The 113,398-nt window shown below is 61.9% G+C and carries 104 protein-coding genes, 1 tRNA gene, 1 other RNA gene and 1 pseudogene (1 of these 107 cut by a window edge); 64 read left to right on the plus strand and 43 right to left on the minus strand.

Annotated features, from left to right (window positions below; translation table 11 throughout):
- Nucleotides 1–875, minus strand: an 875-nt coding sequence (locus L1069_RS09970) for a LysR family transcriptional regulator (protein WP_237455578.1), incomplete at its 3' end; no start/stop codon positions are given.
- A 120-nt stretch (nucleotides 876–995) separates the two neighbouring features.
- Here L1069_RS09970 and L1069_RS09975 point away from each other — a divergent pair.
- The 4 genes from L1069_RS09975 (at nucleotide 996) to rnd (ending at nucleotide 4,973) form a co-directional block, all read left to right on the plus strand.
- Entirely contained in the window at nucleotides 996–1,976 is a 981-nt protein-coding gene (locus L1069_RS09975) for an MBL fold metallo-hydrolase (RefSeq protein WP_237455579.1), read from the plus strand.
- A gap of 124 nt (nucleotides 1,977–2,100) precedes the next feature.
- The gene (purM, locus tag L1069_RS09980) at nucleotides 2,101–3,147 is read left to right on the plus strand and encodes a phosphoribosylformylglycinamidine cyclo-ligase (protein WP_237455580.1); all 1,047 of its coding nucleotides are present in this window, start codon (nucleotides 2,101–2,103) and stop codon (nucleotides 3,145–3,147) included.
- Nucleotides 3,144–3,740, plus strand: a complete 597-nt coding sequence (gene purN, locus L1069_RS09985) for a phosphoribosylglycinamide formyltransferase (RefSeq protein ID WP_237455581.1) — start codon at nucleotides 3,144–3,146, stop codon at nucleotides 3,738–3,740. The genes purM and purN overlap by 4 nt, the downstream gene beginning before the upstream one ends.
- Nucleotides 3,741–3,815: 75 nt before the next feature.
- Nucleotides 3,816–4,973, plus strand: a complete 1,158-nt coding sequence (rnd, locus tag L1069_RS09990; RefSeq protein WP_134830039.1) for a ribonuclease D — start codon at nucleotides 3,816–3,818, stop codon at nucleotides 4,971–4,973.
- An 85-nt stretch (nucleotides 4,974–5,058) separates the two neighbouring features.
- Here the strand turns inward: rnd and L1069_RS09995 are convergent, their stop codons facing one another.
- The gene (locus L1069_RS09995) at nucleotides 5,059–5,571 is read right to left on the minus strand and encodes a hypothetical protein (RefSeq protein ID WP_237455582.1); all 513 of its coding nucleotides are present in this window, start codon (nucleotides 5,569–5,571) and stop codon (nucleotides 5,059–5,061) included.
- A gap of 133 nt (nucleotides 5,572–5,704) precedes the next feature.
- Between L1069_RS09995 and L1069_RS10000 the strand changes: the two genes are divergently transcribed.
- Nucleotides 5,705–6,115, plus strand: a complete 411-nt coding sequence (locus L1069_RS10000) for a SufE family protein (protein WP_129371147.1) — start codon at nucleotides 5,705–5,707, stop codon at nucleotides 6,113–6,115.
- Between the two features lie 61 nt (nucleotides 6,116–6,176).
- Here L1069_RS10000 and L1069_RS10005 read toward each other — a convergent pair whose 3' ends face one another.
- Both L1069_RS10005 and L1069_RS10010 read right to left on the minus strand, forming a co-directional pair.
- A complete protein-coding gene (locus tag L1069_RS10005; protein ID WP_237455583.1) occupies nucleotides 6,177–6,887 on the minus strand; it encodes a DUF1638 domain-containing protein in 711 nt (236 codons plus the stop codon).
- Between the two features lies 1 nt (nucleotide 6,888).
- A complete protein-coding gene (locus tag L1069_RS10010) occupies nucleotides 6,889–7,587 on the minus strand; it encodes a B12-binding domain-containing protein (protein ID WP_129371145.1) in 699 nt (232 codons plus the stop codon).
- A 222-nt stretch (nucleotides 7,588–7,809) separates the two neighbouring features.
- On the opposite strand from L1069_RS10010, the gene L1069_RS10015 reads away from it, so the two are divergent.
- Nucleotides 7,810–8,889 carry a PA0069 family radical SAM protein gene (locus tag L1069_RS10015; protein ID WP_237455584.1) on the plus strand — a complete coding sequence of 360 codons (1,080 nt, stop codon included), beginning with the start codon at nucleotides 7,810–7,812 and terminating at the stop codon, nucleotides 8,887–8,889.
- 72 nt (nucleotides 8,890–8,961) lie between these two features.
- Nucleotides 8,962–9,240: an acylphosphatase gene (locus tag L1069_RS10020; RefSeq protein ID WP_129371143.1), complete on the plus strand. Its 279-nt coding sequence runs from the start codon at nucleotides 8,962–8,964 to the stop codon at nucleotides 9,238–9,240.
- A 242-nt stretch (nucleotides 9,241–9,482) separates the two neighbouring features.
- Here the strand turns inward: L1069_RS10020 and bmt are convergent, their stop codons facing one another.
- From bmt to L1069_RS10035, 3 genes are all read right to left on the minus strand, one after another.
- The gene (bmt, locus tag L1069_RS10025; protein WP_134830036.1) at nucleotides 9,483–10,502 is read right to left on the minus strand and encodes a betaine--homocysteine S-methyltransferase; all 1,020 of its coding nucleotides are present in this window, start codon (nucleotides 10,500–10,502) and stop codon (nucleotides 9,483–9,485) included.
- Between the two features lie 67 nt (nucleotides 10,503–10,569).
- Nucleotides 10,570–12,459 (minus strand): phosphatidylglycerol lysyltransferase domain-containing protein, encoded by a 1,890-nt coding sequence (locus L1069_RS10030; protein WP_237455585.1) that lies wholly within the window; start codon nucleotides 12,457–12,459, stop codon nucleotides 10,570–10,572.
- Between the two features lie 228 nt (nucleotides 12,460–12,687).
- Entirely contained in the window at nucleotides 12,688–13,005 is a 318-nt protein-coding gene (locus L1069_RS10035) for a DUF1476 domain-containing protein (RefSeq protein ID WP_134830034.1), read from the minus strand.
- 260 nt (nucleotides 13,006–13,265) lie between these two features.
- On the opposite strand from L1069_RS10035, the gene purC reads away from it, so the two are divergent.
- From purC to L1069_RS10065, 6 genes are all read left to right on the plus strand, one after another.
- On the plus strand, nucleotides 13,266–14,027 hold the full coding sequence (gene purC, locus L1069_RS10040; RefSeq protein ID WP_129371139.1) for a phosphoribosylaminoimidazolesuccinocarboxamide synthase: 762 nt from the start codon (nucleotides 13,266–13,268) through the stop codon (nucleotides 14,025–14,027).
- 96 nt (nucleotides 14,028–14,123) lie between these two features.
- Nucleotides 14,124–14,354 (plus strand): phosphoribosylformylglycinamidine synthase subunit PurS, encoded by a 231-nt coding sequence (gene purS / locus L1069_RS10045; protein ID WP_129371138.1) that lies wholly within the window; start codon nucleotides 14,124–14,126, stop codon nucleotides 14,352–14,354.
- Nucleotides 14,354–15,022: a phosphoribosylformylglycinamidine synthase subunit PurQ gene (gene purQ / locus L1069_RS10050; RefSeq protein WP_237455586.1), complete on the plus strand. Its 669-nt coding sequence runs from the start codon at nucleotides 14,354–14,356 to the stop codon at nucleotides 15,020–15,022. Before purS ends, purQ begins: the two co-directional genes overlap by 1 nt.
- 36 nt (nucleotides 15,023–15,058) lie before the next feature.
- A complete protein-coding gene (locus L1069_RS10055; protein WP_134830032.1) occupies nucleotides 15,059–16,831 on the plus strand; it encodes an ATP-binding protein in 1,773 nt (590 codons plus the stop codon).
- A gap of 31 nt (nucleotides 16,832–16,862) precedes the next feature.
- Entirely contained in the window at nucleotides 16,863–18,200 is a 1,338-nt protein-coding gene (locus L1069_RS10060) for a sigma-54 dependent transcriptional regulator (protein ID WP_129371135.1), read from the plus strand.
- Nucleotides 18,201–18,785: 585 nt separating this feature from the next.
- A complete protein-coding gene (locus tag L1069_RS10065; RefSeq protein WP_237455587.1) occupies nucleotides 18,786–21,881 on the plus strand; it encodes a ribonuclease E/G in 3,096 nt (1,031 codons plus the stop codon).
- A gap of 207 nt (nucleotides 21,882–22,088) precedes the next feature.
- Here the strand turns inward: L1069_RS10065 and L1069_RS10070 are convergent, their stop codons facing one another.
- Nucleotides 22,089–22,322 carry a sulfurtransferase TusA family protein gene (locus L1069_RS10070; protein ID WP_237455641.1) on the minus strand — a complete coding sequence of 78 codons (234 nt, stop codon included), beginning with the start codon at nucleotides 22,320–22,322 and terminating at the stop codon, nucleotides 22,089–22,091.
- Nucleotides 22,323–22,415: 93 nt separating this feature from the next.
- On the opposite strand from L1069_RS10070, the gene L1069_RS10075 reads away from it, so the two are divergent.
- The 3 genes from L1069_RS10075 (at nucleotide 22,416) to L1069_RS10085 (ending at nucleotide 25,883) form a co-directional block, all read left to right on the plus strand.
- The gene (locus L1069_RS10075) at nucleotides 22,416–23,168 is read left to right on the plus strand and encodes a cytochrome c biogenesis protein CcdA (RefSeq protein ID WP_134830030.1); all 753 of its coding nucleotides are present in this window, start codon (nucleotides 22,416–22,418) and stop codon (nucleotides 23,166–23,168) included.
- A 112-nt stretch (nucleotides 23,169–23,280) separates the two neighbouring features.
- On the plus strand, nucleotides 23,281–24,531 hold the full coding sequence (locus L1069_RS10080) for a hypothetical protein (RefSeq protein ID WP_237455588.1): 1,251 nt from the start codon (nucleotides 23,281–23,283) through the stop codon (nucleotides 24,529–24,531).
- Complete coding sequence (locus L1069_RS10085) at nucleotides 24,528–25,883, plus strand: cytochrome P450 (protein WP_237455589.1); 1,356 nt, start codon at nucleotides 24,528–24,530, stop codon at nucleotides 25,881–25,883. The genes L1069_RS10080 and L1069_RS10085 overlap by 4 nt, the downstream gene beginning before the upstream one ends.
- A 48-nt stretch (nucleotides 25,884–25,931) precedes the next feature.
- Here the strand turns inward: L1069_RS10085 and L1069_RS10090 are convergent, their stop codons facing one another.
- From L1069_RS10090 to fumC, 4 genes are read right to left on the minus strand one after another with little or no spacing between them, the layout of a single operon-like run.
- Entirely contained in the window at nucleotides 25,932–26,147 is a 216-nt protein-coding gene (locus L1069_RS10090) for an N-(5'-phosphoribosyl)anthranilate isomerase (RefSeq protein WP_343328055.1), read from the minus strand.
- A 35-nt stretch (nucleotides 26,148–26,182) separates the two neighbouring features.
- Nucleotides 26,183–26,401, minus strand: coding sequence for a ribbon-helix-helix domain-containing protein (locus L1069_RS10095; protein WP_129371131.1), 219 nt, complete (start codon nucleotides 26,399–26,401; stop codon nucleotides 26,183–26,185).
- Entirely contained in the window at nucleotides 26,398–26,586 is a 189-nt protein-coding gene (locus L1069_RS10100; RefSeq protein ID WP_129371130.1) for a DUF4169 family protein, read from the minus strand. The genes L1069_RS10095 and L1069_RS10100 overlap by 4 nt, the downstream gene beginning before the upstream one ends.
- Nucleotides 26,586–27,980, minus strand: coding sequence for a class II fumarate hydratase (gene fumC / locus L1069_RS10105; protein WP_129371129.1), 1,395 nt, complete (start codon nucleotides 27,978–27,980; stop codon nucleotides 26,586–26,588). The genes L1069_RS10100 and fumC overlap by 1 nt, the downstream gene beginning before the upstream one ends.
- Nucleotides 27,981–28,197: 217 nt before the next feature.
- Here fumC and L1069_RS10110 point away from each other — a divergent pair, with 217 nt between their 5' ends.
- Complete coding sequence (locus L1069_RS10110) at nucleotides 28,198–28,764, plus strand: hypothetical protein (protein WP_237455590.1); 567 nt, start codon at nucleotides 28,198–28,200, stop codon at nucleotides 28,762–28,764.
- Nucleotides 28,765–28,836: 72 nt separating this feature from the next.
- On the opposite strand, the gene L1069_RS10115 is transcribed toward L1069_RS10110, so the two are convergent.
- The 7 genes from L1069_RS10115 to L1069_RS10145 all read right to left on the minus strand — a co-directional run bounded on the left by L1069_RS10115 (nucleotide 28,837) and on the right by L1069_RS10145 (nucleotide 34,592).
- Complete coding sequence (locus L1069_RS10115; protein ID WP_129371128.1) at nucleotides 28,837–29,313, minus strand: ClpXP protease specificity-enhancing factor SspB; 477 nt, start codon at nucleotides 29,311–29,313, stop codon at nucleotides 28,837–28,839.
- 117 nt (nucleotides 29,314–29,430) lie between these two features.
- Nucleotides 29,431–30,702, minus strand: coding sequence for a chromate efflux transporter (chrA, locus tag L1069_RS10120; protein WP_237455591.1), 1,272 nt, complete (start codon nucleotides 30,700–30,702; stop codon nucleotides 29,431–29,433).
- Nucleotides 30,699–31,514 (minus strand): sulfurtransferase/chromate resistance protein, encoded by an 816-nt coding sequence (locus L1069_RS10125; RefSeq protein ID WP_237455592.1) that lies wholly within the window; start codon nucleotides 31,512–31,514, stop codon nucleotides 30,699–30,701. The genes chrA and L1069_RS10125 overlap by 4 nt, the downstream gene beginning before the upstream one ends.
- Nucleotides 31,515–31,654: 140 nt before the next feature.
- Entirely contained in the window at nucleotides 31,655–32,218 is a 564-nt protein-coding gene (locus L1069_RS10130) for a nuclear transport factor 2 family protein (RefSeq protein WP_237455593.1), read from the minus strand.
- 167 nt (nucleotides 32,219–32,385) lie between these two features.
- Nucleotides 32,386–32,738, minus strand: a transfer-messenger RNA (tmRNA) gene (gene ssrA / locus L1069_RS10135).
- A 158-nt stretch (nucleotides 32,739–32,896) separates the two neighbouring features.
- Nucleotides 32,897–33,682 carry an OmpA family protein gene (locus tag L1069_RS10140; RefSeq protein ID WP_237455594.1) on the minus strand — a complete coding sequence of 262 codons (786 nt, stop codon included), beginning with the start codon at nucleotides 33,680–33,682 and terminating at the stop codon, nucleotides 32,897–32,899.
- A 181-nt stretch (nucleotides 33,683–33,863) separates the two neighbouring features.
- Nucleotides 33,864–34,592 carry a FadR/GntR family transcriptional regulator gene (locus tag L1069_RS10145; protein ID WP_129371124.1) on the minus strand — a complete coding sequence of 243 codons (729 nt, stop codon included), beginning with the start codon at nucleotides 34,590–34,592 and terminating at the stop codon, nucleotides 33,864–33,866.
- A gap of 405 nt (nucleotides 34,593–34,997) precedes the next feature.
- On the opposite strand from L1069_RS10145, the gene L1069_RS10150 reads away from it, so the two are divergent.
- Both L1069_RS10150 and acuI read left to right on the plus strand, forming a co-directional pair.
- Complete coding sequence (locus L1069_RS10150) at nucleotides 34,998–36,092, plus strand: dimethylsulfoniopropionate demethylase (protein ID WP_237455595.1); 1,095 nt, start codon at nucleotides 34,998–35,000, stop codon at nucleotides 36,090–36,092.
- A 105-nt stretch (nucleotides 36,093–36,197) separates the two neighbouring features.
- Nucleotides 36,198–37,190, plus strand: coding sequence for an acryloyl-CoA reductase (acuI, locus tag L1069_RS10155; RefSeq protein WP_237455596.1), 993 nt, complete (start codon nucleotides 36,198–36,200; stop codon nucleotides 37,188–37,190).
- A gap of 55 nt (nucleotides 37,191–37,245) precedes the next feature.
- On the opposite strand, the gene L1069_RS10160 is transcribed toward acuI, so the two are convergent.
- Nucleotides 37,246–37,626, minus strand: coding sequence for a VOC family protein (locus L1069_RS10160; protein WP_129372902.1), 381 nt, complete (start codon nucleotides 37,624–37,626; stop codon nucleotides 37,246–37,248).
- A 242-nt stretch (nucleotides 37,627–37,868) separates the two neighbouring features.
- Here L1069_RS10160 and L1069_RS10165 point away from each other — a divergent pair, with 242 nt between their 5' ends.
- From L1069_RS10165 to L1069_RS10205, 9 genes are all read left to right on the plus strand, one after another.
- Nucleotides 37,869–39,092, plus strand: coding sequence for an aminotransferase class V-fold PLP-dependent enzyme (locus L1069_RS10165; RefSeq protein WP_237455597.1), 1,224 nt, complete (start codon nucleotides 37,869–37,871; stop codon nucleotides 39,090–39,092).
- Nucleotides 39,093–39,116: 24 nt separating this feature from the next.
- Nucleotides 39,117–40,541 carry a deoxyribodipyrimidine photo-lyase gene (locus tag L1069_RS10170; RefSeq protein WP_237455598.1) on the plus strand — a complete coding sequence of 475 codons (1,425 nt, stop codon included), beginning with the start codon at nucleotides 39,117–39,119 and terminating at the stop codon, nucleotides 40,539–40,541.
- An 80-nt stretch (nucleotides 40,542–40,621) separates the two neighbouring features.
- Nucleotides 40,622–41,827 (plus strand): cyclopropane-fatty-acyl-phospholipid synthase family protein, encoded by a 1,206-nt coding sequence (locus L1069_RS10175; protein WP_237455599.1) that lies wholly within the window; start codon nucleotides 40,622–40,624, stop codon nucleotides 41,825–41,827.
- A 30-nt stretch (nucleotides 41,828–41,857) separates the two neighbouring features.
- Nucleotides 41,858–42,298, plus strand: a complete 441-nt coding sequence (locus tag L1069_RS10180; protein WP_129371117.1) for a TrgA family protein — start codon at nucleotides 41,858–41,860, stop codon at nucleotides 42,296–42,298.
- A gap of 29 nt (nucleotides 42,299–42,327) precedes the next feature.
- Nucleotides 42,328–43,452, plus strand: a complete 1,125-nt coding sequence (locus tag L1069_RS10185) for an NUDIX domain-containing protein (protein ID WP_237455600.1) — start codon at nucleotides 42,328–42,330, stop codon at nucleotides 43,450–43,452.
- A gap of 67 nt (nucleotides 43,453–43,519) precedes the next feature.
- Complete coding sequence (locus tag L1069_RS10190) at nucleotides 43,520–44,554, plus strand: cysteine synthase A (protein WP_129371115.1); 1,035 nt, start codon at nucleotides 43,520–43,522, stop codon at nucleotides 44,552–44,554.
- A complete protein-coding gene (locus L1069_RS10195) occupies nucleotides 44,551–47,007 on the plus strand; it encodes a DUF3772 domain-containing protein (RefSeq protein ID WP_237455601.1) in 2,457 nt (818 codons plus the stop codon). Before L1069_RS10190 ends, L1069_RS10195 begins: the two co-directional genes overlap by 4 nt.
- Complete coding sequence (locus L1069_RS10200; protein ID WP_237455602.1) at nucleotides 46,994–47,719, plus strand: alanyl-tRNA editing protein; 726 nt, start codon at nucleotides 46,994–46,996, stop codon at nucleotides 47,717–47,719. Before L1069_RS10195 ends, L1069_RS10200 begins: the two co-directional genes overlap by 14 nt.
- Nucleotides 47,720–47,799: 80 nt before the next feature.
- Nucleotides 47,800–47,889, plus strand: a tRNA-Ser gene (locus L1069_RS10205).
- 31 nt (nucleotides 47,890–47,920) lie between these two features.
- Here L1069_RS10205 and L1069_RS10210 read toward each other — a convergent pair.
- The gene (locus tag L1069_RS10210) at nucleotides 47,921–48,238 is read right to left on the minus strand and encodes a hypothetical protein (RefSeq protein WP_237455603.1); all 318 of its coding nucleotides are present in this window, start codon (nucleotides 48,236–48,238) and stop codon (nucleotides 47,921–47,923) included.
- Between the two features lie 479 nt (nucleotides 48,239–48,717).
- Between L1069_RS10210 and L1069_RS10215 the strand changes: the two genes are divergently transcribed.
- A complete protein-coding gene (locus tag L1069_RS10215; protein WP_237455604.1) occupies nucleotides 48,718–50,952 on the plus strand; it encodes a Hint domain-containing protein in 2,235 nt (744 codons plus the stop codon).
- 105 nt (nucleotides 50,953–51,057) lie between these two features.
- Here the strand turns inward: L1069_RS10215 and L1069_RS10220 are convergent, their stop codons facing one another.
- The 7 genes from L1069_RS10220 to L1069_RS10250 form a co-directional block, all read right to left on the minus strand.
- Nucleotides 51,058–51,639, minus strand: coding sequence for a nucleotidyltransferase family protein (locus L1069_RS10220; RefSeq protein ID WP_237455605.1), 582 nt, complete (start codon nucleotides 51,637–51,639; stop codon nucleotides 51,058–51,060).
- A 201-nt stretch (nucleotides 51,640–51,840) separates the two neighbouring features.
- Nucleotides 51,841–54,258, minus strand: a complete 2,418-nt coding sequence (locus L1069_RS10225) for an FAD-dependent oxidoreductase (RefSeq protein ID WP_237455606.1) — start codon at nucleotides 54,256–54,258, stop codon at nucleotides 51,841–51,843.
- Nucleotides 54,259–54,367: 109 nt separating this feature from the next.
- Nucleotides 54,368–56,002 carry a hypothetical protein gene (locus tag L1069_RS10230; RefSeq protein ID WP_237455607.1) on the minus strand — a complete coding sequence of 545 codons (1,635 nt, stop codon included), beginning with the start codon at nucleotides 56,000–56,002 and terminating at the stop codon, nucleotides 54,368–54,370.
- A 13-nt stretch (nucleotides 56,003–56,015) separates the two neighbouring features.
- Nucleotides 56,016–57,326, minus strand: a complete 1,311-nt coding sequence (locus L1069_RS10235) for an HlyC/CorC family transporter (RefSeq protein WP_129371108.1) — start codon at nucleotides 57,324–57,326, stop codon at nucleotides 56,016–56,018.
- Nucleotides 57,327–57,408: 82 nt separating this feature from the next.
- Entirely contained in the window at nucleotides 57,409–58,353 is a 945-nt protein-coding gene (locus L1069_RS10240; protein WP_237455608.1) for a site-specific tyrosine recombinase XerD, read from the minus strand.
- 1 nt (nucleotide 58,354) lies between these two features.
- Nucleotides 58,355–59,872 (minus strand): hypothetical protein, encoded by a 1,518-nt coding sequence (locus L1069_RS10245; protein WP_237455609.1) that lies wholly within the window; start codon nucleotides 59,870–59,872, stop codon nucleotides 58,355–58,357.
- The gene (locus L1069_RS10250; protein ID WP_164982734.1) at nucleotides 59,862–60,011 is read right to left on the minus strand and encodes a hypothetical protein; all 150 of its coding nucleotides are present in this window, start codon (nucleotides 60,009–60,011) and stop codon (nucleotides 59,862–59,864) included. Before L1069_RS10250 ends, L1069_RS10245 begins: the two co-directional genes overlap by 11 nt.
- A gap of 81 nt (nucleotides 60,012–60,092) precedes the next feature.
- Here L1069_RS10250 and L1069_RS10255 point away from each other — a divergent pair, with 81 nt between their 5' ends.
- Both L1069_RS10255 and aroB read left to right on the plus strand, forming a co-directional pair.
- Nucleotides 60,093–60,683, plus strand: a complete 591-nt coding sequence (locus L1069_RS10255) for a shikimate kinase (protein ID WP_129371105.1) — start codon at nucleotides 60,093–60,095, stop codon at nucleotides 60,681–60,683.
- On the plus strand, nucleotides 60,683–61,789 hold the full coding sequence (aroB, locus tag L1069_RS10260) for a 3-dehydroquinate synthase (protein ID WP_237455610.1): 1,107 nt from the start codon (nucleotides 60,683–60,685) through the stop codon (nucleotides 61,787–61,789). Before L1069_RS10255 ends, aroB begins: the two co-directional genes overlap by 1 nt.
- Nucleotides 61,790–61,874: 85 nt before the next feature.
- On the opposite strand, the gene L1069_RS10265 is transcribed toward aroB, so the two are convergent.
- Nucleotides 61,875–64,088, minus strand: a complete 2,214-nt coding sequence (locus L1069_RS10265; protein WP_237455611.1) for a methyl-accepting chemotaxis protein — start codon at nucleotides 64,086–64,088, stop codon at nucleotides 61,875–61,877.
- 301 nt (nucleotides 64,089–64,389) lie between these two features.
- Between L1069_RS10265 and L1069_RS10270 the strand changes: the two are divergent.
- The 5 genes and pseudogenes from L1069_RS10270 to L1069_RS10290 all read left to right on the plus strand — a co-directional run.
- Nucleotides 64,390–64,560 (plus strand): annotated as a pseudogene (locus L1069_RS10270) (transposase); the annotation flags it as partial.
- 148 nt (nucleotides 64,561–64,708) lie between these two features.
- Entirely contained in the window at nucleotides 64,709–65,734 is a 1,026-nt protein-coding gene (gene dusA / locus L1069_RS10275; protein ID WP_275423067.1) for a tRNA dihydrouridine(20/20a) synthase DusA, read from the plus strand.
- Between the two features lie 86 nt (nucleotides 65,735–65,820).
- A complete protein-coding gene (locus L1069_RS10280) occupies nucleotides 65,821–66,675 on the plus strand; it encodes a sulfite exporter TauE/SafE family protein (RefSeq protein WP_237455612.1) in 855 nt (284 codons plus the stop codon).
- 5 nt (nucleotides 66,676–66,680) lie between these two features.
- Nucleotides 66,681–67,478 carry a hypothetical protein gene (locus tag L1069_RS10285; protein WP_237455613.1) on the plus strand — a complete coding sequence of 266 codons (798 nt, stop codon included), beginning with the start codon at nucleotides 66,681–66,683 and terminating at the stop codon, nucleotides 67,476–67,478.
- 51 nt (nucleotides 67,479–67,529) lie between these two features.
- Nucleotides 67,530–67,826, plus strand: a complete 297-nt coding sequence (locus L1069_RS10290) for a hypothetical protein (RefSeq protein ID WP_129371098.1) — start codon at nucleotides 67,530–67,532, stop codon at nucleotides 67,824–67,826.
- 424 nt (nucleotides 67,827–68,250) lie between these two features.
- Here the strand turns inward: L1069_RS10290 and L1069_RS10295 are convergent, their stop codons facing one another.
- Genes L1069_RS10295 through ccmI form a run of 3 tightly spaced genes read right to left on the minus strand, consistent with a single transcriptional unit; the run spans nucleotide 68,251 to nucleotide 70,196 of the window.
- Complete coding sequence (locus L1069_RS10295; RefSeq protein ID WP_129371097.1) at nucleotides 68,251–68,484, minus strand: DUF1289 domain-containing protein; 234 nt, start codon at nucleotides 68,482–68,484, stop codon at nucleotides 68,251–68,253.
- 3 nt (nucleotides 68,485–68,487) lie between these two features.
- Nucleotides 68,488–68,961 carry a Holliday junction resolvase RuvX gene (ruvX, locus tag L1069_RS10300; RefSeq protein WP_134829995.1) on the minus strand — a complete coding sequence of 158 codons (474 nt, stop codon included), beginning with the start codon at nucleotides 68,959–68,961 and terminating at the stop codon, nucleotides 68,488–68,490.
- A complete protein-coding gene (ccmI, locus tag L1069_RS10305) occupies nucleotides 68,958–70,196 on the minus strand; it encodes a c-type cytochrome biogenesis protein CcmI (RefSeq protein WP_237455614.1) in 1,239 nt (412 codons plus the stop codon). The genes ruvX and ccmI overlap by 4 nt, the downstream gene beginning before the upstream one ends.
- A 198-nt stretch (nucleotides 70,197–70,394) precedes the next feature.
- On the opposite strand from ccmI, the gene L1069_RS10310 reads away from it, so the two are divergent.
- The 8 genes from L1069_RS10310 (at nucleotide 70,395) to rarD (ending at nucleotide 78,800) form a co-directional block, all read left to right on the plus strand.
- On the plus strand, nucleotides 70,395–71,639 hold the full coding sequence (locus L1069_RS10310; protein WP_129371094.1) for a sarcosine oxidase subunit beta family protein: 1,245 nt from the start codon (nucleotides 70,395–70,397) through the stop codon (nucleotides 71,637–71,639).
- 85 nt (nucleotides 71,640–71,724) lie between these two features.
- Nucleotides 71,725–72,066 (plus strand): sarcosine oxidase subunit delta, encoded by a 342-nt coding sequence (locus L1069_RS10315; RefSeq protein ID WP_024089839.1) that lies wholly within the window; start codon nucleotides 71,725–71,727, stop codon nucleotides 72,064–72,066.
- A 49-nt stretch (nucleotides 72,067–72,115) separates the two neighbouring features.
- Entirely contained in the window at nucleotides 72,116–75,148 is a 3,033-nt protein-coding gene (locus L1069_RS10320) for a sarcosine oxidase subunit alpha family protein (RefSeq protein WP_237455615.1), read from the plus strand.
- Nucleotides 75,141–75,707, plus strand: a complete 567-nt coding sequence (locus L1069_RS10325; protein WP_134829993.1) for a sarcosine oxidase subunit gamma family protein — start codon at nucleotides 75,141–75,143, stop codon at nucleotides 75,705–75,707. Before L1069_RS10320 ends, L1069_RS10325 begins: the two co-directional genes overlap by 8 nt.
- Before the next feature lie 189 nt (nucleotides 75,708–75,896).
- Nucleotides 75,897–76,340, plus strand: coding sequence for a hypothetical protein (locus tag L1069_RS10330; protein ID WP_237455616.1), 444 nt, complete (start codon nucleotides 75,897–75,899; stop codon nucleotides 76,338–76,340).
- A gap of 115 nt (nucleotides 76,341–76,455) precedes the next feature.
- Entirely contained in the window at nucleotides 76,456–76,878 is a 423-nt protein-coding gene (locus L1069_RS10335) for a hypothetical protein (protein WP_129371090.1), read from the plus strand.
- Between the two features lie 299 nt (nucleotides 76,879–77,177).
- Nucleotides 77,178–77,777 (plus strand): superoxide dismutase, encoded by a 600-nt coding sequence (locus L1069_RS10340; RefSeq protein WP_129371089.1) that lies wholly within the window; start codon nucleotides 77,178–77,180, stop codon nucleotides 77,775–77,777.
- A 111-nt stretch (nucleotides 77,778–77,888) separates the two neighbouring features.
- Nucleotides 77,889–78,800, plus strand: a complete 912-nt coding sequence (gene rarD / locus L1069_RS10345) for an EamA family transporter RarD (protein WP_237455617.1) — start codon at nucleotides 77,889–77,891, stop codon at nucleotides 78,798–78,800.
- Here rarD and L1069_RS10350 read toward each other — a convergent pair.
- On the minus strand, nucleotides 78,737–79,288 hold the full coding sequence (locus L1069_RS10350; protein WP_129371087.1) for a TIGR00730 family Rossman fold protein: 552 nt from the start codon (nucleotides 79,286–79,288) through the stop codon (nucleotides 78,737–78,739). The genes rarD and L1069_RS10350 overlap by 64 nt on opposite strands.
- Before the next feature lie 124 nt (nucleotides 79,289–79,412).
- On the opposite strand from L1069_RS10350, the gene L1069_RS10355 reads away from it, so the two are divergent.
- Nucleotides 79,413–81,125 carry a LysM peptidoglycan-binding domain-containing protein gene (locus tag L1069_RS10355; RefSeq protein ID WP_237455618.1) on the plus strand — a complete coding sequence of 571 codons (1,713 nt, stop codon included), beginning with the start codon at nucleotides 79,413–79,415 and terminating at the stop codon, nucleotides 81,123–81,125.
- 97 nt (nucleotides 81,126–81,222) lie between these two features.
- The gene (locus L1069_RS10360; RefSeq protein WP_237455619.1) at nucleotides 81,223–83,052 is read left to right on the plus strand and encodes an ABC transporter ATP-binding protein/permease; all 1,830 of its coding nucleotides are present in this window, start codon (nucleotides 81,223–81,225) and stop codon (nucleotides 83,050–83,052) included.
- Between the two features lie 97 nt (nucleotides 83,053–83,149).
- Here the strand turns inward: L1069_RS10360 and L1069_RS10365 are convergent, their stop codons facing one another.
- Nucleotides 83,150–85,321, minus strand: coding sequence for a methyl-accepting chemotaxis protein (locus L1069_RS10365; RefSeq protein WP_237455620.1), 2,172 nt, complete (start codon nucleotides 85,319–85,321; stop codon nucleotides 83,150–83,152).
- A 193-nt stretch (nucleotides 85,322–85,514) separates the two neighbouring features.
- Nucleotides 85,515–86,837, minus strand: coding sequence for an AcvB/VirJ family lysyl-phosphatidylglycerol hydrolase (locus L1069_RS10370; protein ID WP_237455621.1), 1,323 nt, complete (start codon nucleotides 86,835–86,837; stop codon nucleotides 85,515–85,517).
- 216 nt (nucleotides 86,838–87,053) lie between these two features.
- On the opposite strand from L1069_RS10370, the gene L1069_RS10375 reads away from it, so the two are divergent.
- On the plus strand, nucleotides 87,054–87,380 hold the full coding sequence (locus L1069_RS10375) for a hypothetical protein (RefSeq protein ID WP_129371082.1): 327 nt from the start codon (nucleotides 87,054–87,056) through the stop codon (nucleotides 87,378–87,380).
- Between the two features lie 75 nt (nucleotides 87,381–87,455).
- On the opposite strand, the gene L1069_RS10380 is transcribed toward L1069_RS10375, so the two are convergent.
- Nucleotides 87,456–91,286: an efflux RND transporter permease subunit gene (locus tag L1069_RS10380; RefSeq protein WP_237455622.1), complete on the minus strand. Its 3,831-nt coding sequence runs from the start codon at nucleotides 91,284–91,286 to the stop codon at nucleotides 87,456–87,458.
- Nucleotides 91,283–92,398: an efflux RND transporter periplasmic adaptor subunit gene (locus L1069_RS10385; RefSeq protein ID WP_129371080.1), complete on the minus strand. Its 1,116-nt coding sequence runs from the start codon at nucleotides 92,396–92,398 to the stop codon at nucleotides 91,283–91,285. The genes L1069_RS10380 and L1069_RS10385 overlap by 4 nt, the downstream gene beginning before the upstream one ends.
- A gap of 290 nt (nucleotides 92,399–92,688) precedes the next feature.
- On the opposite strand from L1069_RS10385, the gene L1069_RS10390 reads away from it, so the two are divergent.
- The 5 genes from L1069_RS10390 (at nucleotide 92,689) to L1069_RS10410 (ending at nucleotide 98,064) form a co-directional block, all read left to right on the plus strand.
- On the plus strand, nucleotides 92,689–93,360 hold the full coding sequence (locus L1069_RS10390; RefSeq protein WP_237455623.1) for a hypothetical protein: 672 nt from the start codon (nucleotides 92,689–92,691) through the stop codon (nucleotides 93,358–93,360).
- A gap of 53 nt (nucleotides 93,361–93,413) precedes the next feature.
- Nucleotides 93,414–94,736, plus strand: a complete 1,323-nt coding sequence (locus L1069_RS10395) for a PQQ-like beta-propeller repeat protein (protein ID WP_237455624.1) — start codon at nucleotides 93,414–93,416, stop codon at nucleotides 94,734–94,736.
- 72 nt (nucleotides 94,737–94,808) lie between these two features.
- On the plus strand, nucleotides 94,809–96,281 hold the full coding sequence (gene der, locus L1069_RS10400) for a ribosome biogenesis GTPase Der (protein WP_129371077.1): 1,473 nt from the start codon (nucleotides 94,809–94,811) through the stop codon (nucleotides 96,279–96,281).
- 299 nt (nucleotides 96,282–96,580) lie between these two features.
- The gene (locus L1069_RS10405; protein ID WP_129371076.1) at nucleotides 96,581–97,534 is read left to right on the plus strand and encodes a fatty acid desaturase; all 954 of its coding nucleotides are present in this window, start codon (nucleotides 96,581–96,583) and stop codon (nucleotides 97,532–97,534) included.
- Nucleotides 97,535–97,650: 116 nt separating this feature from the next.
- Nucleotides 97,651–98,064, plus strand: coding sequence for a hypothetical protein (locus L1069_RS10410; RefSeq protein ID WP_237455625.1), 414 nt, complete (start codon nucleotides 97,651–97,653; stop codon nucleotides 98,062–98,064).
- Between the two features lie 73 nt (nucleotides 98,065–98,137).
- Here L1069_RS10410 and serS read toward each other — a convergent pair whose 3' ends face one another.
- Nucleotides 98,138–99,430: a serine--tRNA ligase gene (gene serS, locus L1069_RS10415; RefSeq protein ID WP_129371075.1), complete on the minus strand. Its 1,293-nt coding sequence runs from the start codon at nucleotides 99,428–99,430 to the stop codon at nucleotides 98,138–98,140.
- Nucleotides 99,431–99,722: 292 nt separating this feature from the next.
- Here serS and yajC point away from each other — a divergent pair, with 292 nt between their 5' ends.
- The 10 genes from yajC (at nucleotide 99,723) to L1069_RS10465 (ending at nucleotide 106,616) form a co-directional block, all read left to right on the plus strand.
- Nucleotides 99,723–100,007, plus strand: a complete 285-nt coding sequence (gene yajC / locus L1069_RS10420; RefSeq protein WP_024089858.1) for a preprotein translocase subunit YajC — start codon at nucleotides 99,723–99,725, stop codon at nucleotides 100,005–100,007.
- A 34-nt stretch (nucleotides 100,008–100,041) separates the two neighbouring features.
- Nucleotides 100,042–101,703, plus strand: a complete 1,662-nt coding sequence (gene secD / locus L1069_RS10425) for a protein translocase subunit SecD (protein WP_237455626.1) — start codon at nucleotides 100,042–100,044, stop codon at nucleotides 101,701–101,703.
- A gap of 1 nt (nucleotide 101,704) precedes the next feature.
- Nucleotides 101,705–102,673 carry a protein translocase subunit SecF gene (gene secF, locus L1069_RS10430; RefSeq protein ID WP_129371073.1) on the plus strand — a complete coding sequence of 323 codons (969 nt, stop codon included), beginning with the start codon at nucleotides 101,705–101,707 and terminating at the stop codon, nucleotides 102,671–102,673.
- Nucleotides 102,666–103,418: a TSUP family transporter gene (locus L1069_RS10435; RefSeq protein ID WP_129371072.1), complete on the plus strand. Its 753-nt coding sequence runs from the start codon at nucleotides 102,666–102,668 to the stop codon at nucleotides 103,416–103,418. The genes secF and L1069_RS10435 overlap by 8 nt, the downstream gene beginning before the upstream one ends.
- 13 nt (nucleotides 103,419–103,431) lie before the next feature.
- Nucleotides 103,432–103,785: an Mth938-like domain-containing protein gene (locus L1069_RS10440; RefSeq protein ID WP_237455627.1), complete on the plus strand. Its 354-nt coding sequence runs from the start codon at nucleotides 103,432–103,434 to the stop codon at nucleotides 103,783–103,785.
- A gap of 88 nt (nucleotides 103,786–103,873) precedes the next feature.
- A complete protein-coding gene (ccmA, locus tag L1069_RS10445) occupies nucleotides 103,874–104,488 on the plus strand; it encodes a heme ABC exporter ATP-binding protein CcmA (RefSeq protein ID WP_237455628.1) in 615 nt (204 codons plus the stop codon).
- Entirely contained in the window at nucleotides 104,485–105,141 is a 657-nt protein-coding gene (ccmB, locus tag L1069_RS10450; RefSeq protein ID WP_129371069.1) for a heme exporter protein CcmB, read from the plus strand. The genes ccmA and ccmB overlap by 4 nt, the downstream gene beginning before the upstream one ends.
- A 56-nt stretch (nucleotides 105,142–105,197) precedes the next feature.
- Nucleotides 105,198–105,929, plus strand: coding sequence for a heme ABC transporter permease (locus L1069_RS10455; protein ID WP_237455629.1), 732 nt, complete (start codon nucleotides 105,198–105,200; stop codon nucleotides 105,927–105,929).
- Nucleotides 105,929–106,084 (plus strand): heme exporter protein CcmD, encoded by a 156-nt coding sequence (gene ccmD, locus L1069_RS10460; protein WP_035920135.1) that lies wholly within the window; start codon nucleotides 105,929–105,931, stop codon nucleotides 106,082–106,084. Before L1069_RS10455 ends, ccmD begins: the two co-directional genes overlap by 1 nt.
- A complete protein-coding gene (locus tag L1069_RS10465) occupies nucleotides 106,077–106,616 on the plus strand; it encodes a DsbE family thiol:disulfide interchange protein (protein ID WP_237455630.1) in 540 nt (179 codons plus the stop codon). The genes ccmD and L1069_RS10465 overlap by 8 nt, the downstream gene beginning before the upstream one ends.
- A gap of 15 nt (nucleotides 106,617–106,631) precedes the next feature.
- Here L1069_RS10465 and L1069_RS10470 read toward each other — a convergent pair whose 3' ends face one another.
- The 3 genes from L1069_RS10470 to L1069_RS10480 all read right to left on the minus strand — a co-directional run bounded on the left by L1069_RS10470 (nucleotide 106,632) and on the right by L1069_RS10480 (nucleotide 107,747).
- Nucleotides 106,632–106,937, minus strand: a complete 306-nt coding sequence (locus L1069_RS10470) for an antibiotic biosynthesis monooxygenase (protein ID WP_237455631.1) — start codon at nucleotides 106,935–106,937, stop codon at nucleotides 106,632–106,634.
- Nucleotides 106,938–106,998: 61 nt separating this feature from the next.
- Entirely contained in the window at nucleotides 106,999–107,337 is a 339-nt protein-coding gene (locus L1069_RS10475; protein ID WP_237455632.1) for a DOPA 4,5-dioxygenase family protein, read from the minus strand.
- 125 nt (nucleotides 107,338–107,462) lie between these two features.
- Nucleotides 107,463–107,747 carry an antibiotic biosynthesis monooxygenase gene (locus L1069_RS10480; protein WP_129371064.1) on the minus strand — a complete coding sequence of 95 codons (285 nt, stop codon included), beginning with the start codon at nucleotides 107,745–107,747 and terminating at the stop codon, nucleotides 107,463–107,465.
- 272 nt (nucleotides 107,748–108,019) lie between these two features.
- Between L1069_RS10480 and L1069_RS10485 the strand changes: the two genes are divergently transcribed.
- Nucleotides 108,020–108,796 (plus strand): transporter substrate-binding domain-containing protein, encoded by a 777-nt coding sequence (locus tag L1069_RS10485; protein ID WP_237455633.1) that lies wholly within the window; start codon nucleotides 108,020–108,022, stop codon nucleotides 108,794–108,796.
- Nucleotides 108,797–108,876: 80 nt separating this feature from the next.
- Here L1069_RS10485 and acnA read toward each other — a convergent pair whose 3' ends face one another.
- Nucleotides 108,877–111,579 (minus strand): aconitate hydratase AcnA, encoded by a 2,703-nt coding sequence (acnA, locus tag L1069_RS10490; RefSeq protein WP_237455634.1) that lies wholly within the window; start codon nucleotides 111,577–111,579, stop codon nucleotides 108,877–108,879.
- A gap of 233 nt (nucleotides 111,580–111,812) precedes the next feature.
- Between acnA and L1069_RS10495 the strand changes: the two genes are divergently transcribed.
- Nucleotides 111,813–112,514, plus strand: coding sequence for a DUF1223 domain-containing protein (locus L1069_RS10495; protein WP_134829970.1), 702 nt, complete (start codon nucleotides 111,813–111,815; stop codon nucleotides 112,512–112,514).
- Nucleotides 112,515–112,523: 9 nt separating this feature from the next.
- Here L1069_RS10495 and L1069_RS10500 read toward each other — a convergent pair whose 3' ends face one another.
- On the minus strand, nucleotides 112,524–113,398 hold the 3' portion of the coding sequence (locus L1069_RS10500) for a lysophospholipid acyltransferase family protein (RefSeq protein ID WP_237455635.1). It continues 58 nt past the right edge of the window; the window shows 875 of its 933 coding nt (coding positions 59–933); the start codon falls outside the window, past its right edge; its stop codon occupies nucleotides 112,524–112,526.

The raw sequence follows: 113,398 nt of genomic DNA on the forward strand, positions 1-113,398 counted from the left end.
CCCCCCGCCACCGTGTTCTCGATGGTCAGATCCCGGCGCCGGTCCGGGGTGCGGCGGGAGGGGTAGACGGCAAAGACTTCTTTGAGCGGCGCCTCATAGCCGGGCAGCACCAGTTCGTATTCGCCAGAGGCAAGCTGCGCCTCGATCATGAAGCGGGGCGCGCGGGTATATCCGGTACCGCTGCTGACGGCCCGCATGATCAGATCCGGGTCATCGGCGGTAAAGCCGACCTGCACCGGCGCCGGAAACTCCTGCCCGCCGCGGCGCAGCGGAAAGAAACCGCGGGTCTGATCCTCGTGGTGCTGGATGAACTTGAGCCGCTGCAGGTCTTCCGGTTTCTGCGGGCGGGTTTCGCGGTCCAGATATTCCGGTGTGGCAAATAGCACCGTTTCCAAGGTCGAGATTTTGCGTCCGAACCCGTCGGTATCCCCCAGCCGCCCGGTGCGGATCGCCAGATCGTAGCCTTCGCGTACCACATCGACCAGCCGGTCCTCGAGCCGCATCACGATATTCAGGTCGGGGTGCTGCTGATTCAGCTCCAGTAGCATAGGGCCGATCACGCTGCGGCCCAGAAAAGAATTCACGCTGATGCGGAAGGTGCCCGATACACTGCCCTCCAGCGCGTCCAGCTCTGCCGTCATCCGGTTGTAGCCGGACAGCAGCGCCTGCGCGTGGCTGTAGACCAGATCGCCTGCCCGGGTGGCGTGAATGCCCTTGGCGGTGCGGTGCAGCAATTGCTGGCCTGTCAGGGTTTCAAGCTGCTTGATCTGCTGGCTGACTGCGGATTGGCTGATACCGCGGCGCTGGGCGGCCCGGTTCAGGCTGCCTTCGTCCAGGGCGATGGTAAATGTCTCAAGAAGAGTGAACCGGTCCATCGGATGCCTATCAGTGTTGCTTATAACTGCTATCGGAACTGCTGGGCTGTAAGTACCGGACCATCAGGGTTATTTCCAGCTCACAGGAAAATTCTCCTCAATTGGATATCGGAGTTTCTTATGACAATCAATCGCAGGGCATTTTTGAACGGGCTGGCGGCGGCTCCGGCGGCGGCACTGGCAGGCGGGTTTTGGGGCGGCGGCGCTGCCATGGCTGCAGAAAGTGCAGCAGAAGCGGCGCCGGTCATTCATTCCTTTACCCTGGGGGACGCCCGGATCACGGTTCTTCTGGACGGGCATCTTCCCCTGGGGACGCAGCTGTTCAACGATTACGATGCTGCAGCAGCCGAACCCGTTCTGGCGCAGGGGCTGCACCGGTTGCAGGACGGCGCGCTGCAGATCCCGGTCAACGGCTATCTGGTGGAGCGCGGCGGGCAAAAGCTGCTGATCGACACGGGTACAGCCGAGTTGATGGGGCCGGGGCTTGGCGCGCTGGGCGCCGGGCTGGCGGCAGCGGGCGTGGCGCCCGAGAGCATCAACACGGTGCTGCTGACCCATATCCACCCGGACCATTCCGGCGGGCTGATCACCGCGGACGGAGCCGGGGTTTTTGCCAATGCCGAACTGGTGGTCGCGCAGCGGGAATGGGATTTCTGGCATGATGACGGGATCCTGGCCGGGGTACCCGAGGCCAACCGCGGCTTCTTTGACATGGCCCGTAAATCTGTGGCGCCTTATGCCGGCCGGCTGAAATTGCTGCAGGGCGAGGAAGAGGCCGCCCCCGGTTTCACCGCGCTGGAGCTGCCGGGCCATACGCCGGGCCACACCGGCTTCATGCTGGATGCGGGCGGCGAGGGGCTGCTGTTCTGGGGTGACCTGATTCACAGCGCCGCGCTGCAATTTGCCCTGCCGGACTGGACCGTCGCATTTGACACCGATCCCGCGCAGACGGCGGCGACCCGGCGGCGGATGCTGGACCGGGCGGCAGCGGATAATCTGCTGGTCACCGGCGCGCATCTGGACTTCCCGGCGCTGGGCCGGGTGCTGCGGCAAGGCGATGCCTATGCCTATCAGGCGGCACCCTGGCAGTTTGGTATCTGAGATTGGCGGTACTGTCGTGAAAACCACCTTGCTGCGCCGTCCGGGATGGCGCAGCAGATTCCCTAGTTCCCTTCTGATGCGCCTTGCGCTAAAGGCTGCGCAACCGATTTGAAGGAGCCAAGTGATGACCAGCGGCAAGAACGGCTTGACCTATGCAGACGCAGGTGTGGACATTGATGCGGGCAACGCCCTGGTTGACCGGATCAAGCCGGCCGCCAAGCGCACCAACCGCTCTGGGGTTGCCAGCGGGCTGGGCGGGTTCGGCGCGCTGTTCGACCTGAAGGCTGCTGGATATAATGACCCGATCCTGGTCGGCGCCACTGATGGTGTCGGCACCAAGCTGCGGATCGCCATTGACACCGGCGTGGTGGACGGCGTTGGCATCGACCTGGTGGCAATGTGCGTCAATGATCTGGTCTGCCAGGGCGCTGAGCCGCTGTTCTTCCTCGACTATTTTGCCACTGGCAAGCTGGAAACGGAAACCGCCGCCCGCATCATCGAAGGCATTGCCGAGGGCTGCGTGCGCTCTGGCTGCGCGCTGATCGGCGGTGAAACGGCTGAAATGCCCGGCATGTACCCCGAAGGTGATTTCGACCTCGCAGGCTTTGCTGTCGGCGCGATGGAGCGCGGAACTGCACTGCCCGAAGGCGTGCAGGAAGGCGACGTGCTGCTGGGCCTGGCCTCTGACGGGGTGCATTCCAACGGCTACTCATTGGTGCGCAAGCTGGTTGAGGTCTCGGGCCTTGGCTGGGACGCGGACTGCCCGTTTGGCGAAGGCACCCTGGGCGCCGCACTGCTGACACCGACGCGGCTCTATGTCAAACAATGCCTGGCCGCAGTGCGGGCAGGGGGCGTGCATGCGCTGGCCCATATCACCGGCGGCGGCCTGACCGAAAACCTGCCGCGGGTTCTGCCCGAAGATCTGGGCGCCGACATCGACCTGAACGCATGGGAGCTGCCGCCGGTGTTCAAGTGGATGGCTGAGACCGGCAATATCGCCGAAGCGGAAATGCTGAAGACCTTCAACTGCGGCATTGGCATGATCCTGTCGGTCTCCGCCGACCGTGCTGATGCGCTGGCCGGGCTGCTGGCCGCTGAGGGCGAGACCGTGGCCCGCCTGGGCACTGTCACCGCTGGTGCCGGGATGCGTTATACCGGCAAGCTGCTGTGAGCCAAAAAAAGGTCGCCATACTGGTTTCGGGCGGGGGCTCCAACATGGTGTCCCTGGTTGAAAGCATGACGGGCGATCATCCGGCCCGGCCCTGCCTGGTGCTGTCCAATGATGCCGAAGCGGGCGGTCTGCGTAAGGCCGCCGCCGCCGGAATTGCCACCGCAGCTGTGGATCATAGGCCTTTTTCTGGCGACCGCGCTGCCTTTGAGGCGGAGCTGGTGAAGCCGATTCTGGAGGCTGGCGCCGATATTGTTTGCCTTGCTGGTTTCATGCGGGTGCTGACGGCCGGGTTTGTGTCGCAATTCGAAGGCAGGATGCTGAACATCCACCCCTCGTTGCTGCCGAAGTACAAGGGCCTTCATACCCATGCCCGCGCGCTGGAGGCCGGTGATGTTGAGCACGGCTGCACCGTGCATGAGGTGACGCCGCGCCTGGATGATGGCCCCATTCTGGGCCAGGCACGGGTGCCGGTGCTGGAACACGACACGCCGGATACGCTGGCGGCCCGGGTTCTGGTGCAGGAACACCTGCTTTATCCGGCCGTGCTGCGCCGCTTCGCCGCGGGAGATAAAACGCCGGTTCAGCTGGGCTGAAGCCCGGCTGATTGCATTGCCCGGGACAAGCGCGTATCACGTCCCGGCCCACATGAGATTGAAAAGCCGGAATTTATGAAAACTTTGACCACCACCGAAGACCTGCAGGCCTTTTGCGAAACCGCCGCACAGTATCCTTATGTCACGGTGGATACCGAGTTTTTGCGGGAACGGACCTATTATTCCAAGCTCTGCCTGATCCAGCTGGCCTTTGCCGGCGACGGCGAAAACGATGCGGTTCTGGTTGACCCGCTGGCCGACGGTATTTCGCTGGAGCCGCTTTATACGCTGTTCCGCGACGAGAGCGTGGTCAAGGTGTTCCACGCTGCCCGTCAGGATCTGGAAATCTTCTGGGTCGACGCCGAAGTGTTCCCGAAACCGCTGTTCGACACCCAAGTGGCGGCGATGGTCTGCGGCTTTGGCGATCAGGCCGGCTATGAAACTCTGGTGCGCAAGATCGTCAAGCTGGGCGTCGACAAGACATCGCGCTTTACCGACTGGTCGCGCCGCCCCCTGAGCGAGGCGCAAAAGACCTATGCGCTGGCCGATGTGACCCATCTGCGCAAGATTTATGAGTTCCTGGCCGCGGAATTGCAAAAGAGCGGACGCGCCCACTGGGTGACCGAGGAACTGCAGGTGCTGACCGACCCGGCGACCTATGACATTCAGCCCCAGGACGCTTGGAAACGGGTCAAAACCCGGACCTCCTCGGGCAAGTTTCTGGCGGTTGTGCGTGAATTGGCGGCGTTCCGCGAAACCTATGCGCAAACCAACAATGTGCCGCGCAACCGGGTGTTCAAGGATGACGCGCTGGTGGAGCTGGCCTCGACCAAGCCGCGCAATCCCGGTGATCTGGGCGGATCCCGACTGCTGCTGCGCGAGGCGCGCAAAGGGGCTATTGCCGAAGGGATCCTGGCGGCCGTGGCCAAAGGGGCCGACTGCCCGCCGGAAGACCACCCCAAGATGGACCGCAGCAAGGAAAAGCTGCAGGTGAACCCGGCGCTGGCGGATCTGCTGCGGGTGCTGCTGAAGGCCAAGACCGAAGCGGAGGGCGTGGCGGCCAAGCTGATCGCACCCAGTGCGGACCTGGACGCTATTGCTGCGGGACTGCGCGATGTTCCGGCCCTTAACGGCTGGCGGCATGAGGTGTTCGGCGCCGATGCGCTGCGGCTGTGTGACGGCAAGATCGGCCTTGCTGCCAAGGGTCAGGACGTAAAGGTTGTGGAGCTGTAAGACGCCCCAGCCGCTGTAAACAATCCTCACAAAGAAAAACGCCCGCAAATCCTGCGGGCGTTTTTCTTATCGGTCGGTCTTGAAGTCAGCGGCGGCGGCTTTCGCGGGCATTCTGCGCGCCATTCACACGCACGGTGCGGATACCGGCCAAGTCCTGATTTGTGACCGTGCGGGCGGCATGGATGGTGCGGCTGAAATCACTGCCGGTGGCGGTGCTGGTTTCCGGGTAGACCACCCGGAAATCCAAGCTCAGGACGCCCTCTTCACTGCCGTCGGCCGGCCGCAGAACAACGTCATAGGCGCCCTGGCGGCTGGCAATGGCCGTTGCATAGATGATGGCGCCGGATGCGGTGCGTTCGATCCGCATTTCGGTGATCCGGCCGGCCAGGACAGTGGTGTCCTTGGGCTCAGGCCGGGCAAAGATACCGCGGGCATTACTGTCTTGCGGCAGCAGCGGGTTGGTGTTGTCCGCCACCGGCGCTTCCGCAGGCGCGGAGCTGCCGAACCAGTTGGAGGGGTTGATCCGCGACTGTTTCCAGCCGCCGCAGCCTGCCAGCATCAGCGCGCAGGCCAATGTAAGAGCCAATGGTTTATGCATCTGTCCCCGCCCATTCAAAATGTCTTTGCAACGGATTACCCGATTGGCTGCGGCTTGAAAAGCGGTTGAAATGGGGCGGGCAGGGGCTTAGGTGCTGATCTGCACCGGATGCGGGTTTTGAGGATGGACGATAATGGCCACTGCCGCCTTTGAAGAGATCGTGGAAGACTTTGAGTTCATGGAGGACTGGGAGGACCGCTACCGCCATGTCATTGATCTGGGCAAGGCAATGCAGCCGCTGGATGACGCGCTGAAAGTGCCCGCAACCAAGGTCGACGGCTGCGCCAGCCAGGTCTGGCTGCATGCCACGATCGACGGCGGAGAATTCCGGTTCGACGGCGACAGCGACGCGATGATTGTGCGCGGTCTGATTGCGGTGCTGCGCTGCCTGTACAATGGTCTGGGGCATAAGGACGTGGTGGCCGTGGATGCCAAGGCTGAGCTGGGACGGCTGGGGCTGAACGAACATTTGTCTTCGCAACGCTCAAACGGGCTGCGGTCGATGATCGAGCGGATCCGCGAAACCGCGATGGCCCAGGCCTGAGGCAGCAGGGCGAGGGGCCGGCCCCTCGCGCTCCCCGGAGTATTTTGGAAAAGATGAAAGTCTAGCCTGCCCAGCCTGAAAGGGTGGTTTCCAGATCGCCATAGCCGGTGTGTCGGTGTTCGAATTCCAGACCCATGCGGTCCGCGCATTCGCGCGCCTTTTCCACCAGCTTGGGGTCGCTGATCTGCGACTGATAGACCAGTTTGGTGTAATTGCCGAACACCATGTCCCTGAGTTCGGGGTTCTTGTCTATGCCCATTGGGCGCCAGATAAAGGCATCGAACTGCTTGACCAGGAAATCGGTCAAGTAAAAGGCAGTGATCTCGCCTGCATCCGCATGGGCGGCGAAGGCCTCATTGCCCTCAAAAAAGGAATAGCAATGCGGGCCTGCCACCATTTCAACGCCCAGCTCTGCGCATTTGCGTTCCAGCGCACCGCCGGTTCCGCAATCAGCATAGACCACGAAGATCTTGTCATAAACGGCTGAGTGTTTGGCTACGGCGCCGTCCACGGCATCGACAATCTGCTCCGGGTAAAGGTGCAGTTTTGCGGGCAGGCAAGTGAGGTCGATGTGATCCAGCCCGTTTTTCTCCTTGATATCAAGGATCTCGCGCGCAAGGGCGCCGCAGGCAATCAGCAGGATACGGCCGGTCTTCTTTTCAGGGGCAGCCAGGCCCTGTTCGGTGAGGGAGCTTTCCTCAAGTGTCCGCCCTGTCGGCGGGCGGAAGGCAGCCCGCTCGGTCAAGCGGGCTGCGCGTCCTTTGCGTGCCAAATCAGGCGCTCATCGAGTTGTGCTTGCGCGCCACCATATCCTTGGCCATTTCCACGGCCACGGCGGCGTCACGGCAATAGCCATCGGCGCCGATGGCCTTGCCGAACTCTTCGTTCAGCGGTGCGCCGCCAACCAGCACGATGTAGTCATCACGCAGGCCTTGCTCGACCATGGTGTCGATAACGACTTTCATGTAGGGCATGGTAGTGGTCAGCAGAGCCGACATGCCAAGGATGTCCGGCTTGTGCTCGCCCAGGGCTTCCAGATAGTTTTCAACCGGGTTGTTGATACCCAGATCGACAACTTCAAAGCCTGCGCCTTCCATCATCATCGAAACCAGGTTTTTGCCGATGTCGTGGATGTCGCCTTTGACGGTGCCGATTACCATTGAGCCGACCTGCGGTGCGCCGGTTGCAGCCAGCAGCGGTTTCAGGATGGCCATGCCGCCCTTCATCGCGTTGGCGGCCAGCAGAACCTCGGGCACGAACAGGATGCCGTCGCGGAAGTCGGCTCCAACGATAGTCATGCCGCCCACCAGGGCCTTGGTCAGAACATCATACGGCGCCCAGTCGCGCGAGAGAAGAATGCCAACGCCTTCTTCGATTTCCTCTTTGAGACCGTCATAGAGGTCGTCAAACATCTGCTGAACAAGTTCCTCGTCATCGAGTTCCGAGAGGATGATGTCTTCTTCGTCCGACATGCGCCTAATCCTTGCTGACGGGGGAGTCCCCGGTGTTGGCCTGTTTCTGAGGCTTTTGTGACAGAATACAGCCGGTGAACTGCATTATTTGCGACATTGCCGCGTTTCTAACCGACGTATAGAGACAATTTCGGCGCAAGAATAATGAAGATTTCACATGGAAATCTTCGAAATTGCCCATTTGTTCTTTATTTGTTCTAACTGGGTGGCTACGGTGCGTCTATGCCGCAGGAAAACACCCAGCATGCCACACGCCGCAAAGGGCGCGCCAGTCTCAGCAATGCGGCAGGACGGTTCGATTTGGACCGCAGCCATGCGGATGACGGCTGGTTTCAGGAGCCGGAAGCGGAAGTGATTCCCACCGAAGTGCGGCAAGAAACGGCACGGTCGCTGATCAGTTACAACCGGTCGCCGGATCTGCCGTTTGACCGGTCCATCAACCCTTACCGGGGATGCGAGCATGGCTGCATCTACTGCTTTGCACGGCCCAGCCATGCTTATCTTGGCCTGTCACCGGGTTTGGACTTTGAGACACGGCTGGTCGCACGCCCCAATGCGGCCGCGGTGCTGCGCAACGAACTGTCGGCGCCGCGTTACAAGGCGGCCGTGCTGGCGCTAGGCACCAACACCGACCCGTACCAGCCGTGCGAGCGGGACCATCGTATCACACGCAGCTGCTTGGAGGTTTTGCGGGATTTCAATCATCCTGTGGCGATCGTCACCAAGGGTGCGATGGTGGAACGGGACCTGGATATCCTGGCGCCGATGGCAGCCAAAGGTCTGGTGCGGGTGGGGGTTTCCGTTACCACGCTGGACCCGGATCTGTCCCGCCGGATGGAGCCGCGGGCCCCTTTGCCGGCCCGGCGGCTGGCCGCGATCCGGCGGCTGACGCAGGCGGGTGTGCCGGTGCGGGTGATGACCTCTCCTGTTGTGCCTGGGCTGACCGATCATGAGCTGGAGGCGCTGCTGGCAGCCGGGGCGGAGGCGGGTGCGGATGCCGCCAGCTGGATCATGCTGCGGCTGCCGCGGGAGGTGTCGGGTTTGTGGCAGGAATGGCTGGACAAGCACGAGCCTGGCCGTGCGGCCAAGGTGATGGCGCGGTTGCGGGAAATGCATGGCGGGCGCGACTACGACCCGCGCTGGGGCCACAGGATGCGCGGCGAGGGGCGTTATGCCGAAATGATTGCGCAGCGGTTTAAGGCAGCCTGCCGGCGGCTCGGGCTGAAGGAGCGAACACCGGATCTGCGATGCGATCTGTTTGCCAGGCCGCCGCAGCCGGGCGACCAGCTGGCGTTGTTTTGATCCGCCCTTGATCCTGCGGAGCGGCTTTTTGTGCTAGGCTGTGATCATTCATGATTGAAAGGAAGGTGTGCTATGACTGCTGTCGCAGTGAAGGCACGTGTCACCGGCCGCGTGCAGGGTGTGGCGTTCCGCACCTGGGCCAGGGCAGAGGCGTTGCGCCACGGCCTGTCCGGCTGGATCCGGAATGAGCCGGACGGCTCGGTGCGGGCGTTGCTGATGGGGCCGGCCGCCGGCGTCGCCGATATGGTGCGCCGGATGGGCCACGGGCCTGGCGCCGCCGCGGTGAAGGATGTGCTGACTGAACGGACAGTTCCCGACCCTGAAGTGAGCGGCTTTACAATCGTCCGCTAGGCCGGCGTGAACAATCGGCTGGCGTCATTTGCCGGGGCTAGCGGCGAAAGTGATACGGGCGTTCGCGCAAATAATACGCGCGCATCGTCAGGCCGGCCTGACGGTGTGCAATGCGCATTGGAGCCAAAAAACAGGCTGAGCCATAAGTTAAGGGCGCCGCAAGGTAATTGCGGCGCCCCTAATTTGCCTTCCGGTGCTTCCACTGGCCGCGCGAAAGTCCGCGGTTGCGGCGGCCCGGCAGATCAGGCGCGGCGGCGGCGGCGCGAGCGGCGCTCACCGCCTGCGTTTGCGTCTTCACCGGTGCCGTCGCTGTCAGAGGTGAAAGGGCCAAGCACTTCGACGATTTTCTCAAGAGCCGGGCGGTCGCCGCGCGGGCGGCTGTCCAGGGCGTCGCGCATTGCGCGCAGATGATCCGGCATGGTGCCGCAGCAGCCGCCAATGATCCTGGCGCCCGAGTCGCGGGCCATCACTGCGTATTCCCCCATCAGCTCGGGCGTGCCGTCGTAATGGATGTGGCCGTCGACATATTTCGGAATTCCGGCATTGCCCTTGGAGATGATCGGGCGTTCAGTGCCCTGCGCCGCAAAGCCAAGCACAGTGCGCAGGATGTCCGACGCACCGGTGCCGCAATTGGCGCCAAAAGCCAGCGGTGCATTGTCGAACTCTTCCACCAGCTGGGCGAGATCCGCTGAGGTCACACCCATCATGGTCCGCCCTGCGGTATCAAAGCTCATGGTGCCGCACCAGGGCATGTCCGCCAGCTTGAAGGCCTCAGCCGCGGCGCGGAATTCTTCCGGTGCAGAAATGGTTTCCAGCCACAAAACATCGGCGCCGCCCTCCTTCAGGGCATCGGCCTGTTCATGGAACATCTCGACCGCCAGAGCATGGGACATGTCACCGATAGGCTCAAAAATTTCCCCAGTCGGGCCGACGGAACCGGCCACGGCGATCTTGCGTTCCGCCTTGTCTGCCACCTCGCGGCCCAGTTCGGCCGCAATGCGGTTCAACTCGCGCACGCGGTTTTGAGCGTCATGCAGTTTCAGCCGCGCGGCGGTGCCGCCGAAGCTGTTGGTCAGGAACAGATCGCTGCCCGCATCAACCGAGCCCTTGTACAGCGCCAGAATTTTCTGTGGTTCGTCCACATTCCACAATTCCGGCGCATCGCCGGACTGCAGACCCATGGCGAACAGATTGGTGCCGGTTGCACCATCCGCCAGCAGGGCGTCTTTGGTTTCCAGCAGCTGTTTGAAAGTGTTTGTCATCGGTTTCATCCCGTGTCAGCAGGCCGTCCGGGCGGGCAGGGCGGCAAATCGGTCTGTGTCCCCTGTCTCATGCCGGGCGGGCAAGGGCAATTTCATTTTCTTCATCTTCATTATGAGCGGGCGCTGCGGCGGCTGCGGGCTGCACGGCGGGCGGGCGGTGCACCAGGCGCAGCAGCTCCCCAATGCAAAGCGCCATTTGCAGCCAGCTGGGGGCTGCCATATAGCGCGGCTCCCACCTTGGTGCAAAGCAGGCCTTGAACCGGCGCAGGCCCCGGTCCACGCCCTTGGCCAGGCGGTGACCGGGCACGGCTGCCAGCGACAAGCGCGGGATACTTTCGGCTGCGGCGGCAGCTATGCCGGCCCGCACCAGCGCATGGCCGGTCCCGTCCGGAACATCAGGGCGCATCCGGATCAGATCCAGGCACCATTCGCGGGCGGATGTGTGAAAGCTGGCAAAGCCGATCAGCTGTCCGTCCCGGAACGCCAGGATCACCTCCTGGGCGGCCAGATAGCCGGGTTCAAACCGTCCCATCGTGGTGCCATAGGCGGTGCCATGGGCCGATTGCCAGGCTGCGTCGGCGTCCCGCATCTGATCAAAGGGCAGCCGGGCCGCGGCGCGGCAGACCTCAATGCCTGTTTTCTCGGCATGACGCAGTTTGCGGCGCAACTGGCGGCGGGAGGAACCGCTCTCGGAGAACTTAAGCGGGTTCAGTACCGCATCTTCGGCGATCCGCAGGACGCGCCAGCCGGACTTGCGGGCATGCAGCGCACTGCGTCCGCTGCATTTGTAATAGCAGGCGGCGGCGTTGCGGGTTTGGGCGTGGCGGGCCAGCGGAGCAAAGGTCTCGGCTGCAAGGCCCGACAGGGGGTCAAACAGCGCAATCGATGCCTGCGGGCTGTCCAGCAGCGCAATCTGGTTAAGGCCGAACGCTTGCACATGGCCGCCGTTCTGCCGGATAATTCCGGTTTCAGAGCATGCCCGGTTGCCGGACAGGGCGGCTGGCGGCAGGCTGCGGCTGCCCAGCAGGTCTGTATCGCCGGCGGCTGGAACCCTTGCCGGCAGCAGTCCGGGAAAGACCATCAGCAAGGCGGCCAGAACCGCCGGCACTGCATAATAGACCAAACGGAAGGCCAGCAGCCCGGCGATCAGACTGTGGTCGGGGACCGCAGGCAGCAGCGCGCAGAGAGTCAGCTCAAACGGGCCGGCCCCGCCGGGGGCCGAAGACACAACTGCAAACCCCAGCGCAATCGCATAGGCCGTAAGGAGCTGCGCCCAGGATGTTTCCATTCCGCCCGGCAGCAGCAGCCACAACGCTGTGCCGGCGGCGGCGACATCGGCGGCTGCCCAGAACCCCAAAGCGGTCATTGCGGTCAAGGAGGGCCAGCGCAGCCTCAGCCGGAACAGCGGTGTTTGCGGATGCAGAAAGCTGAAGACCGAAACGCCGGCGGCGGCAGCCAGGATCACACCGCCAGCCCAGGCCAGGCCCGGCGACGGCGGCGCCAGGATCAGCGCGGCACCGCAGATTACCGAAAGTGCTGCCAAAAATGTGACGGCCACCAATGCTGTCAGTTGGCCCGCCTGCAGCGGGGACAGGCCGGGCAGCAGGCGCCAGCGGGCATAGCTGCCGGTGATCAGGCCGAACCCGGCGGTCTGCGAAAAAGCGATGGCAGCCATGCCTGCGCGCCGCGCTGCGGGACCATCCATACCGGTGCCAAGATGGCGGTGGGCCACGGAATCATAACGCCCCAGCGCCCAAAAGCTGAGGCCGGTGGCCAATACAGCAGCAGCCCATTTCCAGGCGGGCAGACTGCCCAGGATGGCGCCAAGTTCCCGCATCGGCGGCAATTCGGTCTGTGTTTGCAGCAGCCAAAGACAGCCCCCCATGACCAGAAAAGGAACGGTCAGCCGGATAAGCCGCACAACCGGCCTGGGGGCGGTGGATTTTGATAACAGCATGGCAATCCTTGAAAGGCAGCGTAAAAGGCCCTTGGCTGCCAGTGTACCGGGTGCTGTTTGCAGATCAGTTAACCGCTGAAACTGTGCTGATTGCCGTAGCGGCCTTTCCATCATTGGATAGGTAAGGCAGGCAGGTTGTTGCGGCAGCCGCATGGCAACGCTGCCGGCGGGCACCGTGCCGGGAAGCGGCGGAAGACGCAGGGCTGGTTTGGCGGTCCGGCTGGATGATCAGCCGGCTTCGCTCAGAATTTCTGCCTGCGCCTGCGGCATCAGTTCCTGCAGTTTGCTGCGGATCTGTGTTTCGCTTGCCTGAGAGCCGAGGTCGCCTGACAGCTTGCGCACGACATCCTCATGGCCGGCTTCCTCAAGATCGGCAGCAACGACGGACTGGGCGTAATCGGCGGCAGATGAGCCGCTTTTCCCCAGCAGCTCTGCCGCCCAAAGGCCGACCAGCTTGTTGCGCCGCGCGCGGGCTTTGAACTGCATTTCCTCATCATGCGCGAATTTGGCCTCAAACGCCTGTTCGCGTTCGTCAAATGTAGTCATGACTGATCCTCATTAACCGATTGCACCTGTCTAATGATAGGAGCATGATCCCTGCAGAGGGCAAGAAAAAACTGTTCTTGATAAAGCCTTTGTGCCTGCTGCAAGGCGGGCGGGCTGCACCGGGCGGCGGCTGCCGCTTACGGGGTCTGCATCTGCAGGGCCGCGATCCCATGCAGCAAGCTTGCGGCTGAGGCCCCCTTGCACTATGAGGGCGGCACATCGCAGGGCCGGATTCCCGGCATTGACCCGAAAGGCTCCCAATGGCGCGTCGCAAGAAAATCTACGAAGGCAAGGCCAAAACACTGTATGAAGGCCCCGAGCCGGGAACCATCGTGCAGTATTTCAAAGACGACGCCACCGCCTTCAATGCTGAAAAGCACGACGTGATCGAGGGCAAGGGCGTTCTGAACAACATCCTGAGCGAGTTTTTCATGCTGGGCTTGGGTCAGATCGGTGTACCGACACATTTTCTGAAGCGTTTGAACATGCGCGAGCAGCTGGTGCGCAGCTGCGAGATCATTCCGCTGGAAGTGATCGTGCGGAACTATGCGGCCGGCAGTATCTCCAAGCGTCTGGGCATTGACGAGGGAACTCAGCTGCCGCGCCCGATTGTGGAATACTGCTATAAGGACGACGGTCTGGGCGATCCGCTGGTCACCGAAGAGCATATCGCCGCCTTTGGCTGGGCCAGCCAGCAGGACATGGACGATATCCTGAGCCTGGCGCTGCGGGTCAATGACTTCCTGTCCGGTGTGTTCCTGGCCGTTGGGATCCGTCTGGTCGACTTCAAGATCGAGATCGGCCGCGTTTATGAGGGCGATTTCCAGCGTCTGGTGATTGCGGACGAGATCAGCCCGGACAGCTGCCGCCTGTGGGACGTGAAGACCGGCCAGAAGCTGGACAAAGACGTGTTCCGCCGCGACCTGGGCAGTCTGACCGATGCATATTCGGAAGTGGCGCGCCGACTGGGCGTGATGCCGAACAACCCGCCGGCGCCGGGCAAACCGACGCTGGTGAACTAAGCCGGTCCCGCCCTGCGGATAGGGCGGGGTTTTGAGTATTTTTAAAAAGATGAAGCCTGGATGGGGCTTTGCCACCGAAACCTGAGGGATGATGCGATGAAGGCACGGGTGCATGTGATGCTGAAGAACGGGGTTCTGGATCCGCAGGGCGAGGCGGTGCGCCACGCGCTGGGAGCCTTGGGCTTTGACAAGGTTGAAGGTGTGCGGCAGGGCAAGGTGATCGATCTGGATCTGACAGACGGCGCCACCGAAGCTGACGTGACCGCAATGTGCGAAAAGCTGCTGGCCAACACCGTGATCGAATCCTACAGCATCGAGCTGCAGTGATGAAGGCGGCGGTAGTAGTCTTCCCGGGTTCAAACTGTGATCGCGATTTGGCGGTAGCGTTTGAGCAGGCTGGTTTCGACGTGTCGATGGTCTGGCATAAGGACAGCGCGCTGCCGGAAGGTGTCGATATCGTTGGCGTTCCTGGCGGTTTCTCCTACGGCGACTATCTGCGCTGCGGTGCTATCGCGGCGCAATCGCCGATCTGCAAGGCCGTGGTCGCGCACGCAGATCGCGGCGGCTATGCCGTTGGCGTCTGCAACGGTTTCCAGATCCTGACCGAAACCGGCGTGCTGCCGGGCGCATTGCTGCGCAACGCAGGTCTGAAATACATCTGCCGCACCGTAGACCTGAAGGTGGCGACGTCTGAGAGCGTCTTTACCCAAGGGTACAATGCGGGCGACGTGATCGGGGTGCCGATTGCCCACCATGATGGCAATTATTTTGCCGATGCCGAGACCGTCAAGGCGTTGCAGGACCAGGACCGGGTGGCCTTCACCTATGCAGACAACCCCAATGGTTCGGTTGCTGATATTGCCGGTATCCTGTCGGACAACCGCCGCGTGCTCGGCATGATGCCGCACCCGGAACGGGCCGCGGATGAAGGGCACGGCGGCACCGACGGCACGGCAGTGTTCCGCGCATTGGCGGGCATGGTCACTGCGGCGTGACTTGAGGATGCGGGGCGGCCGCAATAGGTATAGTTTATGACCGCCCCGCGCTTTGATGTGACCAAACCCAAGCGGAAGACCGGCTCGCGCACGATTTCGTGGCGCGCGCGGCTGTCGCTTGTGCTGTTTATGCTGGTGGCGGCTGTCACCGTGTGGACCACAAACCGGGCGCTGACCCACCGTTTTACCGAAAGCACCCGCAACCGGGCCGAGCTGCGGCTGGCGCTGTATTCGGGCAACCTGCTGAGCGAGCTGCGCCAGCATGCAATTGTGCCGCAGCTGCTGGCGCGCGACCAGACGCTGATTTCGGCACTGCAATCCAATGACTTTTCCCTGTCCACCCAGCGGCTGATCTCATTTGTGGATGAGATTGGCGCGGCGTCGATCATGCTGCTGGCGCAGGATGGCCGCACTGTGGCCGCAACCGACCGCAACCGGTTGGGCGAGACCCATCGCAATGCTGCCTATTTTGTCGATGCGATCCGGGCCAAATCGACAGTTTTTTCGGTGATCCCGCGGGAAGTGGGCGGCTACCGTTTCACCTATTCCCGGCGGATGATCGATGCGACCGGCGTGCTGGGCGCGATTGTGGTCGAGGTGGACTTGCAGAAGTTCGAACGGGCCTGGGCCGGGATTTCCGATGCGGTGCTGGTCACCGACAGCACCGGCAATATCATCCTGGCCACCGAGGCGCGCTGGCGCGGGCTGCAGGAAGGCGACGCGCTGACCCTGCAGACCCCCGAGGGCGCCATCCAGCGGGCGATCCGAGCAACCACCGACTGGACCGCGCTGCCGCCGGACGCCTATCTTCAGGGCGAGGCGGTGATGCGGCTGGAAACCCGGGTGCCGTTCCAGGGCTGGAGGATGGCGTCCTTCACCACTTATTCCTCGGTGCGCGAGCGGGTTAACGCAGTGCTGGCGCTGGAAATTATGGGATTCGCCATCCTGCTGGCGCTGGCGTTCTACGCGCTCAGCCGGAAAACGGCGCTGCGTATGGCGCTGTTCCAGCGCGAGTCGGCAGAGCTTCGCGTATTGAACGCCCGCTTGCAGCGGGAAATTGCCGAGCGGGAACGGATGCAAAAGACCCTTGCAGTGGCGGAACAGAGCCTGGCGCAAAGCTCGAAACTGGCCGCCTTGGGTGAGATGTCGGCTGCCGTCAGCCACGAGCTGAACCAGCCGCTGGCAGCGATGAAAACCTATCTGGCCGGCGCCCGTCTGCTGCTTAACCGCAACCGCCCGGATGAGGCGCTGGCCTCCTTTGGCCGGATTGATGATCTGATCGAACGGATGGGGGCGATCACCCGGCAGCTGAAATCCTACGCGCGAAAGGGCGGCGATACGTTCAGCCCTGTAAACGTGGGCGATGCGCTGGCCTCCAGCCTGTCGATGATGGAACCGCAGCTGCGTCAGCGGCATGTGAAAATCACCCGGATTTTGCCCGAAGAACCTGTTATGGTGATGGGCGACCGGATGCGGCTGGAACAGGTCATGGTCAACCTCTTGCGTAACGCGCTGGACGCCACCAAATCGGTGGCCGACCCGGAGGTGGAAATCCTGCTGGCCGCGGGTGAGACGGCGACGCTGTCTGTGCGCGACAACGGGGTGGGGATCAACGACTTCGATGAATTGTTCGAGCCGTTCTACACCACCAAGCAGCCCGGCGACGGGGTTGGTTTGGGTCTTGCCATCTCCTCGGGGATCGTCAACGACCTAGGGGGACGGCTGACTGCCCGCAACGGCCAGAACGGCGGCGCGGTCTTTGAGATGCAATTGCCGGTCCTGGTGGACGGTATCGAGGCTGCGGAATGAAGCAGCCCCTGAAGATTAGGAGAGAACGCGCATGGCCCAGGCTATGAAAATCGCGATCGTGGACGACGAACAGGATATGCGGCAGTCGATCAGCCAGTGGCTGGCATTGTCGGGTTACGACACCGAGACCTTCTCCAGCGCCGAAGAAGCGCTCAAGGTGCTGGGGCCGGATTACCCGGGGATCGTGATCTCCGACATTAAGATGCCCGGCATGGACGGGATGCAGTTTCTGAAAAAACTGATGGGCAGCGATTCCGCGCTGCCGGTGATCATGATCACCGGCCATGGCGATGTGCCGATGGCGGTGGAGGCGATGCGCGTGGGTGCCTTCGACTTCTTGGAAAAACCGTTCAACCCGGACCGTATGTCGGAGCTGGCCAAGCGCGCCACCGGTGCCCGCCGTCTGACGCTGGACAACCGGGCGCTGCGGCGCGAGCTGTCGGATGGCGGCCAGATCATGAAGAAGCTGATCGGCCAAAGCCCGGTGATGGAGCGCCTGCGCGAAGATATCCTGGATCTGGGGCAGGCTGACGGCCATGTGCTGATCGACGGCGAGACCGGCACCGGCAAAACCCTGGTAGCGCATGCGCTGCACGCGGTTGGCAGCCGGGCGGGCAAGAAATTCGTGCTGATCTCCTGCGCCGCCTTGGAAGAGGAAGCATTGGCCAAGCGTCTGTTCGGGCCGATGCTACCCGAAGACAGCATGCTGCCAGCAGTCGAGGAAGCCCGCGGCGGCACCCTGGTGCTGGAAGATATCGATGCGCTGTCTGAGACATTGCAGGCCAAGCTGCTGAGTGTGATCAACGAGCAGGGCACCCCGGCAGAAACCCGGATCATCGCCATTTCCAACCTGCAGGAAGCGGGCAAGACCTGCGAAGACGCGCTGCGCCCGGATCTGTTCTACCGCCTGGCAGCGCTGCGCATCACCGTGCCGCCGCTGCGCCAGCGCGGCGAAGATATCCTGACGCTGTTCACCCGCCTGTCCGAGCAATTCTCGGAAGAATACGGCTGCGAAGCGCCGCAGGTCAGCGCGCAGGAGGCGGCACAGCTGCTGCAGGCACCTTGGCCGGGCAACGTGCGTCAGCTGATCAACATCGCCGAACGCGCGGTCCTGCAGTCGCGCCGGGGGTCAGGCACCATTGCCTCGCTCTTGATGTCCGATCACGAGGAAATGCAGCCGGTGATGACCACTGAAGGCAAGCCGCTGAAGGAATATGTGGAAGCCTTTGAGCGGATGCTGATCGACAACACCATGCGCCGCCACAAAGGGTCTATTGCCAGCGTGATGGACGAGCTGTGCCTGCCGCGCCGGACGCTGAACGAGAAGATGGCCAAATACGGCCTGCAGCGGTCCGACTATCTGGCGTAACCGCCGCCGCTGCTGTTTTCGGCATGGGAACCGGCCGGGAAAACAAATGCTTGCGCGCCGGAGTTCTATTGGAACTCCGGCAGCCGGCTGAAAACTTACCATAATTTAATGCGTTGTCTGCTATGGGCCGGCAGGTTTCATTTTCAATGCCCGTGGTGACGAATGTCCATTGTCATTACCTATCCACAGGCCTTATGCTGACCAAACGGGCCGGAAACCGGTGTATGGTTCCCCCGTTCTTATGAGTTTCGCTGACTGCGGTTTTTGTCCGGCATGATCCGAGAAAGCTGCAGTCAGACCGATTGGCCCTCCGAACTTTGGAGGGCAGTTTAGCGCCCAAGCCGGAATTTAAGCCGGTGCCGGGATAATGTGGCAGGGACGGGCAGCACCCGCCTGCCGGAGAAGAACCGCGATGACGCGCGCGAGAGCGAAAAGCACTGAGGCAGGAAGGCCGGGCATCGATCCCGGGACCACCTGCTGCACCGCGCCGTCCCAGATCGCCCTGACAAGACACCACCCGAAACGTGCGCGGCCGCCTGGAGACAAGTGGCTTGCGGACGCACAGGGCAGGTGCACCAAGGACACATGGCAAAGAAGATGCTTATCGACGCCACCCACGCGGAAGAGACCCGTGTTGTGGTTGTGGATGGAAACAAGGTTGAGGAATTCGACTTTGAATCCGAAAATAAACGCCAGCTTGCTGGCAACATTTACCTCGCAAAAGTAACCCGGGTCGAACCATCGCTGCAGGCGGCGTTTGTGGACTATGGCGGCAACCGTCATGGTTTCCTGGCGTTCTCCGAAATCCACCCGGATTATTACCAGATCCCCGTCGCCGACCGTGAGGCGCTGATGGAGGAAGAACGCGCCTATGCCGAAGCGATGCGCGCCCGCGACGAGGAAGACGACGAAAAACCGGCCAAGCCCAAACGGTCGCGCCGCTCCAAATCCGCCGCCAAGGCTGCCAAGACCTCTTCCGATGATGCGGTGGAAACCAAGGAGGTTGAGGCCTCTGAGGAGAAGACCGCTGAAATCGCCGGAATGGAGACCATCGACCTGAGCGACAGTGCTGAGGCCGGGGATGATCTGGCGGACGTGCCGGAAGGGTCCTCGCCGGTGGAGCATGTCGCGGAAACGCCGGTGGAAGAGCCGGAAGACGATGATGCGTCTGCACCTGAGGCAGCCGAAGCTGAAGTGGCTGCCGGACCCGCTGAGACTGCTGGCGAAGAAGCACCTGAAGGGGCGGCAGTTGAGGCCGCCGCTGCTGAAGAGGCACCCGCAGAAGCTGCGGATGAGCCTGCAGCCGAAGCAAATGCCGGCACCGAACCAGCCGCCGAAGCAGCCAAGGACGATGCAGAAACGGCTGCTCCGGAGGCCGCATCTGCCAATGCCGGTGCTGACACCGCAGACAGCGGCGACAGCGATGAAGACGCGGGCGAAACCGGCCGTGCCGATGCAACCTCCAAAGATGACAGCATCGAATCCGTTGCCGATGAGGACGACAGCGAGGACATCCGTCCGCCGCGCAAGCCGCGTCCGCGCCGCTACAAGATCCAGGAAGTCATCAAGGTCCGCCAGGTCCTGCTGGTGCAGGTCGTCAAGGAAGAGCGCGGCAACAAGGGTGCGGCCCTGACCACCTATTTGTCGCTGGCCGGCCGCTATTGCGTGCTGATGCCCAACACTGCCCGCGGCGGCGGCATCTCCCGCAAAATCACCAACGCGGATGACCGCAAGAAGTTGAAGGATATCGCAACCGAACTGGACGTGCCGACCGGCGCGGGCCTGATCGTGCGCACCGCCGGTGCCAAACGCACCAAATCCGAGATCAAGCGCGACTATGAATACCTGCAGCGGATGTGGGAACAGATCCGTGAGCTGACACTGAAATCTATCGCGCCGGCCAAGATCTATGAAGAAGGCGACCTGATCAAACGCTCGATCCGCGATCTTTACAGCCGCGAGATCGACGAAGTTCTGGTTGAGGGCGAGCGCGGCTACCGCATCGCCAAGGACTTCATGAAAATGATCATGCCGTCCCATGCCAAGAACGTGAAGAACTACCAGGAAGGGCTGCCGCTGTTTGCCCGCTTCCAGGTGGAAAGCTACCTGGCAGGCATGTTCAACCCGACCGTGCAGCTGAAATCCGGCGGCTACATCGTGATCGGCGTGACCGAAGCGCTGGTGGCAATCGACGTGAACTCGGGCCGGGCCACCAAACAGGGCTCGATCGAGGAAACCGCGCTTAACACCAATCTGGAGGCGGCTGAAGAAGTCGCCCGCCAGCTGCGTCTGCGCGACCTTGCCGGTTTGATCGTGATCGACTTCATCGACATGGACGAGCGCAAAAACAACGCCGCCGTCGAAAAGCGCATGAAGGACAAGCTGAAGACCGACCGTGCCCGCATCCAGGTGGGCCGGATCTCGGGCTTTGGCCTGATGGAAATGTCGCGCCAGCGCCTGCGCCCCGGCATGATCGAGGCGACCACCGCGCCGTGCCCGCATTGCCACGGCACCGGCCTGATCCGCTCCGACGACTCGATGGCGCTGTCGATCCTGCGCCAGATTGAAGAAGAGGGCACCCGCCGCCGCTCCCGCGAAGTGTTGGTGCGCTGCCCGGTCTCCATCGCCAATTTCCTGATGAACCAGAAGCGCGAACACATCGCCCAGATCGAGGCGCGCTACGGCCTGTCCGTGCGCATCGAAGGCGATCCGCATCTGGTCAGCCCGGATTTTGTGCTGGAGAAGTTCAAAACCGCCTCCCGCGTGGTGCCTGCTGCGACTGCTCCGGTGGTGTCCGTTGATACCTCGATCATGGATCAGGTGGACGCTGAGGAAGCCACTCAGGACGAAGAAGAAGCGCCTGCAGCCGTTGAGGAGGCCGCAAGCACCGATGACGATGCTGCGCAGGACGACAAGCCCAAGCGCAAGCGCCGCCGCCGCCGCCGCCGGAAATCCGGCAATGGCGAGCAGGGCCAGGATGGCGAAAACGGCGATGAGGCGTCTGACGAGCCGAAGCAGCAGGATGACGCAGCTGAGCCTGCGGAGGCTGCCGCCGAAGACAAAGGCGCTGCCGCAGAAGAGGTGAAGGAAAAGAAACCTTCCCGCAGCCGCACCCGGACCCGGTCGCGCAAGCCGAAGGCCAAACCGGCTGAGGCAGAGACTGCAGAAGAGGCTCCCGCCGCTGTTGAGCCTGCCGAAGCCTCTGTGCAGGACGCCCCGGCCGCGGCTGACGCTGAGGAGGCCCCTGCAGCGGAATCCGTTGCACAGGCGCCGTCTGAAGACGCTGCGAAAGGCGCAGCAGCCGCTGCTGCCCCGGATGCTGAGCCTGCCGCCGACAGTGCTGCAGAAGCCCAAGATGGCGCTCCGGCAGAAGCCACTGTTCCGGCAGATTCCACTGCTCCGGCGGAAGTCACCGCTGCTGAAGTGGAAGCTGCGCCGGCAGAACCGGTTGCCGCTGAAGCCGAGGCTGTACCGGAGAAAGAACCTGTGGAGGCAGCACCTGATGCGGCTGCCGAGGCGGTGGCGGAACAGCCTGCTGCAGAAGAGGCCGCCCAGCCGGAGCAGACGTCTTCGGAACAGGAGAAGCAGCCGGAACCTGCGATGGCCGTTGCTGCGGCTGACCCGGAACCGGCAGCACCGCCCAAGCCGAAACGCCGCGGCTGGTGGTCGGTGGGCAGTTGATTGCTAAGTGATAACTAATGGGAGAGGCAGGCCAAAGCGCCTGCCTTTCTTTTTTGGCGGTATTGCCGGCGATGGCAACGCTGCCGTCGGCGTGTCAGGAAAGGGCATCCTGGCGCGTGACTCCGTTCGGAATCCACGCGGTATCAACGCCGGACTTCGTGTCGATTTCCGCAGCTGTGCGGACTGGGCGCCAAGGCGGCTTTGGTCTTAGTTGCCCTTGCGGATCAGATAGACCTGGTGGCCTGCACCGTCGCTGTGGCCGAGGAATTCATGGCCCGCCTCATTGCAGAAATGCGGCACGTCGATCACCGCTGCCGGATCATCTGCCAGCAGTTGCAGCACATGGCCGGGCTGCAGCGATTTCAACCGCTTGCGGGCTTTAAGGACGGGCAGGGGGCACAGCAGCCCGATGGCGTCTAATGTCTCATTGATCTCGGTCATGGTGTGCAGATAAGCGGGATGTTTCATGCTGTCCACAAGGATGTGACCAACCCGCCCCGTGACGTTGGTCAATTGCTGGCATAAGTGTGGGACATGTTTGGAATCGAGATCATAGACGCAGGGCTGCTCCCTGCCATGCTGGTGGCGCTGCTAGGCGGCGTGATCAGTTTTCTGTCGCCCTGCGTCCTGCCGATCGTGCCGCCGTATCTGGCCTATATGAGCGGAGTGACCATCGGCGAGATGCAAGGCACCGGCGCAGCCCGGCGCAAGGCGGTCATTGCGGCGCTGTTCTTTGTGTTGGGGCTGTCCACCGTGTTCCTGCTGCTGGGCTTCACCGCCTCGGTTTTTGGTGCATTTGTGCTGAAAAATCAGGAGCTTTTTGCGCAAGTTTCAGGTGTGGTGGTGATCATATTCGGCCTGCATTTCCTGTCTGTGTTCCGCATTCCGCTGCTGGACCGCGAGGCGCGGATGGAGGCAGGCGAGTCCGGCGGCTCCGCCTTGGGGGCTTATGTTCTGGGGCTGGCTTTTGCCTTTGGCTGGACGCCTTGCATCGGGCCGCAGCTGGGCGCGATCCTGTCGCTTGCCGCCTCGGAAGCATCAGTCAGCCGCGGCACAATCCTGCTCGGCGTTTACGCCGCAGGCCTGGGCATTCCCTTTCTGCTGGCGGCGATGTTTCTCACCCGTTCCATGGTGCTGATGAACAAGATGAAGCGCCATATGGGACTGATTGAAAAGGTGATGGGCGGGCTGTTGCTGGGTGTCGGCATTATGCTGGTTACCGGGCTGTTCACCACCTTCTCCTGGTGGCTGCTGGAAACCTTCCCGGCACTGGCAACGCTGGGCTGAGCCTGAGATGTTCAAAGGGGTCTTCGGACCCCTTTTTCTTTTCCATTCCTGGCCTTACTCTTGCCGGAATGCACGGCTAGTCTGGCCGCAGAACAAGGATGCAGGCCAAGGCGTGACACAGCAGGAGCATGGTCAACAGCAGGTGCGCAAGCGGCGGGTATTCTACATACCCGGCTATGATCCGATTCACCCGCGCCGTTACCGCGAGCTGTACCGCAAGGAAGGCACAGCGCAGGCCGGGATTTCCGGCTACAGCCTGTCACTGTCACCTAAGCAGACCAAAGGTCCCTATGGCTGGCACGTTGTGTCAGAGATGCAGGGGCGCCGGACCGAGGCTGACATCGAGGTGCTGGTCTGGTCCGACATCGTCCGCGGCAGTATGGAAGCAACCATTCCCGGCACCTATTGGCAGCTGTTGCGCACTGCCTGGATCTATATCTCTACTGGAGCGCTGCGGCGGCTGATGCGTCTGCGCAAAGGGCCGGTGATCGCCGCGCTTTACCCGGTGGGGATGCTGCTTTTGCAGGCGTTTCTGGCGCTGTTGCTGGCGTGGGGTGTTGCCTATGCCTTTGGGGCGATAGCAGGTCCCGCCGGCCTTTCAGGTCCGGTAGCGCTGGCTATTGGCTGGGCCTTGGGTCTTGGTTGCGGCTACGCGCTGCTGCGCTGGTTCAAAAAGCGGGACGGCAAGTTCTTCGCCTATTACCTGATGCACGATTATGCGCATTCCGCGGCCTCCCGCGGTGCCATCCCGCCGGAAATGGAAGCGCGGATGCGCGAGTTCCGCGCGCTGATCTCGGAGGCGCTGCAAGATCCGGATCTGGACGAGGTGCTGGTGGCGGGGCATTCCTCCGGCGCTCATGTCGGTGTGTCCGTCCTGGCGGATCTGATCCGCGCGGGGCTGCCAACTAATCGGCCGGCATTGGGGTTTCTGACCTTGGGGCAGGTTGTGCCCATGGTGTCCTTTTTGCCGCGGGCCGTGCGTTTAAGGGCTGATCTGCAGTATCTGTCCCAGCGGCACGAGCTGGCCTGGGTCGATGTCACTGCGCCAGGCGATGGCTGCGCTTTTGCACTGTGCGATCCGGTGTCGGTCAGCGGCGTCGCGGTTGAGGGCAAGCGCTGGCCGCTGGTGTTCTCTGCCGCCTTCACCCAGACCCTCAGCCCGGAACGCTGGCAACAGCTGCGCTGGCGGTTTTTCCGGCTGCACTTTCAGTATCTCTGCGCCTTCGACCGGCCGGGCGACTATGACTACTTCCGCATCACCGCCGGACCGCTGACGCTGGCGGAACGCTACAAGGACCGAAAGCCGTCGCAGTCCCGTATTGATGCGGCTGTTTCGAAGTTCACCTCGGTGGCCGCTGAATGACACAAGCCATGCCGCCGAAACCGCCCGCACGCCCGGACCGCGTCTCGCTGTGGCGCTATGTGAAACTGTTCCGTCAGGATATTCTGTCGGCCCAGCCCGCGCGCCTGTACCGCGCCTGGATGGCCGAGTTCCGCACGCCTTTTTTCCGGTCCTTCCTGGTCAACCAGCCGGAGCTGGTGAAAGTGCTGCTGAAAGAGCGACCCGAAGATTTCCCCAAGTCGGACCGGATTGCCGAGGGGTTGAAGCCTTTGCTGGGGAACTCCGTTTTCCTGACCAATGGCGAGGCCTGGAAACGGCAGCGGCGGATCATCGACCCGGCCTTTGAAGGCGGACGGCTTAAGGACACATACCCGGCGATGCGCGCCGCAGCAGAGGCTGCAGTGGAACGGCTGAAGGCGCGGCAAGGACTTGTCGAGATCGAGGAGGAAACGTCGCATGCAGCGGCGGATGTAATCTTTCGCACGCTGTTCTCGATCCCGATCGAGCATCAGGTTGCGGGACAGGTTTTCAGCCGGTTCCGCGACTACCAGCGCAGCCAGCCGCTGTTGAATCTGGCGGCCTTTGTCTCATTGCCGCGCTGGATGCCACGGTTTTTCCGCCGCGGCACCCGCCGGAACGCTGAGGTGATCCGGACACTGATTGCACAGCTGACCCGCGAACGAATGGATGCCATCAAGGCGGGCACGGCGCCGGATGACCTGGCCACTAAAATCATGACCACCCGGGACCCGGAAACAGGCAGCACCTTTGATACCGCCGAAATGGTGGATCAGGTCGCGATCTTCTTTCTTGCGGGCCATGAAACCAGCGCCTCGGCATTGGCCTGGGCGCTGTATCTGATGGCGCTTTACCCTGATTGGCAAGAGAAGGTGGCAGCTGAGGCTGAGGCGCTGGCGGATGAAAGCTTTGCCGCGGTTTCAAAGCTGAGGGTCAGCCGGGACGTGTTCCGCGAAACCCTGCGGCTGTATCCGCCGGTGCCGATGATGGTGCGCGAGGCAGCCTGTCCAGAGCAATTCCGTGACCGAGGCGTGCCAAAGGGCGCGCAGATGGTGCTCAGTCCCTGGCATCTGCACCGGCATGAGCGGCTGTGGGAAAACCCGGATGGGTTTGACCCTTCCCGCTGGCAAACGGAGAACGGCAAGCAGTGCCAGCGGGACGCGTACATCCCTTTCTCGGCCGGAGCACGTGTCTGTACCGGCGCAGGGTTTGCCATGGTGGAAGGACCGTTGATCCTGTCGATGATCCTGCGCGCGTTCCGTGTGGTTCCGGTTACGGCGCAGACGCCGGTGCCCGTGGCGCATCTTACGGTGCGGTCGAAGAATGGGATCTGGCTGCAGCTGTCGCGGCGTTAGCCAAGAAAATTCGAATTTTCTTGGCAAATTTCTTCGAAGAAATTTGCATCACTGGATGATGCGCACGGTATCCTGATTGCAGAAGATCACTACCTGACCTGCGTTTTCGACGGCTCGAAATCCACGGCGCTTAAGTTCGTAGTGAAAGCGGTCCCAGCCAAGCAGCCGTTCAATATCGCGCTTCTGGCGGCGGACAACACCGCCTTTTGCAGCAGCTTGGGACTGGAAAAGCTGCTGTATCCAGGCATCAGCGGTGAGAGGCACAGGCACTTGCATAACAGCACGATGCCAAACCGTGGTTAACGTGCCCTTAACCGGTGCAGCACAAACAGCCTGATCGCTGAGGCCAATCCGCAATCCTCGCCGCGGGCTTCATCAATTCCGGCCGCTAAATCATTGATTGCACGGCCGTCCTGCGCGGCAATCTCGCGGAAGGCATCCCAGAAGTCATCCTCCAGCGACACCGACGTCCGGTGCCCGCGCAAGGTCAGAGAGTGCTTCTTGGGGCGGCTGTTCATTCGTCGCGCTTATGGTCATCCAGGCGCCGGACGTCTTGCACATTGCGTGCCTTGTCCAATTCCTTTTCCGCCTTGGTCCGCCCGTAGGTCACAGCGTTCTGGTCGGCGCGGGCCTTTTTCTCAGCCCGCGCCTTTTCCTTGCGATACCGGTTCAGATTGACCGGGCCTGAACCGGAACCAGCCATCAGTCCTTGGGGCCGATCATTTGCTCGGGACGGACAACGGCATCAAAGGTCGCCTCGTCCACGAAGCCAAGCGCGACCGCCTCTTCCTTCAGCGTGGTGCCGTTCTTATGCGCGGTTTTGGCAACCTTGGTGGCATTGTCGTAACCGATGGTCGGCGCCAGTGCAGTGACCAGCATCAGCGACTCTTTCATCAGCTTGTCGATGCGCGGCTCATTGGCCTGGATGCCGTTCAGCATCCGCTCGGTAAAGCTGTCCGCCGCATCGCCCAAGAGCTGGATGGATTGCAGCAGGTTGTAGGACATCATCGGGTTGTAGACATTCAGTTCGAAATGACCCTGCGAGCCTGCAAATTTGATCGCGGCATCATTGCCCATCACATGGGCGGCCACCTGGGTCAGTGCCTCTGCCTGTGTCGGATTTACTTTGCCCGGCATGATTGAGGAGCCCGGCTCGTTCTCTGGCAGGATCAGCTCACCCAGGCCCGAGCGCGGGCCGGAGCCGAGGAAGCGGATGTCGTTGGCGATCTTGTAGCAGCTGCCCGCGATGGTCGCGAGCGCGCCGGACAGGAACACCATGGCGTCATGGGCGGCCAGTGCCTCAAACTTGTTTGGAGCAGTGACAAAGGGCAGGCCGGTGATTTCGGCCATATTGGCAGCGACCGTCTCGCCCCAGCCTTTTTGCGTGTTCAGCCCGGTGCCAACCGCAGTGCCGCCCTGCGCCAGCTCATAGATGCCAGGCATCGCCGCCTCGACCCGGGCCAGACCCTGACGGATCTGATGCGCATAACCGCCGAACTCCTGGCCCAGCGTCAGCGGGGTGGCGTCCTGGGTATGGGTGCGGCCGATCTTGATGATGTCCTTGAACGCCTCGGCTTTTGCCTCCAGCCCTTCGGCGAGTTTGGTCAGGCCCGGCACCAGCACGTCGCGAACGGACATTGCGGTGGCAATATGCATGGCGGTGGGGAAAGTGTCGTTGGAAGACTGGCCCATGTTGCAGTGATCGTTCGGATGCACCGGGTCCTTGGAGCCGATCACGCCGCCCAGGATTTCAATCGCACGGTTGGCGATCACCTCGTTGGAGTTCATGTTGGACTGGGTGCCGGAGCCGGTCTGCCACACCACCAGCGGGAAGTTGTCGTCGAATTTGCCCGCGACCACCTCGCCGGCGGCCTGAATAACCGCGTCGCCGATCCGGGCGTCCAGCTTGCCCGAGGCCTTGTTGGCCATGGCGCAGGCCTGTTTGATCACCCCCAGCGCGCGCACAATGGCGACAGGCTGCTTTTCCCAGCCGATCGGGAAGTTCATGATCGACCGCTGGGTCTGAGCGCCCCAATACTTGTTTGCGGGGACCTCAAGCGGGCCAAAGCTGTCGGTTTCGGTGCGGGTTTCGGACATCCGTCTTCTCTCCGTTGGGTATGCGATTGTATGCCGTGTAGCCTGTGCCGCAATGCGGCGCAATTGGCCAGTTGCGCGCAGCATAGCCAAATGGCAGGTAAGGTATAGTGTCGAATTGGCGCAATCCAATCCATGCCATTGTCTCAATCCATGCTATGGTTACAGTGCGTGGGGCGGGGCGTGAGACGGGTAATTTGCATCCGGAAAGGAAAAGAACGTGCCAATCCGTCAGTATAAAATTCTGTCACTGAAATCCCTGGCCGTGCCTGCATTGGCCGCCTGCGTGCTGCTGTGCGGGGCCGTGCAGGGGATCGCCGCCGGTATTGCGCAGTTTGCCGGCGAATATTCCGGCAGCGTCGACGTCGTCAAGACAGATGGCGACACCGACCCCCGGGACATGAGCGTTATCATCCATGAGATGAAGAAGGGGTTCACCATCAAATGGACCTCGACCACTGAAAAGGATGACGGTCGCAAAAAGACCAAGACCTATGAGATCGAGTTCCAGCATAGCGGGCGCAATGGTGTCTATTCAGCTGCAATGACACGCAATGTGTTTGGCCATGCGGTGCCGTTGAACCCGATGGAAGGCGAACCCTTCGTCTGGGGCCGGCTGACTGGCGAAACGCTGACGGTCTTTTCGCTGTTTATTCACCCGAACGGCGACTACGAGATGCAGCAGTATGACAGGACCCTGGCCGATGGCGGGCTGGATCTGGTTTACATTTCACGGCTGAACGGCGAACCGCGCCGGCGGCTGGAGACCTTCCTGGCCAGGCAATAGGCCAAAGAGCAGGCCGGACATGAAAAAGGCAGCCGGTCAGGCTGCCCGATACTGCGCGATGGGTCAGCCCGCCTATTTGCGGAAGCTGTCCAGCGACACGACATCCGCGTCTTTCTTGTCTTCTTCCTCAGGCTCCTCGGCGCCGTCCTGTTCCTCAGCCGCATCTGTGACCGCGGAAAAGCCCTCCGGCTCTTCATCGGCAGACTCAAACCGCAGTCCGAATTCCACCGACGGGTCCACGAATGTGCGGATCGCGTCATAGGGGATATAGAGCGGTTCCGGGGAATCACCGAAATTCAGCGTGACCGCAAAGCCGTCCTCATCGACGGTCAGATTGTCGAACCAATGCTGCATGACAACGGTCATTTCACCGGGATAACGGTCGGACAGCCAATCGGCCAGCTCCACATCCGGGTGGGCTGTGTCGAAGGTGATGAAAAAGTGGTGGTTACCGGGCAAGCCATTGTCGGAGATATCCTGCAGCACGGTCCGGATCAGGCCGCGCATGGCAGAGTGCATCAGGTTGCCATAGTCGATTTCACGGGACATGCAGTCACCCTTTGTTCATTTGTTCCCAGCATAGGAGATTCTGGCGGAAACAAAAGGGCAGCCTTTTCGCAGGATCAAATTTTATTGCGGCTGACGGTACTTTGCAGGTATCGGCAGTCAGCTGATTGCAAACGGGAATTCCGCAACGGCCAGGCCGGCCGCTGCCATCACCGCCAGCAGCAACAGCATATTGCCGCGAACCATCCAAGCGGCAAACGGTGCCAGCAGAACCAGCAGAACCGCAGTGCTGTTCATACTGCTCCAGATCGGAACAGGCATGTGCAGAATGCCGGCTTCGATCACCTGCGTTCCGGCAAAACCCACATGCATCATGAACCACACGGACAGGTTCAGAATGACACCGGCCACCGTGGCCGTTACCGCCTTTAGCGCCATGCCAAGCCGCGGATGCGCGGCGATGCGCTCTACATAAGGCGCGGCGGCGAAGATCCACAGAAAACACGGCATGAAGGTGGCCCAAAGCGCCACCGCGCCTGCGGCCAGGAACAGCCCGGACCCGCCCTGCGTCAGACCTGACAGCATGGCGACGAACTGGGTGACCAGGATCAGCGGGCCAGGGGTTGTCTCGGCCAGTCCCAGCGCATCAATCATCTGCCCGGCAGTGATCCAGCCGAACTGGCTCACCACGGTCTGGCTGATATAGGCCAGCACCGCATATGCACCGCCAAAGGTCACCACGGCGAGTTTGGAAAAGAACCAGCCGATGTCCGCCAGAAACCCCGCCCCGGACAGCGACAGGGCAATCAGCGGCAGCAGCCACAATCCGCCCCAGACTGCAATGGTGCGCAGAGTGCTGCCGTTGCGGGCAGGGGGGCTGTGTGCAGGACCGCCGGAGCTGACGTCTTTGCGTAGTATGCCAAAACAGGCGGCGGCCAGCACCACCAGCGGAAACGGCAGGTTGAACAGGAACAACGCGGCAAAACCGAACCCCGCCAGCGCCCAGTCCAGCGGATGGTGCAGGGCCTTGCCCGCCAGCCGCCGCAGCGCCTGCAGGATGATGACAACCACAGCCGCCTTGACCCCCAGAAATGCGGATTGCACTGCAGGCAGGGTGCCGTATTGCGCATAAAGCCAGACCAGCGCCGCAACCACAGCCGCACCCGGCAGCACAAACAACAGCCCCGCCAGCAGCCCGCCGGCGGTGCCGCGCATCCGCCAGCCGGTATAGGTCGCCAGCTGCATCGCCTCCGGTCCCGGCAGCAGCATGCAAAAGGACAACCCTCGCAGAAAGCTGTCCTCGCTCAGCCAGGGGCGGTCTTCAACCAGCTCCTTGTGCATCACCGAAATCTGCGCCGCGGGGCCGCCAAAGCTCAGCACCCCGATGCGCCCGAAGACACGGAACATCTCCGTCCAGCTGGGATGGCTCATGCCTTGCGGTCCGCAGGCCAGTCGTGGCCTTCGCCCTGGCCATCGCGGGCCCAGCGGTATAGCGCATCATATAGGGTCATACCTGCCTCAAGCTGCTGATGGTCGTCTTTGAACTGGCGCGACAATCCGACCGAGAGGGCCAACAGGCCCGCCGCCTCGGGTGCCAAATCATGCCGGTTGGTGTCGGCGCCTCTCACAACCCGGGACAGCCTGTCAAGCGCAGGCGTTCTGAGGCCGAACTCATCCAGCATGGTGTCAAAGGTGCACAGCGGTCCGCGGTGCGACCAGAACACGCCCTCAACATCAAACGGCGTGGCGCCAAACCGGTCGGCAACGCCGGCAACTTCAGACGGCGAGACAAACAGGACCCGGGCGTCAGGATCCGCAAAGCGGCGGATCAGCCAGGGGCAGGCAATGCGGTCGATCTTGGGCCGGTGGCGGGTCACCCACAGGCTGCTGCCGCCCACCGGCGTCGGCAGGGCGCTGGCCGGAATCCGCGGCGCATCTTTCAGATCGCGCCAAGCATACATGCCGCCTTGCAGGTATTCCGCCTCGATCCCGTCATTGCGCAGCCAGGCCGCCAGGCCTTGCGACAGTTTGATGCCCTTCTGGCAGATCAGCACGCAGCGCCGCCCGTTAAGGCGGGCCTTGAGGCCATCAATATCCTGATGGGAATGGCGGAAAGAGCCGGGGATCAGAAAGGGATCCGCGGCAAAGTCTTCGTCAATGCAGATATCAACCAGAACCGGCGCATTCGGCGTGCCGATCAGACGCAAGAGCTGGGCAGGGGTGATTTCATTCGGGGCAGCCATAAGCATGTCTCCTCGCGAGCAAGGTTAACATGCGAACCTTGGGCTTGTCGCCTCACGGGGCGTTCGCGGTTGTCCCCATGCATCCTAAGAACCGCATTTACGGCAGCTTTGTCAAGATTGCGCAGGCCGGTAATGCGCCGTCACTTCAACCGTTCGCCGGTCATGCAAACAGCCAGGGCCTCGGGCGGCAACTGGCCCAGCTTCTCAAACATCCGGAAGTAATCCATGTTGGAGTGCAGTTCTGCAATCCTGCCATCCGCCACCCGCGCCATCACCTGGCCAGTGATCTGGAAGGGCATACCATCGCTTGGGTTGCTGGTGCAGACCAAAAGCCGGACGGACACCCAGTCTGCGGTTTCCATTGCATGGCTGAAAGTGACGGTCATCGGCCCCAGCAGGTTGCGCAGCGCTGCGACAACTTCACCATAGTCGCAATCCGGTTCCGCAAGGGCAGAGATTGCGCCGTAAATCAGCGTGCCCGGTGTCATCACCTCGGCAACAGCGTCCATATTGCCTTTGCACCAAACCTCTTCAAACCAGTAATGCAGCAGCCGGGTCAAAGGCATTTCAGCCGGGCATGCGGGGTCAAACGGGACCGCCATGGCCGGGGCGCACCCGGCTGAATGCTGCGGCAGATCGTGCGCAGGCGCCGCCCGGCGCGGGGATACTGCGGTAATCTCGGGTTCAATGATAGGGTTGGTCATTCAGTCCGGTGTGTGTTTGGGGTCGGGCAGGCGGCATCAAGGGCAGGCTGCCTGCAGAAAGGCTGCTGTTCAGATGCGCCTGCTACAGGTGCTGCAAGTAGACTTAAAGCGCCAAAAAGATGATTTTTGGCAGGGTGCCGTAACGGCAGCATAAACACACGGCGGAAAGTGCAGGTTTCTGTTGCCAGGTACCTGCGAACCCCGCCTTACGCTGCTAGGCGCAAGGGCTTAGTTTCGGCGACATTAACAGCTTACGCTGCTACTGCCATTGCCGGAGCACGATTGTCATTTGCAATTGTACTGTTTGGGCCGGTACGGTGGCACCCCGCCGAGACAAAGCTAACCCCTTTAGACGTCCGTCGATCCTGTTTCGACCCCATGATCCCCAAATGAAGGATGTTTGGTGGAGTCGCCGGGTACCGCCCCCGGGTCCGATCCGTTTATTGCGAGCGCGTTTATGTCCATAGTTCCACAAGGGAACGGCTCTTATATAGGCAGGAAATTTCCGGATGAAAAGGGGCAGGTCGGGGAACTTGTGAAAGCTGCCCGAAGAACATGCGTTTTTACCAGCGGCCCCTAAGGCAGAACACTTGGGGACAGGCGGTTTCCAGGGACTTCGGGGGCTGGGACACCTGGCGGCGGTTCCTAAGCGCCAGCTTGCTGTCCGGGTTGCTGGCCTTACTGCTGGCCGGAATTCCCGGGGGTGTCCATGTTTTGCAGCAGTGTCATCGCGCCCGTGGCCGTCATTGCCTGAACAACAGGCGCCGCGCGGATTTCGACGCGCCGGTTCATGCCGCCCTCCGGATCATCCTGTTCCAGTGGTGTCCGCGCGCCGGCCCCTGCAACGCTGATACCCTTCCCGGTAACATTGCATTCTTTTTCCATGGCCCGGCGGACACTGATGGCGCGCCGCAGGGAAAGCACATCGTTGTAGTCCCGTTCGCCGGCACTGTCTGAATGCCCGATCAGGTCAAAGCCGCCGCCGCCCATCTCATTCATTGCGCTGCAGACGGTGCGGATCACGGGGAGCTGCGAAGACCCGATGCTTGCAGATCCGAATTCAAAAAAGACGTTGATCTGCGGACGCGGGTCCGATTGCGGCACCGCGGTTTCAGCCATTGCAGCAGTCAGGTCATAGGAGGAGGACAGCGGCTGGGAAATGACGACGAGGCTGCCAATCCTCTGCTGCTCTATCATCCGCATCAGCTCTTCTGTCTGCATGCCGCCCATTTGCCCGAGCGTGTAGGACATGGAGACCGCCGGGGCGTGGCCGTTGTCCGCCGCTGGGGCGGGGGCTTGCGGTGTGTACACCACCAGCGCGCCGATGCGTTGCTGCTTGAACACGGTCATGACTGCGTCAACAGACATGCCTTCGGCTGCAGCGGGCAAAATGGTGAAGACCCCCGGAATGACGCCGGCAGCCACGGCCAGTACTGCGGAAGAAAGGCTGTTCAGGAAATTCATCTGTTGCGTTTCCGTCGTTCTGCGCCGCGATTGGCATGCCTGCGCGCGCTTCGCTTCATCAATTGTTGGCGGCAAGTTCCGGTTGGTTCTTCGGACCAGCTGAGCTGTGGCGCGGAGGGCGACTCACAGCTGTGCCCCATTGGAAAGATTGCCGGAGCACGGTTGATAAATCGTTGCTCGCTTACCTTTGCGCCCGCTTGGCAAAAACGTCGGATGCCAGTTTCCGGGTTTCGCTCTCCAGCTCCTGCAGGCCAGTGGCAGCGGTGGTGCCGTCTTCTGCCTGGATGGCATCGGCAATCCGGGTGTGGATACCGGTGATCACTTCCCGGTCGCGGGCGGTAAAGGTGATCATGTTCATCAGCGGCTGCATGGCCTCCACCGCACCGGCCAACTGGTAGGACAGCACCGGATTGTGCGCGCCATCCACCAATGCCCGGTGAAACGCCACGTCCGAGGCGCAGAAGGCCTCATCGGTCAGGCCGGGCTGGTTTTGCCGGAAGATCTCCGTCCGCATGGTGGCCAGCTGATCCGGGGTGCGGCGCTGCGCAGAAAGCGGCGCGCAAGAGCGTTCCAGCGCATAGCGCGCTTCGCAGGCGGTATCAAAGCTCACCGCGTTCATGCTTAGCAGCAGGGTCGAGGTGGTGATTTGCTGTGAATAGGCGTCCTCAAAGCTCAACCGGTTTACAAACGCCCCGCCGGTCGCGCCGCGCTGGGTGCGGATCAAGGACTGCGCCGCCAATCGCTTCAGCGCTTCCCGCACGGTGGAACGGGAGACCTGAAACTGCTCCGACAGCTCGCTTTCAGAGGGCAGCCGCGCATCCACGATCAGCGCCCCCGAGATGATGGCATCCTTGATTGCCTGCGCTATCTGAACCGAAAGATCAGCGGAACTGTTGGGGTCAATCTTCATTCTCAGGGCCCTTACGCGGCGCTACGCCGGAGGTGCCCCGGCAAAAAATCATTTGTCTGACATTTAAAAGTCTGACATTTAAAAAGTAAGGCGTGAGTCGGGAGAAAGCAATGCTCGGATCATCCTTGCGCAAGGTCTGTGGCTTGGGTTCTTTACCGCCATTCTGGTGTCCTGGCGGATGATGTACTCCGTGAGCACCGGCATGGGGCCGGATATCATCGCGGCTACGGGCCTGAAACTGCGGGTGCGTGATTGTGGCCGGGTTTGGGACATTGGCGGCAAACCCGCTGAAATCTGCCCGATTGACTGGTCCGGTTCCAAGCAAAGGCGAAGCTGGCGGGGCGGTTCCGGCCGGCTCCGCTGTTGGGAAACTATACTGTGTAACGCTCATATGGAGACTTGAGTTTGGCGAACATTTTTCCGTCCCGCCGCATCCGGCGCACGCCCTTTTCCAAAGGGGTCGAGGCCGCAGGCGTCAAGGGGTACACTGTCTACAACCACATGCTGCTGGCGACAGTGTTTGAAAGTCTTGAATACGACTGCGCGCATCTGAAGGAGCATGTGCAGGTCTGGGATGTGTCCTGCGAACGGCAGGTCAGCATAAAAGGGCCGGACGCGCTACGGCTGATGAAGCTGATCAGCCCGCGCGACATGGACCGGATGGCGGATGACCAGTGCTATTATGTGCCGACGGTGGATCACAACGGCGGTATGCTGAATGACCCGGTGGCGGTGAAACTGGCGGCGGACCACTATTGGCTGTCGCTGGCCGATGGCGACCTGCTGCAGTTCGCGCTGGGGATCGCCATCGCCAAGGGCTTTGATGTCGACATCGAGGAGCCGGATGTCTCTCCGCTGGCTGTTCAAGGACCCAAGGCGGATGATCTGATGGCGCGGGTGTTTGGCGATGCTGTGCGCGATATCCGCTTTTTCCGCTACAAGCGTCTGGCGTTCCAGGGCGTCGAGCTGGTGGTGGCGCGCTCAGGCTGGTCCAAGCAGGGCGGATTTGAGATTTATGTGGAAGGGGCGGATCTGGGTATGCCGCTGTGGGATGCGCTGTTTGCCGCCGGGGAGGACATGCACGTCCGTGCAGGCTGCCCGAACACCATTGAACGCATCGAAAGCGGGCTGCTGAGTTATGGCAACGACATGACCCGCGGCAACACGCCCTATGAATGCGGGCTGGGCAAGTTCTGCAATTCGCCAGAGGATTATATCGGCAAAGCCGTACTGGCAGAACAGGCAGCAAACGGTCCGGCGCGCCAGATCCGCCCGCTGGTGATCGGTGGAGAGATCCCGCCTTGTCTGGATGCTTGGCCGCTTTTTGCTGATGGCCGTCAGGTGGGTCAGGTGGGATCAGCCATTTTCTCCCCCGAATTCCGGGTGAATGCGGCGATTGGCATGGTGGACCGCAGCCACTGGGTGCCGGGCACGGTGATGGAAGTGGAGACCCCGGCGGGAATGCTGCCCGCAACAGTTCAGGGGAGGTTCTGGCGGTAGGAAGGGTGGGGCGCTGCCCCCGCCACGGCAGGCCGCGGCTCCCCCGGGATATATTTAGCCAGATGAACATGGGATCTGGCTGTGTTTTTGGAAAGGGAATGTGAAATGTTCAATGCACTGGTTGTGAACAAGGACGAAGACAGCGGTAAGACGTCTGCCGCGGTACAGCAGCTTAGTTTGGAAGACCTGCCCGAGGGAGAAGTGACCGTGGCGGTGGAGTATTCCACCGTGAACTACAAGGACGGCCTGTGCGTCGGCCCGGGCGGCGGACTGGTGCGCAAGTACCCGCATGTGCCGGGTATTGACTTCGCCGGTACTGTCGAGACGTCCTCGGATGACCGCTACAAACCCGGCGACAAGGTGGTGCTGACCGGCTGGCGCGTCGGCGAGGCGCATTGGGGCGGCTATTCCCAAAAGGCCAACGTGCGCGCCGACTGGCTGGTGCCTTTGCCTGAGGGGCTGGATACCCGCCAGGCGATGGCAGTGGGCACTGCGGGCTTTACCGCGATGCTGGCGGTGATGGCGCTGGAGGATCATGGGCTGGAGCCCGGGCATGGTCCCGTTCTGGTCACCGGTGCTGCGGGCGGTGTCGGTTCGGTGGCCACTGCGATTCTGGCGAATCTCGGCTATGAGGCGGCCGGCGTCACGGGCCGACCGGAAACCGCAGACTATTTGAAATCCCTGGGCGCCACCCGGATTGTGCCCCGCGATGAGATCAACGAGACCACCAAACGCCCGCTGGAAAGCGAAAACTGGGCGGGCTGTGTCGATGCGGTTGGCGGCGCCATGCTGGCACGGGTGCTGGGGCAGATGAAATACGGTGCCTCAGTATCCGCTGTCGGCCTTGCGGGCGGCGCCGGGCTGCCTGCCACCGTCATTCCCTTCCTGCTGCGCGGCGTGAACCTATTGGGCATCGATTCCGTCATGCAGCCTTATGACAACCGCCTGCGCGCCTGGGAGCGGATCGCCAAGGACCTGCCGATGGACAAGCTGGAGGCAATGATCCAACCCGCTGTCCTGAGCGATCTGCCGCAGCTGGGGGCGGATATCCTCAAGGGCCAGGTCAAGGGGCGTGTTGTGGTTGATGTGAACGGCTGAGACCTGACCGAATGGCACCAACAGGCCCCGGTGCTTTTCCGGGGCCTGTTGCTTGTCAGTCATTGTATTTGAAGAAACCCACCGAGTTGCCATCCGGGTCGGTGGCATAGAAGAACCGGCCAGGCGGGATCTCGATAGTGGGGGAGACCACTTTGCCGCCGGCATCCGTGACCCGCTCCATCACATCTTCCAGCTCGCCCTCAGCGGTCAGATGCAATGTCGGTCCGCGTCCGTCGCCTGCCGGTTTGCCGGGATACAGATGCAGGGCAACGCCGGTTGCCTGATCCGCAGGCTTGAACATTGCCATCGGGTTGGGACCGCTGGTGTCGATGCTCAACGCGGCACCGGTCACCTTGGAATAAAACGTCACTGCTGCGTCCAAATCGCTGACGGGCAGCTCGCCCCAGACCAGGAAATCCTTGGGGGTATAGGCCATATCAAATCCTCCGTGTTTGCCTGCGGTCAGCATGACAGGCGCTGTTGCCAGTTTCTGGCATCAGCTTGCGGTCCGGAACATCTCCGGCAGGCAGGCTTTGTACACGGCGTTTTATTCGAAATTTCCAGCTTGCAGGGCCGCAGCTGTTCCCTCAATCCTTACGCAGGAGCGCAGCCCTGCCGGAACAGCTGCCAAGAACCAGGGTCACCTGACCGGTACGCGATTGAGGAGAAAGAAAAGCAATGACCGCATTGGATATTGATTTTGTCCGGGCCCAGTTCCCGGCCTTTGGCGAACCCGGCCTTCAGGGCCAGGCGTTTTTTGAAAACGCGGGCGGCTCCTATACCTGCCGCCAGGTGATTGACCGGCTGACCCGGTTCTATACCCAGCGCAAGGTGCAGCCTTATGCCCCCTATGAGGCCTCGCGCCTCGGCGGCGCCGAGATGGACGAGGCCCGCGCCCGTCTGGCCGCGCTGATGGGTGTTGCTGCCGAGGAGCTGAGCTTTGGTCCCTCGACCACCCAGAACACCTATGTGCTGGCGCAGGCCTTCCGCAGCTTCATGAAGCCCGGTGAAGCCATCATCGTCACCAATCAGGACCACGAAGCCAACACCGGCCCCTGGCGCCGTCTGGCCGAGGAAGGGATCGAGATCCGCGAATGGCAGATCGACCCGCAGACCGGCCATCTGGACGTGGCGCAACTGGAAACCCTGTTGGACGAAAATGTCCGCCTGGTCTGCTTCCCGCACTGCTCAAACGTGGTGGGCGAGATCAACCCGGTGCCCGAGATCACCGCCATGGCCCATGCCGCCGGTGCCTTTGTCTGTGTTGATGGCGTGTCTTATGCACCGCACGGGTTGCCGAATGTGGATGACCTGGGCGCTGATATCTACCTGTTCTCCGCCTATAAGACCTATGGCCCCCATCAGGGCATCATGGTGATCCGCAAGGCGCTGGGCGCACTGCTGCCGAACCAAGCGCATTACTTCAATGCGGACACACTCTATAAACGCTTCACCCCTGCAGGCCCCGATCATGCCCAGGTGGCGGCCTCGGCCGGCATGGCGGATTATTTTGAAACCTTGGCGGCTCATCACGGTCACGCGGGCACTGCTGCCGAAACCGGCGCCTTTGTCCACGATCTGATGCGCGCGCATGAGGCTGCTCTGCTGCAGCCGCTGCTGGACGCGGTAAAGGACCGCAATAATGTGCGCCTGCTAGGGCCTGCGACTGCAGAAACCCGCGCGCCGACCGTTGCGATTGCCCTGAACCGCCCGGCGGAACCGGTTGCTGCGGCCATGTCGGAATATGGCATCATGGCCGGCGGCGGCGATTTCTATGCTGTGCGCGCCCTTTCCGCCATGGGCGTTGATCCAAACGAGGGCGTGCTGCGTATGAGCTTCACCCACTACACGACCAAGGCAGAAGTGGCCAAGCTGATTGAGGTCTTGGACCGGGTGCTGTAACGCAGACAAGGCAAGGAAAGCAGCATGAACAGCAGTTCCCCGGTGATCTGGTGGATAAGGCGGGATCTCCGTCTTTGTGACAATCCGGCTCTGACGGCTGCTGCCGCGTCCGGTGCGCCCGTTCTTCCAGTCTATATCCTCGACGAACAGGACGAAGCGCTGGGCGCAGCGCCCAAGTTCCGCCTTGGGCTGGGGCTGGAGCATTTCGCACAGGAACTGGCCAGGGCCGGCTCCCGTCTGATCCTGCGCCGGGGCAGAGCGCTGGACGTGCTGCAGCAGCTGGCCGTTGAAACCGGGGCAGGGGCCGTGCATTGGTCCCGCCTTTATGATCCGCAGGCCATTGCCCGCGACACCGAAGTGAAACAGCAGCTCCCGGCACAGGGGATCACGGCCAAATCCCACGGCGGGCGGCTGTTGTTTGAACCCTGGACGGTCGAGACCAAGACCGGCGGCATGTACAAGGTCTACACCCCGTTCTGGAAGGCCGTGCGGGGCCGCAGCGTCACCAGCCTGCTGCCGGCACCCGCCACGTTGCCAGCACCGGCAAACTGGCCCGCCAGTGAAGATATCTCCGCCTGGAATATGGGCGCCGCCATGCGCCGCGGCGCGGATGTGGTCGCCCGCTACTGCCGTGTTGGCGAAGGTGCCGCGCTGAACCGTCTGGACGAATTCCTCGAAGATTCTGTGGACGCATATAAAGAGCGCCGCGACTATCCGGGCGAGGAGGCCACCTCCGGCCTGTCGGAAAACCTTGCCTGGGGGGAAATCAGCCCGCACCGCATGTGGCACCTGGGCCGCGCGGCGATGGAGCGCGGCAGCCAGGGCGCGGAACATTTCCTGAAAGAGGTCGCCTGGCGCGAGTTCGCCTATCACCTGATGTACCACTCGCCGCATATGCTGACGGCCAGCTGGCGCAGCGAATGGCAGGCCTTTCCCTGGTCGCAGGACATCACGCGCCAGGTCCAGGCCTGGCAGCGGGGGCAGACAGGGTACGGTTTCATAGATGCCGCCATGCGCGAACTGTATGTGACCGGCAAGATGCACAACCGGGCCCGTATGATCGTGGCAAGTTTCCTGACCAAGCATCTGATGACGCATTGGAAAATCGGAATGAAGTGGTTTGCGGAAACGCTGGTGGACTGGGACCCGGCCGCCAATGCCATGGGCTGGCAGTGGGTGGCTGGCTCCGGTCCTGATGCAGCGCCTTTCTTCCGTGTCTTCAACCCCAGCGGCCAGCTGGAAAAATTCGACTCATCAGGTGCTTACACGCGACGCTGGATTGCCGAGGGGCAAGGCAATGCACCGCAATCCGCGCTGGATTTCTTCGACGCTGCGCCACTGTCCTGGAACCTTTCAACGGACACTCTCCGCGCAGAGCCGGTCATTAGCCTGAAAGAGGGCCGCGACCGTGCGCTCGCGGCTTATCACGGTGCCCGTGAAAACCGCTAACGCATAGTTTTCTTGCCGGAAGGCCCCCTGCGGCCTAGCTTTTTCCCTGTAGCCAGTCCGTGTCTCACAGGGGGAAGCGCATGAAGCACACGTCCGTTGAGGGCCAGAAAGATCTGCCGCGCTACTTTGCTGCGGTGTTTGCCAAAGTGAAGGCCATGGAGGTCGGGCGGCTGGATATCCACCTGCCGGACGGGCGAATATTTTCCGCAAACGGGCGCGATCCCGGTCCCGCCGCTGATCTGCACATCCGTAATCCGGATTGTTTTGCCCGGCTGATCCGCGAGGGCGATCTTGGCTTTGCCGACGCTTACCTGGAAGGCTGGTGGAGCACATCAGACCTGCAGGCCTTTATGGACCTGGTGCATATGGGCGCCAATACCGTCTATGACGGTTTTCCGGGCCAGGGCCTGGCACGCGCTTATGAACGCTTCCGCTTCTGGCTGCACCGCAATCACCGCAAACAGGCGCAAAAGAATATCTCGTACCACTACGACCTGGGCAATGATTTCTACGGGTTGTGGCTGGATGACACGATGACCTATTCCAGCGCCCTGTTCCGCAGCGGCCAGGACAGCCTTGAGGCGGCGCAGACCGCCAAATACGCCTCAATGGTGGATCAGATGGGGGTGCGGCCCGGCGACCATGTGCTGGAGATCGGCTGCGGCTGGGGCGGCTTTGCGGAATATGCCGCCAATCAGCGGGGGCTGAAAGTCACCGGTCTGACGATCAGTCAGGAGCAGCTGAACTTTGCCCGGCAACGTATCGAAAAGGCAGGACTTTCCAATCAAGTTGATTTGCGCCTGCAGGACTATCGCGATTGCCGTGGCAGTTTTGACGGCATCGCTTCAATCGAGATGTTCGAGGCGGTGGGGCAGAAATACTGGCCCGCGTATTTCAGTACCATTCACGACCGGCTGAACCCCGGCGGCAAGGCGACGCTGCAGATCATCACCGTTGCCGACCGGCGCTGGGAGATCTACCGTAAGGGCGTCGATTTCATCCAGAAACACATCTTCCCCGGCGGCATGCTGCCGTCCCCGAATGTCCTGCGCGACCAGATCGAACGGGCAGGGCTGGGCGTGGTGCGGTCGATTGAATTCGGCGACAGCTACGACCAGACTTTGCGGCGCTGGCACGACACGTTCAATGCGCGCTGGGATCAGATCGCCCGCATGGGATTTGATGACCGCTTCCGCAAGATGTGGAACTTTTACCTCACTTCCTGTGCTGCGGCCTTTAAGACTGGCAATTGCGACGTGACGCAGATTACAGTTGCGCATCGCTGACTGAACTGGCCGCACGGATCGTAACCAGACATGCCCACCGGAGCCCGACTGACCGCCGCCTTTTGCCTTGCCTTGGTGGCGTTCTTTGTGTCCTTCCTGGTTATGCCGCTGATGCCCGAAGGCACGGACTTTGGCTATTTTGTGCATGTGAATGTGGCGCTGGGGCTGCTGAGCGGCTGGATATTCATGGGCAAACGCGCCGGCCGCGGGCTGGTGCCCGGTATCAACAATGGCCTGACGGGTATGGCGGTCATGGTACTATGGGCGCTGTTCATCCAAGGCACCTGGGAAATGTTCCGTTTGGCCATGCGCCACCGCTACGGCGGCCCGTTTGAGGCGCTGTCGCAGATCTTTGTGATTGCACTGGAGTATTTCTTTGTTATCGCTGTGCCATCTGTGCTGGTGCCATTGGCCGTGGGCGGGGTTCTTGCCGGTCTCGCGACCGAGAACGCCTCCCGCCGCTGGCGCTGAAACGTTTTCTTAACAACAGGTTGTAATCCGTGGCTGATCTCTTTTTCTTTGGCACGCTGCGCCATATCCCTTTGCTTGAACTGGTGCTGGGCCGCAGCGGCGCGGCGCTGAAAGCGCAGGGTGCAAAACTGTCCGGCCATGGTGTTTATCAGGTGGTCGGCCAGCCGTTCCCGGCGATTGAAGCCCGCGAGGGCGCAACAGCTGACGGCGTTCTGGTACAGGGCCTGTCGCCCGCCGATCTGGATGCGCTCAACTTTTACGAGGGCGGCTTCGGCTATGCGCTGAAACCGGTTTCGGTTCAGCTGGAGGACGGCAGCACCGCCCCGGCGGAGGTCTATTTCCCCGAACCCGGTCTCTGGCAAACGGCTGAGCCCTGGGATATGGCGGCCTGGGTACGGAAATGGGGTGCGCTGTCTCTGCGCGCCGCCGAAGAGGTGATGTCTTATCACGGCCGAATGACCGCCGAAGAGGTGGCCCGCTGCTTCCCCTCGGTCCGCCGCCGCGCCGCCGCCTGGCTGGCAGCGCAGGCACGCCCCGGTGATCCGGAGCATGACCTGTCAAAGGATGTGATTGTCCACAACCACAACCGCGCCTACCTGAATTTCTTTGCGATGGAAGAAATGAACCTGCAGTACCGCCGCTTTGACGGCAGTCTCAGCCCGGTTATGGAGCGTTCGGCTGCGATGGCAGGCCATGCGGCGGTGCTGCTGCCTTATGACCCGCTGCGCGATCAGGTGCTGCTGGTGGAGCAATTCCGCGCACCGCCCTTTATCATGGGCGAAGCGCACCCCTGGATGTGGGAGCCGGTCGCAGGCGTGATCGACCCCGGCGAGACGCCAGAGGACACCGCGGTCCGCGAAGCACAAGAGGAGGCAGGCGTTACTGTCCAGCGCCTGGAACCAGTGGCGCAGGTCTACCCATCCAGCGGTGCGCTGGCAGAATTCATCCATGTTTTCATCGGCATATCAGACCTTTCTGACATCAATGGCGGTGGCGGCGTCGCCGGTGAGGGCGAGGATATCCGCAGCCGGATCCTCAGCTATGACGAACTGATGCAGGGCGTGGATGCGCAGATCTATCAGGACATGCCGCTGGTCACCGCTGCACTGTGGCTGTCACGCCATCGTGAGCGGCTGCGCAACGCACCGTCCTGACCGCTTCGCGCCTTGTGAACGCCGGGGCGCTTAGTTACACCTTGGGGGAACGATCGAAAGGGATATCATGCGCATTGCACGCGATCTGGCTGATGCCATCGGCCACACACCTCTTATCCGCCTGAACCGCGTCAGCGAAGAGACCGGCTGCGAGATCCTGGGCAAGGCCGAATTCATGAATCCGGGCCAGTCGGTCAAGGACCGTGCCGCGCTCTATATCATCAAGGACGCCATTGCCCGCGGCGATTTGAAGCCCGGCGGCACCATTGTCGAAGGCACCGCCGGCAACACCGGCATCGGTCTGGCGCTGGTCGGCGCCTCGATGGGGTTCAAGACGGTGATCGTGATCCCGGAAACCCAGTCCGAGGAAAAAAAGGACATGCTGCGCCTGGCCGGTGCCCAGCTGGTTCAGGTTCCTGCGGCGCCGTACCGCAATCCCAACAACTATGTGCGCTATTCCCAGCGTCTGGCGGAAAAACTGGCCAAGACGGAACCGAACGGTGCGATCTGGGCCAACCAGTTCGACAATGTGGCGAACCGCCAGGCCCATGTGGAAACCACCGGTCCCGAGATCTGGGAACAGACCGGCGGCAAGGTGGACGGCTTTGTCTGCGCGGTCGGATCCGGCGGCACTCTTGCCGGGGTGGCCGAAGCACTGCAGCCCAAAGGCGTCAAGGTCGGTCTGGCCGATCCGCTGGGAGCTGCGCTTTATTCGTTTTACACCACCGGTGAGCTGGCCTCTGAAGGCAGCTCCATCACAGAGGGCATCGGCCAGGGCCGGATCACCAAGAACCTGGAAGGCTTCACGCCGGACTTCAGCTATCAGGTGCCGGACGCCGAGGCGGTGCCTTATGTCTTTGACCTGCTGCACGAGGAAGGCCTGGTGCTGGGCGGCTCCTCGGGCATTAACATTGCAGGCGCTGTGCGTATGGCCAAGGACATGGGTCCGGGCAAAACCATTGTCACCGTTTTGTGCGACTATGGCACCCGCTACCAGTCCAAGCTGTTCAATCCGGATTTCCTGCGCGAGAAGAACCTGCCGGTGCCGGAGTGGATGACCCACACGCCCGCGTCTATCCCAGGCGTATTTGAGGACGTATGACACCCATAATAACCGCGTTGCGGACTGCTTTGCTGGGGCTGGTCTTTGCGGCCGGCCTGGCTTTGCCTGCACTGGCTCAGCTGACTGCTGAATCGCGTGCCTATTATCAGGACTGGCTTAAGACCGCCAACCGTGCGGAAGAAGTCATCGACGCCAGACGGGCCTCCAGCGCCGCTATGGAAGCGCTGCGCAAAGAGCTTACCACCTACCGGCAGAATTTCCTGGCGGCGCGCACCGATAACGGCGACCGTATTCAGACGCTCGAAGGTCAGCTTGGCGCGCTTGGCCCGGCGCCCGGCGAGGGCGAGAGTGAGCCCGAGGATATCGCCCAGCTGCGCCGCTCGCTGGAACAGCAGCTGAAGGACCTCAAGGTTCCGCGCATCGTTGCAGAAGAGGCTTACAGCCGTGCAAACGGGCTGATCACCGAGATAGACAAGATCATCCGCGAGCGCCGCACCCGCAGGCTGCTGGAGCGCGGACCCTCGCCGTTCAACCCGGAAAACTGGGCCGGCGCTGTGCGCTCGCTGACCCGTTCGGGCGGCTCTTTGTGGAACGAAACCGCCTCTAGGGTGGGCAGCGCCACCACGGCTGAGCGGATTCAGAACAGCCTGCCGGCACTGCTGCTGCTGCTGCTGATTGCAGCGCTGCTGGTGCTGCGCGGCCGGCCCTGGGCCCATGCGGCGGGCGATTACCTGCGCCAGTTCGGAAGCTCGGGCCGCGGTGTCTGGGGTTTTGTCGTCTCGCTGCTTGAGGTGATCCTGCCCTTTATCGGCATCATCTGCCTGACTGCAGCGGTGGACCTGTCCGGGGTGCTTGGCATCCGCGGCTCGATCCTGCTGGATTATGTGCCCGGCTGGGCGCTGCTGCTGCTGTCGTTCCACTGGCTGGGCAACCAGCTGTTCTCCAGCCGCATCGAAAACGATCTGGTCCCGGTGCAGGAGGGCCGCCTGAATGAAACCCGGCTGATGGTCGATATCCTGGCGGTGATCCTGGTGCTGCAGGATGCGCTGACACAGCTGGAAAACATCGACAGCATCCCGGCTGAGGCCCATGCGGTGGCCAGCTTCCCGCTGATTATGGGCGCGGCCCTGGTTCTGCTGCGCCTGCACCGGATCGGCGCCAAGCGCCGTCAGCAGCAAAGCAGCGATGAGTCCGATGAGGACGGTGCCATAGCGGCCGGCGCCAACCGGATCATGAGTCTGGTGCGCCGTGCCACCTATTTGCTGGGCTTTGTGTCTCCGGTACTGGCGGCCTTTGGCTATGTGAACGCAGCCGAGGCGCTGATTTATCCCGCGGTCTCCACCCTGGCGCTGCTGGCTGCCCTGCTGGTGCTGCAGCGCTTCCTGGGCGACCTCTACGGATGGCTGTCCGGCAGAGGGTCCGAAGCGCGGGAGTCCCTGTTTGCAGTGATGATCGGCTTTGTACTGGCCGCCTTGGCGCTGCCGCTGCTGGCGCTGATCTGGGGCGCACGGATCGCAGATTTGACTGAGCTGTGGTCGCAGTTCCTGGAAGGGTTCCAGATCGGCGACACAAAGATCTCTCCAACCGCTTTCCTGACATTTGCGGTAGTCTTTGCCGTCGGCTACGCGTTGACGCGGCTGATCCAGGGCTCCTTGCGCAACTCGCTGCTGCCCAAGACCAAGATAGATCCTGGCGGCCAGAACGCCATTACCTCGGGTCTTGGCTATGTCGGCATCTTCCTGGCGGCGGTGGTGGCGATCTCGATGGCCGGGCTGGACCTGTCGTCACTCGCCATCGTTGCTGGTGCGCTGTCGGTTGGTATCGGCTTTGGCCTTCAGACCATTGTGTCGAACTTCGTTTCCGGCATCATCCTGCTGATCGAGCGCCCGATCTCCAAGGGCGACTGGATCGAAGTTGGCGGGCTGATGGGCTATGTGCGCGACATCTCGGTGCGCTCCACCCGGATCGAAACCTTCGACCGCTCCGACGTGATCGTGCCGAACTCGGACCTGATCTCGGGCACCGTCACCAATTATACCCGCGGCAACACCGTGGGGCGGGTTATTGTGCCGGTGGGCGTTGCTTATGGCACCGACCCGCGCAAGGTGGAGGCGATCCTGAACGAAGTTGCCAAGGCGCATCCGATGGTGCTGCTCAACCCGGCGCCCAGCGTGGTGTTCCAGGGCTTTGGCGCCGACAGTCTGGATTTTGAGATCCGGGCAATCCTGCGCGATGTGAACTGGGTTCTTTCGGTGAAATCCGACATGAATTACGAGATTTCCAAACGGTTCGACGAAGAAGGGATCGAAATCCCCTTTATGCAGCGCGACATCTGGATCCGTAACCCCGAGGCGCTGACCCCGGACAAACCGGCAACCTCTGCCGCGGCGTCCGCTTCCGCACCCGCATCTGCTCCGCTGAAGCCGGATCTGGCGGATGTGCAGCAGGACCCCCAAGAAGATGCTGATGGAGATGCCGATGCCGACAAGTGACCTGCTATTCCGCAAGGACGCCTATGCCCGGATGACCGAAGCACTGGTCCTGGCCCATACAGAACAGGGCGGGCTGATCCTGGACCGCAGCCTGTTCTATGCCACCGGCGGCGGCCAGCCGGGCGACAGCGGCCAGCTTTTGTGGGGCGATGGTCAATGCACCATTGCCACCACCGTCAAGGGTGAGGGCGACGCAATTGTGCTGGTTCCGCATGAGAATGAACCGCTGCCTGCCGAAGGCACCACGGTCACCCAGGTGCTCGACTGGGACCGCCGCTACGGCCACATGCGGGTTCACACTGCTTTGCACCTGCTGTCAGTGGTGATTCCGCTGGAGGTGACCGGCGGCTCGATCAGCGCAGACAAAGGCCGGCTCGATTTCAACATGCCTGAGGCGCCCGCGGATAAACAGGCGCTGCAGGAACAGCTGCAGGCGCTCATTGACCGTGATCTTGAGGTGACCGAGGACTGGATCACCGACGCGGAACTGGATGCCAATCCGCAGCTGGTGAAAACCATGTCCGTCTCGCCGCCGCGCGGGGCAGGGCAGGTGCGCCTAGTCCGCATCGGCACCCCGGACGAGCAGATCGATCTGCAGCCCTGCGGCGGCACCCATGTCAAACGCACCGCAGAAATCGGCAAAATCCGCCTTGGCAAGGTGGAGAAAAAGGGCAAGCAGAACCGCCGCGTCTATCTCCATCTGGAGACTTGAAAAAGAATGCGGGCCGGAGTGCATTTTTTGCCATTTCGGCCCTTGCATTTCCCCCTGTGATCCTTCAAAAGCCCCCTCACGGAGAGGTGGCCGAGTGGTCGAAGGCGCACGCCTGGAAAGTGTGTAGGCGGGAAACCGTCTCCAGGGTTCGAATCCCTGTCTCTCCGCCATAACCCACATTGTAAACGAACATCAGTTGCTTCAGGCATGGCCAAATTGGCGATGAAGAGCGGGTTGCAGCGGCTGTTCTTGCATCAAGGGCAGGCCGGTCAGCGGACAAATGCCTGTGGATTGAATAAACTCTTCAGCGTTATTTACTTTTCCGCACGGCTGCGATGACCTTCCGCATAGGCCGTCCGATTCGAAAGATCTGTCCGGCATTCCCGCCGCATTGAGAAACAAACTTTGCAAACGGCAAGGATTGAAATCAATTCCACACCATTTCCCTGAGGGCAGCTTGCTGAGGGAGCGGAAAACCGGTGGTGCCGCCGTATTTTGCCCTTGTTTCGGATTTGGCAACAATTTCACTCCCTCAAACAACGGCTGCGGGAAATTTGTGCCGGAAGTGCAAGTTTGGCCCTCGGATTGTATCCGGTTTGCGAGACAATCATCATTACCCGGCACTGGCTTGCGCCGTCTCAATTGCCTCGAATGGCGCAATGGGGGGGATTTTAGGCAATTTTTTGGCTTTGTGGCCGGAGGTACCTAACGTATGCATGTTCTAGCCCATTGGGGGGGCGAGTTCTGCAAGCTGCTGGACTGTGGTGGACTGCTAAAATTTAGCTTAAGTCCATGGGCTGCTGATGCCTGCCTGCCACTGATCTGAGAGCTTTTGCTTATCGGCTGTGCGCTGTTCCGGCGTGCACTCCAGAGCGTTTGCGCGTTCTGGCCCTCTCTCCGCTTGGGCTGGTGTTTTGACTGCGAAGTTCCGCATGGCTGTGCGGCTGTCCGGCTGGCCCGAACGGTGGGTTTGGGGCCAGACCGGTGAGGAGAGAGTGATGGCGAAGAGTACCGATATGCCGAATGCGGCCTTGAACGGAATTGTTGAGGGCACCTCGGGGGATGACCTGATCAATGCGGCTTACACCGGCGATCCGGAAGGCGATATGGTTGATAACGCCGATGCCACTGGCCCGGCGGCGGGGCCGGATGATGATGTCATCATCGCAGGCAGCGGCAATGACAGCATCTATGCCGGCGCGGGCGATGATACTGTCGACGGCGGCAGCGGCGATGACCTGATCCTGGGCGATGGCGTCTCCGGCGCCAATGATCCGGTCAAGATTACCATCTCCTCGACCAGCGCGGCCTTCCAGAACAAGGTCTTTGCCTACACCATTGATCCGTCGACCGGCGAGATCAGCAATGTCGTGATGCTATCGCAGAACGCCAACGCGGATGTCGGCGAAACCTATAGTTACGATGCGCCCGAAGGCGCGGTTGTCGGTGTCGGCATCGTCAGCCCGCATGGCACGTATTACTCGTCCGGCTATGGCGGCAACGCGGATCTGAACCCGGACGGGCTGGACCATACCAAGGGGATCTTTGAGTTCCCGGACGGTTCTGTCCAGCTGGGATTTGAGGATATTCGCAACCTGGGCGACAGGGACTTCAACGACGTCAAGCTGATCGTGGACCTGGGTACCTCGGGCACGACGCTCGACAATGCGCATTTCGACTATTCCTCCGATCCGGCCGACCCGGTTGTGCCGGGCGACGACAGCCTGACCGGCGGCGAGGGTGACGACACCATTCTTGGCGGCGGCGGCGATGACACCATCGACGGCGGTGACGGCTCCGACTCGGTTGAGGGCGGCGACGGCGATGATGTGATCGACACCTCCAAGGACAGCGGCATTCCGCTGCCGGACCGCGGCTTTCCGGGTTACACCGGCACCGACCCCGACATTCCGTTTATCCCGGCGGATGCTGATCCGTTTGACGATCGCGATACCGTTCTGGGCGGCGCCGGCAATGATACCATCTCTACCGGGGATGATGCCGACCTGATTGACGGCGGTTCGGGTATGGACGTGATTGATGGCGGCATCGACGATGACACCATCGACGGCGGCTCCCAGGCAGATGTTCTGACCGGCGGCGAAGGTTCTGACAGCCTGTTGGGCGGCGGCGGCAGCGACACCATCTATGGCGGGTTGAATCCGTCCTTCCCGGACGGGCTGAACATTACCGATGACGGCAGCGACGGCCGCCCGGCGGATCCGGACCCGACCAACGGCATGGACACCATTGACGGCGGCTCGGGCAATGACCTGATCTTTGGCCAGGACGATGACGACGACATTTCCGGCGGCTCGGGCCATGACACCATTGATGCCGGTATTGATGACGATATCGTCCGCGGCGGGGCCGGCAATGACCTGATCACCGGCGGCCAGGGCGCCGATACCCTGTCCGGCGGCGCCGGGCGCGATACCTTCCTGGGCGGCAATGCCGGCGACGAAGTTGACGGCGGCTCGGGCGGTGACGATTTCGACACCCTGGACCTGACAGGAACCGGCCCGTTTGAACTCAGCGGTGTCACCGTCGATGCAGACGGCAACAGCATCTCGGGAACCGTCAACTTCCTTGATGGCGACGGGGCTGTGACCGGCTCGATGACCTTTGGCGAGATTGAGCAGATCATTCCCTGCTTCACGCCCGGTACGCTGATCGCCACCCCGTTGGGGGAACGCCGGGTCGAAGATTTGCAGGCTGGCGACCGGGTGATCACCCGCGACAACGGCATTCAGGAAATCCGCTGGATCGGTACCCGCACGCTGCAAGGCCGGGAGCTGAACAGCGCCGCGCATCTGCAACCGGTGCTGATCCGCCAGGGCGCCCTGGGCAATGGTCTGCCCGAGCGCGACATGATGGTCAGCCCCAACCACCGGGTACTGGTCGCCAATGATAAGACGGCGCTGTATTTCGAGGACCGCGAGGTACTGGTGGCGGCCAAGCATCTGACCGGGCTGGCGGGCGTCGACGCGGTAGAGACCACCGAGGTGACCTATATCCACTTCATGTTCGACCAGCACGAGGTGGTGCTGTCCGATGGCGCCTGGACCGAGAGCTTTCAGCCCGGCGACCAGTCGCTGCGCGGGCTGGATAACGCACAGCGCAACGAATTGTTCGAGCTGTTCCCGGACCTTAAGTCGGAGAAGGGCCGGGCGGCTTATTCCGCGGCACGACGGTCGTTGCGGAAACACGAGGCGCATCTGCTCGTGCATTGAGAAATGCTGCTGCTGTTTTGGGGGAAACAGCAGAGAAGAGCAAAGCGCAGGAAGGCAGGGCCTTGGGCCCTGCCTTCTCTGCGTTTGAAGGGGTGATGCTGGTGATCAGCGGCGGTTGCGCCAGGCGGCCCAGTCCTCGGGCGTGTCCAGATCGGTCAGCGCATGGTTCTTTGGCAGGGGCACCATCTGCGGCGGTTCGGATTCCAGGAGGCTGCGGGCACCCTGGTCCCCGCGGAGGGTTTTCAGGGCAGCAAAACAGCGGCGCGGAAACAGCACCGGGTGGCCCTGGATGCCGTCCTCGGAAGCAGCGCGCAGGACCGGGCTGCCATCACCAGGGAAATGCGCGGCCAGATGCAGCATGTCCTGCGTCTCAACCTCCGGCATGTCGGCAGGCAGTATCATCACGGCCTTAGTCTGTTCAGGCAGTGCTGCGATTCCGCGGCGGATTGAGGCGGCCATGCCCTCAGCCGCGTCGGGAACCGGGACCGGGATCGCGCTGCCGGTTGCGGCCGCACGGGGATGGGTTTCGCTGGGCAAGGTCACAAACACCGGCAGACCGGTAAGCGCCGCCCGGCGGCACATCAGGGCAAGCAGTGGCTGGCCGTCCACATCCTCCATCAGCTTGTCACGGCCATGCATCCGGGATGAGGCGCCGGCTGCGAGCAGGAGAATGGCGATGGCGGTCATGGTTTTCCGGTCCTTTGCATTGGGCCGCAAGGTCGGATGCCTCCGGCGGGAGTATTTTGGGAAAGATGAAAGGACGGGTCCAGGGAAAATCCGCTAGGTCAGAGACGCTGACTGATCCGTTGCGGAACTGCTCTGGGGCCGCGTGCGCAGGCCTGGCAACAGGGGGCAGGCAGGTCAGGCTTGCTGACCTGCCTGGAGGCATTAACCGCGCATCCGGGCGCCGTCGGCGTCGAACAGCGGTTCAGTGATCAGGCGGGCCTTGTACATATTGCCAAGGATTTCGATCTCCACTTCAAGGCCGTCCTGGGCGCGGTCCGTTGGAACAAAGCCTAGAGCGATGGATTTCTGCGCGTGGTGCGAGTAACCGCCGGAGGTGCAGAAGCCCGCGACGGCGCCGTCGAGCCAGATCGGTTCAAAGGCGACCACATCTGCGTCGTCTGCCTCTACCTCAAAGGCGCAAAGCTGGCGCGCGGGGCCTGCGTCGCGTTCAGCCTCGGCGGCGGAGCGGCCGATGAAATCTGCGTTCTTCTTGAAGGAGATAAAACGGTCCAGCCCGGTTTCGGCAGCGGTGTAGTCGGGCGAGAATTCCCGCAGCCAGGAGCCGAAGAATTTATCCAGGCGCAGCGACATCATCGCCCGCATGCCGAAGGGTTTCATACCGTGCGGCTGACCTGCATTCCAAAGAGCATCCCACAGGGCGCGTTGCGAAGGCAGGTCGCAGTAAATTTCATAGCCCAGATCGCCGGTGTAGCTGACCCGCTGCACGATGCAGTCGGCCATGCCCACGGTCAGGCGGCGCACATCCATGAACCGCATGTCTGAAATGTCGGCCCTTGTGCAGGCTTGCAGCACCGCGCGCGCCTTAGGGCCTGCAATCTGGAAGCCGTTGCGGGTGTCGGAAATGTTCTCGAGGCTGACGCCATCGTCCAGGTTCTGCAGGAACCAGCGCATGTGGTAGGCTTGGCTCCCATAGGAGGCGGTGAGCTGGAATTCTTCTTCCGAGAGGCAGGAAATGGTGAAATCACCGATCAGGCGGCCCTTGGGCGACAGCATCGGGGTCAGCGACAGGCGGCCCGGCTGCGGCACCCGCCCGGCCATGATGCGGTCGAGCCAGGCGCGGGCGCCTGCGCCTTTGATCAGGTACTTGCCGAAGTTGTGGACCTCGTTGATGCCGACGTTTTCTCGGACCGCCTTGACCTCGCGCGCGGTGGCCTCAAACGCGTTGGAGCGGCGGAAGGACGGGGTCTCGTAGCGCGGCTCGTCGCCTTCCGCGAAGTAGTTCGGGACTTCAATGCCGTATTGCGCACCCCAGACCGCGCCCATGCCATCGAAGATGTCGTACATCGGCGTGGTGCGGAACGGGCGGGCGGCGGGCAGCTCCTCGTTCGGGTAAGCGATGGAGAAGCGTTTCTGATAGTTTTCAATGACTTTGGGGCGGGTGTAGCCCGGGGTGATCCAACCGCCGAAACGGGCGCAGTCCATCGCGAATGTGTCGCGCTCGCATTCGCCCTCCACCATCCACTGGGCCAGCATCAGGCCGACGCCGCCGCCCTGACTGAAGCCGGCCATGACGGCGCAGGCGGACCAGTAGTTGCGCATGCCGGGAACCGGGCCCACCAGCGGGTTGCCGTCGGGGGCAAAGGTGAAGGGGCCGTGGATCACTGATTTCACGCCCGCAGCCTCCAGCGCCGGGAAGCGTTTGTAGGCGAAATTGATGGAATCCTCGATCTTGTCGAAGTCGTCCTGCAGCAGCTCATGCCCGAAGTCCCACGGTGTGCCATCGACCGCCCAGGGTTTGCAGGGCTGTTCGTAGAAGCCGATGCAGAGGCCGCGGCCCTCTTGCCGGAGATAGCTTTCGCCGGCCGGGTCCATTACATGCGGGTGCTCGCCGCCGCCGTCGATGATCTCGGCGATCATCGGCACCTCGTCGGTGACGATATACTGGTGTTCCATCGGGTGCAGGGGCATGTAGACGCCGGCCATGGCGCCGACTTCGCGCGCCCAAAGACCGCCTGCGTTGACCACATGTTCGGCGTGGATGATGCCCTTGTTCGTCACCACGTCCCAGGTGCCGTCGGGGCGCTGGTTGGTCTCGATCACCTTGCAGTGGGTCTCGATGGTGGCGCCGCCCATGCGCGCGGCCTTGGCATAGGCGTGGGTGGTGCCGGAGGGGTCAAGGTGACCGTCGAGCGGATCGTACAGGCCGCCGACAATGCCGTCGGTGTTGGTGACGGGGGCGATCTTCTTGATTTCTTCGGGGGAGACGATTTCGGTCTCCAGCCCCATGAAACGGTGCTTGGCGCGTTCGGCCTTCAGCATGTCGAAACGTTCCTGGGTTTCGGCCAGGGTGACGCCGCCGACGTGATGCAACCCGCAGGACATGCCGGTGATCGCTTCCAGCTCTTTATAAAGCTTGATGGTGTAGCCCTGCAGCGCCGCCATATTGGTGTCGCCATTGAGGGTGTGAAACCCGCCCGCCGCGTGCCATGTGGAGCCGGAGGTCAGCTCTGAACGTTCGATCAGCATGACGTCGGACCAGCCGAGCTTGGTCAGGTGATACAGAACTGAGCAGCCGACGACGCCGCCGCCGATAACTGCCACGCGGGTGGTGGTTTTCATGTGGGCCTCCCCTGAGTAGGTGTTGCCTGCATTCTGTACAGAAGTGAACAGTAGTCCAGCAGAAAAACGGCACCATGTGCCGCTTATGGGCAGTCAGGCTGCGGTTTCGTTACTCAGATGTGCGGAAGCGGCTGTTCTGAATGACAAATATTGCAGTGAGCGGTGCCAGGAGGAGGATCACGCCAACAGTGATCAGCAGCAAGCCCAGCTGGGAGTAATCGGCTGGTGTGGTGATATTGCCGCCCGAATCTGTCACCTCGCGCGTGACCACGAAGATTTCGTTCAGGTATTTGGTGCCGAGACTGGAGGCCGACAGCGCCAGATTGGTGAAGGAGGCCATGACCGCAAAGAAAGTGGCTTTTAGCCCCGAGGGCGCGTTGCGGGCGATCCAGGCGAGCATCGGGATCATCGCGACCTGGCCCAGCGGGGATTCGACGGCGGTGTCGACCATGGCGATGAAGCGGGCGTCAACCACGCCCCCGGTCATCGCCGCGGTCCAGTGGTGGGCGCCGTAATAAAGCGCGATGTTGGGCAGGCTGAGGACGGCCTCGGTAATGGCAAGGAAGGCGACGATCCAGGTGATCGGGCGGCTGGCCATCATCGGGCGGAAAATCAGCATGCCGGCCAGCGTCAGCAGCGAAGTGATCAGAGCCAGGACTGACAGGAACTGCTGGTCGAACCCCAGCACGTCGATTTCAAACCAGGTGGCGCCGGGGCCGCGCAGGGGCGTGGCGCGATAGACAAAGATGATGATGGCGGTGCCGATCAGGGCGCGGGCCTGGTCCGTTGGCAGAACCGAGACCAGCTGGCGCATCAGAAACAGGACGATGGCCATGGAACCGGCAAAGACGATCTCCTGCGAATAGGGCACATCGCCCAGGCCCACGGCGAGGGAGAGCGCCACAAAGCCGCCGCCGCCGATGAAATACCAGTGGTTGGGGGTGACCAGCTCGCGGGGCAGCTCAATGCGGGCGCGGATCTCAGCCTCGGCCACTCCGGCGCGGCGCAGCGCAGCGGCCTTGCGCCACTTCTGCCAGATCGCCAGTGCGACCCCGGACATGGAAATGACCGGGATCAGCAGCGCGAGGCTGAAGACAAAACCGTAAAGCGCGCCCTTTGCCGCTTGAGGCAGCGCATCGGCGCCATCGAATAGGGCAACATTCAGCGCGGCAGCGGCGCTGGAGCCGCCGATCAGCGCGATACGGCCAAAGGTCTGCATGGTGGTGTGCAGGGATTTGGTTTCAGCCTCGGGCAGGGGGCGGCCGTGGTCATCTGCATGGGGCACGGCCTCGACCGACATGGCATCAGCTACCACATCCTGCAGCACATATCCGCAAGGGGCCAGCAGCGCGGCGGTGACATACCAGGCGCCCAGCGGCATCACAGCGTCCATCATCGCAGGTTCCAGCACGATGGCAGCAAGGATGCCATAGCTGCCGGCCATCAGACCGGCACCAAGCAGGATCAGCAGGTATTTCCAGCGCCAGATCAGATCGACCAGGTGCCCCAGCGGCATCTTCAGCGCCCAGGGCAGGCCGACCCAAAATGCCAGACCCGCCAGAAAAGCGGCGGAAAAGTCCAGGTATTCCTTAACGAAAAACGATGCGGTGACGGTGGTGATGCCCTGCGCGCCATAGGCGAAATAGATCAGCAGCGGCGGTAGAAAGGACCAGCGCAGCTGGCGGAACAGATCCAGGATGATGCTGTCGAACCAGCCCCAGGCCAGCCCCGCCGCACGGGTCATGCGTGGATCCCTGTCACGACAAAGGCCGGATCTTGAGGCCCGTCACCCGGTTGCCCTCGCGCTCGGTCACTTCAAAGCGGAACCCGTGAAAGGAGAATACCTGGCCTGTGGTCGGAATCATCTGCGCTTCGTGGATGACGAGGCCGGCAATGGTGTTGGCCTCCTCATCGGGCAGGTTCCAGTCGGTGGCGCGGTTCAGGTCGCGGATGGTGGTGACGCCATCGACCAGATAAGATCCATCTGTGGTCTTCTTGACGATGCTTTCCTCGTCGGGGTCGAATTCGTCGGTAATTTCGCCGACGATTTCTTCCAGAATATCCTCCAGCGTGATCAGCCCCTGCAGCGCGCCGTATTCATCCACCACCAGCGCAAAATGCGAGCGCATCCGCAGGAATTGGCGCATCTGCTCGTCCAGCGTAGTGGTTTCGGGCACAAAATACGGGGCCTTGGCGACCCCGGAGATATCAAAGAACTTGAGCTTGCCGGCATCGCCATCCGCACCGCCGGCTTGTTCATACATCGCCCGGAACAGGTCTTTGGCGTGAACCACGCCGATGATGTTTTCCTGCTCGCCGCGAAACACCGGCAGCCGGGTGTGGGGGCTTTGCAGGCATTGCATTAGGATAGTGTCCGGCTCGGCGTTGGCGTCGATCATCTCGATATGGGAGCGGTGCAGCATGATTTCTTCGACAAAGCGGTCGGACAAGTCCAGCGCGCCAAGAATGCGGTCGCGGTCCTCTTTTTCGACCACACCTTCGGAGTGGCCCAGATGCAGCGCGCCTGCAATTTCCTCGCGCACCGCCATGATGTGGCTGTCGGGATCAATCCGCACGCCGAAGATGGCGAGCACCCCGCGCACCAGCAGCCGGACAAGACCAACCACCGGCGCCAGCAGGGTGACCAGAACGCCGATCACCGGGGCAACAGCCGCAGCGGCCTTTTCGGCGTTGGAAATGGCATAGGTCTTGGGCAGCACCTCGGCGAAGACCAGCACCAGAACGGTCATCACCAGTGTCGCCAGGGCGACGCCGCTTTCGCCGAAGGCGCGGGTGAACAGGGCCGTCGCCAGCGACGTGCCCAGGATGTTTACCAGGTTGTTGCCCAGCAGGACGGAACCGATCAGCTTTTCGCTGTCTTCGGTCACGCTGAGCGCCTTTTGCGCGCCATGCGAGCCTTTATCGGCCTGGCTGCGCAGTTTCCCGCGCGAGGCGGCGGTCAGCGCAGTTTCCGAGCCGGAAAAGAATCCGGACAGGACAAGCAGCAGCACGATGGCCCCGGCAGTGGTCCAGAAGGCGCTGTCGAGTACGGTGGAGGCAGTGTCCATGAGAGGTCCAGAGATCCGGTCAGTTGAATGTTCGCTGCATTTATGGGGGTTTGCCGCAGGCGCTTCAAGTTCTAGCAGCGCGTCAGCGCGTATCCTTGGCCAGCGGGTGATGCTCCAGCACCAGTTCCTGCAGGCGGGCGTCCAGCACATGGGTGTAAATTTCGGTGGTGGCAATGTCGGCGTGGCCGAGCAGCGCCTGGATTGCGCGCAGGTCGGCGCCATTGGCCAACAGATGCGTGGCAAAGGCGTGCCGCAGCGTGTGCGGTGTGACCTTGTCCGGAGAAACGCCGCCGGTGACTGCCAGTTCCTTGATCAGCAGGTAAAAGCGGTGCCGGGTCAGGTGGCCGGATTTGCCGCGCGAGGGGAACAGGAACCGCGAGGACGGATGGCCCTTGGCTTCGCGCTGCGCCTCGGCGTCGTCGCGGGTGGACAGCCAAACCGCAAGCGCCTCGCGCGCAGGCGGCGACAGCGGCACCATGCGCTCCTTTCCGCCCTTGCCCATGATCAGCAGCATCCGCGGGTCGCCGCGGGCGGCGGAAACCGGCAGCGAGACCAGCTCGGTTACCCGCATTCCGGTGGCATAGAGCAGCTCCATCAAACAGGTGTTGCGCAGCCGGTCTGCGGTGCTGCGGCCGGTTTGGCGCGCGGCATCCAGCAGGCGGTCGACCTCGATGACTTCCAGCGTTTTGGGCAGGCGCTTCTCGCGTCCAGGGCCGCGGATCTGGATCGCCGGATTGTCTTCGCGCCAGCCTTCCTCAAACGCAAAGCGGTAAATCTGCTTGGCAGCTGACAGCCTGCGCGCCCGGGTGGAACGGGCCAGTCCTTGCGCGTCGCAATTGATCAGATAGGCCTCGATATCGTCCTGGCGGGCAGTCAGAAAATCCAGGGTGCGGTGTTCCAGCCAGGCGGTCAGGTCCTTCAGGTCGCGGCCATAGGCCAGAAGCGTGTTCTGCGAGGCGCCCGCCTCGGCCGCCTGGGCGTCGAGGAAGGTTGAGATCCACTGGAAATTGTCCCGGGGGGGCGCCATGTCACTGGTGCTCCAGCAGCATCAGCTGCAAGGCGGCGCGGCGGGCGGTGTCCTCCAGCCCGACAGCGCGGAACGCGGCCAGCGCTGCGGTCAGGTCGCCCAGATTGCCGTCGGCACCTTGGGCAAACAGCACCATGCTGCGCAGGATCGCTTCGCCCAGCTGGCCGTTGTTCAGCATTTGCCGGATCGCGGGCGGCACCGGGCCCGTTGTGTCAAACCCCAATGCTATGGCTTTGGCCATCGGTGACGGGGCGGCAGCGTCACCAGGCCGGCCCTGGGCCAGCGCTGCCAGGAACGGGTCATTCGCACCGGCGGCCTGGGCATCATGCGCGGCCAATTCATATGACGGCGACAACAGGCGGATGCGCCAGGCCAGCGCGGCGGTCCGGCCGCTCAGGCTTGCCCGCGCCAGCGGCTCGCCAAAGAGGTCGGCAAACACGGTTTCGGTGCCCGCCTGCTGCATTGCATCCCAGGCGCGGGGCAGCGAGCGGGCGATGGCGTCTGCACTGCCGGAGCCAAGGTCGCTTTCCAGCTGCTGAACCGCTGCAACCCGGTCCCAGATGCCGCCGGAAGCGGCGGGTTTACGGGCGCTGAACAGGCCAAGATACTGATTGGGGTTGAGCGCCCCGGCACGCGCCAGCCGCTCCGCCGCCTCCAGCTGCGCCTTCCAGCCGGCAATGTCGCGCAGATCTGCCGCGGCAAAGGCTGGCGGCAGGGGGGCGGTGGGCATCGCTTCGCCAATGGTCTCGAACAGGCGGAAGGTCAGCGGATCCGGGTCGGGCGGGCGGCGCAGCGGCGGCGCCAGCTCAAACAGATCGGGGTTCAAAAAGCGGTCCAGAAGCTGCATCTGGTTTTCGGGCAGCAATTCCAGCGCGTGGGCGGTTTCCATCATCAGCGCCGCCGTGGGCCAGTCGCTGCGCCGCGCCGCGCAAAAGATCCTGGCGGCATAGCTGTCCGACAGATGCGGCGAGGCGGTGAGGGCGGCGCAAGAGGCGTCCTCGCTGCCGGTCAAAAGGGTGGCGTCAAACCAGCGTGTGAAGCGGTCCTTGTTGTCCGTGGGGCCTGCATGTTCAACCAGAGCCTGGGAGGGATCCGTGGCCCCCAGCGCCAGCAGCCGGTCCAGCCGGGCCAGCAGAATCCGATCGCCTGCCGCGGCCGGCGGCCGGGATTCCGACAGCAGCAGTGTAAACAGCAACGCCTGCATCGCCGGGCTGCCGCGCACCGGAACGGTTTCGATCAGATGCGATACATCATCGGCATTGCTGCCGCGCCACAGATCGGCCGGCAGGCCGGTTGCCGAGGCCGGAACCAGCCCGATGGGGGGCACCAGCGTCTCCAAAGCTGTGACCGAAACGGACGGAAATGCAGCCGTGCCTGCCACTGGCGGCTCCAGCAGCACAGTTCCGGGCAGCCCGTTGCGCGGCTGCGGCTGGTTCAGCCAGTCAATCGCCGCCAGGGGTTCATTTGCAAGCGCACTGCCCGCCATCACCACCCCGGCGGCAGCCGCCCTAATCCGCATTCAGCACCACCGGTTTGCGCACCTCGGTGGCCGGCGCGCGGAAATCCGCACCAAACCAAGGCCCGACATAGGCATAGCCCACCAGCCCGATAGCCGCCAGAACCGCCAAATAGACCAAATACTTAATCAATCGCCCCATGGTATATCCAAAGCCTGTTTCCTGCTCTTTTGCCCAAGTTATATATTCCCTTTTCCGCAAGATCACGTCATTCACTGAAGAATGAGCGAAAAAGAGCAAAGCAGCGGCCAGAAGGCAGCAGGCCCGGTGCCGGGGAAACTGAAGAAGACCATCGTGATGGTGGGCATGATGGGCGCCGGCAAGACCGCCGTGGGGCGCGCGCTGGCAGCCCGGCTGGATGTGCCTTTCCTGGACAGCGACCACGAGATCGAGGCCGCTGCCAATATGACGATCCCCGAGATTTTTGCCCGCGACGGCGAGCCGTTCTTCCGCCAAAAGGAACGGCAGGTGATCGCGCGCCTGCTGGAGGAAGAGCGCGGTGTCCTGTCGACGGGCGGCGGTGCGTTTCTGGCGGAAGAAAACCGCAATGTGATTACCGCCAAAGGGGTCTCTGTCTGGCTGCAGGCCGACCTGGAGGTTCTGTGGAACCGGGTGCGCCACCGCGACACCCGGCCGCTGCTGCGCACAGCCGACCCGCGTGCGACCCTTAGCGGCCTGTTCCGCGACCGGGTGCCGCTTTATGCCAAGGCGGATCTGACCGTTGTTTCCGACGGCCAGGCGGCAATTGAAACCATGGTTGACCGGGTTCTGGAAGCCTTGCAGGCCCGCCCCGATGTATTGGAGTGGAATTGATGGAGCGCACGGTTCATGTGCCCCTGGGCGGGCGCGCCTATGATGTGGTGATCGGCCCCGGCCTGCTGGCGCAGGCGGGCGAGCGGATCAAGCCGTTGCTGAAGCGGCCGCAGGTGGCGGTGCTGACTGACGAGACCGTGGCGGAGAAACATCTGGAAGGATTACGCGCCGGGCTGGCCGCGGCAGGCGTTGAGATGACCGCGCTGGCGCTGCCGCCGGGAGAGGCGACCAAGGGCTGGCCGCAGTTCACCCGGTCGGTGGAATGGCTGCTGGAGCAGAAGGTCGAGCGGGGCGATGTTGTTGTGGCCTTCGGCGGCGGTGTGATCGGCGACCTGGCAGGATTTGCGGCGGCGGTACTGCGCCGCGGTGTGCGGTTTGTGCAGATCCCGACCTCGCTTTTGGCGCAGGTCGACAGCTCGGTCGGTGGCAAGACCGGCATCAATGCGCCCCAGGGCAAAAACCTGATCGGAGCGTTTCACCAGCCCTCGCTGGTGCTGGCCGATACATCCGTTCTTGAAACCCTGACGCCTCGTGATTTCCTGTCCGGCTGCGGCGAAGTGGTGAAATACGGGCTGCTGGGCGATGCGGAGTTCTTTGCCTGGCTCGAAGAGCATGGCCCTGCACTGGCCGAAGGCGATGTTGCAGCGCGGGTTGAGGCGGTTGCGCGTTCGGTTCAGATGAAGGCGGATATCGTTGTTCGCGACGAAACCGAGCAGGGCGACCGGGCGCTGTTGAACCTGGGCCATACATTCTGCCACGCGCTGGAGGCGGCCACGGGCTATTCGGACCGGCTGCTGCATGGCGAAGGCGTGGCCATCGGCTGTGCCCTGGCGTTTGAGCTGTCGGCCAAGCTGGGGCTGTGTTCGCAAGAGGACCCCAGCCGGGTGCGGGCGCATCTCAAGGCGATGGGCATGAAGACCGATCTGGCCGACATTCCGGGCGATCTGCCAGGGGCAGAGGTGCTGCTGGATCTGATGGGGCAAGACAAAAAAGTTGTTGCCGGTCAGCTGCGGTTTATCCTGGCCCGTGGCATTGGCGAAGCGTTTGTAACCGGAGATGTCCCGCCTGAAACGGTGCTGGAGGTGCTGCGCGGCGCCGGGGCCTGAGACCGGAAAACAATACCGCAAAGCAAAAAGGGCAGCCGCAGAGGCTGCCCGATTCATTAATATCCTAACTCCGGTCCATAGCGGATCAGGCTGCGGCGCTGCCGCCAAAATCCTGATCGTCCCAATCATCTGCATCAAAGTCGATTGCGGGCGCCGGAGGCGCATAGAACCCCGGTCCGGCCTGCGCGTTTCCGGACTGCGCAATCTCGCCGACGGCAAACTGCTGGACCAGTTCGCGCAGCTCCTGGGCCTGCTCGGACAGCGAGGTGGTTGCAGCAGTGGTTTCCTCGGCCATGGCGGCATTTTGCTGTGCCATCATCTCAAGCTCGCCAACGGCAGTGTTGACGTCGCCCATTTGCGAAGACTGCTCCTTCATATTGCTGGCAATCTCAATGACAAGACCGGAAATCTCGGCGACTTGGTCGTTTACTTCCGACATTGCGGTGCCGGCCTGATCCACCAGTGCAGCACCGTTTTTGACCTGTTCGGAACTGCGCGCAGTCAGCCCGTCAATCTGCTGGACTGCATCAGCGCAGCGCTGCGCCAGCATCCGCACCTCGCTGGCGACCACAGCAAACCCGCGGCCTGCTTCGCCGGCGCGAGCAGCCTCAACCCCGGCATTCAGTGCCAGAAGATTGGTCTGGAAAGCGATATCCTGGATCACCTTGGTGATCTGCGAGATTTCCTGTGAGGATTCCTGCAGTTTGTCCATGGCCGCAATGGTATCTTTGACCACCGCATCACAGGATTTAACCCCGTTCTGGGCGCTGTCCGCCAACTGTTCCGCCCGGCCGGCATTATCTGCCGACTGCTGAACATTGGCAGTCAGCTCGCTGATCGAATGGGTGGTCTTTTCCAGCGTTGCCGATTCCGCTTCGGTGCGGTGGGCCAGGTCCATAGAGGCTTCGGCAATGGACTTGGTGCTTTCGTCCACGCTGCTGGTCAGCTCACCGATGTTGGAGATGGACACGCTCAAGGCATTCAGCGAGTCATTCATATCCATCCGGATCGATTTGAACTCCTCCGGGAAGAATTCTGTGATCGGCTTGTCCAAACGCTTGTGCTGGAGATCCATCAGCGCTTCGCCGATGCGGCGCGCAACAGTCATGATCTCTTCGCGGCGCTGCTTTTCCTCCTCCATACGCTCTTCCTGTTTGCGCTGCGTCACCGAGCGCAGATCCACCACGTTGCGGGCCACCGTACCAATCTCGTCCCGGCGGTTTGCACCCGGCACGTCAACGTCTGTTTCACCGCTGCCAAGTTTCTTCAACGCGACATTCAGAACCGAAAGGCTCTTGGTCATGTCCCGTGCAATAGTCACGCTGAGGCCCAGAACAGCGGTCAGAAGCACAGCTGTGAACACTGCCATTTCCGCAAGCAGAAACTTGTTGTCCGCATCAAATGCCTGCATGTCCCGTTCCAGGTGCTCAATCAGGATCCCCTCTTTTTTCTGGAGCACCTTCAGCGCTTTACTGGCCGCCGCAAACCACTGTTCAGCCGTCATTTCTGTCTGGGATCCGCCGCTTAGGATGGCCTTGCGGGTATCCTCGAACTTTTTCATCTCAGGGGAGGTGAACAGCCCCTGGACGGTTTCGCGGTCTTTCGCAGTTGCAAAGTCCATGAACATCGACAGGCGTTCCTTGAACTGTTCGTGATAGGCGACAAAAATCTCCCGGTCGGCCGGCTTCCAGCCATGCTTGAAGCCGACAGAGCCTGCAGCCCGTTCCAGCCCGGCGGCATCGATTGCGCGCATGAAGAAGGACAGCGCGACGGCCTCCTGCGAGATCACCGGATTGTCAATGGATTGTGCCAGCGACAGCCCGGTTTGAATGAGTGCCGCGTTCAGATCCGTGTAGTAGGCCATAGTCCGATCCAGCGAGAGCGTGTGCCCGTCGATCTTTTTGCGGATGTCTTTTTTCTTGGCCAGTTCGGCCCGGGCAAACTGGATGGCTTGCACCGCCTCAATCGGGAGGAGGGATTTATCAATGTGGCTGATCTCGGCCAGATAGGCCTCCATCGCGGTGTTGTTTTGCAACCGGACCTGGACCAGTTTGTCCGGCGCAGTGGTGGCAGAGCTTCCCAGATAGGAAGCGCTGAGGCCGCGCTCCAGTTGCAAGTTGTGAACCAGGCTGCTCATGTGCTCGATCACTTCGCCTGCCTCGGCAGTGTTGACCTGGGCGTTTTTGTTCAGCTGAAGCAGTGTCTGCCCCATGAACCACAGTGAGAGCATCAGCGGGGCGGCCACCAGAATGGCGATCTTTGCTTTGACCGGCAGATGCCCTAGAAATCGCATACTCATAGTCTGAATCCTTGCTGCAAAAATACTGTTAGTTGAATTCAGCATATTCGATATGTCTTAATATTCGCCTATTGCACTGACCAGCGGGCTGATGATCCGGGTGTTGGCCTGTCAACGCTGAACATTGAGCATGTGCAGCGCCATTGGCTCGAGCGTGCATGCGAAAGATCACGGCACATCGAGACAGGGATGCGGTGCCAAAGGAGGATTTGAGCCTCGTCCAAGGGAATATCCCGGGAAGTAGGACCGGGCCTGCTGACCCCTCGCGGCAGATTGCTGCGCAACCGCCTGCCGGGCATTGCATGTGCTGGTCTCCAAGTTTGATGACCACGTGCCGCCCTTCCACCTCAACGGGATCTATGCCCGCATGGGCGCGGACGTTCCGGACAGCACGCTGCTGGACTGGTGCGGCCGGGCCATGGACGTACTTGCGCCATTCATCAATAGGATAGAAACCGAGGTCATGGCGGCACCGGTATGGTGGTGACCCGGCACCGCGTGACTAGGGGCGCTGGAACTTGGCGCGAAAAAAGTGCTACACGGCCCCGTTGGTGCTACATTCTGCAGCACGGCACTCAAAAACGGGGCTAAGGCAGGCCGGATCGGGGAAAGCGCGTAAAATGGCGGATCTAAAAAACCATGAAAATTCAGGGTTTTCCGAAGTTCGGCGTGCTGCACGCCTTTCCGTGGCACCCATGATGGATTGGACGACGTCCGATTGCAGGTATCTGCACCGGCTCTTGAGCCGGGAGGCGCTGCTGTACACCGAAATGGTGACCGCGCCGGCACTGGTGCGCGGCGGGGCGTTGCACTTGCTGGACTTCAATACCGCCGAGCATCCGGTTGCTTTGCAGCTTGGAGGGTCTGACCCGGACGAACTGGCAGAAGCCGCGCGGCTGGGCGAACAGGCGGGGTATGACGAGATCAACCTCAACTGCGGCTGCCCCAGTGACCGTGTGCAGTCCGGCGCGTTTGGTGCGGTGCTGATGCAGACCCCGGAACTGGTGGCAGATTGCGTCGCAGCGATGCGGGCAGCTGTGAAGGCCGAAGTTACTGTCAAATGCCGCATCGGAGTCGATGAACAGGAGCCGGAAGAGGTGCTGCCGGACTTTCTGGACAAGATCCGCGCGGCGGGCTGCCAGCGGGTGACGATCCACGCTCGCAAGGCTTGGCTGAAGGGGCTTTCGCCTAAGGAAAACCGGGATATTCCACCCTTGGATTATGATCTGGTGCACCGGATGAAGGCGGCGTTTCCTGATCTGCATATCTCGATCAACGGCGGTATTGCGACGCTGGCCGAGGCCAAGGCGCATCTGGACCGCGGTCTGGACGGGGTGATGGTGGGCCGTGCGGCCTATCACCAGCCTGCCGATGTGCTGTGTGCGGCGGATCCGGAAATTTTCGGGACGGGTTCTGCAAGCGATCCTGCTGAGGCGGTGATGCTTATGCTGCCTTACATCGAAGAACGGCTCGGCAACGGCGCTAAGCTGAACCAGATCACCCGGCATATGCTGGGGCTGTTTGCCGGCCGCCCCGGCGCGCGGCAATGGCGGCGGATGCTGTCCGAGGGGGCCTGCCGCGCCGGGGCCGGGCCGGAACTGGTGGAGCAGGCGCTGGCGCAAGTGGCGGACCGCGCGGCCGCATGACGCGGCGGCTCGCAGGCTATAGCCTTGTGCAAGCGGATTGCGGCGGCTAACCCTTTGCCGGTGAAGCCAGCCCTGAGGTGCCCTGCATGACTGATCCTGCCCTGACCACCGCCCTATTGCCGTCGCCTGCGCTGCTGATGCAGATGGCAGGGCTGCTGCTGGTGATCGGCGCATTCGCCGGGGTTCTGGCAGGGCTATTGGGGGTTGGTGGCGGCATCGTGCTGGTGCCGGGCTTCTTCTATGCCTTTCAAACTCTTGGATATGGCGGCGATCAGCTGATGCAGATGTGCCTCGCGACCTCGCTGGCGACCATTATCGTGACCTCATTGCGGTCGGTTCTGAGCCATAACAAGAAGGGCGCGGTGGATTGGCAGATTCTGCGCGGCTGGGGCTTCGGCATTGCGCTGGGGGCGATCGTTGGCGTTCTGGCAGTGTCCTCCTTGCGCTCCGCCGTGCTGCAAGGGGTGTTTGGCGGGCTGGCACTGGTGATCGGCTGCTACCTGGGGCTGGGCCGCGCCGACTGGCGGCTGGCTGAAGCCATGCCTAAGGGCGGTAAGCGGCTGGTGCTGTCGCCTGTCGTGGGGTTTCTGTCGGTGCTGATGGGCATCGGCGGCGGCAGCTTTGGGGTGCCGCTGATGACCCTGCACGGGGTTGCGGTGCATCGGGCTGTGGCGACCGCCGCAGGCTTTGGCGTGATCATTGCGGTGCCGTCGGTCGCGGGGTTTCTGCTGTTGGATCTGGACCCGGCCACGCGGCCTCCGTTCACCGTCGGGGCCGTTAATCTGGCGGCGTTTTTCATTGTGATCGCGATGACGCTGATCACCGCGCCCTGGGGCGTGAAGCTGGCCCATGCAATGGATCCCAAACCGCTGAAGCGGGTGTTCGGGGTGTTTCTGGTGCTGGTGGGGCTCAACATGCTGCGCAAGGCATTTGGATATTGAAGGCAATGAACAGGCAATTCGAACAGTTTCAGGACAAGGGCTGGGTGCGCTTCGCTCAGGACCGCCAAGTGGCCGCCTGGGCTGCTGATGCGTTGCAGCATGGCATCCGGTCGCTGGACGACCCGGCCTGCGCCGAGTGGTTCCAGTGCGAACAGACATGGTTCATTGGGGTCGATGCGCTGCCGAATGATGCCACCGGGCGGTTGCCGGACGGGCCGCCGCTGGCTGGCGCGCCGGTGGAGTTCATCACGCAGCACCTCGGCCCCATCCCGGATCTGCACCGGGCGCAGGTGTCCTCGGTCTTTCCCGGCTATCCGCGCCCGCGTCCGGGCGAGGGCGATGCTGCCTTGCGCTACCGCATCAAACGTGATGCGGCGCATGTGGACGGGGTGAAAATGTTTGGCGAGCACCGCCGCCGCAAGGTGGATGAGCCGCATGCCTGGGTGCTGGGGATCCCGCTGAATGAAAGCAGCCCCGATGCCTCGCCGCTGGTGATCTGGGAGGGCAGCCACAGGATCATGCGCCGCGCCTTTGCTGCGGCGTTCGAGGGGGTGCCGCAGGAGGGCTGGGCGGATGTGGATGTGACTGATGCCTATACGGCTGCGCGCGCCGAGGTGTTCGAGACCTGCCCGCGGATCACGGTGCCCGCCAAGCCCGGTGAATCCTATCTGATGCACCGCCTGTGCCTGCATGGGGTTGCGCCCTGGGGTGAGGGGGCATCCGCGCCGGAAGAGGGCCGCATGATTGCATACTTCCGCCCGGAGCTGGCGGATTGGACCATGGGGTGGCTGGCGGAGGGGTAGGCGTCTTCAAGTTTCCGCCATTGATCTGCCTGCAGAGATTTCGGAGTTTCTATGGAAAAGTATTTATTGGCGATTGTTTGCGCGGCTATTTCGTCTGTTGCGTCTGCAAGTGAGTATGAATGTCAGCAGGCTGCTGAGCTTATGTACAAGTTTGGCCCTCTCTTGGAGCGTGGAGAGGTTTCTTTAGAGCAAATTGAAGAGCTGACAAAAACTCGGATTTCTACTGACGTTGAACTTGTGGTAGAGGCTTCTCTTCTTCGTTACCACGAATTGCAATTAGGTGTTAGCGATTTGGAGCGCAGGGTAAAAGCATATGACCTCTGCGCCGAATTTCTGGAACTTAAGTAACGTGAGGCAATTTGCTTTTCTCGCCCGGAACAAGCCGTAGGCGCCGGGCGAGCGCCTGCCCGTCCCGGCGGGCTGGCGCTTTTTAGAGGGCGGTTCGGCATTTCAGCCGGGGATTTGCTTTGCAGGGATAAAGCGGCAGTACCCAATCTTTGAAGCACCATCCCACGGGCAGGCGCTCGCCCTCTGATTTGATGGCGTGTCTTGGTAGCACATTGGTTTTTATGGTAAATTAGTCTGGGTTGGCTAAAAGTGCAGGCTTTTCGAATAGGTCAGTAATTCTGCCAGAATGTTTCGCGCGCGAAACATTGGGTCAGTGCTTATTCCGCATGATTTACAGAGCCTTACCCCGCCGCGCGCCGCGTTGATTTTTAGACTACGCATGTCCGAGAAGCTCAAAACCGGTTCCCGCTTTTGAGCGACATGCTTAGCTGCGCTTTAATCTCGCGCCGCGGCCGCCGCGGCGCTTGACCAGTTTGCTGGCGCGTTCCGGCAGGTCGTTCATGATGCCGGCGCGTTCCTCGTTGCTCATCTTGGACCAGTCGCGGATCTCGTCAATAGAGCGGTAGCAACCGGTGCAGATGCGCGATTCCGGGTGGACGACGCAGATCTTGATGCAGGGGCTTTGGATCTCGTCCCGTTTCCATACGTCGTCAGTCATCATTCACCCGTTCTTCAAATGCCGCATCCGGTCCAATGCACCCTGAAGAATATAGGAGGCCGCGACATGGTCGATAACCTCTGCGCGGCGTTTGCGTGTCGTATCTGCCTCAAGAAGCGCTTTTTCTGCCGCAACGGTGCTGAGGCGTTCGTCCCAGAAACCAATAGGAAGTTCGGTGAGCCGGCCCAGGTTGCGGGCGAAGGAGCGGGTGGATTGGCAGCGGGGGCCCTCGGTGCCGTCCATGTTGCGGGGCAGGCCAAGGACGATACCGCTGATGTCGCGCATCGTGATGATTTCCAAAAGGCGGGCGGCGTCCAGTGTGAACTTCTTGCGCTTTACAGTTTCCAGCGGTGTGGCCACGGCGCCGATGCGGTCGGAAACGGCAACGCCGATGGTCTTGGTGCCCAGGTCCAGCCCCATCAGCGCGTGCATCGGCGGCAGGGCAGCGGCGAAGTCTTCAAAAACATCGTGGATCATTCTGCAAGCCCTGCCTGTGCAGCGATGGTTTCCAGCAGAGCCAGGGCTTCCTGGTCGGCGGCAAAGGCGTCGCGGGCCTCGCCGTAAATCGTGCGGGCGCGGTCGGTGTCGCCAAGGACCGAAAGGGCGCCGATGAGCCGGGCCCATTCTTCGGCCGAGCCGCCTTCGGTTGCCAAACGGTCAGACAGGCGGGTGACCATGCCGCGGATCATCTCCTGCCGGTCTTCAGCGCTCAGCTCGCTGGCGCCGGCCATATCCTCGGCGCTGGGGCCGGGCAGGGCGGGGGCAGTGCTGCCGCCGGGCGCAATCGGGCGGTATTCAACCCCGGCGCGGAAGGCCATTTCCTCGATCTGGCCCTGGATGCCCTTGATCCAGGGGGCGTCTGCCGGGCCTGCCCGCAGGGTTGCGGCCCATTCGCGGTAGGCCAGGTCCGGACGGCCGATCTGGCCCAGCATCAGGCCCCAGTAATAACGGGCGGGCCCGTGTGCGGGATCAATGGCGCGTGCTTTCTGCAGGTCGGTCTGGGCCTCGGGAGAGACATAGCCGCCGGCGGCCATGATCTTCAACTCGGCCAGCTCTGTGAAGTCGCGGGCATTGACCTGACCCTCAGCCAGCCGGATGTAACTGGTTTTGGCAGCATAGGCAGCTTGGAAATTGCCAAGGTTCGCCTCGTGCTGGGCCAGAAGGGCCTGGCCCTGAGCGTCGTCCGCGCGTTCATTAGCAGTCTTGCGCAGCTGCTCCACCAGTGTGACGTATCCTTCTTCGACCTGCGGCTTGGGCAGGGCGGGCACCTCAGCCTCAGCCTCTGCCTGGGAGGGGCGGTTTTCGGCGCGTTGGCCTGCCAGCTGGATTCGGTCCTTCAGGCCCAGGTCGCCATAGCCCGGCGCGCCCAGCTGCCAGTAGATCCCCAGGGTGCCGCCGGTGATCAGCAGCGCTGTCGCTATGCCAAAGACCAGCGACAGGGTTTTGGGCTGTGAGCGTCCTGATTGCGCCTGCTGCAGCTGCGTGTCGGCGGCCAGAATGCGGCGGGAAATTTCGGTGCGGATGCGGTCGGCGTCGCCTGCATTGATGACGCCGCGGGCCAGATCCTTGTCCACCTCGCGCAGTTGCTGGCGGTAGACGCGCAGGTCATAAGCCGCGGCGGGTTCGCCGGTGTTGCGGGCGCGAATAAGGATCATGGCCAGCAGAAAGGCTGCCGAGAACGCGATAAGGGCGGTGACTGTCCAGAAAATCATGCCGTCTCCGAAGTTTGGGTTGCATCTATATGCGGAGGCGGGTGAACAAAAGAGCCAAACTGCCGCGCCCGGACGCCTCGGGTCGGATTGCGACCGTTTCTTATGTCGCAATAACGCAGAAACAGGGCGATAAACGGCACTGGTCTGTTATGCATTTCAGGCATACCCGCTACCAGACACGAACCATCGGATTCGCTCATGAAACGCTATTCAGCTTTTGCCGTCGCGCGGGAAGCCCTGCGCTATCACACCGGATGGGAGCGCGCCTGGCGCTCGCCTGAACCCAAACGCCATTATGATGTTGTCATCGTCGGGGCGGGCGGGCATGGCCTTGCCACTGCCTATTACCTGGGCAAGAATTTCGGCATTACCAATGTCGCAATCATCGAGAAGGGCTGGCTGGGCGGCGGTAACACCGGCCGGAACACCACCATCATCCGCTCGAACTACCTGCAGGACCCGTCCGCTGCGATCTATGAAAAGGCGCGCAGCCTTTATGAGACGATGTCGCAGGATCTGAACTACAACGTGATGTTCAGCCCGCGCGGGGTGATCATGCTGGCCCAGACCGAGCATGAGATCCGCGGCTACAAACGCACCGCGCATGCCAACCTGCAGCAGGGTGTCCCGACTGAGTGGATCACCCCTGAGCGGGTCAAGGAACTGGTGCCGATCATCAACTTGCACGGCCCCCGTTACCCGGTTCTGGGCGGCCTGTGGCAGGAACGCGGCGGCACCGCCCGTCACGATGCGGTGGCCTGGGGCTATGCGCGGGCCTGTTCCGACATGGGCATGGACATCATCCAGCAATGTGAAGTCACCGGTGTGCGCACCGAGAACGGCCGCACCGTGGGTGTCGACACCACCAAGGGCGCGATTGACTGCGACAAGATCGGCATGATCGTGGCGGGTAATGCTTCGGTTCTGGCCGAGCGGGCGGGTTTCCGTCTGCCGATGGAATCTGTTGCCTTGCAGGCGATGGTGTCTGAGCCGATCAAACCCTGCATGGATGTGGTTGTGATGGCCAACACCGTGCACGGCTACATGTCCCAGTCCGACAAGGGCGAGATGGTGATCGGCGGCGGCACTGACGGGTTCAACAACTACACCCAGCGCGGCTCTTTCCACCATATCGAGGAAACCGTGCGGGCCCTGGTCGAAACCTTCCCGATGGTGTCGCGCCTCAAGATGCTGCGCCAGTGGGGCGGCATTGTGGATGTGACCGGCGACCGCTCGCCGATCATCTCGAAAACGCCTGTGCAGAACTGCTTTGTCAACTGCGGCTGGGGCACCGGCGGCTTTAAGTCGATCCCGGGTTCTGGCTGGGCGATGGCGGAACTGATGGCCACCGGCCATTCGCCGCTGACCGAGGAGTTCTCGATGATGCGCTTCAAAGAAGGCAAGTTCATCGACGAGAGCGTCGCTGCGGGGGTGGCACACTGATGCCGCGCGCCGCCGCAAAATTCTTCGAAGAATTTTGCCAAGGATTTTTGAAAATCCTTGGCCCCCAGTTGGAGAGGTCCGCACAATGCTGATCCTTGAATGCCCTTACTGCGGCGTCAAAGCCGAAGAAACCGAACTGGCCGCGGGCGGCGAAGCGCATCTGAAGCGCTTTGGTCCCGGCTCCTCGGATGATGAGTTCCATGACTATCTGTTCATGCGCGAAAACCCCAAAGGCGTTCACTTTGAACGCTGGCGCCATGCCAATGGCTGCGGCAAGTGGTTCCATGCCGCCCGCTGCACCATGACGCTGGAGGTCTTTGGCACCTACACGGCCCAGACCAGCGTGCCGACGCAGGAGATCATGGACAAGATCACCGCAAAACGCCCCGGGTGGACCTGGCGCGAATTCTCGGATGGTCAGAAATGATCCGCCGCCTGACTGAAACACCCGCTTTTCTTTTGAAAGGTCTGCGCACATGAGCACGCGTCTTGCCAAGCACGGCCGGCTGATCGACCGCTCCAAACAGATCGCCTTCACCTTCAACGGCAAAACCATGAAGGGCTTTGCCGGCGATACATTGGCCTCCGCTCTTTTGGCCAACGGCCAGCTGATGATGGGCCGCTCGTTCAAATACCACCGCCCGCGCGGCGTTGTCGCATCCGGTTCGGAAGAACCCAATGCGCTGATGCAGCTGGGCACCGGTGACCGTTACGAGCCGAACCAGCGCGCCACCACAACCGAGCTGTTCTCGGGGCTGTCGGCGAATTCGCAGAACCACTGGCCCAGCCTGGAGTTCGACGTTCTGTCGATCAACAACAAGCTGTCGCGGTTCCTGACGGCTGGCTTTTATTACAAGATGTTCATCCACCCGCGTCCGCTGTGGAAACATGTCTATGAGCCGATCATCCGCAAATCCGCCGGTCTGGGCAATGCGCCTGACGCCGAGCTGAAGGATGCCGACACCTACGAGCACTTCTACTTCTTTGCGGATGTGCTGGTCATTGGCGGCGGCGTTGCCGGCCTGCAGGCGGCCAAGGCGGCTGCAGCCACCGGAGCCAAGGTGCTGGTGATGGAGCAGAACAACCATTGGGGCGGCCGCGCGCCGGTCGACGGCGGCACCATTGACGGTGAAGCGCCTGACGCCTGGATCGCCAAGACCCTGGCCGAGCTGGATGCGATGGACAACGTCACTCTGCGCGACCGCTGCATGGGCTCCGGCGTCTATGACCACGGCTATGCCCTGGGCTATGAGCGCCTGACCGACCACGCGCCGGGCCAGGGCGGTCCGCGCCACCGTCTGTGGCGGGTCCGTGCCGGCCAGATCGTCACCGCAACCGGCGCTATTGAACGGCCGCTGTCCTTTGCGGGCAACGATGTGCCGGGCGTGATGCTGGCCGGTTCGATGCGTGACTATGTGGTGAACTGGGGTGTGAACCCCGGTCAGAAGGTGGTGGTTGCCACCAACAACGACGACGCCTACCGCACCGCTCTGGTGCTGCATGAGGCGGGCGTTGAAGTGGTCCGCGTGGTTGATACTCGCGAAACCGGCGGCGGCGAACTGATGGAAGCTGTTCGCGAGAAGGGTATCCGGGTTGAGCTGGGCCGTGCCATTGCCAAGGTGAAGGACGGCAAATGCGTGACCCAGGTCTCCATCTGCGCCCAGAACGGTGAAGGCGGCGCCCGCGAAGACGTCGAAGCAGACGCAGTTGCCATGTCCGGCGGCTGGTCGCCGGTAGTCCATCTGTGGTCCCACTGCGGCGGCAAGCTGACTTGGGATGACAAAAACGCCAACTTCCGCCCCGATGCCTCGCGTCCGCCGCTGGGCCATGACGGTAACGGCTTTGTGGTTCCGGCCGGTGCCGCAAATGGCGAATTCGGCCTGGGCGCGCTGCTGGAAGACGCGGCTGCGGCTGGCGCCAAAGCGGCTGAGGCTGCCGGCTTCCCGGCGAAATCCGTGGCGGCTGCCAAGGGTGTCTCTGAGAATGAGGCGCAGATGGAAGCGGTCTGGCTTATGCCGGCCAAAGCGGACATCAAACTGCGCATGAAGTCCTGGCTGGACTATCAGAACGACGTCAAGGTCTCCGACGTGCAGCTGGCTGCGCGCGAAGGCTATGAAAGCGTCGAGCACACCAAGCGTTACACCACGCTGGGCATGGCGACCGACCAGGGCAAATTGTCCAACATCAACGGTCTGGCGATCCTTGCGGACGCGCTGAACTCGGAAATCCCGTCGGTGGGCACCACCACCTTCCGTCCGCCGTACCACCCGATCTCGATCGGTGCGATCGCGGGGGAAGCACGGGCCGAGATCTTCCAGCCGGTGCGCAAGACGCCGATCTATGACTGGATGGACAAGAACGGTGCGGATTGGGAACCGGTTGGCCAGTGGCGCCGCCCGTTTGCTATCACCCAGCCCGGTGAGGACCGTCATGCTGCGGTGAACCGCGAGGTGAAGAACACCCGCGAAAACCTCGGCCTGCTGGATGCCTCGACCCTGGGCAAGCTGATTGTCAAAGGGCCGGATGCGGGCAAGTTCCTGGACATGCTCTATACCAACATGATGTCCACACTGAAGGTCGGCAAATGCCGCTATGGCCTGATGTGCTCGGAGAACGGTTTCCTGATCGACGACGGCGTTGTTGCCCGCATCGACGAGGACACCTTCCTGTGCCACACCACCACCGGCGGCGCCGAAAGCATCCATGGCCACATGGAAGAATGGCTGCAGACCGAATGGTGGGACTGGAAAGTCTATGTTGCCAATGTGACCGAGCAGTACGCCCAGGTCGCCGTGGTCGGCCCCAACGCCCGCAAGGTGCTGGAAAAGCTGAACGCAGCAGCGGGCGGCGGTATGGATCTGTCGAAAGAGGCGCTGCCGTTCATGGAATGGCGCGACGGTCAGATCGGCGGCTTTGATGCCCGCGCTTACCGGATCTCCTTCTCGGGCGAGCTGTCTTATGAGATCGCGGTTGCGGCCTCGGAGGGCCAGGCGTTCTGGGATGCGCTGATGGAAGCAGGCAAGGAATTCGGCGTCATGCCTTACGGCACCGAGACCCTGCACATCCTGCGCGCCGAAAAAGGCTTCATCATGATCGGCGACGAGACCGATGGCACCGTGATCCCGCAGGATCTGGGTCTGCATTGGGCGCTGTCGAAGAAGAAGGAAGACTATCTGGGCAAGCGCGCGCAGCTGCGCTCCCACATGGCGGATCCGGACCGCTGGCAGCTGGTTGGCCTGGAAACAGTGGACGGTTCGGTGCTGCCCGACGGCGCCTATGCATTGGGTGAAGGCGTCAACGCCAACGGCCAGCGCAACATGATCGGCCGGGTGACCTCAACCTATCATTCCGCGACCCTGGGCCGCGGTATCGCAATGGGCCTGATCAAGCACGGCACCAAGCGGATGGGCGAAGTGGTCGAATTCCCGGGCACTGACGGCAAGACCTACAAGGCCAAGATCGTTGATCCGGTCTTCTACGACAAGGAAGGAGAAAAGCAGAATGTCTAAGGCTGTTTCCGTACTGAACGGCGCGCAGTTCTCCGGCCTGGCCAAGGTCGAGGACGCAGGCCTGCAGGGCATGATCACCCTGCGCGGCGATCTGGAGTCATCGGTTCTGAAGGCGGCTGTCAAGGCCGCCACCGGCGCCGAAGTTCCGGCCCGGGGGGCTATCACGGTTGCCGAAAACGGTGCCGCTGCCTGGATGTCGCCGGACGAGCTGCTGCTGCTGGTGCCCTATGAGGATGCCGTTGCCAAAACCGCCGAAGTGGCAGAGGCGCTGAAAGGCGAACATGCGCTGGCGGCGAATGTCTCTGACGCCCGTGCCTTTTTCCGCGTGTCGGGCGAAGGCGCGCGCGAGGTGCTGGGCAAAGTGAGCCCGGTGGACTTTGACGCAGCTGCATTCAAGGCAGGCCGGTTCCGCCGCTCGCGCCTGGCGCAGGTGGCAGGCGCCTTCTGGCTGAACGAGGACGGCAGCTTTTACATCGTCTGCTTCCGCTCGGTTGGTGAATATGTATTCAAACTGCTAAGCACAGCGTCGCATCCGCAGTCCAAGGTGGGTGTTTACTAAAGTTTTCACTCGCTTTTTGCTTGTGACGCCATCGCGCGTCATTTACGGTGCCCCGGAGACCTTTCCAGGGCACCTTTTTTATTCTGGCTTGCCAGGAAGCTCGCTTTTTGTATCGATTGCATCTGTTTGAATTTATTGCCTTTCTCTGGCGTGGGGGAGGTTTATTAACGATGTTTCAGGGAGCGGCCGATGAGTCTGCCGGCATGTAGTATTTTAGCACTGGTTCTGACGCTGACCGGGGCGGGCGCTCTGGCGGAAACCAGCTTTCGTTGCAATCTGAAACCGATTTCCGGCGTCACTTGGGTTCCCGGCCGGATTACCGTGCATTTTTCCGATGATTTCACCACTGCAAAGGTCACTGATGCGGCGTTTGGTGTGTCTGTTGCAGCTAAGGTTTCGCAACGCAGCGAGACAACTTATGCGATCAGCTGGTCGTTGCCGGGGCTTGCCGTACTGACGGACAGCGGGCAGGCAAAGCCGCGCTTCAGGGCCGTTCTGAACACCGCCAACCTGAAGATGAGCATTCAATCGACCCGAACAAGCGGCACAAAACAGCCGCCGCGCGGTTCGGGGACCTGCCGCCGGGAGCCGTCTTTGTCACGGCTGGCCCAGAACCACATTGGATGGAACTAAGCGCGTGTACTGACTTGGCGGATTTCTCTGTTCAGGCGGTGCAACTGCAGATTGCCATTGCATTGAAACCGGTATCCTTGCATCACTGCGCTGCATCAAAATTGGACCCATCTGAATGAAACGATATCTAACGGCTGCATCCATTGTGCTGGCAGCAGCGTCCTCCGCAGCAGCGGGAAGTAAAGGCACCACCACATATGACTGCGAGGTCAAGTCGTTTACAAACAAGGGTTGGATTCCCCCAAGAGTCATCGTTGTTGTCGACAATCTGGAACAGACTGCGCAGGTTTATGACGGAATCATTCATACAGTGTACGGCGAACCACAATCTGCTGAAGTGAAGCCGCGGGATGAAAAATCGCTGTTCCTGAATTGGCGTGTGGAAGGTATTCCAGTGGGGAATGTCAATACGACCGCAAAGGCACAGTATTCAGGTATTCTGAACAAGAAAAACAACACGTTGTCGGTGCGTGCGTTGCTCTCCGAGTTTGGCAACGAACCGCGCGGCAGGGGCAAGTGCAAGGTCAAAAAAGGGTAGCCTTGCAGATCTGCCCCGGTTGTTCATTGCAGCCTCGCGCCTTCCAGTAGACGAGGTCCGGATTCCGTGGGGCTGGTCTGCCGGGTTAGGGCTCAGACGGGAAGGCCTCCAGTTCGACGATGAACGTAACAGCCGTGCGCGTAATGGAGCTGTACCTCCTTATTGCCATGGCCGGATGCCGGTCAGGTGGAAATCTGCACATAGACCTTGCGCGGAAATGGGGCCTTGGCTCTTGACCTGATAGCGCGCGCACAGCATGTATCTGCGCAGGAACGCAATCTTTTTTACAGGGGGCCCAAATGGCTTTTGAACTTCCCGATCTTCCTTATGCACACGACGCCCTGGCTGCCAAAGGCATGTCGGCCGAGACCCTGGAATACCACCACGACCTGCACCACAAGGCCTATGTCGATAACGGCAACAAGCTGATTGCCGGCACCGAGTGGGACGGCAAGTCGCTGGAAGAGATCATTAAAGGCACCTATGACGCCGGTTCTGTTGCCCAGAACGGTATCTTCAACAACATCTCGCAGCTGTGGAACCACAACCAGTTCTGGGAAATGATGGGCCCGGGCGCCAGCGCAATGCCGGGCGAGCTGGAAAAGGCGCTGGTCGAGTCGTTCGGCTCGGTTGACGAGTTCAAGTCGCAGTTCTCCGCAGCAGGCGCCGGCCAGTTCGGTTCCGGCTGGGCCTGGCTGGTTAAGAACGCCGACGGGTCGCTGGCAGTGACCAAAACCGAAAACGGCGTCAATCCGCTGTGCTTCAACCAGACCGCATTGCTGGGCTGCGATGTGTGGGAACACTCCTATTACATTGATTTCCGCAACAAGCGTCCGGCTTACCTGACCAACTTCCTGGACAACCTGGTGAACTGGGAAAACGTCGCCTCGCGGATGTAAGTCCTGAGCGGCATGAATTCTTGAGCGCCCGGTCTTCCGACCGGGCGTTTCTTGTTTGGACCGGCGGCTGGCGCGTATTGCGCACGGCCCGCCGGAACTGGGGGAACGGTGATGACAGAGGCAGCCAAGGGCATACTGGCAATGGTCTCGGCCTGCGTGGTCTGGGGGCTGTCGGGGATCTACTACAATGCTCTGTCGCATGTGCCGCCTGAGCAGGTTCTGTCGCACCGGGCTTTGTGGTCGTTTCTGTTTTTTGCCGGCGTGCTGCTGTTTCAGGGCCGGATCGGCGCCTTAACGGCAGCTTTCACCAGCAGGCGGAGCATATTGTTTCTGGTTCTCGCAACGGCGATGATCTCGCTCAACTGGTTTGTGTTCATCTCTTCAGTGCAGACCGGTTACGCCACCGAGGCGAGCCTGGGGTACTATATCTTTCCGTTGCTGAGCGTACTGCTGGGGCGGCTGGTCTTCGGCGAACAGCTGAGCCGGGCGCAGGTCGCGGCTGTCGGGCTGGCGGCGCTGGCGGTTGCGGTGCTGTCCTTCGGGCTGGGGGCAGCGCCCCTGATCCCGCTGGTTCTGGCGATTAGCTTTGCCCTTTATGGCGTTGCGAAGAAACAGATTTTGCTGGGTCCGGTGGTGTCTGTCACCGCCGAAGTGCTGCTGATCCTGCCAGTGGCGCTGGCGGTGATCTGGTTCACCGGCGGCGCAGGTTTTCTGGACGGCACTTCGACCGCTGTGATGCTGGCGTTTTCCGGCATCCTGACCGGGCTGCCGCTGATCCTGTTCAGCTATGCCGCCAAACGGGTGCGGCTGGGGACAGTGGGCGTGCTGCAGTACCTGAACCCGACGCTGCAGTTTCTGGTGGCGGTGCTGATCTTTGCCGAGCCGTTCACCCCCTGGCACAGCGCCGCCTTTGCGCTGATCTGGAGCGCGGTTGCGGTGTTCTCGTTCTCGGCCCTGCGTCAGGAGCGGGCGTCGCGAAGGGCGGCAATGGCCGCCACCGGGGTGTCAGCCCAGATCAGATAATCCGCGGTGTCCTGACCGGCAAAGCCCTGGCCGACGATATGGTCCAGCAGGTCGCGCAGCTTGTCCCAGTAACCAGCGGTGTTCAGGATCACGATGGGCTTGCCGTGCAGGCCCAGCTGGCGCCAGGTGAGCGCCTCGAACAATTCATCCAGCGACCCGGCGCCGCCGGGCAGAACCACCACCGCATCGGCGTTCCACAGCATGACCTTTTTACGTTCATGCATGGTCTCGGTGACAACATAGGTGCTGAGATCGGATTTGCCGACTTCGCGCTTTTCCAGGTGGCCGGGGATCACGCCAAAGGTTTCGCCGCCCGCTGCCTGGGCGGCGCGTGCGACCTCTCCCATCAGTCCGACATCGCCGGCGCCATAGACCAGCCGCATCCCGTTTTCAGCCAGTGCAGTGCCAAGATCCCGGGCGGCTTGAGTATAATCGGGCAGCGCTCCGGCACGGGAGCCGCAATAGACACAGACGGATTTGATGCTCATCGGCCAGCCTTTCCGTGGAATTTCAAAGTGAAACGCAATTGGTGTTTTGACCCGTGATAGCGGGATTGGTAGGTTTGCTCAACTAAGCGGAAGGCAACATTCCGCAAATGCCGAAGGGATCGAAATGGCGGAAGCATCTGGAAGCGGGGGCCTGGGGGCCCTCACAATTGGCGGTATTGCCGGCGTGGCCGTGGTGCTGGGCGGCGTGGTGCTGTTCCAGCTTGGGGTGTTCGGCAGCGGCCAGCCAGGCGGCGGGACGGCGGACGGGCAGGCGGGCAGCCAGGCGGCAAACGGGAGCGGTGCGTTTTTAGGGGATGGCGATGAATCCGGTCAGCCGCTGCAGAACCGGGCACAAACCAAAGCTGAAACTGCGGCTGTTGTTCCAGACACCGGCGGAGCTGAGGCAGAAACAGGTGCGCCGGCAGCGGCCTTGACGGTTGCGGATCCGGAGGCAGGTCCGGAACCGGTGCCGGAGGCGGCTGCGGCAGGGGAACTTGGTGAAACAGCGGTTTCTGAAGGCCAGCCGGAAACGGCCGGAACTGAAACCGAAACATCCTCGGATCAAACTGCCGAAGCAGAGGCGCGGCCGGATGAAATCGCCTTGGCCGAACCCGGCGGCGAGGTACAGGGCACCGGTCAAGCAGCACTGCTGGCGCCGGATGCCAACGAAGGCATCTTTGTTCTGGAAGCCCCCGAGCTGGACCTGGTGCGTGTCGACAACGAGGGCTCTGCGGTGATTGCAGGGCGCGCCCAGGCGGGGGTGCGTATTTCCGTCTTGCTGGACGGCGAAGTGCTGGAGCAGCTGGAAGTGCCTGCGGGCGGTGAATTCGTCTCTCTGACCTCGATCGCACCAAGCACCGATGCACGGGTGGTGTCGCTTCTGGCCGAACATGAAGGGCAGAAAAATGCCTCCGGGGCGACCTTTATCTTGGCGCCGGCCAGCCCGGTTTCGGTCGCGGCGGCGGGCGAGGCCGCCCAATCGGCGCAGGCCGCGGAAACCGGGGCTTCGCGCGTAACGGGTGCGGAACAAGACGTCACAGCGCCTGCGCCGGAACAAGTTGCCACCCTGGACCCTGCAGAGAATGCCCTCGTGGAACAATCCGGGACTGAAGCCCCTGCGGCATCCCTGGATCAACCCGCAAGCTCAGATGCAGGAACGGCGGACGCAGGCGAAGATGTTGCCAGCGCCGGGCAGGCAACAGCCAATGCTGCAGCCGAGGTTCCGTCTGCAGCAGATCCCGCGCCTGCCGTCGAACCCGGAACGCCGCAACCGCAGGGGCAGGCTGTGGCGGTTCTGAGGGCTGACGCGGAGGGCATCGAGGTGGTGCAGCCCGCAATTCCTGCTGACCCAGGGTTGGGTGACGAAGTGGCATTGGATTCAATCAGCTACAATGGCAGCGGCGGGGTTGAGCTGTCGGGACGGGCGCAGCCGCAATCACAGGTGCGGGTCTATGTCGACAACCGGCCGGTGGCCGAGCTGGGCGCCGCGGCAGACGGGCGCTGGAGCGGCCGGCTGGAGGATGTGGCGCCAGGCATTTACACACTGCGCCTGGACGAGGTCGAACCGGCAACCGGCGCTGTGGTCAGCCGTCTGGAAACCCCCTTCAAACGCGAAGCGCCCGAGGCGCTGCCGCAACCGGGCGGCGACGCAACGCCGGAACAGCCAGTGCCATTGGTTCAGGCGGTAACAGTGCAGAAGGGCGATACGCTCTGGGCCATTTCCCAGCAGAAATACGGCAGCGGCTTTCTGTATGTCCGGGTCTTTGAGGCCAACCGCGGCGCGATCCGAAATCCCGACCTGATTTATCCGGGGCAAGTCTTTACTGTTCCGGAGTAACGCCAGAGAACCGCGCCCCTGCGGCGCGTTTTTCCTGTCCGCCCCTCGCAAATCCGTGAACAGGTGAATATCTGAAGGGGTCAAGCCAGGAACCGCCATGACCCAGACAGACCAGGCCGCCGTGCCGTTGCAAGCCGACACCGCCGAAGACGAACGCCGCTCCGGCCTGCGCACTTTGCGCAGGGTGGGACCGTATCTGTGGCCCAAGGATAACCGCGCCGTGAAGGTCCGGGTGGTGCTGGCACTTGCGGTGCTGGTCCTGGCCAAGCTGATCGCGGTTTACACACCGATGCTGTACAAGGACGCGGTCGACAGCCTCGCCGGGAAGGGGGTGCCGCCGCTGGCTTTGGGCGCCGTCGGGCTGACGGTGGCCTATGGCATGTCGCGGGTCCTGACCACTGGCTTTCAACAGCTGCGTGATGCAATCTTTGCCCCGGTCGGGCAGCGCGCCCTGCGGCGTTTGGCGCTGGAGACCTTTACCCATATCCATCGGTTGTCGATGCGCTATCACATCACCCGCAAGACCGGGGGCCTCAGCCGGATCATCGAGCGCGGGGTGAAAGGCGTCGAATTCCTGCTGCGGTTCATGCTGTTTTCCATCGGACCGCTGATCCTGGAGCTGACGCTGGTGGCGGTGATCCTGACGGTGCTGTTCGACGCTTGGTATCTGGCGGTCGTGGCCGGCACCATTGCTTTGTATGTCTGGTTCACCTTTGCGGTGACCGAATGGCGGGTAAAACTGCGCCGCGAGATGAACAAGCAGGACACCGACGCCAATCAAAAAGCCATCGACAGCCTGCTGAACTACGAGACGGTCAAGTATTTCGTCGCCGAAGAGCGCGAGGCGGCGCGTTATGACGGGGCGATGCGGGGCTATGCGCAGGCGGCGCTGAAAACAGCTTATTCGCTGGCAGCCCTGAATTTCGGCCAGAGTATGATTATCACTGCGGGCCTTATCGGTGTCATGGTGATGGCCGCGATCGGCGTGGAGCGGGGGGCGCTGACGGTCGGCGATTTTGTCATGGTCAACGCCTATATGATCCAGATCACCGTGCCGCTGAACTTCCTTGGCACTGTTTACCGCGAAATCCGCCAAAGCCTGGTGGACATGGGCGAGATGTTCGATCTTCTGGAGCAACCGGCCGATGTGAGCGACCGTCCCGGAGCTGGCGAGCTGCAGGTCAATGGCGGCCGGATCACGCTGGAGGATGTGCGGTTCTCCTATGATGCCGGGCGGGAGATCCTGAAAGGTGTCTCGCTGGAGGCAGAGCCCGGGCAGACGGTGGCAATTGTCGGCTCTACCGGATCAGGAAAATCGACCATCGGACGGCTGTTGTTCCGCTTTTACGACGTCACCGGCGGCGCGCTGAAGATCGACGGGCAAGACGTGCGGGATGTAAGTCAGAAAAGCCTGCACCACGCGATTGGTGTGGTGCCGCAGGACACCGTGCTGTTCAACGACACGGTCCGTTACAACATCGCCTATGGCCGCGACGGGGCCACTCAGGCCGACGTGGAGCAAGCGGCGCGCGACGCGCAAATCCATGACTTCATCGCAGCCCTGCCAGAGGGTTACGGCACCCAGGTTGGTGAGCGCGGACTGAAACTGTCGGGCGGCGAAAAGCAGCGGGTTGGCATTGCCCGCACATTGCTGAAGAACCCGCCGGTGCTGCTGCTGGACGAGGCAACCTCGGCGCTGGACACCGACACAGAGCAGGAGATCAAGGAAGCGCTGGCGCGGGCCGGGCAGGGGCGCACGGTGATCACCATTGCCCACCGCCTGTCAACCATTGCTGAAGCGGACCGGATTGTGGTGCTGGAACAGGGGGAAATTTCCGAGACCGGCACGCATGACGAACTGCTGGCGCAGGATGGCCGCTATGCCCGGCTGTGGCAGCGCCAGCAGGCGGAAAAGGACACGGCCTGACGGCAAGCTGCGGACAGGGCAGCGAAGGCAAATCGCTCATGGAAAAAGGCCGGTTCAGCAACCGGCCTTTCCTGTTTCGTGCAGTGTAAAACCGGACCTAGAAATCGTCCCAGCTTGCGTTTGCTGCTTTGGCAGGCATCGGAACTGCTGAATCGAATTCGATATCTTCACCATGTGCGCTGGGACCTGCCGGCGCCGTGTCTGCGAATGTGCTGGGCGCGGCCGGGGCGGCCAGTCCGGCAATTTTGAATTGAGCCACAACCTCTGCCAGCTTACCCGCATCGGTGTGCAGCAAGTGGCCGGCAGCGGTGGCTTCTTCCACCATGGCGGCATTTTGCTGGGTGACTTGATCCAGCTGACTGACGCCGGTGTTGATCTCGCTCAGGCCGGTCGACTGCTCGGCAGCGCCTTCGGCAATGTTGGACACCAGTTCCGAAACAGTGTTGACGCGGCCCACGATGCTGGTCAGCGCCACGCCGGTTTCACCAACCAGATCGACCCCTTGTTTCACATGTTTGGAGCTGTCGCCGATCAGTGTCTTGATTTCGGTTGCCGCATCAGCAGAGCGCTGAGCCAAAGCCCGGACTTCGGACGCGACAACGGCAAAACCCTTGCCGGCTTCCCCGGCTCGGGCGGCCTCGACACCTGCATTCAGGGCCAGAAGATTGGTCTGGAAAGCGATATCGTCGATGACCGAGATGATCTGTGAGATCTTGACCGACGACTGCTCGATCTCGTTCATTGCGGCAACCGCGTTTCGCACCACTTCGCTGCTGCCTTCGGCCTCCTGGCGGGCTTCCTGCATCGTGTTCTCGACGTCGCGGGCACCCTCGGCTGAGGATTTTACCGAAGAGGTCAGCTGTTCCAGCGCGGCAGCGGTTTCTTCCAGCGTGGCGGCCTGGCTTTCTGTGCGGTTCGACAAATCATCCGAGGCGGTGCTGATTTCGGTTGCGCCGTTGTGGATGCTGCTGGTGGCCGAGATCACCTGTGTGATGGTTTCCTTCAGCGTTGATACTGTGGTGTTGAAGCTTTGGCGCAGCTGATCATATTCTTCCGGGAACGCCTCGACGATGGTGCATTCGAGATCGCGGTTGGAGAGGCGGGCAAGATTGTCTTCAAGCTTGCCGACGACGGCACCGCGGTCGGCAATGCGGCTGGCCTCGATGGAGGCGAGTTTGTCTTCGCCTTCCGCTAGCGCAGCACGGGTTTGTTCCATTGCGCGGCTGAGCTTGCCGACTTCGGTCTTGGACTGCAGATACGCCGGCTCAAAATCAAACTCCTTGCGGGAGAGTCTGTCCAGGTCGGCCTGCAGGGCGCCGAACTGCTTGGTGAAGGCCATGATCAGGCGCAGACCGATGGTGCCGCTGACAACCAGCGACACGGCGACCGCAACCAGGGTGAGGATCAGCGCCTGGCGGGCATTGCTTGCTTCCTCAACTGTGAGGGCAATCATTGCACCGGTGACAGTGTTTTCCACATCCCTGAGAGAGCTGACCCAGCGGGTTGCCCGGTCAAACCAGTTTTGCGACGTGTACCCTGGTGCCGGGTTGCCCGGGCCTGCATCCAGAACTTCGGTGCGGATGCCTGGCAGCCCGGTTGCCTCCAGGCCCCCACGGATACCCAGCTCCGGCATCAACCCGTCAAAGGCAAGGTTTGCGATGTCGAGAAGCTGTTTCTCCACTGCTGTGGTTTCGGTGAACCAGCGGTAGAGGTTCAAATTGAAACTGCCCGCGCCAAAGCCGGATGCCCCCGCAGCCCGTTGCTGGCCTGCAGCTTCCTTGGCGTAGGCCAGGCTGACCAGGCCGGCGCTGTATTGCACCACTTGTGCGTTCTTCATTTGCAGCAGCTGTGCGCTGGTATCCCGCAGAAGGCTGGCAATCATTGCGGAATAGCGCGCGCCCATCTGACCCGGTGTCAATGTCTGAGCGGTGACGGAGTCACGCAGTGCGGCAAGTTGCTCCAAATGCTTCAGCGTGGAGGCTGCTGTCTGCGGCACATTTTGCGCCGCCCCGTCCACCTCGGCTCTGGTGCTGTTCAGGTCAGCTGCACCGGATTGGTTGTCCGAGGACAGATAAACTGCGGACAGGCCGCGCTCAACCTGCAGGAAGTGGATGACCTTCATCAATGCAACGGATTCGCTGGTCTGTGACCGCGAGGATTGCGCATTTTGGTAACGGTCCCAATCCGACAGAGCCTTAAAGCTTCCGATACCGGCGAGCGCGATGAATGGGATAGCGATAAGTGCCAGGATTTGCGATCGTAATGACATTTCATTTCCTCAACAAAAAAACACGTAAAGCGGGAGGCGATTCCGCTTTAATACACCTATGACATGTGGTGAATAAGATTTTGTGAACTGCGGGAGGGACGAGGTTTCTGCAGCTAAACAGACGCTTTCCGATGGAAGCCTGGCTGCAACTGTTCCATTGGCCAAACCGCAGCAGGCCGGGCCAATCTGGCGCCTAGTTGCCAGTCCCGGCAAGTACTGAAAGGGTGCGAACGATGCGGGCGTGGTCATGACCTAGATGGTGGCCGCCCTCAAATACCACCTGCTGCCGCCCAGGCAGGCTGGAAGCCGGGCAGGCGCTGACGGTCTCATTGCGGCCATACAGGCATAAAATCCGCGCAGGCGGCAGGCTGGCGGCCAAGGCGTCAATGGCCGGGGCCACCTCAACCGAGCCGGTCTTCCGGCCCAGCCACCCGCCCACAACGATTTCAAAACCGGTGTGCGTCTCCGGTGCAATCAGGCCGACACCTGCCAGCCGTGCCCGGAAACGCTCCGGCAGCTCAGCGGCGGCGAAGGGCAGGGTGTTGGCGCCAAGCGAGAACCCCAGCAGCAGCACCTTGTCCCGCCCGAAAACAGTGCGGTAATGCGCGTCTATGCGGACAAGATCCGCGGCGATCTGTTCCGGGCGTTTCTCCTGCCACATGTAACGCAGGCTGGAGATGCCGGCCACCGGAATGCCCTGTGCTGCCAGCCGGTCGGACACCTGTTCGTCAAAATTGGCCCAGCCGCCGTCGCCGGACAGAAAGATGGCGTAGGTGCCGCTGGCAGGCGCATCCGCGTCCTGGTGAATAGTAAGAGGCAGACCGTCCAAGCCGGAGCCTGCGGCGGCGGTCTGCGTGTCAAAGGCGTGATCGGTGCCCGCAAGGCGCAGGTAGCTTTGATAAAACGCGCGGCGCGGATCGGGTTCTGGATCGACCACGGTGGCGCCGGCAATACCGCTGGCGGCGGAGACGGTTCCCGGCTGCGCGATGTCCAACCATCGCACCGGGGCTTTTCCCGCCTGCGCGTCTGTCAGCGCGTTGCCTGCGCAAAGCAGAGGGGACGCGTCGAAGTGCACGGTGACCAGCCCCTTGAAGCTGTTGGGTGCGGTGCCTGCGGCATGGAGGGCGATGGCCGCGCCCTCGCCATAGCCGGACAGAACCGGAGTGCGGGCCAGGGCGCCCAGCTGCTGCTGGGTGCGGCGGGCGAGGCCGGACAAAAGCGGTGCGGCAGCAGCACAATCTCCGCCCGCCTGCGACAGCAGCGCCCGCCCGTCCACGCCGATAACCAGGGTATGCATGTCCGACAGGCGCTGCGCCCGGGCGGCTAGCTCTTTGCTCCAGCCTTCGGCGCCGGTGATGATCAGCGCTGTCGAGCGGGCCTCCTTGCCGTCCGGAGCTATTACCGCGGATGGCTGCAGCCCGCGCGCATCCGGTTGTCCGGGACAGGTGCCGGCGGTGAGAAACAACAGGGCCGCGGCCCAGGCGAACCCTTTCCGGAGATCAAGTTGCCGTGCCATGTGCTGCCTTCCGGGACTTATCCTCGTCTACCGGCAGAATATGCATAACTTTCCTGCGGAACCGTGAACCGCGCCGGGGCCTTGCCAGGCAGAAGTTTACGCTGGGGAAGCCCTAAGCAGCTTTCCCCATTGACCGGTAAAGCGACGTACCTAAAGTGCTGTCATTCCGGGATCAGCGGCACGGGCGCCGGCTGACCTGATCGAAAGGACAATCAGATGAAGACCCTTCTACCTGCCGCCGCCGCGGCTGCCCTCCTGGCTTTTCAGGCTCCTGCCTTTGCCGAGGACCTGGAATTCCTGCTGATCAATGACAGCAGCGCCGATTTGGTTGAGTTCAATGTATCCCCGGCGTCTTCCAGCGATTGGGAAGACAATCTGATGGATGGCGGTTATCTGGCGCCTGGTTATGAGATCGGTGTGGTGATTGCCGACGGTGCAACCACCTGCGTCTACGACATCCGCGGCAGCTTTGATGATGGATCCGAAGCAGAAGACTTTGGTCTCGATCTGTGTGATCTGGGTGAATACACCTTTACCGACTGATCCAGGCAATGGCTGGGCGCGCCCCGGCTGCTGCAAAGAAAAGCCCCGCCGGAGCGGGGCTTTTTTTGCGGCCGGTTATTCGGCTGCGCGCAGGCGGCCCTGCGGTGCGGGCGGTTCGGGTTCTCCCTCCTCCGCTGGGGCTTCAATCGTTTCGGGGGCCGCGCTTTCGACCCACTGGATTTCCGTCGTCGGCAGCTGGCGCGCCTTTTTGAACAGGCGCGAGTCCTGCGCGATGCGGCTGGAGCGGCCGCGGGTGATCCGCGACAGCGCCCGGCCCAAGGCGCGCATGTAGGTGGCGAACCACACCCGGATGGCCAGCAGCGAGGGGGTGACCACCAAGGTCAGCACCGTGGCGATGCCCAGGCCGAATACCACAGCGGTTGCCAGCTGTTTCCACCACAGCGCAGTGGGGCTGTCGATCGAGTAGCCGCCGTCGATGAAGTCCAGGCTGACGCCGAACATCATCGGGGTAAGGCCGGCCATCGTGGTGATGGTGGTCAGCAGCACCGGACGGATACGCGCCTCGGCAGTGCGGATGATCGCCTCGATCCGCGGCATCTGCTGGGCGAACTCCTGATAGGTGTCGATCAGCACGATGTTGTTGTTCACCACAATCCCCGCCAGCGCCACGATGCCGGTGCCGGTCATGATGATCGAGAACGGCTGCTGCATTACCATCATGCCGATCAGCACCCCGGTAGTGGACAGAACCACCGCCAGCAGCACCAGCGCCGCGTTGTAGAAGCTGTTGAACTGGGCCAGCAGGATCACGAACATCAGCGCCAGCGCGCCGGCAAACGCCTTGGACAGGAAGGCGCCGGATTCCTCCTGCTCCTCCTGGTCGCCGGTCCATTCCCAGCCGATACCGCGCGGCAGCGGGTCGCTTTCCAGCCACTCGGTAATCACGGCGATCCGCTCGTTCGGGTTCACCGGGCTGACCCTGGCACCATCCTCAAGTGCTGCCTTCAGCGCCTCAAGGCTTTCGGCACCCGTCAGCTGGACCAGCTGCAGGATCTTGCCGTTGGGCGAGACGACGGTTTCTCCGGTAGCCTGCGTGCCTTCGGGCAGGTCCTTGAGCAGCGCCAAGCGGGTCATTTCGCCGGTATCCGGATCTTCGATCACAGCCTTGCTCAGACCCGCGTCCACGTCGGCCTTCACGTCATAGTAGCGCTCCTGGCCGATGCGGTTGATCTGGGCCAGTTTCGGCACCGGCTGGCGGGTGATGAAATTGGACAGCGGCACCAGCCCGTCGGCAGTGCGGACCTTGAGGTTATCGAGCGTTGACAGCACCCGGTCCTGCTCCGGCAGGCGGACGCGGATGTCGATTTCTTCGTCCGAGCTGTCCATCCGCATGTCGCCCAGCAGCACGCCGCGTGTCACAAGCTGCACCATCGCACCAACGGTTGCCACATCGGCGCCGTAGCGGCCGGCCTTTGTCACATCGACGTCGATCTGCCAGTCAATGCCGGGCAGCGGCAGGCTGTCTTCGATCAGGATCAGTCCGGGAGTGTTTTCAAAATGCTCCCGTGCGGCCAGGGTGGCGGAAGTCAGATCCTCCCAGCCGTCACCGCGCAGGCGCAGGTGCACTGGTTTGCCGGAGGCCGGACCTTGCGCCAGAGCGCGGACCTCAACTTCGAACCCGGGCAGCTTGACCATTTCGGCGTTCAGCTCATCCAGAACCGTGTTGCCGTCGTATTCCTCGGCAATGAGTTCCTTTTCAAAACCCAGATATTTGCTCAGCAACCCGCCGAACCAGCCGTCCAGCGGCTCGCTGTCGGTGGGGCGGTCTTCCCAGGGGATGATCTCGAACTGGACCTGGCCGATGGTGTCGGGCGGCAGCTGCGCACCGGAGCTGTCGGTGTTCAACCCGCCGTCGCCGGCAAAGGAAAAGACGTTGATCACCGCGTGGTGCTGCAGGATGATGTCTTCGGCGGCGCGGACCATTTCGTCCTTTTCCAGCAACGAGATGTTGCCGCGGGCGCGGACGTAGGCGGTGGCTTGCTCCGGTTCTGAATCCACGAAGAATTCAACGCCGAGGTTGTTTTCGCCAAAGGTTTTGAACACCGTCATGATGGAAAATGCCACCACGGCGATGGTCACGATGGGCATTACCGGGTTGCCGGCGATGAATTTGATCACATGGCCGAAAGGCGTGTGGTGGTAACCGGGGGTAACCTCTTTCTGCTCGCGCTCGATCTTGACCGCACTCAGGGTGATGGAGGCGGCAAAGGAGGCAAGCGTAAAGACCAGCCCGCCAAACAGCACGCCGCCCAATCCGCCGGCCCCGCCGCCCAGAAGGTAGGACGGGTTCAGCATCTGCATAGCACCTGCAAACATACCCCACATGGCGACAGGCACCAAAGCGGCGCGCAGCCACCAGGGCGCGACCATGCGCAGCGCGCGGGAGGCGCCCTCAAACGTGCGGCTGATGCGGCCGGTGACGCCGCCCATGACAGGCAGGTAGATCAGCGCCACCACCAGCGAGGCCGACAGCACGAAGATCATGGTGACCGGCAGCATGCCCATGAATTCACCGGGCACACCGGGCCAGAACAGCAGGGGCAGAAAGGCACAGAGCGTGGTCGCGGTGGAAGACACCACCGGCCAGAACATCCGCTGCGCCGCCTCGACATAGGCGTGCATCGGGCCGGTGCCTTCCTTAATGCGTTTGTCGGCGTATTCCACGATGACAATGGCGCCATCCACCAGCATGCCCACGGCAAGGATCAGGCCGAACATCACCATGTTGGAAATGGTGACGCCCATCAGCGCCAGGAAGGCAAAGCACAAGAGGAACGAGGTCGGGATCGCAAAGCCGACCAGCAGTGCTGCGCGGCTGCCAAGTGCGGACAGAACAACGATCATCACCAGCGCCACGGCGGTCAGAACCGAGCCTTCAAGCTGGCTGACCATCGAGCCGACAACGCGGCTTTGGTCGTTGGAGGTGCCGACTTCAACCGCGGCCTGCAGTTCCGGCGGCCATTTGGATTTGGAGGCTTCCAGCGTCTCTTTCACCAGGTTGACGGTGTCGATAACGTTGTAGCCCTTGCGCTTGACCACCTGCAGCGCCACGGTGTCGCCGCCGTTAAACCGGGCAGTGCCGACCCTGTCCTCGAAGGTGAAATTGATCTGCGCCAGCTCCCCAAGGGTTACCACACGGTCGCCGTTGGTTTTGACCGGCAGCTGATAGATATCCTTCACCTCATCGAACGAGGAGGGGATCTTGACGGCAAAAGTGCCCTGTGCGGTTTCCACTTCACCCGCCGCAATCAGCTGGTTGTTGTTCTGGACAACATTGATCAGCTCAAGTGCCGTGACGTTATAGGCCTCCAGCCGCAGCGGGTCGATCAGCACCTCGACCATTTCGTCGCGGTTGCCGGCGATCCCGGCTTCCAGCACGGCGTCCAAGGCTTCAAGATCGTCCTGCAAGTCTTTGGCAATGCGCGCCATCGTGCGTTCCGGAACGGCGCCGGTCAGGTTTACGATGACAATCGGGAATTCCGAGAAGTTGATCTCGGTGATCGAGTATTTCTCGGCGCCTTCGGGAAACTCTGCCTCGGCCTTGTCCATGGCGTCGCGCACGTCGGCCATGATCGCGGTCTTGTCCCAGCCGAAATCAAACTCCAGCGCCACACCGGCATAGCCTTCGGCGGCGGTGGAGGTCATCTTGTCCAGCCCGTCAAGGTCGGCCAGCTCGGTCTCCATCACCTTGACCATCAGGGATTCGGAATCTTCGGCGGAAATGCCGGGGAAGGGGACCGAGATGAACAGGGCGGGGATTTCGATATCCGGCTCGCCCTCTTTGGGCAGCATTGAATAGGCGACGCCGCCGACAAGCAGCGAGATTGCTATAAAGGCCAGGACCATCCGGGCACGGCCGGCAGCCCAATCGACAATGCCAATCACTGTTCAGTCTCCCGGTAGGTGGCCGCCACGGCGACGCCTTCGGTCACAAAATCCTGCCCCACCACGATCACATCCGCGGTTTCGGGCAGGCCGCCGAGCCAAACGCCGTCGGCCTCATCCCTGAGCAGTTGCACGGGGTAGAATACCACGGTGCTGTCGGAACCGACAACACGCACACCCAGCTTGCCTTCGTTGTTCAGCGTCAGCGCCGATTGCGGCAGCTTATGCGCAAGCCGGCCGGCCGACGAAATCGCGATATCCGCCGTTTGGCCGTCCCGGATGCTGAGATCCGGGTTGGGAACGGTGATTTCCACCTCAAACGTGCGGGTGTTCGGGTCGGCAGAACGGCTGAGGAATGTGACTTCCCCTTGCACCTGCTGGCCGGTTGCCAGCTCGGCGCCTGCCGTGGCGCCCAGGGTCACTTTGTTCACCTCGGCCTCGGGCACGTAGCCAACCAGCTTGATGGTGTCGAGCTGGATCACGGTCCCGCACAGGCTGCCAGGCTGCAGCAGGCTGCCAAGCTCGGCGGTGTCGCTTTCCAGCAGGCCGTCAAACGGCGCGGTGATGGTCAGATGGCTGAGTTCTTTTTCTGCAGTAGCCACGGCAGCCAGTGCCGTCCGCTCTGCGGCCTCGGAGGAAGCCAGCCGGGTTTCCGAAGCGTATCCGCCCTGGGACAGCTTAGAGGAGGCGGTCAGGTTGATCCGGGCTTCTTTCAGCTGGGCCTGCGCCTGCAGCAGCATGGCCGGGCGGGTGCCGGGGTCCAGCTCGCACAAGAGGTCGCCCTTCTTAACATGCGACCCTTTGCGCAGAGGTTCGGAAATCACAGTCGAGGTGATTTCGGCCCGGACTTCGACCTGGCGGATTGCCTGGGTCTGGCCGCGCAGGATGACCGCGCTGCCAATGGTGCGCGCCTTGCTTTGCAGCGCCACCACGCCAACGCGCGTGTCCGCGGCCTGGGTCAGCGCCTGGCCGTCATCAATGCCGGTTTCGGCCTCGGCTGCCTCCGGTGCATTCTCGCCGCGGGCAAAGGCCATCAGATCGTCGCGCTCAATCACCACCAGATAGAGGCCGGCCGTCACAGCCACTGCAGTCAGCATCGGAATGATACGCATATCGGGTCTTCCTGTTTCTTGTCTGGTCCCGGGTGCAAAATGAGCCATAGCCAGAATACGGCGGGGCCTGCTCACAACGGGAGTCGCGCGTATGGATAAGCCTGATATAGGAGATGTCCATTCTAAACTAAGTGGTTTAGTTCACATTTCTTGCTTTTCTGGCGTAATTGCCGGCGTTTCTGGTGCAAACGGGCCACTTGGCTTGGGCTTTGAGCCGGGTTAAGAGGGGCGCAACGCATTCAATACCGGTTCGGGCGGAACGTCCGGGCCGCGCATATCAGGGGCTTTTCATGAGCGATACCGACAGCTTTATCGACGAGGTGACCGAAGAGGTCCGCCGTGACCGGCTTTTCCTGATGCTGAAGCGCTACGGCTGGATCGGCGGTGCTGTGGTGGCGCTGATCGTCGGCGGCGCGGCGTTCCGAGAGTACAGCAAAGCACAGGACCAGGCGGCGGCCGAAGCGCTGGGGGATGCGATCACCGCGGCGCTGGAGATTGACGGCAGCGGCAGCCGGTCCGAAGCGCTGGCTGCAGTTTCAGCCGAAAGCGCAGGCGGCGCGGCTATTCTGAAGATGCTTGAAGCCGGTGCGCTGGCGGACGCGGGTAACACCGCCGAGGCCGTGGCGCGGCTGGAAGCCGTGGCGGTCAATGGCGAGCTGCCGCTGATTTACCGCCATATTGCCAGCTTTAAGGCGCTGGCCCTGCAGTCCGGAACCCTGAGTGCCGGCGACCGCCGCCTGCAATATGAGGCGCTGGCCCAGCCGGGCGCGCCGCTGGCGCTGCTGGCCTCGGAACAGCTGGCGCTTTTGGAGATTGAAGAGGGCAACAGCGCTGCCGCAATCACCCGGCTTCGCGGGATTGCGGCGGATGCGGCTGTGAGTGCGGACTTGAAAGAACGGGCAACTCAGGTGATTGTGGCGCTTGGCGGCTCCGTTGAGGATGCCTCTGCGCCTGAGGGGTAAGGCGCTCCGCGGATGGGAACTTGCGGAACACGAACGGCAGACAGGGCAGGGCAATGACAAAAAACTTAACTTTCTCCCGGGCACGGGCATTTTTGTGCGGCACCGCAGCGGTGGCAATTCTGGCCGCCTGTTCCGAGGAGGAGATCATCCTGCGCGGCGAACGCGAGGACATCCGTCCAGAGGCCGCAATTGAGGTGGTTAATCAATCCCGCGCGATTTCCTTGCCCAAACAGGTGGCGAATGCAAGCTGGGCCCAGGGCCATGGCGCCGAGGCCACCCGCACATCGCATCCGGCGCTGTCGGCCGCGCCGCAGCGGATCTGGTCCGCGTCCATCGGAGACGGCGATGGGCGGCGCCAGCGTATCACCGCAACACCGGTTGTCGGCGGCGGGCGCATTTACGCGCTGGACAGCGCAGCACAGGTCTCGGCGGTATCGCAGCAGGGCCAGGTGTTGTGGCGCAGCACGCTGATCCCGGCAGCAGATGACGAGGGCCAGGCAACCGGTGGCGGTTTGGCCTATGACGATGGCGTGCTCTACATCTCCTCGGGCTATGGCGTGCTCACGGCGTTGAACGCCGCCGACGGCAGCCTGATCTGGCGCCAGGAGCTGGACGCCACCGGATCCGGCCAGCCGCGGGTCAGCGGCGGGCTGGTCTATCTGGTGGCTGGCGATGACACCGGCTGGGCGGTCAAGACCAAGGACGGCCGCATCGCCTGGCAGATCGAAGCCTCGCCCTCGGCGTCGAATATCCTTGGCGCGCCTGCGCCTGTGGTGACCAACGATCTGGCGGTTTTTGCCTTTGGGTCCGGCGATCTGATCGCCACCTTCCGCCGCGGCGGTTTGCGGCGCTGGAGCGCGTCCGTCTCCGGTCAGCGCACTGGTCAGACCCTGTCGCGGATCAGCGATGTGACCGGTGCACCGGTGGTTTCGGGCAAGCGCCTTTACGCAGGCAACAACTCGGGCCGCACCGTTGCGATCGATCTGGACTCCGGTGACCGGCTGTGGACCGCGCGCGAAGGTGCTTCTGGAACCGCATGGCCCGCGGGCGGCAGCCTGTTCCAGGTCAGCGACCAGAACCGGCTGCTGCGTCTGGACGGCGGCAGCGGCGAGGTGGTCTGGGCAGTGGATCTGCCTGGGTTTCTGAAGGACAAGCCCGGCAAGCGCGGCCGGATCCATGTGCATTACGGCCCCGTTCTGGCGGGCGGGCAGATCATTGTCGCCTCCAACGACGGCCTGCTGCGGTTCTTCAACCCGCAGGACGGCAGCCTGACCCGAACCATTGAAGTGCCGGGCGGCGCCACCACCGCGCCGGTTGTTGCAGGGCGGACGCTTTACGTGGTTTCCTCCAAGGGTGAATTGCTGGCATACCGCTGATCCGTGTTTCCGGGTGGCGGATGCCGCCCGGATGCGTTATGAGCCGCGTCTGAATCGCAGAAAGCTGGTCTGATGTCCTTTACCCTCGCCATCGTGGGCCGTCCCAATGTGGGCAAGTCCACCCTGTTCAACCGCCTAGTGGGCAAAAAACTGGCTCTGGTCGACGACCAGCCGGGTGTCACGCGCGATTTGCGCGAGGGCGAGGCGCGGCTGGGCGATTTGCGGTTCACGGTGATTGATACCGCGGGTCTGGAAGATGCCACTGACAATTCGCTCGAGGGCCGCATGCGCCGCCTGACCGAGCGGGCGGTGGATATGGCCGATATCTGCATGTTCATGATCGACGCGCGCACCGGCGTGACACCGACGGATGAGCTGTTTGCCGACATCCTGCGCCGCAAATCCGCCCACGTGATCCTGGTCGCCAACAAGGCCGAAGGCAATGCCGCCGAAGCCGGTGTGCTGGAGGCCTACAGCCTTGGTCTGGGCGAGCCCTTGCGCTTGTCCGGGGAGCATGGCGAAGGGATGCCTGATCTGTATTCAGTCCTGATGCCGCTGGCAGAGAAGTTTGAATCCGAGGCGGTGGATCATTCGCCGGTCACCGATGTGGTGCTGGACGAGGAAATCGGTGAGGACGAGGTTGAGAGCATCCCCGAGCCGACCGATGCCAAGCCGCTGCAGGTTGCTGTTGTGGGCCGCCCCAACGCCGGCAAGTCGACGCTGATCAACAAGATCCTGGGCGAGGACCGGCTGCTGACCGGACCCGAGGCAGGCATCACCCGCGATGCGATCTCGCTGCGGATGAACTGGAACGGCGTGCCGATGCGGGTGTTTGACACGGCCGGTATGCGCAAAAAAGCCAAGGTGCAGGAAAAGCTGGAAAAGCTGTCCGTTTCCGATGGCCTGCGCGCGGTGAAATTCGCCGAAGTCGTTGTGGTTTTGCTGGATGCGGATATCCCGTTCGAGCAGCAGGACCTGCGGATTGCCGACCTGGCCGAGCGCGAGGGCCGCTCGGTTGTGGTTGCAGTCAACAAATGGGACATCGAAGACAACAAGCAGGAAAAGCTGCGCGATCTGAAGGAAGCCTTCGGCCGCCTGCTGCCGCAGCTGCGCGGCGCGCCATTGGTTACGGTTTCGGCCAAGACAGGCAAAGGGCTGGACCGGCTGCATGACGCGATCATGCGCGCCTATACTGTGTGGAACCGCCGGGTGCCGACCGCGGCGCTGAACCGCTGGCTGGTTGGCATGCTGGAACAGCACCCGCCGCCAGCACCGCAGGGCAAGCGGATCAAGCTGCGTTACATGACCCAGGCCAAAAGCCGCCCGCCGGGGTTTGTGGTGATGTGCTCGCATCCCGATAAGCTGCCGGAAAGCTATAACCGGTATCTGGTCAACGGCCTGCGTGAAGATTTCGATATGCCCGGCACCCCGATCCGGTTGTATATGCGCGGCCAGGGCGACAAGAACCCCTACAAGGGCAAGCGCGCCAAGAATGCCGGCGCTTTGGCCAAGCATTTGAATAAGCGCGGCGGCGGATCCAGCTAGGGCAGGGCGATCCCGCCCGGCCTGCGGCATTTCTAAAAAATACCTAGGCCCGTTGGGCCCGGCGCCGCCCTGACGGGCGGCGCTTTTGCGTTGCGCGGGGCTGAGCGGCCTTTTGCCTGCCTCATGCGGGGCTTCGCTGCTCTGTGTTTTCTTCGCAGCTGCAGATTGATACCTTTCAAGTTGAATGGATTATCCGGTGGTAACCTTGTTTTTGCACAAGGCGGAGTTATCTGGAAATTTACTTTGGACGGGATGCGCGTTTTGCACAGCTGTCACGCATCGGCTTTAGGGACGGGTTCATGGATCTGAGGACACATACGCGTCAATTCACACAACAGGACAACCGGCTGGCGTCGCTCAGCTATTTTGGAACATTTGCGGTCTACTTTGCGGCGCTTACCGTGGCCATCGCCTATGCGGACCAGTGGTTTGCGATGCTGCCGGCAGGTGTGGTTTTTGCCTTTGCCGCAGTGCGGTTGTATGTACTGCAGCATGACACTGGGCATCATTCCCTGTTTGAAACCCGGATCCAGAACGAGATTGCCGGCCATGTGCTGTCGCCCTTCACCTTTGCGCCGTTTGAGGTGATGAAGCAGAACCACAACCTGCACCATTCCAACATCGGCAATCTGGAACACCGGGAGACGGGTGAGATCCACACCATGACCGTACGGGAATGGGCCAAGGCAGGGGTCTGGGACCGGTTGGCCTACCGTCTGTACCGCAATCCGTTTGTGCTGGTGCCGCTGGGTGCGGCATTCACCTACTTCATCCGTTATCGCTGGCCCAAGAACACCCGGCGGTTTGGGGCGCTGGGGGTGGTCCTGCATAATCTGGTGATCGTGGCCATGCTGGCGCTGTTGTACCGGGCAGCAGGGATAACCGGCATCTGGGTCTGGCTGGCGTTCTCGTTCCTGGGCGGCATGATCGGGGTGTTCCTGGTCTACCTGCAGCATAACTTTGAGGATACCTATTGGGACCGCCGCCCGGATTTGAATCCGCAGGTGGCGGCGCTGCAGGGGTCCTCCTGCCTGGATTTCGGCTGGATCTTCGACATGGCGGTGGCCAATATCACCCTGCATGACATTCACCACTACAATGCCCGGATCCCGTCCTACCGGCTGCGCCAGTGCCATTACAGCCTGCCACCGGAACTGGGGCTGCGCCGGATTAAATTTGGCGAAGCAGTGCGGGCGCTGACGCTGAAGCTATGGGATGAGGACAAAAAATGCCTGGTACCCTTCCCGGGCTGAGGGGGGCTCTGCTTTAAGGGGTCGCAGCCTGTACTGCCGACCCATTTTTATCTGGTCTGGCCCGTGCGGGGAAACCGCTGCTGCACAGCATCACGGGTATCGTAACCAGACTTGCGGTGGTACTGCTGGAGGCTGCCAAGGCTTTGACGGCTTCAGTTGCCGGGCCTTGCGTGCCTAAATACAAGGAGACCCGGTTCGTGAGCGGAAAGATTCCAGACAAGAAAGTGGTCAGATCTTCGGAAGGTAAGGCTTCTGGTAAATTGCAGGGTGAACTGAACGCCCAGCTGGAAGCCGCCGAGGCCGCGCGCCGGGCAGCGGAGGATAAGGCCGCCAAGGCGCAGGCCAAGGCCCGTAAAGCCAAGCGGAAAGCGGCGCAGCTGGCGGTGGAGTTTGCAGCGGCAAGAATAAAAGCCAAGCAGAAGGCCAAGAAGGTCAAAGCGAAAGCGAAAAAGGCCATCGAGAAAGAAAAGGCAAAGGCCCAGGCTATTCTTGCCGCCAAAGGTGCCGGCAGGAAAAAGGTTAAGAAATAGCCTCATTGCGTTGAATGTATTAAAAAACCGGCGCCTTTTGGGAGCCGGTTTCTGTTTTGTGCGGGCGTTTGGATCAGGCCAGTGCGCCATCCGCGGTCAGGGTCAGCTTGCCGCCCAGATAAGGGGCCAGCACCTCGGGCAGCTTCACAGAACCGTCGGCCTGCTGGCCGTTCTCCAGCACTGCGATCAGGCAACGGCCCACCGCCAGGCCGGAGCCGTTCAGTGTGTGCACAAATTGCGGCTTACCGCCATCTCCGGGCTTGAAGCGCGCGTTCATCCGGCGGGCCTGGAAATCGCCGCAGACCGAGACAGAGGAAATTTCGCGGTAGGTCTTCTGGCCGGGCACCCAGACCTCGATGTCGTGAGTCTTGCTGGCGCCGAAGCCCATGTCGCCAGTGCACAAAACAATGGTGCGATAGGGCAGGCCTAGCCGCTCCAGGATGTTTTCGGCGCAGCGGGTCATGCGCTCATGCTCTTCACCGCTTTTGTCCGGATGCGTGACCGAGACCATTTCGACCTTCTCGAACTGGTGCTGGCGCAGCATGCCGGAGGTGTCTTTGCCGGCCGAACCCGCCTCAGAGCGGAAACACTGGGTGTGCGCCACATAGCGGCGCGGCAGGTAGCCTTCCTCGACCGTCATGCCATTGACGATATTGGTCAGCGTGACCTCGGCAGTCGGAACCAGCCACCAGCCGTTGGTGGTCTTGTAGCTGTCCTCGCCGAACTTGGGCAGCTGGCCGGTACCGTACATCATCTCTTCGCGCACCAGAACCGGGGTCCAGGTTTCCGTCAGGCCGTTCTCGTCCACATGGGTGTTGATCATGAACTGTGCCAGCGCGCGGTGAATACGGGCAACCGCACCCGACAGCACCACAAAGCGGCTGCCCGAGAGTTTGGCCGCGGTCTCGAAATCCATGCCGGGCTTCACGCCTTCGATTTCGAAATGCTCCTTGGCGTCGAAACCGAGTTCCTTTGGGTCTCCCCAGCGGCGGATTTCGACGTTGTCGTCTTCATCTTCGCCCAGCGGCACCTCATCGAAGGCCAGGTTCGGGATGGTCATCAGCATATCGGTCAGCTGCTGATCCAACTCCTTGGCCTCGGTGTTCATCACCGCCACTTCGGCCTTCTTTTCGGCCACCAGTGCGCGCAGGCGTTCAAACTCGGCTTCATCGCCGCGGCCCTTGGCGGCGCCGACTTCTTTGGAGGCCTTGTTCTGCTGGGCCTGGGCGGCCTCTGCGGCCTGGATTTTGGCGCGCCGCGCCTCGTCCAGCGCCAGGATCTCGGATGACACGCCCGCATCCCCGCGCCGCGCCACAGCGGCGTCGAATGCGGCAGGGTTTTCGCGGATAGCGCGGATGTCATGCATGAGAGTCTCTCCTAGCGTTGGGTCGTGGTTTGAATCAGTAGGCCCATCCTATGACGCAAGGGTGAACAAAGGGGAAGGGGCGCGCGCGGTCTATGTGCAACTTGGGGATGCCGGGCACAGGCAAGCGGATTGGACGGCCTTTCCCGGCGCGGCATCCACGCAATCCTGCAACGGCCTATCCCGGCTGCGCTTTTGCTTTGCGGCAGCCTTGCAACCCTTCCCCCCAGCGCATAGGTTCCGCTGCAAAATTCCGGCGTGAAACCTCATGCCGCTTTGACAGAAGGAAAATCCCATGGACAGTGGCGCAATCGCCCAATTTCTCCCGCTTATCCTGATCTTCGCGATCATGTACTTCCTGCTGATCCGGCCGCAGCAGAAGAAGGTGAAAGAACATCAGAAGATGGTCGACCAGCTGCGGGTGCGTGACCAGGTGGTGACCCAGGGCGGTTTGATCGGCAAGGTGTCCAAGGTCAAGGAAGACGGCGAGATTGAAGTTGAAATTGCCGATGGTGTGAAAGTGCGCGTCATCAAGGCGACCATTGCCCAGGTGCTGAGCAAAACCGACCCTGTGTCGTAAGCTTAGACCTCTAACAAACTGAAAAGGCAGGGCAATGCTGCAAATTGATCTCTGGAAGAGGGTGCTGATCTGGCTGGTGTGCGCGGCCGGCCTGATGCTTGCCCTGCCAAACGGATTTTACACCCGCGTCGAGCAGGCTAACGACGCCGCGGCGGATATCATCGCCAAGGGTGAAACACCTGAACGGCTGGAAGCGGCCGGCCAATGGCCGTCGTATCTGCCGTCCGGGCTGGTGAACCTGGGCCTCGATTTGCGGGGCGGCGCGCATCTGCTGGCCGAAGTGCAGGTCAGCGACGTTTATGAGGCGCGGATGGATGCGTTGTGGCCGGAGGTGCGTGATGCGCTGCGGCCCGAGCGCGGCACTGTTGGCACGTTCCGCCGCCAGCCGGGGCAGGCGGATGAGATTCGGGTGAAAATCACCAAGCCCGAAGGCATGGCCCGTGCGCTGGAAGCGGTGCGCGAGCTGGCCAATCCGATTACCACACTGACCGGTGTAGGCGCCAACGACATTGAGGTTTCCGCCCAAGCCGATATCCTTGTGGTGCGCTTGAGCGAGGCGGAGAAGATCGCCTCGGACGACCGCACCGTGCGCCAGGCGCTGGAGATCGTGCGCCGCCGGATTGACGAGGTGGGAACCCGCGAGCCGACTATTCAGCGCCAGGGCGCCGACCGCATCCTGATCCAGGTGCCGGGGATTGGTTCTGCTTCGGAACTGAAGGCGATTATCGGCACAACCGCGCAGCTGACTTTCAACCCGGTTGTGGGCCGTGGCAGCGATGCCGGTGCTGCACCGGGGATCGGCAATAAGATCATCCCGTCACTGGATGAAAGCGGCATTTACTACACTATCGAAGCCGCTGCGGTTGTGACCGGCGAGGACCTGGTGGATGCGCAGCCGTCGTTCGACCAGAACGGCCGGCCTGCGGTGACGTTCCGCTTCAACACCTCGGGTGCGCGCCGCTTTGGCGATTACACCGCCGAAAACATCGGCTCGCCCTTTGCGATCGTGCTGGATGACGAGGTGGTCTCTGCTCCGGTGATCCAGTCGCACATCCCGGGCGGCTCGGGCATCATCACCGGCAATTTCACCATTGAGGAAAGCACCAACCTGGCGGTTCTGCTGCGTGCAGGCGCACTGCCGGCAGGCTTGGAGTTCCTGGAAGAACGCACCATTGGCCCCGAGCTGGGCCAGGACAGCATCGATGCGGGCAAGATCGCCACCATCGTGGCCTTTATCGCTGTGCTGGTGTTCATGGGCCTCAGCTATGGGCTGTTCGGCCTGTTTGCCAATGTGGCGCTGATCCTGAACATCGCGCTGATTTTCGGTATGCTCAGCCTTATCGGCGGCACCCTGACACTGCCGGGCATCGCCGGTATCGTTCTGACCGTCGGCATGGCGGTGGACGCCAACGTGCTGATCTTTGAACGCATCCGCGAAGAGCTGAAGGCGGGCCGCGGCCCGGCCAAGGCGATTGACGAAGGCTACTCCAAGGCGCTGAGCGCCATTCTTGACGCCAATATCACCACATTCATCACCGCAGTGATCCTGTTCGCCATGGGCTCCGGCCCGGTGCGCGGCTTTGCGATCACCCTGGGGCTGGGCATTCTGACCTCGGTTTTCACCGCGATCTTTGTCACCCGGCTGATGATCATCATGTGGTTTGAACGGCGCCGTCCGAAAACGATTGAGGTGTGATATGCGGTTAAGACTTGTTCCTCAGAAGACCTCATTCGATTTCTTCAAACGCGCCAAGCTGTGGCTGGGCATCTCTGCCTTGATGATGGTGGTGGGGTTTGCGTCTTTCCTGCTACAGGGGCTGAACTTCGGTATCGACTTCCGCGGCGGTACCACCATCCGGACCGAAGCGTCTGAATCCGTGGATGTGGGCGCTTACCGTGATGCCCTTTCGCCGCTGGGGCTGGGGGATGTGTCGATCACCGAGGTGTTCGACCCGACATTCGAAGAAGACCAGCACGTTGCGATGATCCGCATCCAGGCACAGGACGACGGCGAGGCGATCTCGGGCGATATGGTCGAGACGCTGAAGGTTTCGCTGGACGCGGTGGCACCGGGCATCAAGTTTGTGTCCGTCGAATCCGTTGGCCCCAAGGTCTCGGGTGAGCTGATCACCACGGCGATTTACGCGGTGGCGCTCGCTATCGGCGCCGTGCTTGTCTACATCTGGCTGCGGTTTGAGTGGCAGTTCGCCCTCGGCGCGGTGGCAGCGCTGGTGCATGACGTGGTGCTGACCATCGGTGTGTTCTCGGAGCTGCAGATCAAGTTCGACCTGGCCATCATCGCAGCACTGCTGACCATCGTCGGCTATTCGTTGAACGATACGGTGGTTGTGTTCGACCGGGTGCGCGAGAACCTGCGCCGCTACAAGAAGAAGGATCTGGCCGAGGTTCTGAACATCTCGATCAACGAGACCCTCAGCCGGACGGTGATGACCTCGGTCACCACCTTGCTGGCGCTGATTTCGCTTTATGTGCTGGGCGGCGACGTGATCCGCGGCTTTGTCTTTGCGATGATCTGGGGGGTGCTGGTCGGGACCTATTCGTCGGTGTTCGTGGCCTCCACCATCCTGCTGAAACTGGGGGTGAAGCGCGACTGGTCGAAACAGGCAAACACCACCGGCAATCAGTTCTCGAACATCGATGCTTGAGGCCTTTCAGGCAGCCCTGGCCACGCCGGGGCTGGTCTGGCTTCTGCTGACTATTGGAGCCGCGGGATTAGTCCGCGGCTTCACTGGTTTTGGCACTGCGATGATTTTTGTCCCCGTCGGCGCACAATTCCTGCCATCTGCGGATGTGGTGTTTCTGATGGTGCTGATGGGGGTGTTCTCCACCATCACCCTGTTCCCGCAGGCCTGGAGCAAGGCCGACAAGGCCGAGGTCGGCGCGCTGGCAATGGCCGCAGCTGTCACCGTGCCCGCTGGTCTGTGGGTCATGTCGCAACTGGATCCGCTGACCCTGCGCTGGCTGGCGGCGGCGGTGATCGGGGTGACGCTGGCGGCAGTTGTTTCCGGCTGGCGCTGGCAGGGGCGGCTGGGCTGGCCTGGCCGTTTCGGCATCGGCGGGGCGGCTGGCATGGTCGGCGGCATGACCGGTCTGACAGGGCCGGTGATCATTGTCTTCTACCTGGCCAATGTGCGTGACGTGGCGCGGGTCAGGGCCAATACAATCGTTTTTCTGGCAGCCCTTGACGTGGTGATTGCGGTCAACCTGATCTTTGGCGGGCTGGCCAGCCTGCAGGCGGTGATCCTGGCCGCGCTGCTGGGCATCCCCTATGTTGTGACCACGCTGACCGGCAAGGCGCTGTTTGATCCCAAACTGGAGAAGCTCTATCGCTTTGCCTCCTATTCCGTGATTGCGCTGGCCGTGTTATCCAGCCTCCCGGTGTTTGACTGAAAGGACCCCCCATATGCGCCTGAATGAAGTGAGTTTTTCCGACGCGCAGCCGATTGATGGCTATGGCGTCGGGTTCTTCCGCATCGGCGGGCAGGTGCATCAGGGCGCGGTGCTGACATCGGCGGCAGGCACCGCGGCCTGGGGCGGTTATGCGGATACCGGGCCGCTGCTGGCACTGGCGGGGGAGGCCGACGTGCTGTTCATCGGCACCGGCGCGGAAATCGCGCATATTCCGGCAGATTTGCGCAAAGCGCTGGAAGAGGCAGGGCTGGGGGTTGAGATAATGAACTCGCCCGCCGCCTGCCGCACCTATAATGTGCTGCTGTCCGAGGGGCGCAGGATTGCCATGGCAGCGCTGGCGGTCTGATTTTCTGAAGATGTATTTGACCTGCCGCAAAGCGGGATGCGGATGATTGGTCTTTTGATGCGCGGGCATAACGGGATAAGCGAACTTCATGACATTGACTGTGACGGATCTGAGCGTGACGCGCGGCGGTATCCCGGTGCTGGAGGGCCTGAGCTTTGCGCTGGATCCCGGCAAGGCGCTGATCCTGCGCGGCCCCAATGGCATCGGCAAGACAACCCTGCTGCGCACCGTCGCCGGGCTGCAGCCGCCGCTGAAGGGGCGGGTGGACGGCGCCGAGGATCAGATCGCCTATGCCGCCCATTCCGACGGGCTGAAGCCGACACTGACGGTGGCAGAAAATCTGACATTTTGGGCCAGTGTTTTTGGCCGCAATGGGATTGAGCAGGCGCTGGACGGGTTTGACCTGCAAACCCTGCGCGACCGGCAAGCGGGCGCCTTGTCTGCGGGGCAGAAACGCCGCCTGGGCCTGAGCAGGATGCTGGTAACAGGCCGCCCGATCTGGATCATGGATGAACCAACGGTGAGTTTGGACAAAGCCTCGGTTGCGATGTTCGCGGACGCCGTGCGGATGCATCTGAGGCAGGGCGGCTCCGCGCTGATTGCCACCCACATCGATCTGGGGCTGGAGGCCGGGGTGCTGGATGCCGGCCCCTATAAGGCCAAACCGCTGGCGCTGGATGACTTTGACGGAGGCTTTCTGTGATTGCGCTGCTGATACGGGATCTGCGGCTGGCCTTCCGGGCCGGCGGCGGCTTTGGCCTGGGCCTCGCGTTTTTTCTGATCGTGACCGTAATGGTGCCGTTTTCCGTTGGCCCGCAATCGGACCTGCTGTCCAAAATCGCACCGGGTGTTCTGTGGCTGGGCGCGCTGCTGGCCTGCCTCTTGTCCCTTGACCGGCTGCTGGCGCTGGATTGGGAGGACGGCTCGCTCGACCTGCTGGCCACAGCGCCCTTGCCGCTGGAAAGCACCGTGACGATCAAGGCGCTGGCGCATTGGATCACCACCGGGCTGCCGTTGGTGATGGCAGCGCCGGTGCTGGGGGTGCTGCTGAACCTGCCGGTCCAAGGTTTTCAATGGCTGGTGGTTTCCTTGCTGCTGGGCACCCCGGCGCTAAGCGTCATCGGCACCTTTGGCGCCGCCCTGACCGTGGGGCTGAAACGCGGCGGGCTGCTGATGTCTCTGTTAGTGATGCCGCTGTACGTGCCGACGCTGATCTTCGGGTCCGAAGTGGCCCGCCGCGGGGCTGAAGGCATGGCTGTCCAAACACCGATGCTGCTGCTTGCCGGCATCTCCGCCGCCTCCATCGCCTTGCTGCCCTTTGCCAGCGCCGCTGTCCTGCGCGTCAATTTGCGTTAGGCGGTTTCAACGAGCCGTGAATTGAGAAACCCGAGAACAAGAGCTAAATAGCCAACATGTCGATCTGGGAATACGCCAACCCGAAGAAGTTCCTGACCACCACCGAAAAGGTGATGCCGGTCTTGTGGATCAGTTCTGCCGTGCTGATCAGCGCGGGGCTGATCTGGGGCTTTTTCTTTACGCCTGACGATTACCGCCAAGGCTCCACCGTCAAGATCATCTTCCTGCATGTGCCTGCTGCGCTGATGGCGATCAACGCGTGGTTCATGATGCTGGTCACCTCGCTCGTTTGGGTGATCCGCCGCCATCACGTCAGCGCGCTGGCCGCCCGTGCTGCGGCGCCCGTGGGTATCGTTATGACGGTTATCGCGCTGATCACCGGTGCGATCTGGGGTCAGCCGATGTGGGGCACCTGGTGGGCCTGGGATCCGCGCCTCACGTCCTTTTTGGTGCTGTTCCTGTTCTATCTCGGCTATATCGCCCTGTGGGAGGCGATCGACAATCCCGACACTGCCGCGGACCTCACCTCGATCCTGTGCCTGGTCGGGTCGGTCTTTGCCGTGCTCAGCCGCTATGCAGTGAACTTTTGGAATCAGGGGCTGCATCAGGGGGCGTCGCTGTCGCTTGACGAAAAGGAAAACGTGGCTGATGCGTTCTCCAATCCGCTTTATGTCTGCATGGGCGGCTTTGTGCTGTTGTTCCTTGCGCTGGTGTTCTACCGCACCGGAACTGAAATCCGCGCCCGCCGCATCAAGGCATTGATGGCGCGCGAACGGCTGGAGGCCTGATGCCCGATCTTGGAAAATACGCCGATACGGTGCTGTCGGCCTATGGTGCCTCGCTGCTGCTGCTGCTGGCGTTGGTGGTGCTGACAATCCTGCGCGGCCGCAAGGTGCGCCGGGAAATGGAAACCCTTGAAACCCGGATGAAGCGCAATGGCTAAGATCTCACCGCTGATGGCGGTCCCCGGTATTGTGTTTGCTGGTTTTGTCGGCCTTGCCCTGGTTGGCATGTTCCGCGAAGACCCCGACAGCCTGCCGTCCGCGCGTGAAGGCCAGCCCGCGCCACCGCTAGCGCTGGACGATTTTCCTGGCAAGGAGATGTTCACAGACGAAACCCTGCGCGATGGCAGTGTGAAGCTGGTGAATTACTGGGCAAGCTGGTGCGCGCCCTGCCGGGCCGAGCATCCGAACCTGGAAGCGCTGTCCAACGAGGGCATCCCGGTTTATGGCATCAACTACAAGGACCAGCTGGCCAATGCCGAGGCCTTTTTGAACGAGCTGGGCGACCCTTACGCAGCGATTGGCCGCGACGAAAAGGGACGTTTGGGGATCGATTGGGGCGTGTACGGCGTGCCGGAAACCTATGTGGTGGACGGCGAAGGCAAGATCGTGCTGCGTTGGGCCGGACCGATTACCCAGCGGGTGATCGAAAACACCCTGCGCCCGGCGATGGAAAAGGCGGCAGGTCAGTAAACAGGCGGCAGCACCTTAGCCAGGATCATGCAGGGTGAAGCTGCGGAGATCCGGTTCCTTCGACGACAGCGCAAAGGCAAGCTTTAGGTCTTCCTGCCGGGATCGCCAAATCAGATACTCGCTGAACGCCTCCGCGCAAGTCCATCTTTGAAAGACCGAAATCTCGTCCCTGTCCGGGGCGAGCAGGGTTTCGGCTTGTTGGCATTCCGGAAAACCGCGAGCCGCCTCCACCATCTTTTTCACAAGAACTGTCAGCTCGGTGTATTTACCGGGCAGCGGGTGCAGTTGAATGATTACGGCTTCCGTCACGAAACGCTCCATGTTCAGCGGGCTGGATCAGCTTGACGGGCAACTGGAAATTTCCGGTAAATTTACGCAAGCATCAGCCGAAAATGCTAAGATCCAGCGCTAGGCCTGTTCCCAGCCAGATCGCGTGATCCCGATGATCTGCCAGGGCGTCGCCTGTTTCCGGGTGGGCAAAGACAATCAGCCCATCGCGGTTCAATGCCAGCCAGGGCAGCAACGTGGCAAACTGCTCCGGGCTGACCGCCAGCTGGCAGGACCATTTGGGATGCGGTCCGACGGGTTTTTCATGCATGCGCCCCATCTCTGCCCCGAAGAGTTCGGCAGCACGCTGGCAAAGAACGCGGGCCTGCGAAACGGTGTTTTCGTCAAAGTAGATGTGGGCGTGGTAGCCTGTGATGCTGTCTGTATGTTTCATGCCACCACTTTTTCCAAGGTATCCGTCCAAGGCAATCTGCAGATTGCGAACAGCCAATGTGCAATGAAAGGCAGAACCCGGCGGCGCGGGTGCCATGCCGTGCTTTCAATACGAAGGCCGGTGTCTTATGGTACCGAAAAAGTCCGGAAGTCCTGCTCCCGCCGCATGGTGGCGCTGCGGGCGTCCAAATCGCCGCGGTCGGCACGCCAGACCAAATAGCGCTCCAAATGGTCATTCGACTCCCATAGGTGGAAAACGGCAATTTCAAAACGCGCGCGGTTAATGCCGGCATGGGCTTCTATGCAGCCAGGAAAACGCCTCGTTTCCGGAAGCATTTCCAGAACTGCCTCAACGTGTTCGTCAAATGTGTCCACATCCGGGTAAACGACTGCTATTACAGCTTCTTTCATGATATTGGACCCGGTCAATCAAGGAGTGTCGCGAGGGGTAAAAGGTGTATTCACGCTTAATGTTTACACAGCTGAACCGGGCGGTATAGCAGGTATTGACGTCAGGGAAGTATCGCTTTGGTTGTTCATGCGCCAATTCGGAAGATCGCTGGCAATGCCATTACAGGTTCTTTCATTTTACTGTGGGATAGGTCGGAAGAATGAGGCAAGCGGGAGCGGTAATTTGCAATCCCGCTAAGCTGAAAACCGCCCGTATGGAAAAGGCCAGAACAGTGGAAAAGCCGACTGGGTTCGTCAAAGTGCTGCTGGCATGCTTTGCTGCCCTTAGCGGGTTGGCTGACACTGCGCGTGCCGACTCTGTGCTGACCTTCTGCTATGATCCCTATCCGCCCTACACGCTGGGATCCGGCGGCATTCCCGACGGCGGGTTGAAGGTCAAGCTGCTGGAGGCCGTGACGGACCGGATTGACGGGCTAAGGGCTGTGGTTGTTCTGCTGCCCTGGCAGCGTTGCCAGGCGCGGGCAAAAGCCGGAGAAATCGACGGCATCCTCCCATTGTTTAAATCAGCCGGCCGCGCTTCTTATCTGGCCTTCACAGGCCCGGCGTTTCTGCAGGCCAATACCTTCTGGTACAACCGCGAGCGCTATCCGAAAGGGCTGGATCTTGACGAAGGATATGCGCGGATTTCCCGGCTGCGGCTGGGGATGGTGAACGGCAGCGTCATTGATCAGGAGATGGAACGCGCCTTTGAAAACAACAACCGGATCGTTCGCGGCGGCGATGTGGAAGGCCTGATGCAAATGCTGCTTTTTGATCAACTGGATCTTATCGCAATTGATGATGCGGTCGGACGCTACCACGTCGTGCAAAACGGCTGGCAGGACAGAATTGGGTCTGTTGCCACTCCGATTTCCAGCACTTATTCGCACTTTGGCCTGTCGCGGAGTGCTGGCGCAGATGCCTATTTGGATGTGTTCAACCGGGCGATTTCCGAACTGCAGGCAGATGGAACGATTGCAGAGATCCTGAGCAGCGCCATCGCCCCGTAGCCGGGACTGCCTGCAGCAACGCTGACGTAAGAAGGGCGCCCGGCGGGGCGCCCTTTCACATTTTCGCTTAACTTGGTGTCTTACGACTTGGCCAGGTTCCGCAGCACATAGTGCAGCACGCCGCCGTGTTCGATGTATTCGATCTCGGGTGCGGTATCGATGCGGCACTTCAGGGTGATCTCTTTCACTGAACCGTCCGCCATGGTGATCGCACAGGGCACGTCCTGCAGCGGCTGGATGGTGTCCAGCCCGGAGATCGAGACGGTTTCCTCGCCTGTCAGGCCCAGCGATTTGCGGCTGTCGCCGCCGGTGAATTCAAACGGGATCACCCCCATGCCAACCAGGTTGGAGCGGTGGATACGCTCAAAGCTTTCGGCGATCACAGCCTTGACGCCCAAGAGCGCGGTGCCTTTGGCCGCCCAGTCGCGCGAGGAACCCGCGCCGTACTGTTCGCCGCCGAACACCACCAGCGGTGTGCCTGCTTCCTGATGCGCCATCGAGGCATCAAAGATCGAGGTCTGTTTGCCATCGGGGCCTTTGGTGTAGCCGCCCTCAACAGCACTGCCGTCTTCTTTGGCCAGCATCTCGTTCTTGATGCGGATATTGGCAAAGGTGCCGCGCATCATGATCTCGTGGTTGCCGCGGCGCGAACCGTAGGAGTTGAACTCGCGCGGTTGCACCTGGCGCTCCAGCAGATACTGGCCCGCCGGGGTGGTGGTGGCAAAGGAGCCCGCGGGCGAGATGTGGTCGGTGGTGACCATGTCGCCCAGAACCGCCAGAACCTTGGCACCCTCGATGTTCGAGATGGTGCCCGGCTCGGTGCCCATGCCCTGGAAGTAGGGCGGGTTCTGAATGTAGGTCGAGGCTGCGGGCCAGTCATAGGTTTCCGCGTCAGTGGTCTCGACCGCCTGCCATTTCTCGTCGCCCTTGAAGACGTCAGCGTATTTCGACAGGAACGCCTCGCGGGTGACGGTCTGCTCAACCAGTTCCGCAACTTCCTGGGTCGAGGGCCAGATGTCTTTCAGGTAGACGTCGTTGCCATCCTTGTCCTGTGCAATCGGGTCGGACGCCAGGTTGATGTCCATGGTGCCGGCCAGCGCATAGGCCACCACCAGCGGCGGCGAGGCCAGGTAGTTGGCGCGCACGTCGGGCGAAATGCGGCCCTCAAAGTTGCGGTTGCCGGACAGCACCGAGGTTGCCACCAGATCACCCTCGGCGATGGCTTCCGACAGTTCCTGCTGGATCGGACCGGAGTTGCCGATGCAGGTGGTGCAGCCGTAGCCCACCAGGTTGAAACCGATCTTGTCCAGATCCTCTTGCAGGCCTGCGGCCTCCAGATAGGCGGACACGACCTGCGAACCCGGTGCCAGCGAGGTTTTGACCCAGGGCTTGCGGTCCAGGCCCAGGGCGGCTGCCTTGCGCGCGACCAGGCCTGCGCCGATCATCACATAAGGGTTCGAAGTGTTGGTGCAGGAGGTGATCGAAGCAATCACAACCTTGCCTGATTCCATGGTGTACTCTTCGCCTTTGACGGCGACTTCCTTGCCCATCGGACGTTTGAAGGTCTCTTCCATCTCCTGGCGGAAAGCAGCCTTGGCGTTGGTCAGCGGCACATAGTCCTGCGGGCGTTTCGGGCCGGAGATTGCCGGAACGATGCTGCTCATGTCCAGCGACAGGGTGTCGGTGTAGACCGGTGCATAATCTGCGCCGCGCCAGAAACCGTTCTCCTTGGCGTAGGCTTCGACCAGCGCGATGCGGTCCTCGTCGCGGCCGGTGTTGCGCAGGTAGCGAAGGGTTTCGTCGTCGATCGGGAAGAAGCCGCAGGTGGCGCCGTATTCCGGCGCCATGTTGGCGATGGTGGCGCGGTCTGCGAGCGGCAGACGGTCCAGGCCGGTTCCGTAGAACTCGACAAACTTGCCAACTACGCCCTTGGCGCGCAGCATTTCCACCACCTTCAGCACCAGGTCGGTGCCGGTGGTGCCTTCGACCATCTGGCCGGTCAGCTCAAAGCCGATGACCTCGGGGATCAGCATCGAGATCGGCTGACCCAGCATCGCGGCCTCAGCCTCAATGCCGCCAACGCCCCAGCCCAGCACCGCGGCGCCGTTGACCATGGTGGTGTGGGAGTCGGTGCCGACCAGGGTGTCCAGATAGGCGACTTCCTCGCCGTTTTGATCCACGTCGGTCCAGACGGTCTGCGCCAGATACTCCAGGTTCACCTGGTGGCAGATGCCGGTGCCCGGCGGCACAACGCGGAAGTTGTTGAACGCGTTCTGACCCCACTTCAGGAACTGGTAACGCTCCATGTTGCGCTCATACTCGCGGTCCACATTCATCTGGAACGCGCGCGGGTTGCCGAACTCGTCGATCATGACCGAGTGGTCGATGACCAGATCAACGGGGACCAGCGGGTTGATCTTGGCCGCCGACCCTTTCAGGCCGACGATGCCGTCGCGCATGGCGGCCAGATCGACAACGGCGGGAACGCCGGTGAAGTCCTGCATCAGCACGCGGGCTGGGCGGTAGGCGATCTCACGCGGGTTCTTGCCGCCATTTGCGCCCCATTCGGCAAAGGCCTTGATGTCGTCGGTGGAGACCGAAAAGCCGCCATCCTCAAAACGCAGCATGTTTTCCAGCACCACCTTCAGCGCGGCGGGCAGCTTGGAGAAATCGCCAAAGCCTGCTTCGGTGGCTGCGGGGATGGAATAATAAGAGATCGACTTGCCGTTGACGCTGAGCGTTTTGCGCGCTTTGGCATTGTCTTGTCCGACGGTGATAGGCATGTTTGGCCTCCCTCAAGGATTTGAAATCGGGGAATTCGCTGCCTGCTAAATGCATGAGGAAGATTAAGCATTCAATAGCCCAATCGCCGCAGGGGGCACATTTGTATGCGATAGTACACATTTTTTGCGGTGCAACGGGCCTGCTTCGTTCAAACCCGGCTCAAAAATGATTGATTGGCGTATTTGCAGGCACATCTTTAGACCAGAAGCCTAACAAACGAAGCGGGCGATTCATGAAACTTCTGGCGTCGATCATTGCAGCGTGGGGCCTGGCCCTGCCGGTATACGGCCAATCTGCCGCGGAACCTGTGGTGGTGGAGCTTTATACGTCGCAAGGGTGTTCGTCCTGCCCGCCGGCCGATGCACTGCTGCATGAGCTGGCTGCGCGCGACGATGTGCTGCCGCTGGCGCTGCACGTCGATTACTGGGATTACATCGGCTGGAAGGATCAATTTGCCAAGCCGTCCCATACCAAGCGGCAAAAAGGCTATGCGCATGCGGGCGGCCGCAGGATGATCTATACGCCGCAAATGATCATCATGGGTCAGGATGATGTGGTTGGCGCCGATGCAATGAAGGTGGCCGATGCCATCGGCAAACACCAATCCCATCCGCGCCCGGTCACGCTGTCGGTTGAGCGGAACGGGGAGGAACTGGTGATCCGGTTGCAGCCACGGGCACAGATGGGGGAGGCGAGGCTGCTGGTGCAGCTGGTGCGCTATACGCCAGAACGGACCGTCAATATCACCCGCGGTGAATTGGCCGGTAAGACCTTGAGCTATGCCAATGTGGTGGATGACTGGCAGATTGCTGCGGAATGGGACGGGGCAGGGGATCTGGAACTGACAGTCCCGGTGCCAGGCCGCCAGCCTGCTGCCATCGTGGTGCAAGAGGCGTCCTATGGCCGTATCATTGCCGCTGCCCGCGCCGAATAGCCGCCTGGATCAGCCCGCCTCGGGATTTGCCTTCCTGCCGGGTTTTGGCAGCGGCACATAGGGTTTCCAGCGGCGGTGGATCCAGAACCATTGGCCCGTGTGCTTGCGCACGATGGCTTCCAGATCCGCGCTGAGGGATTTGGTCATGGTGAGCGGATCGGAATGCGGGATCTCGGCGCTCATCACGATCTCGAAGTCCAGTCCGTTGTCCTGCCGCACCGCGTAAACAGGGATCACAGCAGCGCCGAATTTCAGCGCCAGTTCGGCCGGCACGGTAGAGGTGACCGCAGGCTTGCCGAAGAAGTCGATCAATTCGCCGCCCTGAGCGTGCAGGTCGGTGACGATGGCGGCGATGCCGCCCTTTTTCAGGTGCCGGACCAGCTCGACCATGCCGCGCTTTCCCTGCTCGAACAGGGGCTCGCCGTTGCCCTTGATGGCCGCCACGTAATGGTCATTGAAATAAGGGTTGGCCATACGGCGGTAAAGCGCCCCCATCTCGAAACCGCGGGCAAACAGCGCCGCGCGGGCGGCATCGTAGTTGCCGAAATGCGCCGTCGCCAGCAAGACCGGGCGTCCTTCTGCGCGGGCCTCTTCCAGCGCTTTCAGGCCTGGGCCGGTAATGGGGGCAGCCCTGGCGCGGTCGTGAAAAGGGGCGCCGGCATAGATTTCGGCTATCATCCGGCCCGCATTATCGCTGACGTCCCGGTACAGCGCGCGGGGATCAATTTCCGCCAGCTCGGGGCTGACAAGATCCAGATTGCTGCGCACCCGTTTGTGAAATCCTGCCAGCCGGCCCATGGCCGTGACCAGCCGGCCCATCATCGGCACCCGCAGCCCATAGGGGATCAGCCGGGTGCCGACCAGCAGCCCGCGCAGAAACAGGT

The organism is Leisingera sp. MMG026, assembly GCF_021654205.1.
Lineage (GTDB): Bacteria > Pseudomonadota > Alphaproteobacteria > Rhodobacterales > Rhodobacteraceae > Leisingera.

Bases quoted from the DNA above. Each gene is read 5' to 3' on its own strand.
- L1069_RS10285 (WP_237455613.1), top strand. From the start codon at position 66,681: ATGAACAGGCAATTCGAACAGTTTCAGGACAAGGGCTGGGTGCGCTTC.
- rarD (WP_237455617.1), top strand. From the start codon at position 77,889: ATGACAGAGGCAGCCAAGGGCATACTGGCAATGGTCTCGGCCTGCGTG.
- chrA (WP_237455591.1), bottom strand. From the start codon at position 30,702: ATGAGCCATCCCAGCTGGACGGAGATGTTCCGTGTCTTCGGGCGCATC.
- L1069_RS10200 (WP_237455602.1), top strand. From the start codon at position 46,994: ATGCCGACAAGTGACCTGCTATTCCGCAAGGACGCCTATGCCCGGATG.
- ccmA (WP_237455628.1), top strand. From the start codon at position 103,874: ATGACATTGACTGTGACGGATCTGAGCGTGACGCGCGGCGGTATCCCG.
- L1069_RS10405 (WP_129371076.1), top strand. From the start codon at position 96,581: ATGGATCTGAGGACACATACGCGTCAATTCACACAACAGGACAACCGG.
- L1069_RS10145 (WP_129371124.1), bottom strand. From the start codon at position 34,592: ATGAAGATTGACCCCAACAGTTCCGCTGATCTTTCGGTTCAGATAGCG.
- acuI (WP_237455596.1), top strand. From the start codon at position 36,198: ATGTTCAATGCACTGGTTGTGAACAAGGACGAAGACAGCGGTAAGACG.
- secD (WP_237455626.1), top strand. From the start codon at position 100,042: ATGCTGCAAATTGATCTCTGGAAGAGGGTGCTGATCTGGCTGGTGTGC.
- L1069_RS10355 (WP_237455618.1), top strand. From the start codon at position 79,413: ATGGCGGAAGCATCTGGAAGCGGGGGCCTGGGGGCCCTCACAATTGGC.
- L1069_RS10220 (WP_237455605.1), bottom strand. From the start codon at position 51,639: ATGACCGCCATCGCCATTCTCCTGCTCGCAGCCGGCGCCTCATCCCGG.
- L1069_RS10165 (WP_237455597.1), top strand. From the start codon at position 37,869: ATGACCGCATTGGATATTGATTTTGTCCGGGCCCAGTTCCCGGCCTTT.
- L1069_RS10365 (WP_237455620.1), bottom strand. From the start codon at position 85,321: ATGTCATTACGATCGCAAATCCTGGCACTTATCGCTATCCCATTCATC.
- fumC (WP_129371129.1), bottom strand. From the start codon at position 27,980: ATGTCCGAAACCCGCACCGAAACCGACAGCTTTGGCCCGCTTGAGGTC.
- acnA (WP_237455634.1), bottom strand. From the start codon at position 111,579: ATGCCTATCACCGTCGGACAAGACAATGCCAAAGCGCGCAAAACGCTC.
- L1069_RS10340 (WP_129371089.1), top strand. From the start codon at position 77,178: ATGGCTTTTGAACTTCCCGATCTTCCTTATGCACACGACGCCCTGGCT.
- L1069_RS10215 (WP_237455604.1), top strand. From the start codon at position 48,718: ATGGCGAAGAGTACCGATATGCCGAATGCGGCCTTGAACGGAATTGTT.
- L1069_RS10250 (WP_164982734.1), bottom strand. From the start codon at position 60,011: ATGGGGCGATTGATTAAGTATTTGGTCTATTTGGCGGTTCTGGCGGCT.
- L1069_RS10245 (WP_237455609.1), bottom strand. From the start codon at position 59,872: ATGCGGATTAGGGCGGCTGCCGCCGGGGTGGTGATGGCGGGCAGTGCG.
- L1069_RS10095 (WP_129371131.1), bottom strand. From the start codon at position 26,401: ATGAACAGCCGCCCCAAGAAGCACTCTCTGACCTTGCGCGGGCACCGG.
- L1069_RS10075 (WP_134830030.1), top strand. From the start codon at position 22,416: ATGTTTGGAATCGAGATCATAGACGCAGGGCTGCTCCCTGCCATGCTG.
- L1069_RS10360 (WP_237455619.1), top strand. From the start codon at position 81,223: ATGACCCAGACAGACCAGGCCGCCGTGCCGTTGCAAGCCGACACCGCC.
- L1069_RS10175 (WP_237455599.1), top strand. From the start codon at position 40,622: ATGAAGCACACGTCCGTTGAGGGCCAGAAAGATCTGCCGCGCTACTTT.
- L1069_RS10350 (WP_129371087.1), bottom strand. From the start codon at position 79,288: ATGAGCATCAAATCCGTCTGTGTCTATTGCGGCTCCCGTGCCGGAGCG.
- purS (WP_129371138.1), top strand. From the start codon at position 14,124: ATGAAGGCACGGGTGCATGTGATGCTGAAGAACGGGGTTCTGGATCCG.
- ccmD (WP_035920135.1), top strand. From the start codon at position 105,929: ATGCCCGATCTTGGAAAATACGCCGATACGGTGCTGTCGGCCTATGGT.
- L1069_RS10055 (WP_134830032.1), top strand. From the start codon at position 15,059: ATGACCGCCCCGCGCTTTGATGTGACCAAACCCAAGCGGAAGACCGGC.
- ccmI (WP_237455614.1), bottom strand. From the start codon at position 70,196: ATGATTTTCTGGACAGTCACCGCCCTTATCGCGTTCTCGGCAGCCTTT.
- L1069_RS10265 (WP_237455611.1), bottom strand. From the start codon at position 64,088: ATGAGTATGCGATTTCTAGGGCATCTGCCGGTCAAAGCAAAGATCGCC.
- rnd (WP_134830039.1), top strand. From the start codon at position 3,816: ATGAAAACTTTGACCACCACCGAAGACCTGCAGGCCTTTTGCGAAACC.
- L1069_RS10015 (WP_237455584.1), top strand. From the start codon at position 7,810: ATGCCGCAGGAAAACACCCAGCATGCCACACGCCGCAAAGGGCGCGCC.
- L1069_RS10370 (WP_237455621.1), bottom strand. From the start codon at position 86,837: ATGGCACGGCAACTTGATCTCCGGAAAGGGTTCGCCTGGGCCGCGGCC.
- purQ (WP_237455586.1), top strand. From the start codon at position 14,354: ATGAAGGCGGCGGTAGTAGTCTTCCCGGGTTCAAACTGTGATCGCGAT.
- L1069_RS10335 (WP_129371090.1), top strand. From the start codon at position 76,456: ATGAAACGATATCTAACGGCTGCATCCATTGTGCTGGCAGCAGCGTCC.
- serS (WP_129371075.1), bottom strand. From the start codon at position 99,430: ATGCATGACATCCGCGCTATCCGCGAAAACCCTGCCGCATTCGACGCC.
- L1069_RS10390 (WP_237455623.1), top strand. From the start codon at position 92,689: ATGAGCGATACCGACAGCTTTATCGACGAGGTGACCGAAGAGGTCCGC.
- L1069_RS10020 (WP_129371143.1), top strand. From the start codon at position 8,962: ATGACTGCTGTCGCAGTGAAGGCACGTGTCACCGGCCGCGTGCAGGGT.
- L1069_RS10035 (WP_134830034.1), bottom strand. From the start codon at position 13,005: ATGACTACATTTGACGAACGCGAACAGGCGTTTGAGGCCAAATTCGCG.
- L1069_RS09995 (WP_237455582.1), bottom strand. From the start codon at position 5,571: ATGCATAAACCATTGGCTCTTACATTGGCCTGCGCGCTGATGCTGGCA.
- purM (WP_237455580.1), top strand. From the start codon at position 2,101: ATGACCAGCGGCAAGAACGGCTTGACCTATGCAGACGCAGGTGTGGAC.
- L1069_RS10255 (WP_129371105.1), top strand. From the start codon at position 60,093: ATGAGCGAAAAAGAGCAAAGCAGCGGCCAGAAGGCAGCAGGCCCGGTG.
- L1069_RS10010 (WP_129371145.1), bottom strand. From the start codon at position 7,587: ATGTCGGACGAAGAAGACATCATCCTCTCGGAACTCGATGACGAGGAA.
- L1069_RS10320 (WP_237455615.1), top strand. From the start codon at position 72,116: ATGAGCACGCGTCTTGCCAAGCACGGCCGGCTGATCGACCGCTCCAAA.
- L1069_RS10130 (WP_237455593.1), bottom strand. From the start codon at position 32,218: ATGACCAACCCTATCATTGAACCCGAGATTACCGCAGTATCCCCGCGC.
- L1069_RS10315 (WP_024089839.1), top strand. From the start codon at position 71,725: ATGCTGATCCTTGAATGCCCTTACTGCGGCGTCAAAGCCGAAGAAACC.
- L1069_RS10000 (WP_129371147.1), top strand. From the start codon at position 5,705: ATGGCCACTGCCGCCTTTGAAGAGATCGTGGAAGACTTTGAGTTCATG.
- L1069_RS10180 (WP_129371117.1), top strand. From the start codon at position 41,858: ATGCCCACCGGAGCCCGACTGACCGCCGCCTTTTGCCTTGCCTTGGTG.
- L1069_RS10455 (WP_237455629.1), top strand. From the start codon at position 105,198: ATGTCGATCTGGGAATACGCCAACCCGAAGAAGTTCCTGACCACCACC.
- L1069_RS10435 (WP_129371072.1), top strand. From the start codon at position 102,666: ATGCTTGAGGCCTTTCAGGCAGCCCTGGCCACGCCGGGGCTGGTCTGG.
- ruvX (WP_134829995.1), bottom strand. From the start codon at position 68,961: ATGATCCACGATGTTTTTGAAGACTTCGCCGCTGCCCTGCCGCCGATG.
- L1069_RS10100 (WP_129371130.1), bottom strand. From the start codon at position 26,586: ATGGCTGGTTCCGGTTCAGGCCCGGTCAATCTGAACCGGTATCGCAAG.
- L1069_RS10480 (WP_129371064.1), bottom strand. From the start codon at position 107,747: ATGAAAGAAGCTGTAATAGCAGTCGTTTACCCGGATGTGGACACATTT.
- bmt (WP_134830036.1), bottom strand. From the start codon at position 10,502: ATGACAAACACTTTCAAACAGCTGCTGGAAACCAAAGACGCCCTGCTG.
- L1069_RS10475 (WP_237455632.1), bottom strand. From the start codon at position 107,337: ATGAAACATACAGACAGCATCACAGGCTACCACGCCCACATCTACTTT.
- L1069_RS10280 (WP_237455612.1), top strand. From the start codon at position 65,821: ATGACTGATCCTGCCCTGACCACCGCCCTATTGCCGTCGCCTGCGCTG.
- L1069_RS10465 (WP_237455630.1), top strand. From the start codon at position 106,077: ATGGCTAAGATCTCACCGCTGATGGCGGTCCCCGGTATTGTGTTTGCT.
- purC (WP_129371139.1), top strand. From the start codon at position 13,266: ATGGCGCGTCGCAAGAAAATCTACGAAGGCAAGGCCAAAACACTGTAT.
- L1069_RS10290 (WP_129371098.1), top strand. From the start codon at position 67,530: ATGGAAAAGTATTTATTGGCGATTGTTTGCGCGGCTATTTCGTCTGTT.
- L1069_RS10225 (WP_237455606.1), bottom strand. From the start codon at position 54,258: ATGAAAACCACCACCCGCGTGGCAGTTATCGGCGGCGGCGTCGTCGGC.
- L1069_RS10325 (WP_134829993.1), top strand. From the start codon at position 75,141: ATGTCTAAGGCTGTTTCCGTACTGAACGGCGCGCAGTTCTCCGGCCTG.
- yajC (WP_024089858.1), top strand. From the start codon at position 99,723: ATGGACAGTGGCGCAATCGCCCAATTTCTCCCGCTTATCCTGATCTTC.
- L1069_RS10310 (WP_129371094.1), top strand. From the start codon at position 70,395: ATGAAACGCTATTCAGCTTTTGCCGTCGCGCGGGAAGCCCTGCGCTAT.
- L1069_RS10235 (WP_129371108.1), bottom strand. From the start codon at position 57,326: ATGGACACTGCCTCCACCGTACTCGACAGCGCCTTCTGGACCACTGCC.
- aroB (WP_237455610.1), top strand. From the start codon at position 60,683: ATGGAGCGCACGGTTCATGTGCCCCTGGGCGGGCGCGCCTATGATGTG.
- secF (WP_129371073.1), top strand. From the start codon at position 101,705: ATGCGGTTAAGACTTGTTCCTCAGAAGACCTCATTCGATTTCTTCAAA.
- L1069_RS10140 (WP_237455594.1), bottom strand. From the start codon at position 33,682: ATGAATTTCCTGAACAGCCTTTCTTCCGCAGTACTGGCCGTGGCTGCC.
- L1069_RS09975 (WP_237455579.1), top strand. From the start codon at position 996: ATGACAATCAATCGCAGGGCATTTTTGAACGGGCTGGCGGCGGCTCCG.
- L1069_RS10330 (WP_237455616.1), top strand. From the start codon at position 75,897: ATGAGTCTGCCGGCATGTAGTATTTTAGCACTGGTTCTGACGCTGACC.
- L1069_RS10125 (WP_237455592.1), bottom strand. From the start codon at position 31,514: ATGGCTGCCCCGAATGAAATCACCCCTGCCCAGCTCTTGCGTCTGATC.
- L1069_RS10440 (WP_237455627.1), top strand. From the start codon at position 103,432: ATGCGCCTGAATGAAGTGAGTTTTTCCGACGCGCAGCCGATTGATGGC.
- L1069_RS10190 (WP_129371115.1), top strand. From the start codon at position 43,520: ATGCGCATTGCACGCGATCTGGCTGATGCCATCGGCCACACACCTCTT.
- der (WP_129371077.1), top strand. From the start codon at position 94,809: ATGTCCTTTACCCTCGCCATCGTGGGCCGTCCCAATGTGGGCAAGTCC.
- dusA (WP_275423067.1), top strand. From the start codon at position 64,709: ATGGCGGATCTAAAAAACCATGAAAATTCAGGGTTTTCCGAAGTTCGG.
- L1069_RS10240 (WP_237455608.1), bottom strand. From the start codon at position 58,353: ATGGCGCCCCCCCGGGACAATTTCCAGTGGATCTCAACCTTCCTCGAC.
- L1069_RS10295 (WP_129371097.1), bottom strand. From the start codon at position 68,484: ATGACTGACGACGTATGGAAACGGGACGAGATCCAAAGCCCCTGCATC.
- L1069_RS10170 (WP_237455598.1), top strand. From the start codon at position 39,117: ATGAACAGCAGTTCCCCGGTGATCTGGTGGATAAGGCGGGATCTCCGT.
- L1069_RS10195 (WP_237455601.1), top strand. From the start codon at position 44,551: ATGACACCCATAATAACCGCGTTGCGGACTGCTTTGCTGGGGCTGGTC.
- L1069_RS10065 (WP_237455587.1), top strand. From the start codon at position 18,786: ATGGCAAAGAAGATGCTTATCGACGCCACCCACGCGGAAGAGACCCGT.
- L1069_RS10470 (WP_237455631.1), bottom strand. From the start codon at position 106,937: ATGGAGCGTTTCGTGACGGAAGCCGTAATCATTCAACTGCACCCGCTG.
- L1069_RS10230 (WP_237455607.1), bottom strand. From the start codon at position 56,002: ATGACCCGTGCGGCGGGGCTGGCCTGGGGCTGGTTCGACAGCATCATC.
- L1069_RS10030 (WP_237455585.1), bottom strand. From the start codon at position 12,459: ATGCTGTTATCAAAATCCACCGCCCCCAGGCCGGTTGTGCGGCTTATC.
- L1069_RS10070 (WP_237455641.1), bottom strand. From the start codon at position 22,322: ATGACCGAGATCAATGAGACATTAGACGCCATCGGGCTGCTGTGCCCC.
- L1069_RS10395 (WP_237455624.1), top strand. From the start codon at position 93,414: ATGACAAAAAACTTAACTTTCTCCCGGGCACGGGCATTTTTGTGCGGC.
- L1069_RS10495 (WP_134829970.1), top strand. From the start codon at position 111,813: ATGAAACTTCTGGCGTCGATCATTGCAGCGTGGGGCCTGGCCCTGCCG.
- L1069_RS10115 (WP_129371128.1), bottom strand. From the start codon at position 29,313: ATGTCCCGTGAAATCGACTATGGCAACCTGATGCACTCTGCCATGCGC.
- L1069_RS10060 (WP_129371135.1), top strand. From the start codon at position 16,863: ATGGCCCAGGCTATGAAAATCGCGATCGTGGACGACGAACAGGATATG.
- L1069_RS10385 (WP_129371080.1), bottom strand. From the start codon at position 92,398: ATGCGTATCATTCCGATGCTGACTGCAGTGGCTGTGACGGCCGGCCTC.
- L1069_RS10375 (WP_129371082.1), top strand. From the start codon at position 87,054: ATGAAGACCCTTCTACCTGCCGCCGCCGCGGCTGCCCTCCTGGCTTTT.
- L1069_RS10160 (WP_129372902.1), bottom strand. From the start codon at position 37,626: ATGGCCTATACCCCCAAGGATTTCCTGGTCTGGGGCGAGCTGCCCGTC.
- L1069_RS10085 (WP_237455589.1), top strand. From the start codon at position 24,528: ATGACACAAGCCATGCCGCCGAAACCGCCCGCACGCCCGGACCGCGTC.